The 90,650-nt window shown below is 59.9% G+C and carries 81 protein-coding genes and 3 pseudogenes; 35 read left to right on the plus strand and 49 right to left on the minus strand.

The window, feature by feature from the left end:
* Window positions 1–29: 29 nt before the first annotated feature.
* The 7 genes from AC13RM_RS28635 to AC13RM_RS28665 all read right to left on the minus strand — a co-directional run bounded on the left by AC13RM_RS28635 (window position 30) and on the right by AC13RM_RS28665 (window position 6,942).
* Complete coding sequence (locus AC13RM_RS28635) at window positions 30–1,133, minus strand: ABC transporter ATP-binding protein (protein WP_488555961.1); 1,104 nt, start codon at window positions 1,131–1,133, stop codon at window positions 30–32.
* Between the two features lie 78 nt (window positions 1,134–1,211).
* Window positions 1,212–2,444, minus strand: coding sequence for an ABC transporter substrate-binding protein (locus tag AC13RM_RS28640; RefSeq protein ID WP_440479171.1), 1,233 nt, complete (start codon window positions 2,442–2,444; stop codon window positions 1,212–1,214).
* Between the two features lie 95 nt (window positions 2,445–2,539).
* The gene (locus AC13RM_RS28645; protein ID WP_440479170.1) at window positions 2,540–3,307 is read right to left on the minus strand and encodes an SDR family NAD(P)-dependent oxidoreductase; all 768 of its coding nucleotides are present in this window, start codon (window positions 3,305–3,307) and stop codon (window positions 2,540–2,542) included.
* 13 nt (window positions 3,308–3,320) lie between these two features.
* Window positions 3,321–4,073 carry an SDR family NAD(P)-dependent oxidoreductase gene (locus AC13RM_RS28650; RefSeq protein ID WP_113228533.1) on the minus strand — a complete coding sequence of 251 codons (753 nt, stop codon included), beginning with the start codon at window positions 4,071–4,073 and terminating at the stop codon, window positions 3,321–3,323.
* Window positions 4,073–4,918, minus strand: a complete 846-nt coding sequence (locus AC13RM_RS28655; protein ID WP_440479169.1) for an ABC transporter permease — start codon at window positions 4,916–4,918, stop codon at window positions 4,073–4,075. The genes AC13RM_RS28650 and AC13RM_RS28655 overlap by 1 nt, the downstream gene beginning before the upstream one ends.
* A gap of 2 nt (window positions 4,919–4,920) precedes the next feature.
* Window positions 4,921–5,820 carry an ABC transporter permease gene (locus tag AC13RM_RS28660; RefSeq protein WP_440479168.1) on the minus strand — a complete coding sequence of 300 codons (900 nt, stop codon included), beginning with the start codon at window positions 5,818–5,820 and terminating at the stop codon, window positions 4,921–4,923.
* Window positions 5,821–5,868: 48 nt separating this feature from the next.
* A complete protein-coding gene (locus AC13RM_RS28665) occupies window positions 5,869–6,942 on the minus strand; it encodes an ABC transporter ATP-binding protein (protein ID WP_440479167.1) in 1,074 nt (357 codons plus the stop codon).
* 553 nt (window positions 6,943–7,495) lie between these two features.
* Here AC13RM_RS28665 and AC13RM_RS28670 point away from each other — a divergent pair.
* The gene (locus AC13RM_RS28670; RefSeq protein WP_440479199.1) at window positions 7,496–8,506 is read left to right on the plus strand and encodes a GntR family transcriptional regulator; all 1,011 of its coding nucleotides are present in this window, start codon (window positions 7,496–7,498) and stop codon (window positions 8,504–8,506) included.
* 75 nt (window positions 8,507–8,581) lie between these two features.
* Here the strand turns inward: AC13RM_RS28670 and AC13RM_RS28675 are convergent, their stop codons facing one another.
* From AC13RM_RS28675 to AC13RM_RS28695, 5 genes are read right to left on the minus strand one after another with little or no spacing between them, the layout of a single operon-like run.
* The gene (locus tag AC13RM_RS28675) at window positions 8,582–9,553 is read right to left on the minus strand and encodes a 5-oxoprolinase subunit C family protein (protein ID WP_488555962.1); all 972 of its coding nucleotides are present in this window, start codon (window positions 9,551–9,553) and stop codon (window positions 8,582–8,584) included.
* On the minus strand, window positions 9,543–10,418 hold the full coding sequence (locus AC13RM_RS28680; protein ID WP_440479165.1) for a 5-oxoprolinase subunit B family protein: 876 nt from the start codon (window positions 10,416–10,418) through the stop codon (window positions 9,543–9,545). Before AC13RM_RS28680 ends, AC13RM_RS28675 begins: the two co-directional genes overlap by 11 nt.
* The gene (locus AC13RM_RS28685; protein WP_488555963.1) at window positions 10,418–11,803 is read right to left on the minus strand and encodes an acetyl-CoA carboxylase biotin carboxylase subunit; all 1,386 of its coding nucleotides are present in this window, start codon (window positions 11,801–11,803) and stop codon (window positions 10,418–10,420) included. The genes AC13RM_RS28680 and AC13RM_RS28685 overlap by 1 nt, the downstream gene beginning before the upstream one ends.
* A complete protein-coding gene (locus tag AC13RM_RS28690) occupies window positions 11,800–12,042 on the minus strand; it encodes an acetyl-CoA carboxylase (RefSeq protein ID WP_285176534.1) in 243 nt (80 codons plus the stop codon). The genes AC13RM_RS28685 and AC13RM_RS28690 overlap by 4 nt, the downstream gene beginning before the upstream one ends.
* Window positions 12,029–12,835: a 5-oxoprolinase subunit PxpA gene (locus AC13RM_RS28695; RefSeq protein WP_488555964.1), complete on the minus strand. Its 807-nt coding sequence runs from the start codon at window positions 12,833–12,835 to the stop codon at window positions 12,029–12,031. Before AC13RM_RS28695 ends, AC13RM_RS28690 begins: the two co-directional genes overlap by 14 nt.
* Before the next feature lie 259 nt (window positions 12,836–13,094).
* On the opposite strand from AC13RM_RS28695, the gene AC13RM_RS28700 reads away from it, so the two are divergent.
* Window positions 13,095–14,003, plus strand: a complete 909-nt coding sequence (locus AC13RM_RS28700; protein WP_095437261.1) for a LysR family transcriptional regulator — start codon at window positions 13,095–13,097, stop codon at window positions 14,001–14,003.
* Window positions 14,004–14,061: 58 nt separating this feature from the next.
* On the opposite strand, the gene AC13RM_RS28705 is transcribed toward AC13RM_RS28700, so the two are convergent.
* The 10 genes from AC13RM_RS28705 to AC13RM_RS28750 all read right to left on the minus strand — a co-directional run bounded on the left by AC13RM_RS28705 (window position 14,062) and on the right by AC13RM_RS28750 (window position 27,319).
* Entirely contained in the window at window positions 14,062–15,798 is a 1,737-nt protein-coding gene (locus AC13RM_RS28705) for a pilus assembly protein TadG-related protein (protein WP_440479162.1), read from the minus strand.
* Window positions 15,798–16,220 (minus strand): TadE/TadG family type IV pilus assembly protein, encoded by a 423-nt coding sequence (locus AC13RM_RS28710; protein ID WP_113228523.1) that lies wholly within the window; start codon window positions 16,218–16,220, stop codon window positions 15,798–15,800. The genes AC13RM_RS28705 and AC13RM_RS28710 overlap by 1 nt, the downstream gene beginning before the upstream one ends.
* Window positions 16,221–16,549: 329 nt before the next feature.
* Window positions 16,550–16,738, minus strand: coding sequence for a hypothetical protein (locus AC13RM_RS28715; RefSeq protein WP_285176531.1), 189 nt, complete (start codon window positions 16,736–16,738; stop codon window positions 16,550–16,552).
* 94 nt (window positions 16,739–16,832) lie between these two features.
* Window positions 16,833–17,633 carry an ABC transporter permease gene (locus AC13RM_RS28720; protein ID WP_374818675.1) on the minus strand — a complete coding sequence of 267 codons (801 nt, stop codon included), beginning with the start codon at window positions 17,631–17,633 and terminating at the stop codon, window positions 16,833–16,835.
* A complete protein-coding gene (locus tag AC13RM_RS28725; protein WP_488555965.1) occupies window positions 17,630–18,484 on the minus strand; it encodes an ABC transporter permease in 855 nt (284 codons plus the stop codon). The genes AC13RM_RS28720 and AC13RM_RS28725 overlap by 4 nt, the downstream gene beginning before the upstream one ends.
* Before the next feature lie 94 nt (window positions 18,485–18,578).
* Window positions 18,579–19,751 carry an ABC transporter substrate-binding protein gene (locus AC13RM_RS28730; RefSeq protein ID WP_488555966.1) on the minus strand — a complete coding sequence of 391 codons (1,173 nt, stop codon included), beginning with the start codon at window positions 19,749–19,751 and terminating at the stop codon, window positions 18,579–18,581.
* A 48-nt stretch (window positions 19,752–19,799) separates the two neighbouring features.
* On the minus strand, window positions 19,800–20,897 hold the full coding sequence (locus AC13RM_RS28735) for an ABC transporter ATP-binding protein (RefSeq protein ID WP_285176527.1): 1,098 nt from the start codon (window positions 20,895–20,897) through the stop codon (window positions 19,800–19,802).
* A 1-nt stretch (window position 20,898) separates the two neighbouring features.
* Entirely contained in the window at window positions 20,899–22,962 is a 2,064-nt protein-coding gene (locus AC13RM_RS28740; RefSeq protein WP_488555967.1) for a hydantoinase/oxoprolinase family protein, read from the minus strand.
* The gene (locus AC13RM_RS28745) at window positions 22,959–24,653 is read right to left on the minus strand and encodes a hydantoinase B/oxoprolinase family protein (protein WP_374818688.1); all 1,695 of its coding nucleotides are present in this window, start codon (window positions 24,651–24,653) and stop codon (window positions 22,959–22,961) included. Before AC13RM_RS28745 ends, AC13RM_RS28740 begins: the two co-directional genes overlap by 4 nt.
* 98 nt (window positions 24,654–24,751) lie before the next feature.
* Window positions 24,752–27,319 carry a winged helix-turn-helix domain-containing protein gene (locus AC13RM_RS28750; protein ID WP_488555968.1) on the minus strand — a complete coding sequence of 856 codons (2,568 nt, stop codon included), beginning with the start codon at window positions 27,317–27,319 and terminating at the stop codon, window positions 24,752–24,754.
* Window positions 27,320–27,789: 470 nt separating this feature from the next.
* Between AC13RM_RS28750 and AC13RM_RS28755 the strand changes: the two genes are divergently transcribed.
* Window positions 27,790–29,088: a peptidoglycan L,D-endopeptidase MepK gene (locus AC13RM_RS28755; protein ID WP_488555987.1), complete on the plus strand. Its 1,299-nt coding sequence runs from the start codon at window positions 27,790–27,792 to the stop codon at window positions 29,086–29,088.
* A gap of 31 nt (window positions 29,089–29,119) precedes the next feature.
* Here the strand turns inward: AC13RM_RS28755 and AC13RM_RS28760 are convergent, their stop codons facing one another.
* Complete coding sequence (locus tag AC13RM_RS28760; protein ID WP_374818696.1) at window positions 29,120–29,818, minus strand: TetR/AcrR family transcriptional regulator; 699 nt, start codon at window positions 29,816–29,818, stop codon at window positions 29,120–29,122.
* 133 nt (window positions 29,819–29,951) lie between these two features.
* Here AC13RM_RS28760 and AC13RM_RS28765 point away from each other — a divergent pair, with 133 nt between their 5' ends.
* From AC13RM_RS28765 to AC13RM_RS28780, 4 genes are read left to right on the plus strand one after another with little or no spacing between them, the layout of a single operon-like run.
* Window positions 29,952–30,959 carry an HlyD family secretion protein gene (locus AC13RM_RS28765; protein ID WP_374818699.1) on the plus strand — a complete coding sequence of 336 codons (1,008 nt, stop codon included), beginning with the start codon at window positions 29,952–29,954 and terminating at the stop codon, window positions 30,957–30,959.
* 11 nt (window positions 30,960–30,970) lie between these two features.
* Window positions 30,971–32,728, plus strand: a complete 1,758-nt coding sequence (locus AC13RM_RS28770; RefSeq protein WP_374818702.1) for an ATP-binding cassette domain-containing protein — start codon at window positions 30,971–30,973, stop codon at window positions 32,726–32,728.
* Complete coding sequence (locus AC13RM_RS28775) at window positions 32,725–33,876, plus strand: ABC transporter permease (protein WP_374818705.1); 1,152 nt, start codon at window positions 32,725–32,727, stop codon at window positions 33,874–33,876. Before AC13RM_RS28770 ends, AC13RM_RS28775 begins: the two co-directional genes overlap by 4 nt.
* Window positions 33,877–33,878: 2 nt before the next feature.
* Window positions 33,879–35,000 carry an ABC transporter permease gene (locus AC13RM_RS28780; RefSeq protein WP_374818708.1) on the plus strand — a complete coding sequence of 374 codons (1,122 nt, stop codon included), beginning with the start codon at window positions 33,879–33,881 and terminating at the stop codon, window positions 34,998–35,000.
* A 162-nt stretch (window positions 35,001–35,162) separates the two neighbouring features.
* On the opposite strand, the gene AC13RM_RS28785 is transcribed toward AC13RM_RS28780, so the two are convergent.
* Window positions 35,163–36,257, minus strand: a complete 1,095-nt coding sequence (locus tag AC13RM_RS28785) for a GGDEF domain-containing protein (RefSeq protein ID WP_095437245.1) — start codon at window positions 36,255–36,257, stop codon at window positions 35,163–35,165.
* A 576-nt stretch (window positions 36,258–36,833) separates the two neighbouring features.
* On the opposite strand from AC13RM_RS28785, the gene AC13RM_RS28790 reads away from it, so the two are divergent.
* From AC13RM_RS28790 to copC, 5 genes are all read left to right on the plus strand, one after another.
* The gene (locus AC13RM_RS28790; RefSeq protein ID WP_374818711.1) at window positions 36,834–37,238 is read left to right on the plus strand and encodes a hypothetical protein; all 405 of its coding nucleotides are present in this window, start codon (window positions 36,834–36,836) and stop codon (window positions 37,236–37,238) included.
* Window positions 37,239–37,458: 220 nt separating this feature from the next.
* Window positions 37,459–38,832, plus strand: coding sequence for a PepSY-associated TM helix domain-containing protein (locus tag AC13RM_RS28795; protein ID WP_374818713.1), 1,374 nt, complete (start codon window positions 37,459–37,461; stop codon window positions 38,830–38,832).
* A gap of 64 nt (window positions 38,833–38,896) precedes the next feature.
* Complete coding sequence (locus AC13RM_RS28800) at window positions 38,897–39,376, plus strand: copper chaperone PCu(A)C (RefSeq protein ID WP_374818715.1); 480 nt, start codon at window positions 38,897–38,899, stop codon at window positions 39,374–39,376.
* The gene (locus AC13RM_RS28805; protein WP_374818717.1) at window positions 39,366–39,962 is read left to right on the plus strand and encodes an SCO family protein; all 597 of its coding nucleotides are present in this window, start codon (window positions 39,366–39,368) and stop codon (window positions 39,960–39,962) included. Before AC13RM_RS28800 ends, AC13RM_RS28805 begins: the two co-directional genes overlap by 11 nt.
* Before the next feature lie 135 nt (window positions 39,963–40,097).
* Window positions 40,098–40,466, plus strand: coding sequence for a copper homeostasis periplasmic binding protein CopC (gene copC / locus AC13RM_RS28810; RefSeq protein ID WP_374818719.1), 369 nt, complete (start codon window positions 40,098–40,100; stop codon window positions 40,464–40,466).
* Between the two features lie 55 nt (window positions 40,467–40,521).
* Here the strand turns inward: copC and AC13RM_RS28815 are convergent, their stop codons facing one another.
* Complete coding sequence (locus tag AC13RM_RS28815) at window positions 40,522–41,178, minus strand: TetR/AcrR family transcriptional regulator C-terminal domain-containing protein (protein ID WP_488555969.1); 657 nt, start codon at window positions 41,176–41,178, stop codon at window positions 40,522–40,524.
* A gap of 170 nt (window positions 41,179–41,348) precedes the next feature.
* Between AC13RM_RS28815 and AC13RM_RS28820 the strand changes: the two genes are divergently transcribed.
* Together AC13RM_RS28820 and AC13RM_RS28825 are read left to right on the plus strand one after the other, a co-directional pair.
* Window positions 41,349–42,500: an HlyD family secretion protein gene (locus tag AC13RM_RS28820; RefSeq protein ID WP_374818966.1), complete on the plus strand. Its 1,152-nt coding sequence runs from the start codon at window positions 41,349–41,351 to the stop codon at window positions 42,498–42,500.
* A gap of 17 nt (window positions 42,501–42,517) precedes the next feature.
* Window positions 42,518–44,113 carry a DHA2 family efflux MFS transporter permease subunit gene (locus AC13RM_RS28825; RefSeq protein ID WP_374818721.1) on the plus strand — a complete coding sequence of 532 codons (1,596 nt, stop codon included), beginning with the start codon at window positions 42,518–42,520 and terminating at the stop codon, window positions 44,111–44,113.
* A 613-nt stretch (window positions 44,114–44,726) separates the two neighbouring features.
* Here the strand turns inward: AC13RM_RS28825 and AC13RM_RS28830 are convergent.
* Window positions 44,727–46,031 carry a sigma-54-dependent transcriptional regulator gene (locus tag AC13RM_RS28830; protein WP_488555970.1) on the minus strand — a complete coding sequence of 435 codons (1,305 nt, stop codon included), beginning with the start codon at window positions 46,029–46,031 and terminating at the stop codon, window positions 44,727–44,729.
* Window positions 46,028–47,767: a sensor histidine kinase gene (locus AC13RM_RS28835; protein WP_374818725.1), complete on the minus strand. Its 1,740-nt coding sequence runs from the start codon at window positions 47,765–47,767 to the stop codon at window positions 46,028–46,030. Before AC13RM_RS28835 ends, AC13RM_RS28830 begins: the two co-directional genes overlap by 4 nt.
* A 364-nt stretch (window positions 47,768–48,131) precedes the next feature.
* Here AC13RM_RS28835 and AC13RM_RS28840 point away from each other — a divergent pair, with 364 nt between their 5' ends.
* The gene (locus AC13RM_RS28840; RefSeq protein WP_374818727.1) at window positions 48,132–49,454 is read left to right on the plus strand and encodes an MFS transporter; all 1,323 of its coding nucleotides are present in this window, start codon (window positions 48,132–48,134) and stop codon (window positions 49,452–49,454) included.
* Window positions 49,455–49,640: 186 nt separating this feature from the next.
* On the opposite strand, the gene AC13RM_RS28845 is transcribed toward AC13RM_RS28840, so the two are convergent.
* The 3 genes from AC13RM_RS28845 to AC13RM_RS28855 all read right to left on the minus strand — a co-directional run bounded on the left by AC13RM_RS28845 (window position 49,641) and on the right by AC13RM_RS28855 (window position 52,183).
* Window positions 49,641–49,922 carry a hypothetical protein gene (locus AC13RM_RS28845; RefSeq protein WP_374818729.1) on the minus strand — a complete coding sequence of 94 codons (282 nt, stop codon included), beginning with the start codon at window positions 49,920–49,922 and terminating at the stop codon, window positions 49,641–49,643.
* 359 nt (window positions 49,923–50,281) lie between these two features.
* Window positions 50,282–50,914, minus strand: coding sequence for a Vgb family protein (locus tag AC13RM_RS28850; RefSeq protein WP_374818731.1), 633 nt, complete (start codon window positions 50,912–50,914; stop codon window positions 50,282–50,284).
* Window positions 50,915–50,962: 48 nt separating this feature from the next.
* On the minus strand, window positions 50,963–52,183 hold the full coding sequence (locus tag AC13RM_RS28855) for a helix-turn-helix domain-containing protein (RefSeq protein WP_374818733.1): 1,221 nt from the start codon (window positions 52,181–52,183) through the stop codon (window positions 50,963–50,965).
* A gap of 120 nt (window positions 52,184–52,303) precedes the next feature.
* Here AC13RM_RS28855 and AC13RM_RS28860 point away from each other — a divergent pair, with 120 nt between their 5' ends.
* Window positions 52,304–53,101: a DUF899 domain-containing protein gene (locus tag AC13RM_RS28860; protein WP_488555971.1), complete on the plus strand. Its 798-nt coding sequence runs from the start codon at window positions 52,304–52,306 to the stop codon at window positions 53,099–53,101.
* A complete protein-coding gene (locus tag AC13RM_RS28865) occupies window positions 53,101–53,379 on the plus strand; it encodes a hypothetical protein (RefSeq protein WP_488555972.1) in 279 nt (92 codons plus the stop codon). The genes AC13RM_RS28860 and AC13RM_RS28865 overlap by 1 nt, the downstream gene beginning before the upstream one ends.
* Window positions 53,380–53,391: 12 nt before the next feature.
* On the opposite strand, the gene AC13RM_RS28870 is transcribed toward AC13RM_RS28865, so the two are convergent.
* Complete coding sequence (locus tag AC13RM_RS28870; protein WP_488555973.1) at window positions 53,392–54,204, minus strand: helix-turn-helix transcriptional regulator; 813 nt, start codon at window positions 54,202–54,204, stop codon at window positions 53,392–53,394.
* Window positions 54,205–54,388: 184 nt separating this feature from the next.
* Here AC13RM_RS28870 and AC13RM_RS28875 point away from each other — a divergent pair, with 184 nt between their 5' ends.
* The 5 genes from AC13RM_RS28875 (at window position 54,389) to AC13RM_RS28895 (ending at window position 59,205) form a co-directional block, all read left to right on the plus strand.
* Complete coding sequence (locus tag AC13RM_RS28875; protein ID WP_488555974.1) at window positions 54,389–55,480, plus strand: ABC transporter ATP-binding protein; 1,092 nt, start codon at window positions 54,389–54,391, stop codon at window positions 55,478–55,480.
* A gap of 22 nt (window positions 55,481–55,502) precedes the next feature.
* Entirely contained in the window at window positions 55,503–56,666 is a 1,164-nt protein-coding gene (locus tag AC13RM_RS28880) for a polyamine ABC transporter substrate-binding protein (RefSeq protein WP_488555975.1), read from the plus strand.
* A gap of 85 nt (window positions 56,667–56,751) precedes the next feature.
* On the plus strand, window positions 56,752–57,618 hold the full coding sequence (locus tag AC13RM_RS28885; protein WP_488555976.1) for an ABC transporter permease: 867 nt from the start codon (window positions 56,752–56,754) through the stop codon (window positions 57,616–57,618).
* The gene (locus tag AC13RM_RS28890; RefSeq protein WP_113228488.1) at window positions 57,618–58,430 is read left to right on the plus strand and encodes an ABC transporter permease; all 813 of its coding nucleotides are present in this window, start codon (window positions 57,618–57,620) and stop codon (window positions 58,428–58,430) included. Before AC13RM_RS28885 ends, AC13RM_RS28890 begins: the two co-directional genes overlap by 1 nt.
* Window positions 58,431–58,443: 13 nt before the next feature.
* Entirely contained in the window at window positions 58,444–59,205 is a 762-nt protein-coding gene (locus AC13RM_RS28895) for an SDR family NAD(P)-dependent oxidoreductase (protein WP_488555977.1), read from the plus strand.
* Window positions 59,206–59,325: 120 nt separating this feature from the next.
* Here AC13RM_RS28895 and lhpI read toward each other — a convergent pair.
* From lhpI to AC13RM_RS28910, 3 genes and pseudogenes are all read right to left on the minus strand, one after another.
* Window positions 59,326–60,997, minus strand: a pseudogene (gene lhpI / locus AC13RM_RS28900) (cis-3-hydroxy-L-proline dehydratase).
* Between the two features lie 72 nt (window positions 60,998–61,069).
* The gene (locus AC13RM_RS28905) at window positions 61,070–62,311 is read right to left on the minus strand and encodes an NAD(P)/FAD-dependent oxidoreductase (RefSeq protein ID WP_488555978.1); all 1,242 of its coding nucleotides are present in this window, start codon (window positions 62,309–62,311) and stop codon (window positions 61,070–61,072) included.
* Window positions 62,311–62,649: a hypothetical protein gene (locus tag AC13RM_RS28910; RefSeq protein ID WP_488555979.1), complete on the minus strand. Its 339-nt coding sequence runs from the start codon at window positions 62,647–62,649 to the stop codon at window positions 62,311–62,313. Before AC13RM_RS28910 ends, AC13RM_RS28905 begins: the two co-directional genes overlap by 1 nt.
* Before the next feature lie 106 nt (window positions 62,650–62,755).
* Here AC13RM_RS28910 and AC13RM_RS28915 point away from each other — a divergent pair, with 106 nt between their 5' ends.
* Window positions 62,756–63,808, plus strand: a complete 1,053-nt coding sequence (locus AC13RM_RS28915; protein WP_488555980.1) for an Ldh family oxidoreductase — start codon at window positions 62,756–62,758, stop codon at window positions 63,806–63,808.
* Between the two features lie 92 nt (window positions 63,809–63,900).
* Here the strand turns inward: AC13RM_RS28915 and AC13RM_RS28920 are convergent, their stop codons facing one another.
* From AC13RM_RS28920 to AC13RM_RS28930, 3 genes are all read right to left on the minus strand, one after another.
* Entirely contained in the window at window positions 63,901–64,863 is a 963-nt protein-coding gene (locus tag AC13RM_RS28920; protein WP_374818758.1) for a dihydrodipicolinate synthase family protein, read from the minus strand.
* Between the two features lie 133 nt (window positions 64,864–64,996).
* Window positions 64,997–65,698, minus strand: coding sequence for a GntR family transcriptional regulator (locus AC13RM_RS28925; RefSeq protein WP_374818760.1), 702 nt, complete (start codon window positions 65,696–65,698; stop codon window positions 64,997–64,999).
* A 99-nt stretch (window positions 65,699–65,797) separates the two neighbouring features.
* Window positions 65,798–66,964: a GGDEF domain-containing protein gene (locus AC13RM_RS28930; protein ID WP_374818762.1), complete on the minus strand. Its 1,167-nt coding sequence runs from the start codon at window positions 66,962–66,964 to the stop codon at window positions 65,798–65,800.
* 269 nt (window positions 66,965–67,233) lie between these two features.
* Here AC13RM_RS28930 and AC13RM_RS28935 point away from each other — a divergent pair, with 269 nt between their 5' ends.
* The 4 genes and pseudogenes from AC13RM_RS28935 (at window position 67,234) to AC13RM_RS28950 (ending at window position 69,970) form a co-directional block, all read left to right on the plus strand.
* Window positions 67,234–68,106 carry an ornithine carbamoyltransferase gene (locus AC13RM_RS28935; RefSeq protein ID WP_374818764.1) on the plus strand — a complete coding sequence of 291 codons (873 nt, stop codon included), beginning with the start codon at window positions 67,234–67,236 and terminating at the stop codon, window positions 68,104–68,106.
* Between the two features lie 141 nt (window positions 68,107–68,247).
* Window positions 68,248–68,688 carry a hypothetical protein gene (locus tag AC13RM_RS28940; RefSeq protein WP_374818766.1) on the plus strand — a complete coding sequence of 147 codons (441 nt, stop codon included), beginning with the start codon at window positions 68,248–68,250 and terminating at the stop codon, window positions 68,686–68,688.
* A 76-nt stretch (window positions 68,689–68,764) separates the two neighbouring features.
* A pseudogene (locus tag AC13RM_RS28945) lies at window positions 68,765–69,206 on the plus strand (DoxX family protein).
* A gap of 257 nt (window positions 69,207–69,463) precedes the next feature.
* The gene (locus AC13RM_RS28950; protein WP_374818768.1) at window positions 69,464–69,970 is read left to right on the plus strand and encodes an HIT family protein; all 507 of its coding nucleotides are present in this window, start codon (window positions 69,464–69,466) and stop codon (window positions 69,968–69,970) included.
* 428 nt (window positions 69,971–70,398) lie between these two features.
* Here AC13RM_RS28950 and AC13RM_RS28955 read toward each other — a convergent pair whose 3' ends face one another.
* Window positions 70,399–70,935 carry a hypothetical protein gene (locus tag AC13RM_RS28955; protein ID WP_374818770.1) on the minus strand — a complete coding sequence of 179 codons (537 nt, stop codon included), beginning with the start codon at window positions 70,933–70,935 and terminating at the stop codon, window positions 70,399–70,401.
* An 875-nt stretch (window positions 70,936–71,810) separates the two neighbouring features.
* Between AC13RM_RS28955 and AC13RM_RS28960 the strand changes: the two genes are divergently transcribed.
* The 4 genes from AC13RM_RS28960 (at window position 71,811) to repC (ending at window position 76,422) form a co-directional block, all read left to right on the plus strand.
* Window positions 71,811–72,287: a ProQ/FINO family protein gene (locus AC13RM_RS28960; protein ID WP_113228475.1), complete on the plus strand. Its 477-nt coding sequence runs from the start codon at window positions 71,811–71,813 to the stop codon at window positions 72,285–72,287.
* 472 nt (window positions 72,288–72,759) lie between these two features.
* A complete protein-coding gene (gene repA / locus AC13RM_RS28965) occupies window positions 72,760–73,953 on the plus strand; it encodes a plasmid partitioning protein RepA (protein WP_075852829.1) in 1,194 nt (397 codons plus the stop codon).
* Between the two features lie 4 nt (window positions 73,954–73,957).
* Entirely contained in the window at window positions 73,958–74,959 is a 1,002-nt protein-coding gene (gene repB, locus AC13RM_RS28970) for a plasmid partitioning protein RepB (RefSeq protein WP_113228473.1), read from the plus strand.
* Between the two features lie 155 nt (window positions 74,960–75,114).
* A complete protein-coding gene (gene repC / locus AC13RM_RS28975) occupies window positions 75,115–76,422 on the plus strand; it encodes a plasmid replication protein RepC (RefSeq protein WP_440479512.1) in 1,308 nt (435 codons plus the stop codon).
* A 488-nt stretch (window positions 76,423–76,910) separates the two neighbouring features.
* Here the strand turns inward: repC and AC13RM_RS28980 are convergent, their stop codons facing one another.
* The 7 genes from AC13RM_RS28980 to AC13RM_RS29010 all read right to left on the minus strand — a co-directional run bounded on the left by AC13RM_RS28980 (window position 76,911) and on the right by AC13RM_RS29010 (window position 82,723).
* Entirely contained in the window at window positions 76,911–77,918 is a 1,008-nt protein-coding gene (locus AC13RM_RS28980; RefSeq protein WP_374818777.1) for a hypothetical protein, read from the minus strand.
* A gap of 360 nt (window positions 77,919–78,278) precedes the next feature.
* The gene (locus AC13RM_RS28985) at window positions 78,279–78,995 is read right to left on the minus strand and encodes a hypothetical protein (RefSeq protein WP_440478153.1); all 717 of its coding nucleotides are present in this window, start codon (window positions 78,993–78,995) and stop codon (window positions 78,279–78,281) included.
* A 175-nt stretch (window positions 78,996–79,170) separates the two neighbouring features.
* Window positions 79,171–79,800, minus strand: coding sequence for an exopolysaccharide biosynthesis protein (locus AC13RM_RS28990; RefSeq protein ID WP_440478154.1), 630 nt, complete (start codon window positions 79,798–79,800; stop codon window positions 79,171–79,173).
* Window positions 79,801–79,848: 48 nt separating this feature from the next.
* The gene (locus tag AC13RM_RS28995) at window positions 79,849–80,160 is read right to left on the minus strand and encodes a hypothetical protein (protein WP_440478155.1); all 312 of its coding nucleotides are present in this window, start codon (window positions 80,158–80,160) and stop codon (window positions 79,849–79,851) included.
* 72 nt (window positions 80,161–80,232) lie between these two features.
* Window positions 80,233–81,216, minus strand: a complete 984-nt coding sequence (locus AC13RM_RS29000) for a TerC family protein (RefSeq protein ID WP_488555981.1) — start codon at window positions 81,214–81,216, stop codon at window positions 80,233–80,235.
* 172 nt (window positions 81,217–81,388) lie between these two features.
* Window positions 81,389–82,105 carry an SAM-dependent methyltransferase gene (locus AC13RM_RS29005; protein WP_488555982.1) on the minus strand — a complete coding sequence of 239 codons (717 nt, stop codon included), beginning with the start codon at window positions 82,103–82,105 and terminating at the stop codon, window positions 81,389–81,391.
* Between the two features lie 138 nt (window positions 82,106–82,243).
* Complete coding sequence (locus AC13RM_RS29010; RefSeq protein ID WP_440478158.1) at window positions 82,244–82,723, minus strand: Lrp/AsnC family transcriptional regulator; 480 nt, start codon at window positions 82,721–82,723, stop codon at window positions 82,244–82,246.
* A 324-nt stretch (window positions 82,724–83,047) separates the two neighbouring features.
* Between AC13RM_RS29010 and AC13RM_RS29015 the strand changes: the two genes are divergently transcribed.
* From AC13RM_RS29015 to AC13RM_RS29030, 4 genes are all read left to right on the plus strand, one after another.
* Window positions 83,048–84,802 carry an alkaline phosphatase gene (locus AC13RM_RS29015; protein ID WP_440478159.1) on the plus strand — a complete coding sequence of 585 codons (1,755 nt, stop codon included), beginning with the start codon at window positions 83,048–83,050 and terminating at the stop codon, window positions 84,800–84,802.
* A gap of 74 nt (window positions 84,803–84,876) precedes the next feature.
* Window positions 84,877–85,341, plus strand: coding sequence for a hypothetical protein (locus AC13RM_RS29020; protein WP_488555983.1), 465 nt, complete (start codon window positions 84,877–84,879; stop codon window positions 85,339–85,341).
* A 4-nt stretch (window positions 85,342–85,345) separates the two neighbouring features.
* Window positions 85,346–86,032 carry an ABC transporter ATP-binding protein gene (locus tag AC13RM_RS29025; RefSeq protein WP_488555984.1) on the plus strand — a complete coding sequence of 229 codons (687 nt, stop codon included), beginning with the start codon at window positions 85,346–85,348 and terminating at the stop codon, window positions 86,030–86,032.
* A complete protein-coding gene (locus AC13RM_RS29030) occupies window positions 86,029–87,321 on the plus strand; it encodes an ABC transporter permease (RefSeq protein ID WP_488555985.1) in 1,293 nt (430 codons plus the stop codon). Before AC13RM_RS29025 ends, AC13RM_RS29030 begins: the two co-directional genes overlap by 4 nt.
* A gap of 36 nt (window positions 87,322–87,357) precedes the next feature.
* Here the strand turns inward: AC13RM_RS29030 and AC13RM_RS29035 are convergent, their stop codons facing one another.
* The 4 genes and pseudogenes from AC13RM_RS29035 to AC13RM_RS29050 form a co-directional block, all read right to left on the minus strand.
* Window positions 87,358–88,425, minus strand: coding sequence for an ABC transporter ATP-binding protein (locus AC13RM_RS29035; RefSeq protein WP_440478163.1), 1,068 nt, complete (start codon window positions 88,423–88,425; stop codon window positions 87,358–87,360).
* Window positions 88,426–88,457: 32 nt separating this feature from the next.
* Window positions 88,458–89,312, minus strand: a complete 855-nt coding sequence (locus AC13RM_RS29040; RefSeq protein ID WP_488555986.1) for a carbohydrate ABC transporter permease — start codon at window positions 89,310–89,312, stop codon at window positions 88,458–88,460.
* On the minus strand, window positions 89,302–90,207 hold the full coding sequence (locus AC13RM_RS29045) for a carbohydrate ABC transporter permease (protein ID WP_371864856.1): 906 nt from the start codon (window positions 90,205–90,207) through the stop codon (window positions 89,302–89,304). Before AC13RM_RS29045 ends, AC13RM_RS29040 begins: the two co-directional genes overlap by 11 nt.
* A gap of 97 nt (window positions 90,208–90,304) precedes the next feature.
* Window positions 90,305–90,650: pseudogene (locus AC13RM_RS29050) on the minus strand (ABC transporter substrate-binding protein); the annotation flags it as partial.

The raw sequence follows: 90,650 nt of genomic DNA on the forward strand, positions 1-90,650 counted from the left end.
TGACCTCCTTCAATTTGAGTTTTCTGTAATCAATGAGCCGGGATGACGGTCGCGTCGGCCGGATCCCAGGTAAGCATGACCTCGGCGCCTGGGGGAAAGGCGCCGGGCCGGTATTTGTCGATATGCGCTTCCAGCGCCAGGCCTCGGCCATCGGGCAGGCTGATGCCGATTTGCGAGATATGGCCGACCACGTCGAAGCGCTCGACGCGTGCGCCAACCACATTGCCGCCGAAAGCCCGCGCGAGATTCTCGCGTGCAGAGCCGCCCGCCGCGTGAACCTCGATCGCCTCCGAAGGAATGACGATGTTGACCTTGCTGGAGAGGCCGCCATTGGCTAAGCCCGACAGCGTGCCAAACGCGGTGGAGACAAAAGTGTTGTCGGCGCCGGTGCCGGCGACCTCGCCTTCGAAGATGGTATTGCGGCCGATGAACTGCGCCACGAATGGCGTGTTTGGACGCGTGTAGAGCTGAGCGGGCGGACTGATCTGCTCCACCCTGCCCTGGTTCATGACGACAATGCGGTCGGACAGCGCCAGCGCCTCGGACTGGGCATGGGTAACGAAGACGAAAGTCACGCCAAGCTTCTTCTGCAGTAGCTTCAGCTCATTCTGGATCGCCTTGCGCAGATTGGCATCGAGCGCGCCCAGCGGCTCGTCGAGAAGCAGTACATCCGGCTCGACCACGAGGCCGCGGGCAAGCGCAATACGTTGACGCTGACCGCCCGAGAGCTTGTCCGGCTTCCGCTCGGCAATATCCTCCAGCCCAAGTGTCGCGAGGATACGATCGACCCGCGCCTCCCGCTCGGCCTTCGCCATGCCCTTGACCTCGAGACCATATCCGACATTCCGGCGGACGGTCATATGTGGGAACAAAGCATAGTTCTGGAAGATCATCGATGTCGGCCGCTGCTGCGGCCTGACATCGTTCATGCGCTCGCCCTTGATCATCATGTCGCCGGAGGAAATGCTTTCGAAGCCTGCGATCATGCGAAGCGTCGTCGTTTTACCGCAGCCCGACGGACCGAGGAAGGCTATGAATTCGCCCTTCCTGATCGACAGATTGAAGTCGATGACGGCGGGCGTGCCATTGTCATAGACCTTGCCGACATCGATGAGTTCCAAATCATATATCATGAGAGATCTCCGGGCGTGGACGAGGAGGCGGACATCGCCTCCCCGCTGAACCGAAAATGGGTGGCTGGCGCCGCCTCATTACGCATTGAGGAATTCATCCCACTTCTGGACAAGGTGGTCGTATTCATCCGGCCACTGATGCCAGTAGGCGACGTTCTTGGCGCGTTCCGCCAGCGAGCCGCCATCGCGCAGGTCGCCTTCCTTGATGCCGCGCTCGGCAGCGCCGACCCACGGCTTGCCCTCGTACCAGAAGGCATATTTGTCCGGAGCCATGACCTTCTGGATATTGGTCGACGGTGAGTAATAGCCCTGCTCGGAAACGGTGATGCCGGGTTCGCCCGAAAGCCAGTAATCGGCATAGGCGATCACGGCATCCTTGTTCGGCGTGCCCGCGATCATCGACGGGCCGATCGCCCAGCCGCGATAACCTTCCTTCGGCACGGCATATTTGCACGCCTTGCCCTGGGCCTTGACCGCCATGACGGCTGGCTGCCAGGCGTCGCAGACGACCATCTCGCCCGATGCCATCAGGTTGACCAGCTCGCCGAAATCGCCCCACAGCGCGCGGAACTGCCCGTCCTTCTTCTTCGAAACGAGGAACTTCGCCGCCTCGTCGATTTCGGCCGTGCTCGGGTTGCCGGGATTCTTCACGTTCAGGAGGCCAAGCGTATTCATCGCCATGATGGCCTGGCCGAAGGCGATCAGAGGATCGGTATTGAGACCGGACTTGCCCTTCCACTTCGGATCGAAGATCGCCGACCAGGTGTTGGCTTCCTCGGCGGAGAGAACGTCCGGATTGTAGCCGATGGAATCGTAATTGTAGACCGCAGGCACCATGTTCAGCGTGGTCTTGGCGTCATCGGCCCAGATCTGGCCGACGATCTGCTGCTTCGGCTCCCACTTGTCGGAGGGTGTGGTGAAAGTCTCGCGGATATTGGCCCAGTTCATCAGGGAGGCGGCCGGAACCGGCTCGACATTGTTGGTCATGACGATCGACGGCAGGCGCTCGCCGATGATTTCCCAGCAATCGTAATCCTTGGAACCGGACAGGATCTTGGTCTGCGCGTCAGGAAAGGTCGCTGCCGTGCCGGAAGTCTGCCCGACACCGCTCACCTTGCGGAATTCATCGAGGATACGCTCCTGGACCGTGACCGAAAGACCGATGGTGCGCAACTGCTCCTTGGCGAGATTGGCAGCCTGTGCGTAGGCCGCTCGCGATGACAGGAACGGCGTGCCGCCGCCGATCGCAAGCGCCATGACGCCGGCGGAATGCTTCAACAGAGAGCGTCTGTTCATTTCCATTTTGGACATTTTTGTTCTCCAGTGCTGATTGCTGTTCCCTGAGCCCTTGGTGGGCCTGCTTATTGCCGTATCGCCCTGCCCGGCCGTTGCCGGACCGGGGGCGATCAGTACCGCCCCACGAGGAGGCCACCATCCACGACCAAAACTTGGCCGGTCATGTATCTCGCGCCGTTTGACGCGAGAAATGCGATCACGTCGGCGATGTCTTCCGGCTCACCGAGCCGGCCCATCGGGATGAACTCAGCCGCCTTTTCCGCGCCCGCAGGGCCGAGCGAATTCTCTTCCGAAAGGAGCTGAGCCGTGCGGATATAGCCCGGGGCAATGCCGTTGACCCTGATGCCGTCCTTCGCCAGCTCGACGGCGAGCCCCCGCACCAGCCCGACGACCCCGGATTTTGCCGCCGAATAATGGACATGCTCGTCCCATCCATAGGCGACGCCCATGATCGAGGAGAGCGCGACAATGCTTCCGGATCTGCGGGTACGCATGCCGGGTATGGCGGCACGCACCAGCTTGAAGATGCCCTTCAGATCGATATCCATGGTCAGGTCCCATTTGTCGTCGGTGAGCTCGCCCAGCGGCGTGCGATGGGCGATGCCGGCATTGGCAACGATGATGTCGATCCTGCCGAAGCGTGCCTCTACATGCGCGACCAGCCGGTTTGCGGCTTCCGTCGAGCGCACGTCGTAAAGATGAAACTCTGCCGAGCCGCCGGCGGTGAGAATGTCATGAACCGTCTGCTCACCTTCCTTCTCGAGGATATCGGTGACGACGACATGGTCGCCGAGCGCCGCAAACGCCTTTGCTGTCGCCTGGCCGATACCGATGCCCGCACCCGTGACGATGACGACCCGCTTCTCTGCACAATCCATCTGCTTGTCTCCTTCAGAGCATCACATCGCCGGAATTCGGCCCGAGCGTCTGGCCGACGAAAAGGCTCGCGGCCGGCGAGGCCAGAAACGCCACGGTCGCGGCCACTTCTTCCGGCTCGCCGAAGCGGCCGAGCGGCAATTCGCGCTTCTTGCGTTCGCGCCATTCTTCGGAAAGACCGCGCACCAGCGGCGTGTTGATCGGTCCCGGCGCTACGGCATTGACCCGCACGCCCCGGCTCGAGACCTCGCGAGCGAGTGCCTTCGTCATGCCGATGATCGCGGCCTTGGCGCCAGAATAATGAACAAGCTCGATGCCGCCGATCTGTCCCAGCTGGGAAGCGACGTTGACGATGACACCCTCGCCGCGCGCCAGCATCGACGGCAAGACGGCCTTGGTCACCAGGAAGGTGCCGCGCACATGCACCGCAAACATCCGGTCGAAATCCTCCAGCTCGAGGTTCTCGAAGGCTGCCTGATGCGCGATACCGGCATTGTTGACAAGAAGGGCGACATCGCCATGCGAGGCCTTGGCAGCGGCATGGATCGCCGCCACATCCTCGGGACTAGCAACGTCGCCGGCGATCGCGGTCGCCGCACCGCCCGCCTTGTTGATCTCCGAGGCGACTGCCTCGGCTCGCTCAACTGAGAGGTCATTGACTAGCACAGCATAACCATCAGCACCGAGGCGCAGTGCAATGGCGCGGCCGATACCGGAGCCGGCGCCGGTGACAATGGCGGAGATCGGGGCGAAAGCCTTCTCAGCCATCATGCGTCCTCCTGAATGCGGACGCGCTTAGCCCGCCGCACCGAGAGGCCCATCAGGATCGCGTAGGTGCCGAGAAGTGCGAAGGAAAACAGCGTCGTCAGCACCCCGAAGGCAAAGACGTTCGGATGCACCTCGACGGAGAAGGTGCCGTAGATAGCAAGCGGCAAGGTCAGCTCGCGGCCGGAAGCAAACAGGGTGCGTGAGAACTCGTCATAGGAGAGCGTGAAGGCAAAGAGCATCGCCGAAAGCACGCCAGGGAAGATCAGCGGGAACGTGACCTTGCGGAAGGTGCGCGCGGGGGTAACGCCGAGCGACCAGGAGGCTTCCTCCATGCTCGGATCGAACCTGTTGAAGATCGCGAGCATGACCAGAAAGGCAAACGGGAAGGTGTAGACGACATGCAGAACGAAGGCCGTGCTCCACCAGTGACGGTCGATGCCGAAGGCATTGGCGACGAGCGCCATGCCGAGGCCGACGAGCACGCCCGGCACCATCATGCCGAGAACGATCAGATAGAAGGCGACGCCAGAGCCGCGGAACTTGCGGCGAAAGGCCTGCGCTGACATGACGCCGAGCACGGTCGAGACGATCATGGTCATCAGCGCCAGAAAAAGCGAGCGGATCAGCGCCTGGTCGATTGGCAGGGGCGCGATGCGCGACGGCGGCGTCAGGCCGAAGAGATGCCGATACCAATAGGTCGACCATTCGATGATCGGAAATTGCGGACCACCCTCCGGACCGGTCTGGAACGACAGGATCGCCAGGACGACGAGCGGTCCATAGAGGAAGATCAAGAAGAGGGCCGTGTAGACGCCCAGGCCGAGCTTGATGCCACCAGCATTCATGATCAGAGCTCCTTTCTGAGGTCGACGACCTTGAGCAGGGCTGCGACAACAGCGCCCATGATGATCGTCAGCACAACGCCGGCAACGGCGGCAAAAGCCCATTTCAACGAGCCGACCTGGGTTACGATGATATTGCCGAGGAGATTGACCTTGCGGCCGGAGAGGGCGGCGGACGTTGCGAATTCACCGAGAACCATGACGGAAACGAAGATCGCGCCGACGACCACGCCAGGCATGGACAGGGGCAGGATGATGGTGCGGAAGATGCGCCAGAAGCCCGCACCGAGATCCTGAGCAGCCTCGATGACCGAGGCGTCGATGCGACCCATCATGAAGGCGATCGGCCCGACCATGAAGACGCAGTAGATCTGGGTCATGCCGATGATGACGGACAGTTCTGAAAACAGCAGTACCTCGATTGGCTGCCGAATAACGCCCAGATTCATCAGGATCATGTTGATGGCACCTTCGGTGCCGAGCATCGGCCGCCAGGCGAGAACTCGGATCAGGAAGGACGTCCAAAACGGGATGACGCAGAGTACGAGCAACACGGTCTGCAGCGTCTTGTTTTTGATGAGAAGGCCGACGAAGAGCGCTGCCGGATAGCCGACGATAAGCGTCGACAGAAGCACAAGCAGCCAGATGCGGATCGTCGTCCAGAGCGCCCCGAGATAGGTAGAGCTTGTCAGAAAGGTGACCCAGCTCTGCAGGGTCAGTGTCGGTTCGATCTTGAAGGTCGTCTGCGTCCAAAAGGAAACATAGACCATCATCAGCATCGGCAGGACGAGGAAGGCGACCATCCAGATCATGCCCGGCGCCAGAAGCCAGAGCGTCTTGTTCGATTTCCGGCGCACGGTTGCGCTTTCCTGCACGGCTTCCTCTGATGTCGCGACCATGGTCATCTCTCGCTCTCCTTGGAGGGTCCGGTGGAAGGGTTCGAAGGGTTCACATCAGCCGAAAACAAGGGCATCCTCCTTCTTCCAGACGAGCGCATAGCGGTCCTTTTCGACAAAGGCCGGCGGACGGGCGTGGCTCAGATGGGATTCGACCTCGAAGACCTGGCCGCCATCGAGCGCAAAGAAGGAATTGACCGCTGCGCCGGAATATTCGCTGGCGATGAAATCCGCCTCGATGCGCACTTCGTCATCCGATAGCACCGCATCGCGGGAGCGGATCGAAACGCGGTCATAGCGGATCGCATAGGCTGGCTGCGGTGCCTTTCGGCGCGAACCATTCAGAGGGAAACGACCGGCCGGTCCGACGAAAGCATCCGCGACCACATCGCCGGCAAAGAGGTTATAGCAATTGAGAAAGCGGGCGACCGAGGCCGTTGCCGGGCTATTGTAGAGGACATCCGAAGCGGCGGCCTGCGCGATGCGGCCACGATCGAGAACAAGCACTAGGTCCCCCATCGCCAAGGCTTCGCTCTCGCTGCCAGTAACATGCAGGAAGGTTACGCCGCAGCGTTCGCGGATGATCTTGAGCTCGCTTCGCATGCGGCCCCGCAGATTGGCATCGAGCGCGCCGAGCGGCTCGTCCAGCAGCACCATCTTCGGCTCCGTCACCAGTGTGCGTGCCAAGGCGACGCGCTGGCGCTGGCCACCGGAAATCTGCGTCACCGCGCGATCGTCAAATCCCTTGAGACCGACCAGCGACAGTATATCTTGAACCCTCTTTGCCAGGACGCGCGCATCCGTCACCGGATCGACCTTCCGATTGCGCAGGCCGAAGGAGACGTTCTCGGCAACGGAAAGATGCGGAAACAGAGCGAAGTTCTGAAAAACGAAGCCGATGCCGCGGTCATGCGGCTCCACGCCATCGAGCCGTTTGCCATGGAAAAGGAGCGAACCGGCATCCGGCTCCTCGAAGCCGGCAATGACGCGCAGCAGCGTCGTCTTGCCGGAACCGCTGGGGCCAAGCAACGAAATATAGGCATTGTCGGGCAAAGAGAAATCTACCCTGTCCAATGCGGCTGACGCGCCGTAGGACTTGGTGACTTGGCTAAGCTGAAGAACGGTCGACACCGAATTCCCACCAGTTTCAAGGCAAGGACCATCCTTCGGGCAAAGCTCCGCTTTCGCCTGGATCACATTGATCCGAACGGTCAGACGTCAGCCTGCATTCGCGCATGATCACATGCGCGTCAAAGAGATGTTCCTTGGCGTTTCAAAGAGTTCCACCTGCGACGCTTCTGACGAGCGTCTTGATGTTCAGAGCATTACATAAATGATTTTTGTATTCAATAGACTTTTCTAGAAAATGTCGAACCGCGAAGTAACGATCGATTGAGGGACAACTGGCGAAAGGCGGCGATATCGACGGGCACCCCTGCCCTACCCATAGAATTGGTGGCAAAATGGTTGCTGCAGCCGCCACAACGTGGCGTGCCGCACCGGTATCATTCAGCAAATAGCGCCAATCGCTGCGCTACGCGTCAACAATCAGCGAAAAGAGATTCACTGCATCTGGGAGCAGAAAACATATTTTGTATTCAATAGTCATTTATTTTTGCGCTATGTTAGAATGACAAAACGCGTAAGAGTGAGGCATCAGAACGACATGAGTCCATTGCATCAGATGACCGAAAACCATGCGCGCCCGAATGCGCAAAAGCGTTACGAGATCGCCGAGGATGTTCTGCGTGGCAATATCGAGGACAACACGCTGCCGCGCGGCGTGGTCCTGCTCGAAGGGCCGATCGCCGATATCCTGCAGATTTCGCGTGCGCCCGTGCAGAGGGCGCTGCAGACGCTGGAGAGCGAAGGACTGGTGCATCGCTTCAACGGACGCGGCTATCTCGTCGGTCCCGCTGGTCAGGGCATCGAGCCGAAGCGCACCGATATCAAGACCCTCGGCCTGACCATTCCGCGCCACGCGGACGAAGCCCTGCAGAGCCGCGCCTCCTGGGAGCGCATCTACAATACTGTCGAGGCCGATGTCGCCGGCTGCGTCGTCTTCGGCCAGTATCGCATTATCGAGATCGAGCTCGCCGACCATTTCAACGTCAGCCGTACCGTCGTGCGCGATGTGCTGACGCGGCTGCGCGAGCGCGGTCTCGTGCGCAAGAACCAATCGTCCCACTGGATCGCCGGCCCGCTGACGGCGCAGATGATCAAGGATCATTACGGCCTGCGCGGCATACTGGAACCGCAGGCGCTGGTCGCGGGAGCCAGCCGGGTCGATCGGGAACGGTTGAACGATCTGTTCCAGCGCCTCTCCGATCTCGAGCAGCACGAACCGGCCGACCACCTTGCGGCGCTGGAAGCCATCCATGCCGACTTCATCGAGATTTGCATTCTCGCGACGCCGAACGAGCGGCTGAAGGAATCCATTCGCAACAATCTGCTGCCTGTCACTGCGACGGAAAGATTGCTGCGACGCCTCGGCCTGCCCGGCGATCCCGCCATCATCACGGAACTGCGCCTGATCGCAGAACTGCTGCTGCGAGGTGCCGTCAAAGCGGCGGCGGCGATGATGGAGAACCATCTCGAAGCCTCGGTCGACCGCACGATCGCGCAGATGAAAATCGTCGCGATCATCCCAGGCCCCGGCGTGACGGCCGCTTATCTCACCCGCGTTCTCGAATGAGACGCGGGCGATCCCTGACCAATTCCATCTGTGCCGGAAATGGGGGATCGAAGGGCCAGCCATCCACTTAATCCCTTACGCCAGAGCAGCGCGAAGGCGCGCAAGCAATGCCTGCCGGTCCGCCCGCGCCGCCAGCGCCTGATCCATGGTCACCTCCACGAATTGCGTCGGCATATGCGGCTGCAGTTGGGCGATCAGATCCATGTCGGCCGAGATCACCGTTCCCAGCATGAAATAGCCGCCGCCGGAGACGGCATCGCGATGCAGGATGATCGGCTCCGTTCCGCCCGGCACCTGGATGGAGCCATAGGGATAGCAGCTGTCGACTATATTCGACGGATCCGAGCCTGCGCCGAAGGGCTGCTTACGCTCAACGAATTCAAGCTTGCGGCCGCCGCGGAAGCGATACCCCATGCGATCGGCTTCCGGCGCCACTTTCCATTGGTCGGCAAAGAAGTTGCTCTTCGTCTGTTCGGTCAAACGATCCCAGTAGAGCCCCGGCAAAACCCGGAGCTCGGCCGGTGTACCCGGCTTGCGTCGTAGGTCCTCGGCAACGGATCTGCCCGCGCTATCCAGGGAGCCGGAGCCAACGGGGAGCTCATCTCCGGTAGCGATAGCCTTGCCGTCAAGGCCGCCGAGCGCGCCGATCACATAGGTCGATCGGCTACCCAGCGCTTCGGGTACGTCGATGCCGCCAGACACCGCAATGCAGATCCGCGCCCCGGATTTCAGAAAGTCAAAGCTTACGGTCTGCCCTGCCCTGACCTTGAGCGCCGTCCATCCCGGCTGCACCTCGCCGTCGATCCTGACGGGCATGTCCGCACCGGTAACGGCAATCAGGGCATCGGCGAGAAATTCGAGCTTAGGTCCCATGAAGACGGCTTCGAGCCCGGCCGCACCCTCATCATTGCCGACGAGGAGATTTGCCGCTCGCATCGCATAGCGATCCATGGCGCCGCCAACGGGAATGCCGAGATGGAAATAGCCGGGCCGTCCGAGATCCTGAATCGTAGTGGAAAGGCCGTGATGAAGAACCTTAATGGCCATGCAGCGCGCCCTCCAGCTTGGCGTTGTAGCCGTCGATATCGGCCTGGTATTGCCTAAGATCGAAGCTGACCTCGCGGATTGGCGGCGCGAAGCGGCCCTTGTCGACATCCTCGACCGCCTGGTCGTAACCGTCGCGATCGATAGGCCGGAATTTCACAATGTCGCCGGGGCGGAAGAACACCATGAAATCGCGCAGGTAGCTTGTCGATTGCGTGGGGTCGAAGATCGGCATCGGCGTGATGCCGAACATCTGATAGCCGCCTGCCCCGCGCACCGAATAGATGCAGCCGAAGCAGCCGCCATGTCCCACAGTCAGCCGCGGCGTGTCGGTGCGTGGGCGCAGATATTTCGGCACCTCGATCTGCCGCTGCCGCTCCACCATCTGATACATGAAGGGCAGGCCGGCGACGAAGCCGACCATGGAGACGAACCATGGCGACCCGGCATGGGCCGAGATGAAATCCTTCACCGCGTCATAGCCGTTGATCCTGGCGGCATAGTCGAGATCGGTGCCTGTTGGCTCCTGATGCCGCTCGCGGAAACGCATCAGCGTCTCATGCGTCCAGGGATCATTGTAGAAAACCGGGATTTCGACGATGCGGGTGGTAATGACCGGCTCCGCCTTTTCAGCCGCGCCCTCGATTGCCTTGACCTCGCGCAGGAGATCGTCCGGCTTGATTATGTCGGGATCGAACTTGATCTGGAAGGAGGCATTGGCGGGGCAGATTTCGGTGACGCCGTTGATGGCGCTCTCGCGGACACCCTTGGCCATCGACAGGCTTTTGAAGAAGGCTTCGAGAGACATCTCGTCGCTGCATTCGACGAAGAGATGCTCGTCACCTCCGAATGTAAAGCGAGTTGGCATCAGGCAACCTCCGCCGATACGCCGTCAACCGCGGCAAAATCGGTCTCCAGCCAGGATTCGAGAAAACGCGTATGGAATGCTCCCTTGCGCACCGATGGGTCGCGCGCGAGCGCCAGGTGCAGCGGGATCGTCGTCGGCAAGCCTTCGATCGTCAGATTGGAAAGAGCGCTGGCCAACCTATCCAGGCAGGTATCGCGATCCTCGGCCCAGACGATCAGCTTACCGAGCAGAGAGTCGTAGAAGGGTGGCACGGTATAGCCTGCATAAAGCATCGTATCGAAGCGGATGCCCTCGCCCTCCGGAACGGAAAGCCGCGTCACGGTGCCGGGCGCCGGCAGAAAGCCCTTGGCCGAGTCTTCGGCATTGATGCGGCACTCGATGGCATGGCCGCGCGTCCGAATATCGGATTGCGACAGCGACAGGGGAGCGCCGCCGGCCACCTTGAACATCTCCTGTACCAGATCGATGCCGGTAATCATTTCGGTCACCGGGTGTTCGACCTGGATGCGCGTGTTCACTTCGATGAAATAGAACTGCCTGCTATCCTCGTCGTAGAGATATTCGACGGTGCCTGCGCCGCGATAACCGACTTCCGCCGCAAGCGCGACGGCGCTGGCGCAGAGGCGCTGCCTGATCTCATCGGGAAGCAGAAAAGCCTGCGCTTCCTCCCACACCTTCTGGCGGCGGCGCTGCAGCGAGCATTCGCGTTCGAAACAATGCACGAAATTCCGCCCGTCGCCGAAAATCTGCACCTCGATATGCCGGGCGCGGGTGATGACCTTCTCCATGTAGAGGCCGCCATCGCCGAAAGCGGCGGACGCCTCCGCCGAGGCAAGTGGAAACTGCTCCCTGAGCTCGGCGAGCGACTGCACGATGCGGATGCCGCGCCCGCCGCCACCGGCTGCCGCCTTGATCATGATGGGAAAGCCGATGCGCTCGGCAATCACCTCGGCGGCAGCAATATCCGCCACACGGCCATCACTTCCGGGAACCGTCGGAACACCCGCCCGTTTCGCAATTTCGCGGGCCGCCACCTTGTCGCCAAGCAATCGGATGGCCTCGCCGCTCGGTCCGATGAAGATCATGCCCGCCGCCGCCACGGCATCGGCGAAATCTCCATTCTCCGACAGAAACCCGTATCCCGGATGGATGGCATCGACACCGGCCGCTCGCGCAGCCGCGATGATGGCTTCGATGTTCAGATAGGATTTTTTAGGAGCTGGCGAGCCGATATTGATTGCCTCATCCGCGAGCTTCACTGCAAGCATATCGGCATCCGCAGCGCTATGGACCTGCACGGTGCGAATGCCGAGCGCTTTGGCGGCCTTTATGATCCTGACGGCGATTTCGCCGCGATTGGCGATCAGAACCGAGCGGATCGTCATGGGTCCACCTCCGCGATGATTTGTCCGGCCATGACGGGCTCTTCATTGTCGACGAGGAAGGTTATGTTCTTGCCGTCGAGCCCGGCCGGGACCTGCTGGAAGGTTTTCATGACTTCGATAAGGCCGATCGTATCACCGGCGGCAACGGCATCACCATCGGCCTTGAAGGGAGGCGTGTCCGGAGAGGAAGCCCGGTAGAAGGTTCCCGGAAGGGGTGATCTGATCTCAAGCTTGCTCATGGGACCTCCGCGCTGCGTCGTTGTTCAAAATCTGTGAAACGGGTGCAATCCTGATACCCTCGGAAACGAGGGCTTCGCGCATGTGGCGCGCGATATCGAGCGCACCCAAAGTATCGGAATGAAAACAGATGGAATCGAAGGCGATCGGAATATCTGCGCCATTCACGGTACGCACGACGCCTTCGGTGCAGGCTCTCACGACCTTGCGGGCAATTGCCTTGGGATCGGGACGACCGGCATCTCGGGTAAAGACGATCCAGCCCGTATCGCCATAATCGCGATCGGCATAGAACTCGCGCACGACAGGCTGGCCCGCCTCCTCAGCAGCGAGGCAGGTCGCAGAGCCGTCCATGCAGAAGACGAGCATGTTCGGTGCGACGGTGCGCATATATTGGATGAAGATCTGCGAGAGATCTACATTCGCCGCCAATTCCATATAGAGAGCACCATGCGGCTTCACGTGCTGGACAGGCACGCCATGGCGTCTGGCAAATTCACGTAGCGCACCGACCTGATAGATCAGATCGTTGACGATCTCGCGGCTGGTGCCGTTGATCTTGCGTCGTCCGAAACCCTGGAGATCGTTATAGCCGGGATGAACTCCGACGCCGACCCCGTGCGCGGCTGCCATCCGCACGGTCTCATCCATCAGATTAGGATCGCCGGCGTGAAACCCGGTGGCAATATTGGCCGAACTGATGAGAGAGATAAGCTCCTCGTCATGCGTATCGCCGATCCGCCACCGGCCGAAGGCCTCCCCCATGTCGCAGTTGATATCGACAGCTTCCTTCAAATGCCTTCCCTCGCACCTGCGCCCCGATCGGGACCGACATGTGAACGCTAGAGGCAAAGGCTGCTTTTGAAAAATACAATTTTCAAAGCCATGATATCTGATAAACTGATATCTATGCTTAAAATAGCGTCAGAAAATATCCTGCAATATCAACTGCATATTAAATTTGCGTACGGTTTTATCGAAAATCAGCTCGTTTTAGATCCATGAAATCTGAATCGCAGCAGATGTTTTCAGATAAATAGATGGGAAAAACCTCATGAGTTTGAGCCTGCGCCAGCTTCGCTACTTCGTCGCAACGGCGGAATATGGACAGATCTCGCATGCGGCCGTCAGCCTGTCGATCTCACAATCGGCCGTGACTGCGGCAATCAAGGATCTCGAACTCACGGTCGGCGTCTCTCTGTTCAATCGTACGCCACAGGGCATGGACCTGACGACAGCGGGCCGGCAATTCCTGTCCCATGCCTATGAGATCCTGGCGAAGGTTGACGAGGCGACCCATCTCAACCTCGTCAGCAGCGACATCGAAGGCGAACTCGTCGTCGCAGCGACCTATACCGTCATCGGCTATTTCCTGCCGATGCATATCGAGCGTATCCGCCGCCTCTATCCGAAGCTGAAAATCCAGCTCTACGAAGTCAATCGCGAGTCGATCGAGGAAGGCTTGCTGAGCAATCGCTACGACATCTCGGTCTTGCTGACTTCCAACATCCTCAATCCGATGCTGATGACCGAAACGCTTCTAAGTTCGGTCAGGCGACTCTGGCTGCCAGCCGGCCACGACCTGCAACGGCGCGACGGCATCGGCCTGCGTGAAATCGCCGAAGAGCCCTACATCATGCTGACGGTCGATGAGGCGGCACATTCTTCGCTGCGCTACTGGAGCCGGAGCCCTTATCAACCAAAGGTGCTCCTGAGGACCAGTTCGATCGAAGCCGTCAGATCGATGGTGGCAAATGGCCTCGGCGTCGCCATTTTGTCGGACATGGTGCACCGCCCCTGGTCGCTGGAGGGAAGGCGCATCGAGACCGTCAACATTCAGGATCCGGTTCCGCCCATGGATGTGGGGCTGGCCTGGCGCGCCAATGTCGAATTCAGTCAGCCCATGCTCGCCTTCAGGCGTTATTTCCAGCAGGCCTACAGCCTGCCGGGTACGAACTCCTGATCCGATTGGTCGGCAACCCGGCTTTCTCGCTCGACTACATGGGATCTCAAGGAGGCCATTACTGTACCAGCACAGGCTGCGTGCATCTTGCGTCGGTAACACTCACGTCGGCTTGCCCGATACCAAGACCGAGGAGGCCAAGCAGGCCGTACAGAACCTGATCGAGCGGCGCGGTCATGACCGATAGCGTATCGGCAACGGCCGAAAGCACCCCCGACGGCGTACCAATGGTCAAGATGAGCAATTGAATGGTGATGGTCGCGTTTTTCAGAAGCGACGAGACCGTAGACGTCAGGACGGTACTGGTTGAGACCGTCTTGATCGTACCTGCCGAGATCTCCGAAGGCTGAAAATTCAATCGTGTCGGGCTCATATTGGCGATATCGACCTGCGCGCTCGCAATCACTTTGAGAAGGAGGGAATCGATGATCGCAGCCGGCGTCACCCGCGGCTCGGAGCCGAAGTTTACGAAGGCAGACGTGTTGACATCGCCCAGATCTACCTCGGCGACACCGGGCACGGCGTCTATCCCGACGACCGCGTTCGGCATGGAGCCGCCGACACAGGTGATAGAGGCAAGTTTGGCTTCCGCGGGAGCAAGCTCGATATAGAGCGGCACCCTGAGCTTTAGCCCGGCGATCAGGGACAGGCCGGTGACGGCGACTTCTAGCGCGGCACGAACCTGCGGCGTGCGAACAATCGTGCCCGGCGCGCCCACGGCAAGGGCCGGCGTCTGCTGAGACATTTCTCCGATCGCCAGCGTCAGCTTTGCTGTCGCAACGCCTGGCAAAGCGGCCCCGAGATCGAGCGCGATCTGCTTTTGCTGGTTGGCAGCCATTGCGGTTGCCGAGATCAGATCCAGCACATTCATAGTGGCCGTCAGATTGGGGGAGGTGCCGACGACATTGCTCCCCAATGGACCGAGATTCACGATATCCTGCAGCTTGACGGTCAGTTTCGTCGTGCCGAGCGTCTTGCCGAGATTATTGATGAGGGTGACGACTCCAGCCGAAAGATTGGTCGACTTGCCAAGAGCACCGAGAATCTTGTCGTAGGTGACGTCAGTTGCCAGAAGCTGGTTATAGCTCACGCCGGTAAGCTTGAGATCCGTCGCCAGGAGGTTGAGAAAGCTCAGAAGATTGACATTCGCGCTTATGAGCGACTGATAGTCCGCGACCTTTAGGGAGATCTGCGTTCCCAGCAACGTGCCAAGGAGCTGGTTCAGGATACCGCCGTTGAGGCTCGCAAGCCGCGATCCGACCGAGAAGGCGGCCAGACGCTCGCTGGATGCGGTGCCCGTCGCACTGAGCGTCGGCGGCGTGGCAAAGGCGGAAGCGAAAGGCATCACTGCCTTTTGGGTCAGTGTCACCTTGACGGAATCATATGGCGAGGTTCCCGTAGAGGAGAAGCGGTTTGCAAGCGGGATCGATGTGTCCGCCGTGTAGGTGCCGAGGACCAGATTGGCCACGGTCTCATATTGACCGGAATTGGCCGTAGCTGCGTTGACGAGCCCGTTGCTCGTCATATAGTTGCTGCCGGAGGCAACCGCTGCGGTCGTGCCATTGCTTCGGAGATTGTTCAAAAGCGCAGTCTGCGCATTTGCGATATCGGAAGCAGCCGATATCGCCCCAATGTCGCTCAACTGCTGCAGACGCCGTTGCTGCAGGGTCATCATGCCATAATCGATGCCGAGGCCAAGGCAATAGAGGATGAGGGGCGAGACCAGCGCAGTCGTGACGGCGACGTTTCCTCGCCTGTCCCGCAGAGAGGCGAGCCGACCGAGAAGCCGCTGCATCAGAGACCTCCGAGACGAATGGTCGAATAGCGGCGGATGGTTTGATCCGGCATCGCAAAGGTATAGAGGTTCCAGATCGGAAGATCCGACGCGTCATAGCTGGCGCTGACCGTGAATTGATTGACATTGGTCGGGTCGGTGGCGACGGTTATCGTCAGCTTGCTCTTGTCGATGAAAGCGTCATTGATCGTCGAATTGGAGACGAAGCTTCGAACCAGCTGGCTTCGCTCGTCCGCCGACAACCCGGCGATCGCCGTGCGGGCAGCATCGGCCGTCAATTGCTGCAGAGAATGAGCAGCGGTAAGATAGATAGCAAAGGCAACCAGCGTGAGAAGCAGAAGGAAAAAAAGCGGCGCGATGAGAGCGAATTCGACTGCTGCGGCGCCCTCTTTCTCCCTGTTGAAATGAGAAACACGATACATGGTCCTGTCTCCTTCAATCGACCTTCATCTGCGCGATGACAGTCGAGGAGACCTTAGGCTTCGGGCGTTAATTTTATATTTCTAAATAAGGTACTTTCTAATATTATTTATATCTTAAAAATATCGAATACTTGCTAAAACCACCATTCCACTGAGGAATAACTTTCTTGGCGAAATCCCGGGCATGAGAAGCTTGCCAAACCCAATATCGGCACCATCCCCTTCTATTTGCAGTCGATGGAAATCCTTCCTTTCCAACCGCTGCCTCTAGCCCGCGCCACGCATTCGAAAGCGCCGGCCTGATCGCTGCCCAGATCGGCAGCAGACATCTACTTTTTCTTCGGCACCAGATCCCAGCCGCCCTGGATGTTTCTCACGAAACGGCGGTTTCCTTTGTAATAGGTGACGGCACCTGTCCGATCCACCTTGATAGACGTCGGCGGTAATTGCGTCGCCGCTTTCAGCCGCTCGACCATGTCAAGCGCCTCTTGCCTCTTTCCAGCGCGGATCAGCGCCATCAGTTTCGACTCCTGTTTCATCCTCTATACTCCCGTTGATGGAGGTCTAAGGGCGGGCAGAACTTGCGACTCGTCAGTCCATTTTGCATATCGATCACCCCACACGGCGTTGCATGAGCAGCGAACGCAGGGCCACAGCCACCACGCAAACGCTGGAAACAAGGAAGATTGCGCCCGACATCGCATAGATCGTCGGCGACGCGCCGGCATTCATCTTGCCGAACAGCACGACCGGCAAGGTGTTCTGGCGGCCTGCCAGATAGAAGGCGCGCGTGAATTCGTTGAGGGATAGCAGGAACGAAAAGATGAAGGCGCTGACGAGGCCGGGCCGGATCAATGGCAGGGTAATATCCCAGAACTGCCGGAAGCGTCCGGCACCGAGATCGTCCGCCGCCATCAAATAGGTCCGCTTGACCGCGGCAAAACTCGTCAGGATGACGATGAAGGCGAAGGGCATCGCCCATAGAAGATGGCCGGCAATGACAGTCAAGGCCGATGCCTTCACGCCGGCACGGCTGATGACCGTCGATAGCGCCAGCCCCTGGATAACGCCCGGTACGAACATTGGCAGCAGCACAGTCAAAAACCACAGGCTGCGTCCACGATGAAGCTCGCGATGCGCCAGCGCCGCGCCGAGCGACAGCAGCGTTGCAATGACAGCCGTCGCAAGCGCGATGACGATCGACTGGCTGAGCGCGGCGACCAGTGCGCTTTCCGAGCCGAGTGCGAGGTACCATTTCAGGGTGATGTCGGAAAAGTGCGGCAGCCCCGGCTGCAGCGCCGGATTGAACGAGACACCAAGCAGATAAAGCGGCGGCGCATAGATCACCATGAGGCCGAAGATGGTCAGCGCCCAGATGACGATGCGCGGGGTTGCTCCTTCCCTGCCGATCATTGGTCTCGCTCCTCGAATAGCGAGGAGAGGCCGAATAGGGCGTCCCCGATCAGCACCAGCCCAAAGACGATGACGAGCATCAGCGTCGAAATCGCAAAGGCGAGCGGAAAATTGGCGACGCGCATGACGTCGTTGATCATCACCGAGACGATTGAAGCGCCGGCACCGCCGAGCATCTGCACCTCCGTCGAGGAGCCGGCAACCATGACGAAGACGAACAGGAAGCCGGCGAAGACGCCGGAATAGGTCAGCGGCAGCAGCACGGTGCGGACCATCGTCCAGAATCCGGCGCCGAGATCGCGCGATGCCGCCAGCGCGATCGGATCGACGCGGCGCATGGAGAGCAGGATGGGGAAGGTTGCGAACGGCAGGTAGGAGGCGACCAGTCCGACGATGACGGCGAAATCGCTGAACAGCAGCCAGTCGAGCGGCGTCTCCGTGATGCCGGCCTGCTGCAGAAGCGTGTTGATGACGCCTGTGCGGCCGAGAAGCAGCCGCCAAGAGAAGGAGCGAATGAGATAGGACGTGAAAAACGGAATCGTAAGCAGGGCCGCAAGCATGACAGACAAAGTGCGCCCAGCCAGGAAGTACATTGCATAGGCGGTGGGATAGGCAATGACGAGGCAGATAGCTGACGTCAGGAACGCCTTGCCAAGGGTGGACAGGAACACGCTCCAGCGCCCGGCCTCCAGAATCGCGCCGTAAGCGGCGAGGCTGAATTCCGGCTTGATCCAGTAGGTGGCGGAATCCCAGGCGCAGAAACTCCAGACCACGACAAGAACAAGTGGCGCAAGGCCAAGCACGATGATCGCCGCGAGCGGAGCGGTCAGCAACAGAACTGGTGTCTTCATGGTCTAATCCTCCTTCTCTCTCGGCGTTGATCCCATCGGCTCGGGGCCGGCCTGTCCCTCGACAGATGCGCCAGCCCCGGTCCATCACTTCAAATCAGGCGTTGCGCAGCTTCTGCCACCACTCCTCGTAGAGTTGGAAATTGTCCGGGCGGCAATTCTGCCAGTAGACCTTTCCGGAGAACTTGGCCTTCACATGGTCGGCAAGCTTGGCGACATCATCGGCCTTGTATTCATCCGGATGGGCCTTGGCGTAGGCGAGGTTGTTGTCGGTCGGCACGAGATAGCCGCGCGCCTTGCCCAGCTCGCAACCGTAGAGGCCAGCAAGCAGGCCATCGACGAACTTGTGGGCGACGTCGGCCTTGCCGCGCTCCGTGGCCCCCTTGAGCAGCACCGTATTGTTGCCCCAGCCTTCGTAGCCTTCGACGGGAGCTGCATACTCCACCTGAAGTCCGCGCTTGCGGCCTTCATAGACGATCGGCTCCCAGCCGGTCATGGCGTCGACTTCCTCGTTCGCCACCAGTTGCACGCCCTGTTCCCAGCCGTTCCAGAAGGTACGGAACTGACCATCCTTCTTGTGTTTGATCAGGAACTCCATGACGAGACCGAGCTCGGATTCCGTCAGATTGCCCGGCTCCTTGATCGGCTTGTTTTCCGCTTCCTTCAGATAGATGGCGGTGAAGATCGCGCTGTTGATCCACGCATCTTCCATCGCAACCCGACCCTTCAACTTGGGATCGAAGATGACGCCATAGCTGTCGACCTTGCCGAGCTTGTCGGGGCGGTAGATGATGGAGTCAGCGTTGACGACCGTGGGAATGCCGTACTGCTTGCCCTCATAGGTCAAGGTCGGGATATCCTTGGCCCATTGCCAGATGCCGGCGAAATTCGAGATCTTGGAGACGTCCCATGGGGCAATCAGGCCCTGCTTGGCGAGCTCGCGCTCGGCGCCGCCCTGAAAACCGCCGACATCGAAGAGATCGTTGGCATTGCCGGCGGCAAGGCGCGCGACCACCGGGCCGACATCATTGCCGTTATCGGTAAACTCTGGCGAAACGCCACTCTGGCGGGTAAATTCCTGCCATTTGTCGCCGATATCGAGCGTGGCGGTGCCCCAGAATGCAACCGTTGCATCATCAGCCATGGCACTCGTTGCAGAAAGCCCGCCGACGGTGAGTGCGGCCGCACCCGCACCCATCAGCTTGAGCATGTCACGGCGCTGCATGTTACTCCTCAAGGCGGAGGAGACGAGATTATTGCTCTTGGTCATCGTGTCATTCCCTTCCCTCATTTTTCGCTTGTGTCAGCTATTCGGGTTCTACTCATCGCCTCCAGCCAGAGCCGGTATTCCGGAACGATCGATCAGGAGCGCAGCGCCCGGCTTCAGACACACGCGCACGCTTTCGCCCGGCAAGGGCGGAGCTGCGTCCGCGCTAGTCGTTAACACCACGCGCTGGCTGTCGGCGAAAGCGAGCGTAACGTCATGGCTGAGTCCGCGATAGATGCTTTCGACAACCTTAAGTTCAATTATTTCGGCGGCCTCTCCCGCAGCCGGGAGCAGTTCAATTCGGTCTGGGCGGATTGCGACAAGCGCATCGGACGGCGCCGCCGCTCCAGACACGCTCGCACTGATGCGCTGTCCAGCAATCATGACGAGAGCCCTGCCGTCGGCAATCGAGATGCTTTCGGGCCTCAGAAGCGTATCGATGCCGACAAAACGGGCAACGAAGGCATTGGCCGGCGCCTCGAAGAAACGCGATGGCACGTCGGTCTGCTCGATCCGCCCCTTGTGCATGACAGCCATCCGGTCGGAAAGGCTGAGCGCCTCGTCCTGATTGTGGGTGACGAGAATGAAGGTCGCTCCGGTACGCTTGTGAAGGCGGCCGAATTCGTCGCGCATCTGCTGACGCAGACGTTCGTCAAGCCCGGTCAGGGGTTCGTCGAGCAGAAGAATGCCCGGTTCCATGACGAGCGCGCGAGCCAGCGCAACGCGCTGGCGCTGGCCGCCTGAGAGAAGATTGACGTCACGATCCGCAAAACCCGAAAGTTCGACGAGGTCCAATGCACCATCGACCTTGCTTTTCAAGGCGGCACCAGACAACCCGCGCAACTTCAGCCCATAGCCGACATTCTGGGCGACATTCATATGCGGAAAGAGCCCGAGCGACTGGAATACGGTATTCACCGGCCGGCGGTTGGCCGGAACATCGGCCATGTCCCTTCCATCGAAAAGCACACGACCCGAGGTGGGCTTGTCAAAGCCACCTATCAGCTTCAATAGAGAACTCTTACCACAACCGGACGAGCCGAGCAGCGTAAAGAACTCCCCTGCCCTGATGTCGAGCGTCACGTCGTCGACGGCGCGCGTCGGCCCGTAATTTCTGACGATATGGTCGAGACCGATCGCTATCGCCATACTAGACGCTTCCCCCATCGCGTTCGCGGATGAGCAGCAAACCCTCCTCGCTCACTTCCAGTTCCTGTCCGGCAACAACCAGCGATGTCGCGGTTGCCTCCTCGATGATGAGAGGGCCGGCAATTCTCTCGGAAGACGGCAGTCGCGTGCGCTCGTAGACGGGGCAGGACACCCAACCGGTCGTCCCGCCGAAATAGACCTCGCGACGACCCTTGAGGGCTGCATCCAGCGACCGCCCGCTGCGATCGAGTTTCGGAATGGCGATGACCGGGCCGTGGAGCACAGCCTCCAGATGGATCATGGTAATCTCCACCGGCGAAGCGGGCAGGCAGAAGGTATAGGCGCGCTCATGGGCGGCATGGAAGCGTTCAGCAAAGCTTTCGGCACCATCCTCCATGTCGAAAAGAGCGAAGACGCCGTGCTCCTGTCCGCGATAGCGGGCTTCGACGCGGCAGGCATAACGTATCTCCGCCGCATCGCCTTTGGAGAAATATTTGACCGCCTCACGCTTCAGCTCATCGAACCGGCGCTTGAGATTGCTGACGGCTTCCGGACCAAGGGGAGCGAACCACGTGCTGCGGAAATCGGCCCGCGGCTCGGCTGCCAGCATTCCCCAGGCCGAAAAGATGCCAGGATGCGGCGGCACGACCGTCATCTTCACGCCAAGATCGCGCCCGAGGCGCGCAGCAAGTGCAGGTCCCGCGCCCCCAGAGATGACGAAAGCGGCATCGCGCGGATCATGCCCGCGCTGGACTGTCACCAGCTTCAGCGCATTGATCATCGACGCATGCGCGATCTCGACGATTGCGAGCGCGGCATCCTCGACCGATAACCCCATCGGCGCGGCAACCGTCTCGATTGCCGCCGCCGCCTTGGACTTGTCGAGCTGCATCTGGCCGCCAGCAAAGCTTGCCGGATCGAAGATGCCGAGCGTCAGCAAAGCATCGGATAGCGTCGGCTTCTCACCGCCACGGCCATAGCAGGCCGGCCCCGGTGTCGATCCAGCACTTTCCGGGCCGACGCGGAGCGCGCCGCGCTCATCGATACGGGCAATCGAGCCGCCGCCGGCGCCGATTTCGACGATATCGACCACCGGCACCTGCACCGGATAGCCGGGCGCGATGCGGGTGTGCTCAAGCTTGTATTCGCTGTCGAGTGTCGGGCGGCTATCGTGGATCAGCGAGCATTTCGCCGTCGTGCCACCCACGTCGAGCGACAGGACTTCGGATTCGCCAAGCACGGTGCCGATCCGCGCGGCGCCCGCCACACCGCCGGCCGGGCCGGATTCCACCAGCGTCAGCGGGCTCATCTGCGCCTGATCGAAGGTGGAGATGCCACCGTTCGACTGCATGGCATAATAGGGGCAGGTGAGGTCGCGCTCAGTCAGCGCGCTTTCAAGCCGTGCAAAGTAGCGCTTGATGATCGGCTGGACATAGGCGTTGAGCACGGCCGTGTTGGAGCGCTCGTATTCGCGCCATTGACGGGAAACCTCATGGCTGGCGCAAACCGTGATATCCGGCAGCGCCTCGGCGATCGCCTTGGCGCAGGCGATCTCGTGCTCGGGATTGGCGTAGCTGTGAAGGAAGATGACAGCGACCGCCTCCACTTTGCGAGCGCGGCATTCATGGATGATCGGCTCGATATCGCCAAGCTCGATAGGCGTCAGCACCCGACCTTTGGCATCCAGGCGTTCGCGCACCTCGAAGCGCAGGCTGCGCGGAACGAAGGCTTCCGGGCTCTTGAACTGCAGATTGTAGAGATCGGGGCGATTGCCGCGGCCGATTTCCAGCACGTCACGAAATCCTGCAGTGGTGACCAGCGCCGTCTTGACGCCCTTGCGCTCTGTAATCGCATTGATGACGGTCGTTCCGCCATGGGCGAAAAAGATCACATCGCGCGCCGAAAGCCCATCCTTCTTCTCGGCGAGCTCGATTGCCGCAAGCACGCCTTCGGATTGGTCATGAACGGTCGTCAGGCTCTTGGCGGTGAAGATTTCGCCCGTGCGCTCATCATAACCGACGAGGTCGGTAAAGGTACCGCCCACATCCGTCGCCAGCCTGATCATGACGCCATACCTTCTTCATATCCATACAGGTTGCGTGCTACCTCCCGAGTGAGGTAGCCGTCTTCGACATCGCGGCGGACCTGTTCCCGTTCGCGAGCACGCGGGTTGCCCCAGCCGCCTCCGCCGCCAGTGATGATCCGCACGAGATCGCCGCGATTCAGTTCGATATGCGGCTCGCGGCCGAAATCACGGACGTTCCCGCCGTTCTCTTCCACCTGCAGAAGATTGATGCTGCCGGGCTTGCCGCCGTCTATGCCCCAAGGGGGCGTGTCCGTTCGCCCGAAGCTGCAATAGGCGGAAGCGCCTTCTCCGAGGATTTCATATTCGCGAATGACACCGAAACCGCCGCGACGGCGGCCCGCGCCCGATCCCCCTTCAACGTTCAGCTCATAGCGGCGCACGAGCAAGGGAAAACGGGCTTCGATGACCTCGACGGAGTAATTATAGGTATCGCCATCGGTGAGCGCGATCACTGCATTGGCGCCGTCGCCATCCCTGCTCGCCCCCCAGCCGCCATGCTGCGGCTCGATATGGATAAATGGCTGCCCCGTCTCGTCCTTGCCGGAAACATAGACGACGCAGAGGCTCGTATAGGAACCGGCGGAGAACCGCTCCGGCATCAGCTTGGCAACGGCCTTCCAGACGAGTTCTGAAGCATGCACCGAACCCTCGTAATACCAGCCTGTCGGTGACGGCTTCTTGGCGGTGAAAACCGAGCCTTTCGGCGCAATGACGGAGAGCGGCCGGAACCAGCCTTCATTGGACGGCGCCTGCGGCGCGACGAGTGCCTTGAAGATGGTACGCACCGCCGATTGCAGCGCACCGGCCGCGCAATTGATCGGGCCCGCGACCGCGGGCGGGCAACCGGTGAAATCCGCCGTCAGGCGATCGCCAGAAATGGTGACGGCAACCTTGACCGAAATGGGATCCGTGTTGACGCCATCCCCGTCGATAATATCTTCCGCCTCATAGGTGCCGTCGGGCAGCGCAGCGATGGCGGCGCGCGCCTGCTTCTCGCTCACCGACAGGAGGTGATCGAATGCGGCTTCCACAACATCGGTGCCATATTTGCGCGCAAGCTCGCCCATGCGACGAGCCGCAACACGGACGGTCGCCACCTGAGCCGTAAGATCGCCGATCGCGACTTCGGGCAGACGGACATTCTCGCGGATGATGCGCAGGATCTCCCCCGAGAAGCGATCGCTGCGCACGACTTTCACGCCCGGCAGCCTCAATCCCTCCTGAAAGACGGAGGTGGCGTTTGGCGCAAGCGAGCCCGGAACAGAGCCGCCGACATCGAGATAATGCGCAACATTGATGGCATAGGCCAATATCCGGCCATCGAAGAAAATCGGCTTGACGATGGCAAAATCGCAGGCATGTGTGCCCCCGGAATAGGGATCGTTGGTGAGCAGGATGTCACCATCTTCCAAATCATCGCCATAAAGTGCGATCAGCGACTTGACCTGGGTGCCGAAGGTACCGGTGAACAAGGTGATGCCGTTCATCTGCGCCACGAGCTCGCCGTCACGGGTGAGGAGACCGCAGGCGAAATCAAGCACCTCATAGATCACCGGGCTCATCGAGGTCCTTGCCATGACCACGCCCATCTCATCGACGGTGGCTGCCAGCTTGCCCTCGATAATCTCCTGCGTCACCGGATCGACGACGATCACGAATCTACCCCTCATTATTATATTCGCACGAGTGCAGATTAGGTGTTTTTTCGTCCGTCGATAGCCTTCCCGATGGGTGGGCGGGCGCCCCAAAACCCACCCGAACGGGTAGGTTAGCGATCGAGCATGCCCTTTTGGCGTGCTGCGGTCACGGCCGCAGTCCGCGTGGAGACGTTGAGCTTCGCAAAGATATTGCGTAGGTGAAACTTGATCGTATTGTCGGACAAGGCCAGATTCCGGCCGATTTCCTTGTTGGAAAGCCCCGAACTCAGCAGTTCAAGCACCATGCGCTCCCGGCCGGTAAAGGCATAGCCCCCATCATCGACGGCTGGCTCGTGCACCGTCTCCCCACTTGCGAGCAGAGACTGGAGACGCTTTCGAGGAACGTTTGCGACGGTTGGATGATTGGCGAGTGCGCGAAGCTCGCCGAGTCCCGCGGAGTGATCGAGATGAAGCAGCGCCCGGTAGTCGTCGAGGGGGGTCGTCAACACGAGATCGGAAAGGCTGGCGGCGGCGAGATCCGCGCGGCCTTCCGCCAGAAGGATCCCTATTTCGATGAGAGCAAGCTCGATCGCGCGCGGGACATGCGGACGCTGCGACTGACGCATCCTGAACTGATCAAAGACCTCGCGCGCCTTGGCCGTCTCGCCAAGAGCCAGATAGACGCGTGTCCAGAAGATCGCCGGCGTGGCTCCGCGCAGATGGATGGCCAGCGTATTGGCGCGATCTGAAACGATTGTCTGCATGCCGAAGCCATTGGCCTCCGCATGGCGGATTGCCTGATCGAGATCGCCCGATGCCATAAGCAACATGGCGCGCTCGCCGTCAATCAGTCGCGTGAGCCGATCGAAGCCGCGCCGCCGCGCCACGGCGCGGATGCGATCCATCGCTGCATGGGCTGCAAGCAAATCTTCGCGCATCCGCAGGACCCGTTGCTCGGCCATGAAGCCCGCAGCCAAAAGGTCAAACCAGGTATCGTGAAGCTCGAGGTGAGGCAGCGCCCATCCGAGCATCTCCGCCGCTGGCTCCGCCTCGCCGCGCATCGACAGAACCTCAGCCTTCAACACCTGGCCGACGGCATCGAGATCACTGCCCGGACCGATATTGGTCTGCGCTTCGCAGATCAGCTCTTCATAGGCCGACAGCGCGCTCACACAATCACCGGAGAGAAAGAAGGCCTGGCCGATATGGGTATAGAGGTGCATGGCACCGAAATCGGCGCCACCGTCGCGAAAGGCCCGAATGGCCAGATGCCCGTAGTGCAGTGCCCGGTCAAGCTCGCTGCGGATCAGGAAATTGTATGAAAGCATGTTGAGCGCCAGCGCCCGATGAATGAGCTCCATTCCATCCGGCTGCCGCAAATCATCTTCGAGCGCGGAAAGATCGGCCGCCGTCGCCCAGTGATCCGTATAAAGCGCCAGAAGGATGCGCACGACGCGCAGGTCCTTTGCCAAGCTCGGGTCTGCAGCAGCGGCCCGCTCGGCGATGACAAGATAGTGATTGGCGGCAGCAAGCTGCGCCGCCTTGGCGTTGAAGATCGAGAGTCCAAGCGTCGCAAGCGGAAAGCGGACGAGATCGATTTCCGAGGCGCGTCCGCTCAAGGCCTGAAAGAGCGTCGCGCCGCCGCGAGTGGTGGCATAGACGCGCCGCCAGCCGCCGGCGGTTTCGACGATGCGCGCGGCAAGATTGGCGTCGCCCGCCGAAAGTGCATGATGCACGGCCCGATCGATATCGCCTTGCGCTTCAAACCAGTGGGCGGCGCGATTGAGTGCAAGATTGGCATCGATCCCCCTGCGGCTGGCGGTCTTCTTCAGGAACTCGTTGAAGACCGGATGAAACCGCATCCAGTTGCCGGGGCCTGCCAGCAACGTAACCGGGAGCGCGTAGTCAGCCAGCCTCTCGCTGAGATCCGCCTGCTCCTTGCTTTTCAGCACGGCTTCGAGCAACGAATGATTGAAGGCCGGAAGCGCGGCCGTTCCGATGAGGAAATCGCGTATGTCTTCAGGCAGATGCTCGAACACCTGCTCCGACAGGTAGGAGCCCATGTCAGCACCGCCGCCGTCGAAAGAGGCCAGAATGCTGTCGCTCTCCTCCGATTCCGATACGAGCAGGCTCACCATCTGCAGCGCAACCGCCCAGCCTTCGGTCCGGCGATTGAAGGAACCGACCTGCTCCTCTGTCAGATGAGTGCCCTTACCGGCGAAAAGCTCTCCCGCTTCGGCATCGGTAAAGCCGAGCTCGGCAACACCGAACTGTTTGAACTCACCACGCAACCGCAATGCGGAGAGCGGAAACCTCGGCGGGCTGCGGCTGACCAGCACCAGCTTGACGTGTTCGAGCGAGAGGTCCGCGAGGATCTTCGCCATCAGCGCCTCGGTCGCATCCGTCTGGGCGAAATGATAGTCGTCGAGAAAGACGACGAGCGGCCCCTCGATCTTGCGCAGGCGCGTCGCCAGCACGGAAAGCAATGCCGCCGCAGGCAGGTTGCCGGCATCCGCGCCATCCTCATGAAGCAGCGTCTGCAAGGCATCGATCAACGCGAGCAGAAAGGCTTCCTGGTTGGTATGTTCGGCATCGAGCGACACCCAGCAGAGCTTGACACCATCCTCCTTCAACAGCTCGTACCATTGGACGGCAAGAGAGGTCTTGCCATACCCGGCAGGTGCGACAATGGTCGTCAAACGGCGCAGGCCGGCCCGCCGGAGCTGCCGCAACAGGTCGCTACGTCTGATTGTTTGCTGCCCGCTTGAGGGGGGAGCAAATCGATTCTGTCCACTCATGGGGCGGGATGATGCTGTCTTGGCCGGCAGTTTGCAACCCACGCGAAAACGTTTGCAAAGCCGGTTTTTCCCCATATTTCGGAAGATGGCGCCTCACAGGCCCTGGTTGACGCCCCGCAGAATTGCAACGGTGCAGTTGAAGCTTTCCAAAATAAGGCTCGCCGGGGCTTGGAGGAGACTCCACAGCCGCCCCATAAATGCGCTCGAACGGACAAAATTTTGCCGTTTCCGCCTATAAACGGTCCGTTAGGGATTTGTTGACCATAATTGGAGGGTATAGCGATGCCGCAGACGCGGCGCCTCTGATTTCTGTTTCTCTTAGCAAGGCGAAAGTCGTATCCGTGCATCACGTGATCTTTTCCATTCCGGCGATGGTTTTCGCCACGACTTTCTCATTCGTCGCTTGCCGGGTGGCGTTGATCGCAATGCTGGTGCTCGCTGCTTTTGCCGGCACCGCGGCGGCCGAGGATCGGGCGCTCAAGCTCTTCTTCACCCATACGGGAGAAAGGGCGACCATCGTCTTCAAACGCAGCGGTAAATACGACCCGCGAGGCCTTGCTCAAATCAATCGTTTCTTACGCGACTGGCGAAAGAACGAGCCGACCAGGATCGATCCGGAATTGCTCGATCTCGTTTGGGAGGTCTATCGCCGCAGCGGCGCCAACGAAGCCATTCACGTCGTCTCGGCCTACCGCTCTCCCTCGACCAACAGCATGCTGCGCAACCGCTCGCGCAGCTCCGGCGTTGCCAAACACAGCCAACATACGCTCGGCAAGGCGATGGATTTTTACATTCCCGGCGTGAAGCTTGCGAGCCTGCGGGCGATCGCCATGCAGATGCAGATCGGTGGCGTGGGCTTCTATCCCAATTCCGGCTCGCCGTTCGTGCATCTGGATGTCGGCAGGGTCAGGGCCTGGCCGAGAATGTCGCGCCAGGAGCTCGCGCGGCTTTTCCCGAATGGGCAGACGCTCCACGTGCCGGCTGACGGCAGACCGCTGCCGGGCTATGATGTGGCCGTCGCACAATCCAAAAAGCGGCCATCTCAAATGAGTAGCAGGATCGCAGCTGTCTCCGATGACGATGACGACGCCGGGTCATCGATAGCGTCACGCAATGACACGCCCGATCGCAGCCTTCTCACCAGCATGCTGCCGACGCCCAGGAGCCGAGCCCTGACCGGGCTGGAGCTTCAGCTCGGCAAGCGAGTGACCGAAGAAAGCAAGAGCCAGCCCTTTGCCGATCTTGCGGCCTATGCCGTTCCGCTGCCGGCTTGGCGGCCGACCAGCAGCATCGTTGTCGTCCCGACGGCCGCACCGGAAAGACCCGTCCCCCCTGCTGTGTTCGCCAGCCTGGTCGTGGGACGCAACGATGCCGGAAAGCTCGTAGTTTCGGACAATGCGAAAAATACGGCCGATAGCGCCATGGCAAAGATGCAGCCAATGGCGCAGCTCCCGAGTTCCGCCTCGCAGGACGTATCCGGCGGCGTCGGGGCGATGTCGACCGGCGCCATCGTCGCCTGGGCCCTGCAACCGCCGGGCATGGCAGTCGACATGACGCTCCCAAGCCTCGTCAGCGCGTCCATTCCGATGCACGACGACATGGCGGAGGCTCAAGCCGGAGCTTACGATGGCGACGACTTCGATGTCGAGCGGTTCGGTTTCGAAGGCTGAAGCAATCTCCCAAGGCATGGTTTGCCAGGGGTCAGCTCCGCTGTTCCGGTGATCCCGCCGCCTGTACCGGTGGGGAGAGTTGGGCAAGCCCGCCAAGCGTGAAGCGAACAAGCCGGTCTGCCAGCTCCTCGTCGGTGGTCGATTCCCTGGCAAGCGCCGGAATGATCTCGGACACGCGCTTTTCGGCCACCAGCAGCATGAAACAGGGCGCCATCGTAGAGAGCGCCGCCTGAGCAACGAGCGGATGGTCCGGCGCCACGCCGATGATCTGGGCAATGACGCCGAACAGCAACGCTTTCTTGGGCTCGATTTCCTCGCGTCGCAGTTTATCGATATGCGGAGTCGGCGCGATCAGTTCGCGGACGATCACCTTGGCCGGCCATGAGTGCTCATTGCCGGTACGCACGACTTTGACCAGCAACCCGATAAATCGGCGCAGCTTCTCCTTCGGCTCGATGTCCGCGCTAACAGTGCGGGCAAGCACATCGTAACTCATCAGGCGATGATGCGCCTCGGCAAGAACGTCTTCGTACAAGGCCTCGATGCCGCCGAAATGATAGTTGACCGCCGCTGCATTCGTCCCCGCACGCAAGGCAATTTCCTTCGCAGTCGCGCGGTCGAAGCCGAATTCGGCGAAAACGGCTCCGGCCGCTTCAAGCAGGCTTATCCGCGTGGCAGCCCCGTCCTGCCGATCTCGAGATCGCGCCGTTCGCCTTATGCCTCTGGCCATTGCTTCCGCCTTCCACTAATTCAAATATTAATTTGAAATTTGAATTTCACAAGTGCTATAATCACTCTACGGATCGATATGTGTCACCGTTCGTTTCATCAAAGCCGGCATCTCTTTGGAGTTCAAATACAGCATGCAGCGCGTCATCGTCATCTTGCTCCTGTTGATCGCCGTCGCGGGTGGAGCCTGGTGGTATTTCCATCGGGATAACGGCTCGAACGAGCTTGCTCTCTATGGAAATATAGACTTCCGGCAACTTACCCTCGCCTTCAACGGCAGCGAACGTGTCGCCGAAGTCCTTGTCGAAGAGGGCGCGCAAGTCAAGAAAGGCCAGGTCGTCGCCAGGCTGGATACGAGCCGTCTTCAGCCTCAGGTCGCCCAGGCCGAGGCGCAGGCAGCAAGCCAGCGCGCCAATCTCGAGCGTCTCGAGAACGGCAATCGTCCCGAGGAGATTGCGCAATCCCGCGCCAATCTCGAATCCGCCAAGGCGGAAGCGGTCAATGCCCGTGCCCAGTTCGAACGCCAGAACGCCCTTGCTCCCAAGGCTGCCGTCAGCCAACAGGCTTTGGACGAGGCGCGCTCTGCCGCCGCCGTTGCCGACGCCAAGGTCGTCGCCAATCAGAAGGCGCTCGATCTGCTTGTCGTCGGTTCCCGCGTCGAGGACATTCAAGAGGCAGAAGCGCAGCTGCATGCATCGGAAGCCAATGTCGCGCTTCTGCACCAGCAGCTTGCTGATGCCGAGCTGAAAGCGCCGGTCGATGCGATTGTGCAGTCCAGACTGATCGAGCCCGGCGAGATGGCGTCACCCACGCGAGCGGCCTTCTCGCTTGCGACGATCAGCCCGAAATGGGTGCGCGCCTATGTCTCGGAAACCCAGCTTGGAATGCTTCGTCCCGGTATGAAGGCTAACGTCAGCGTGGATTCGCTACCTGGACGGACGATCCCCGGATGGATCGGCTTTATCTCCTCGGTTGCCGAGTTCACGCCGAAATCGGTGCAGACGGAAGAATTGCGCACAAGCCTCGTCTATGAAGTGAGGGTCTTCGTGGACGATCCCGATAACACGCTGCGGCTGGGCATGCCGGCAACCGTCAAGCCACTTTCGGGCGAGCAGGCGAATGTCGCAACCGCGCAGCAATAGAGCGAGGATATATGAGCGGCGATTTCTCTGTGGTGGCGAGCAACATCCGCAAGACGTTTCGCCGGGATACGGGCGAGATGGTGGAGGCGCTTGCCAATGTCTCGCTCGACGTCCGCAAGGGAGCATTGACGGCCCTCGTCGGCCCGGACGGTGCCGGCAAGACGACACTCCTGCGTCTGGCATGCGGCCTCATCGCGCCGGATGGCGGCAGTCTGCAGGTGATCGGCGTCGATATCGCTAGGGAACCGCAGCATGTTCAGGACCGGATCGGCTACATGCCGCAGAAGTTCGGCCTTTACGAGGATCTGAGTGTTCAGGAGAACCTCGATCTCTACGCCGACCTGCATGGCGTGACGCAGTCGCAGCGCGACGAAACCTATCCGCGACTTTTCGAGATGACGCAGCTCGGCCGCTTCAAGGAGCGGCCGGCGGGCAAATTGTCGGGGGGCATGAAGCAGAAGCTCGGCCTCGCCTGCACGCTGGTGCGGGCACCGGAACTCTTGCTGCTCGACGAGCCCACGGTCGGCGTCGATCCGCTGTCGCGGCGCGAGCTCTGGGAAATCGTCTTCAAGCTCGTCAAGGAGGATGGGCTTTCGGTGATCGTGGCGACCTCCTATCTCGATGAGGCGGAACGCTGCGAACATGCTGTGCTCATGCACGCGGGCAAGATCCTCGATCAGGGGCCGCCGGCCGAGATCACGGCAAAGGCCGATGGTTGCTGCTTCATGGCCCAGGGTATGAACGATATGCCGGCAAGATCCCTGCAGGCGCGTCTCTTTGCCCTGCCCGGCATTGTCGATGCCGTACCGGAGGCCGGCCGTGTCCGGATCGTGCGCAAGCCGGACCAGAAGAACGAGCCGCTGGAGCTGGACGGCAAGAAGCTTGAGATGGAAAGCGTGGCGCCGCGCTTCGAAGATGCCTTCATGATGCTGTTCGATGCCGTTGCCGGAGATACCGAGCGCAAAGGCCACGAGGGCGCTTCATCGAGCAATCGCAACGGCGATGAAACGGTGGTCGAGGTCCGCGACCTCCTCCGCAAGTTCGGGGATTTCACCGCCGTCGATCATGTCAGCTTCAGTGTCCGCAAGGGCGAGGTCTATGGCCTGCTCGGTCCGAATGGCGCGGGAAAGAGCACGACCTTCCGGATGCTTTGCGGCCTGCTTCCCGCAAGCGGCGGCACATTGATGGTCGCCGGCTCCGACCTGCTGAAGGCAGGCGCGAAGGCGCGGGAACGGCTGGGCTATGTCGCGCAGAAATTTTCACTCTATGGCCAGCTCAGCGTCGACGAGAATCTGGAGTTCTTCGCAAGCGCTTACGGATTGCGCGGCAGGCGCAGGAAGGACAGGATAGCCGCCCTGAAGGACCAATTCGAACTGGATCAGTTTTCAAAGCTGCCCAGCGGCCAGCTCCCCGGCGGTTTCAAGCAGCGGCTGGCGCTGGCCGCCGCTCTCCTGCACGAGCCGGACATTCTCTTTCTCGATGAAGCCACAAGCGGCGCCGATCCCCTGGCAAGACGGCAGTTCTGGGGCCGCATCACCGCTCTATCAGAACAGGGCGTGACCATCATCGTAACGACGCATTTCATGGAAGAAGCCGAATATTGCGACCGGATCATCATCCTCGACGCCGGCAAGAACCTGGCCGAGGGCACGCCGGTCGAGATCCGTGCCCATGCCGGAGCTGATGGAGAGGCCGCGGCAACGATGGAGGAAGCCTTCATCGCCATCGTCGAGAAGGAGCGGCACAGACAAATGGAGAAGGCGGCATGACCCAGTCCGTCGACAGGCCAGGTCACGGATTTCGCGCAGCCCTGCGCCGCATCCGCGCGCTCATCCGCAAGGAAACCTGGCAGCTCCTGCGCGACCCGAGCAGCATCGCCATCGGCATCGTCATGCCGGTGGCGCTGCTGATCCTGTTCGGATACGGCATCAATCTCGACGTCAAGAACGTTCCCGTTGCGATCGTCATGGAAGAGAATTCGGCCGAGGCGCGTGGGCTTGCCTCGGCCTTCGAGCTCTCCAGCTATTTTTCGCCGAAGCCCGTCAAGACCATGGCCGAGGCCGAACGGATGCTCCTGTCATCCGAGGCGCGGGCGATTCTGCGCATACCCTCCGATTTCGCGCGCAAGTTCGCCCAGGGAAACGGTGAGGTTCAGGTGGTCGTCAACGGCAGCGATGCCAACACGGCGCGCATTTCGCTGAGCTATGCCGAGGCGGCGGTCAGGGTCTGGGCCGCCAAGGAGGCGGCGCGCAAAGGCGCGATCATCGGCGGCAGCGTCTCGATCCAATCCCGGCTCTGGTTCAACGAGGCCAATGACAGCAGCTATTTCCTTGTCCCCGGTCTCGTCGTCCTTGTCATGACGCTGATCGGCGCGCTTCTGACCGCCCTTGTCATGGCGCGAGAATGGGAGCGGGGCACTTTCGAGGCGCTGTTCGTGACGCCGGTGCGCTCCACTGAAATCCTGCTTGGCAAGACCGTCCCCTATTTTCTTCTCGGGCTCGCCGGGCTTGCGCTCTGCGTTGTCGGCAGTCGGCTGCTCTTCGGCGTGCCGCTACGCGGATCGCTGCTGATCCTCACCGTCGTCTCCATGCTCTATCTTCTGGTGGCGCTGGGGCTTGGCCTTGCCATATCCTCGATCACGAAGAGCCAGTTCATCGCAAGCCAGGTGACCGTTCTCGTGACCTTCCTGCCGGCCATGATGCTCTCGGGCTTCATGTTCGATCCCAGGAGCATGCCTTTGGCCGTGCAGATCATCACCTATATCTTCCCTGGCCGGTATTTCGTCACGCTGCTGCAGACCCTGTTTCTCGCCGGCAATATCTGGAGCGTCATCCTGCCGAATGCGGCGGTGCTTGCCGGCATGGCCGCGGCTCTCATGGCGCTTGCCGTGCGAATGACCAGAAAGAGGATCGCATAGCCATGTTGATCGCCTCACTTCTGCGCATCGTAACGCTGATCCGCAAGGAACTGCTCGTCATCCTGAAGGACCCGAGAAGCCGGGCAAGTCTCGTCGTCCCTCCCATCCTTCAATGCCTGATCTTCGGCTACGCCGCCACTTATGACCTCAACACGGTTCCCTACGCGCTCGTCGACCAGGACCGGACGGCGACCTCGAGAAACCTTGTCGCCAAGCTCGAGGGATCGGGCATATTCGAGAGGGTGGCGACGCTGACGCAAACGGGCCAGGCGGTAAGGCTCCTCGACACCAAGCAGGCTGTCCTGATCATCGTCATCGAGCACGATTTCGAAAGGCAGCTGGAATCCGGGACCTCCGGCACAGTGCAGGTCATCGCCGATGGCAGAAACTCCAACACGAGTGGTATCGCGCAAGGCTATGCCAACACGATCGTCGGCGATTTCACCGCCGACTGGCTTGCGCAGAAGGGCGGCGCCGACAACGCCGTGCAGGTCACGACCCGTGCCTGGTACAATCCGCAGCTGGAAACGCGCTGGAGCATGGTCCCCTCGCTCATCGGCACGATCACCATGCTGATGACGATGATGCTGACGGCCATGTCCGTCGCCCGCGAACGCGAGGAAGGAACCTTCGACCAGCTGCTCGTGGCGCCATTCACGCCGACCGAGATCATGATCGGCAAGGCGGTGCCCTCGATGATCGTCGGCATCACCCAGGCATCGACAATCCTGCTGGTGGCCCTGTTCTGGTTCCGCATCCCGTTTGCCGGCTCATTCCTGACGCTCTATCTCGGGCTGAGCCTCTTCCTTGCCGCGGCCATCGGCTTCGGGCTTTTCCTGTCGTCTATCGCCGCCAACATGCAGCAGGCGATGATCCTCTGCTTCGTCTCCCTGATGCCGTTCATGCTGTTGTCGGGGCTGATGTCGCCGACCGACAACATGCCGGAAGTCCTGCAATATGCGACGATGATCAATCCGCTGAAATACGCGATCAGCATCACGCGCGGCGTCTATCTCGAAGGTGCGGGCCTCGATACGCTGTTTCCGGATATGCTCGCACTCGTCGCCATCGCCGCCGCGACGATGCCGGTTGCCGCCTGGATGTTCCGCCACCGCTTGAACTGAACCACACCGCGCTTTACCCGCAATTGCTCCGAGGGGATCGGGGCCGGCGAACTCATGCATTGTCTGCCGGGTGCTTCCTGCCGTAGATCCTCGCGCATGCGAGTTGTCGGGAAATGCGAGAAAGCACGTCGTGCTCTCATCGCCGAAGAAATGACGGCCGGCCTATGCGGCCTCCGCCAGTTCCACGCGATTTCTTCCGCTCGCCTTCGCCCGATAGAGCGCCTTATCGGCAGCCTCGAGCACATGCTTGAAATCCGTCGTCGGCTCAAGGGAGCAGGCAATACCGATACTGACGGTGACGTGGACGGCTTCCTGCTCGAACATCAGGGTTGTGCCCTCGATATCCTTGCGAATTTTCTCCGCGACGGCGGCCGCGGCCCGCGTATCGGTATTGGGCAACAGCACGACGATCTCCTCGCCGCCATAACGGGCGGCAATGTCGGTCTTGCGCACGGTTTGCCTGATGACATCGGCCAACCGCGCCAGAACGGTGTCGCCGAACGAATGGCCCCAGCTGTCGTTGATCTTCTTGAAGTGATCGATATCGAGCATGATGATCGAGAAAGGGATACGCCGCATGCCCGCTTCCTTGCTGCATCGATCGCCTTCGCGCTGCAGCACGCGGCGGTTGGGCAACCTTGTGAGGGGATCGAGGCTCGCTTCATTCTCCAGCGCGCGCTGTATGCCGATGCGATATTGCTCCCGCTGCAAGAGGTCCGACAGGAGCATGACGCCGAGGATATTGACGATCGTCACCGGAAGTGTCGCCGAGATCAGAAGGGCGCGCGCAACCGCCCACGGCAAAAGGAAGACAACCACAATGGATGAGCAGGTCGCCAGACCGAACAGGGCCGATCGCCTCCATCCCGTGCCGGTCCATTGCCGCGGCAGCAGACTGAGTACATAGCCCACGACGGCAACGATTACGATGCCGGCAACGCCAATCACGGCGCCCATGCCGCCCACCATGTACCGAAACAGGGCCATCATCGCCGCAGCGACAATGGTTCCCAGAAGCCCCCCATAGATCGGCGTAAGGACAAGGAGGATAGAACGGCCATCCTGAATGACGCCCGGCATCCATTGGATGGGATCACCCATGGACAGGATACCGACCAGCCCGAACAACAGCCCGACAGCCACGGATTTCAAAGCACCGCGTTCGACGATCCGAATGACCCAGGAATAGGCATAGACGATGATCGCAACCTGGCCGAGGACACGTATCAGCGAAACCAGATGTGTTTCAATTTCCATTGCTATTCCCAGTCCTCGCAACGACCCGCGACGATTGACCTTGCCTCGGCATAATCAAAGTCTGTTTGGGATACCATGCGAACTCTGCAAAATGGTTTACCAAGCCTCTCATTGACCGGCGGCGTGGCAAAATGTTCGAGCGGGAACCGGGAGTGAAGGTCATCGTCGCAATCAAACTTCTGAAGCAATGCATCTCAATATCGCTACGTCCGGAATCTGTCATCCAGGCCGGATGTAGTCATGCGTCCCTCGGAGATCATGGACCACGAGGAAAGCGAATCGTGAAAGCCGATGGATCGAGATGTCGAAGGCACCGGGCAGACGGTGAGTCATCAAAGCTGCTCATGACCACCCTTCCCAAAGCTCCACTTACGGATCCGAATGATCAGCCCTATCTGGCGCCCCGGACGGAACGATCAAGGGCTCTCCGCCAATTTGGCGCTCCCCGAGACGCGTCGCCTGACCGATACCGACGTCCGCAAACTTCGGCGCTGCACCAATTGACGCATTGCGCTTGCAATAGGCCTGTCCTATGACTGCAGCCTTATCCGCGAATTCGGGTGGGTGGGGACAAGAATGCGGAAGACGATTTCGCGAACATTTCAGTGGAGCGCGCGCATTCTTTGCGCCGTTGCATTGTTGTTTGTCGGCTTCGCCCATCAGCCTGTTGTCGCGACCGCGGACGAGATATCCCCGATCGAGCTTGCCCAGTACAGGCTCCCGGACGGTTCCCTGCCTATCCTCTGCATCACCTACAAGGATGCCGACGGCAAGGTGCATGGGAAAGCCTATGCACCCGGATGCGAGGCATGCCGGATCGCGTCCGCCGCGATGCTGCCCACGCCTCCGACCGAGATTTGCGAACGTCTTGTCTCCCTGCACCGGGAGATCGTCGTTGCAAGATCGGAAGCTTTCCACCGCCAGCTTTATCCGCCGAACACGGGCCCGAGAGCGCCTCCCCTCCTCGACATCGTTGGCTGAACCGGCGTTGCGGCTTCGCCGTGACGCCCGCCGTCAACGCTGCCGCATCGCGACCCTTAGGTCGTAAAATCTGAGGATTGGTGTTCCTGACTGTACTTTGCCGAACTAGGCGGGGCCGATTGACCCGGCTGCCCATGTGAAGCAAGTTCACCGCGAATGGCGAACCATCGCCGCCCTCCCCAGATCGATCGTGGCAGCCTGCCGATCTTCGGAGGATTTCATGTCTGCCTTTACCGCTGCAGAGCCTGCAGCCGCAGTAACCCATAATGTCTCGCTCTATCGCGCAATCTGGCGCTGGCATTTCTTCGCCGGTCTGCTCGTCATTCCCTTCATGCTCAATCTGGCGATCACCGGTTCGCTCTATCTGTTCAAGGATCAGATTGCCGATACTTTCTATTCGCATCGTTACCTCGTCGCCGAGACCGGCACGATGTTGCAGCCGCAGCAGATCGCCGATGCGGCGCTCGCAGCTTTCCCCGGCACCCGTGCGACCTCCTATCACGAAGCGTCGGCGCCGAACCGCTCGGCCTGGATAACCATATCCAAGGGCGGTCAATCGACCATCGTCTACGTCAATCCCTATGACGGCAGCATCCTGGGATCGGTGGGGTCGAAACAGGAGTTCGGCTGGGTGGTCAAGCGCATCCACAGCCTCGAATATTTCGGAAAATGGACCAATCGCCTGATCGAGATCGTCGCGGGCTTTGCCCTCGTCCTCGTGGTGACCGGCATCTATCTCTGGTGGCCGCGACAGCAGAGCGGCGGCGTGCTCACGGTTCGCGGCAACCCGTCCCGGCGCGTCTTCTGGCGCGACCTGCATGCCGTGACGGGCGCGCTTGCCGGCATCCTTATCTTCTTCCTGGCCTTCAGCGGCATGCCATGGTCCGGTTACTGGGGCGCCAACGTCAATGCCTGGCTGACGGCAAATAATCTCGGAACACCGGCAGCGGTCTGGGATGAGGTGCCGAAATCGGCGAAGGTCACACAGGATATCGTCAGCCGCGCCGGCTGGGTGGTCGAGAACGCACCCGTTCCGCTTTCCGATATCGCGGCGGCGCAATCGGCCAAGCCGATCGGTCTTGATAAGGCCGTCGACATCATGCACGGGCTGGGCATAGTCGCCGGTTCCGATCTCGCGATCCCTTCGGATGAGACCGGCGTTTATACGGCAAGCCACTATTTCGGCGATCTCGGCAAGGAACGCACTGTCCACATCGACCAATATTCCGGCAAGCCGCTCATCGACATTTCCTTTGACCAGTATCCGGCGCTCGGCAAAGCGATCGAATGGGGCATCAATGTCCATCAGGGACAGGAATGGGGCCTTTTCAACCAGCTTCTGATGCTGGCCGCTTGTCTCGCCATCGTTCTTTGCTGCGTGACGGCTGCGACCATGTGGTGGAAGCGAAGGCCATCGGGCCGTCTCGGCGTACCGCCGATGCCGCCGCAAAAATCGGTCTATATCGGCCTGTGGCTCATCGCCATCATCTTCGGGGTGACCTTCCCGCTGACGGGAGCTGCCATCGTCGCAATGCTGCTCCTCGACCAGTTCGTGGTTCGTTTCGTGCCGCCGCTCCGGCGTTTCTTTTCCTGACGAGATCGGGCGGAGCCCAAAGGCTTCGCCTGCCCGCTCCTTTTCCGGATCAAGGATATCGATCATGCTGAAACAGATTTCTGCCCTTGCCGCCTTCGGGCTGGCATTCCTGTCCTCCTCCCTCGCGTCCGCCGACGATGTCAAAATCGGCAACCTCATCATTTCCGCACCCTATGTTCGCGCCATGGTGCCGGGAGCTCCCGTCGGGGGCGGTTATATGACCATCACGAATACGGGCGACACCGACGACCGGCTGGTGGCTGCGAGCTCACCGCGCGCTGCAACGGTCCAGATTCACGAGATGAAAATGGACAAGGAGGTCATGATCATGCGCGAGCTTGCCGGCGGCCTGCCGATACCGGCGGGCCAGACTGTCGAACTCAAACCCGGCGGCTATCACGTCATGTTCATGAAGGTTGCCGAGCCCTTCCTTCAGGGCCAGACGGTGAGGGCAACGCTCGAATTCGAAAAGGCCGGCTCTATCGACGTCGATTTCCCTGTGGGATCGATAGCGGCGAACAAGGAGACGTCCCATGTCAAATAGACGACGTTTCGTTGCAACCGCCGTCGCCCTTACGCTTGTCGCCGGTGCGGGCGCGATCGGCTACGCGACGTTCCTCATGGTTCCTGAGGTGCAGGCCACGGGCGGCCTCGGCACAGCCTTCACGCTCACGGACGATCGCGGCGAGCCCATCACCGAAAAGGCCCTGTCGGGCCATCCCTCACTCGTCTATTTCGGCTACACGCATTGCCCCGACGTTTGCCCGACAACGCTTTACGATATGGCGGGCTGGTTCAAGACGCTCGGACCGCAGGCCGATGGGCTGAAAGCCTATTTCTTCACCGTCGACCCGGAGCGCGACACGCCGGAGATCATGCACAGCTACACCGGCAATTTCACCGACCGCATCACCGGGATTACGGGTGATCCCACCGAAATGCAGAAGGCCATCAAGGGCTGGCGCATCTATGCCAAGAAGGTGCCAAGCCCGGACGGTGGATACACCATGGATCATACCGCTTCCGTGCTGCTCGTCGATGCCGGCGGCAATCTCAGAGGCACCATCGCCTATCAGGAAAACAACGATGTCGCGCTGCAGAAGATCCGAAATCTGCTGCGGCAGGATTAATTCCGTGGCGCGTAAGCGCCACTGGGACACGGGAATTCCGTCCGGCTTCGCCGGCAACGGATATCGGCGATCGACCGATCGCCATCACACGATCCGCAGACTTTCCGCGGGTCGCCAACAGGATGAGGAAATCAAATGCCCCCGATCAAGAAACTGCTCCCCGTTGCCATCGCAATCAGCGTCGCTTTTGCCGGCCAGGCCATGGCGCATGCCCATCTGAAGTCGGCCGTTCCGGCAGCCGACGGCACAGTCAAGGCCGCACCATCCGAACTCGACCTAACCTTCTCGGAGGGCCTCAATTTGAAATTCAGCGGCGTCAAGGTCACCGGCCCCAACAAGGCGAGCGTCAAGACCGGAGAAGGCATGCTGATGAACAGCGGCACCACGCTGATGGTGCCGGTGACCGACAAATTGCCAGCCGGCAAGTACATGGTGGAATGGCATGCGCTCTCCACGGACGGCCACAAGACCAACGGGAGCTACAGTTTCACCATCGCGCCTTGACCGGTCCGGAAGCTGCCCACGATTGCGCGGGCAGCTTCGCCTTCCTGTTTCCGGCTCAGGCACTGCTGGTAACGCAGCCCTGCAGAAAGATCGCCGCGCATTCCGTTGCGCGAGCCTGGATCTCTTCATCATCCGGCGCCAATCGCTGGCCCAGCATGACGGCTCGTTGCGGCTCCATCGCCATCATTCCCCGCAGGAAGCCGGCGGCACGCGAAATATCCGCGATCCTGATTGCCTCCTTGTCGCGCTGGCTCCGCAGCCAGACCTCGAAGACCACGGTCGAGGCCGTGATCGCCCGCTCGTAGAAGGACGCCGCGATTTCGGGAAAGCGATCAGCCTCGGCCACCGCAAGACGATTGATCGCGATCGTTTCCGGATCCAGCACCAGACGGCCATAGGCGATCAGGATTTGCTCAAGTTGATGATGCAGGTCCGGATGCCTGAGAAGCCCCTGGTCCACTTCGACGTTGAAACGGGCGATGCGATCGGTAATCACGGCGTTGAAGATCTCGCCCTTGCTCTCGAACAGCCGATAGACGGTCTTGGTCGAGACACCCGCGTCCTGCGCAATGTCGTTGATGCATGCCGAGGCATAGCCCGCTTCCATGAAGCGCTTTCTGGCCGACGACAGAACGATTGCCCGGGTATCGTCGTCACAGCGAACCTGCGGTCGTCCTCGCGGTCGTTTCGTGGCTTTTGGATTTAGGACCATAGATATTTTCCAAAATACTGTTGACTTCGATTTTATAGCGCTTATTTTGGAAAGTATCAAGTTTCCAAATTGAACTTGGCCGCTACCCCTGCCCGGCAGCGACCCCTGTCAGGAGCAAGTAAATGGCTAATAATCTGCATATCGTCACGTCCGAGGGTGCTTCCAGCGAAATGCAGGGAACCGTCGAGGCGAAAGCCAAGGAAGTGGTGACGACCGAACCCCGTCCGGAGGCGCCGCAGGCACCGGCCGGCGGCAACGCCGCTCCAACGCGCAGCAAGACGCCGCGCCGCTTGATGTATGGCGCGGGTCTGATCGCCATCATCGCCGCGGCGGGCTACTATGGGCACGACTACTGGCAAAACGGCCGTTTCGAGGTGTCGACCGACGACGCCTACGTCCAGGCCGACAACAGCTCGATCGCCCCGAAGATCTCGGGCTATCTGGCGGAAGTCCTGGTCAAAGACAACGAGACGGTAAAGGCCGGCCAACCGCTCGCCCGCATCGACGACCGTGATTTCCGCGCAGCCCTCGACCAGGCCAAGGCCGATGTCGCTGCCGCACAGGCAACCATACAGGCCGAGCAGGCCTCGCTCGATATCCAGCAATCGACCATTGCCGCTGCGCGGGCGACGCTGGATGTGGACAAGGCGAACGAAACTTTCGCCGAACAGAACAACAAGCGCTACGCCAGCCTCGCCTCCAACGGCTATGCCGCCGTGCAGACGGCACAGCAGGCCGCATCGCAGATCGCCGCGGCCCAGGCTGCCATCGTGAGAGACACCGCGACCTTGGAAGGCGCGATCAAGCAGGTCGAGCTTCTGAAGGCCCAGATCGCCCAGGCGACGGCTGCCCTGCAGAAAAGCGAGGCGGTCCAGCATCAGGCCGAGCTGAACCTCTCCTATACGACCATCATGGCCCCCGTCGACGGCACGATCGGCAACCGGACGCTGCGCATCGGCCAATATGTCCAGGCCGGCACGCAGCTGATGTCGCTGGTGCCGACCGACCAAGCCTATGTCGTCGCCAACTACAAGGAAACGCAGCTGACGAATGTCCATGCCGGCCAGCCTGTCGATATCGAAGTCGACATGTTCCCCGGCAAGGTTTTCCACGGCCATGTAGACAGCCTTGCGCCGGCGAGCGGACAGGAATTCGCGCTGCTGCCGCCGGACAATGCGACCGGCAACTTTACCAAGGTCGTCCAACGCATTCCGGTGAGGATTGCGCTTGAGCCGCAGACCATGAACAGCGGTGAACTACGCCCGGGAATGTCCGTCGAGCCGAGCATCGACACCAAAGCAGACGCCGCACAGCGGAACTGACGGCGGGAGCCACGACAATGTCTACAAGTACAATAGATGGCCGTGCGATGCCGGCCGCAGCGGCAGAGCCGCGTGCATCGACAAGAGAGTGGATCGCAGTTCTGGCCGGCATGATCGGCGCGTTCATGGCGATCCTGAACATCCAGATCACCAATGCCTCCCTCCTCGATATCGAGGGGGGCATCGGCACCGGGGTGGACAATGGCGCCTGGATCTCGACCTCCTATCTGATCGGCGAGATCGTCGTCATTCCGCTCACTGCCTATCTCAGCAGCGTCTTCTCGTTTCGCCGCTACATTCTGGTGAATTCGGTGCTGTTTCCGCTGCTATCCCTGTCCTGCGCCTTCGCCCACGATCTCGGAACAATGATCGTGCTGCGCGGGCTGCAGGGATTTGCCGGCGGTGTGCTGATCCCGATGGCCTTCACCATGGTGCTGACGAAGCTTCCGAAGCCGCAGCAGCCCTTGGGGCTGGCGATCTTCGCACTGTCCGTCACCTTCGCTCCGGCCATCGGCCCGACCATCGGCGGCTACCTGACCGAGAATTATGGCTGGCAGACCATCTTCTTCATCAACGCCGTCCCGAGCGCCATTATGGTCGTGGCGCTTGCGCTGACGCTGGACAAGCAGCCGATGCAGTTGAAACTGCTGCGCGAAGGCGACTGGGCCGGTATCGTCACGATGGCGATCGGCCTCTCCGCCCTGCAAACCGTACTTGAAGAGGGCAACAAGGACGACTGGTTCTCCTCGCCCTTCATCGTCCGCCTGAGCCTCGTCGCGGCCGTGTTCCTGACACTCTTCATCATCATCGAGCTGAAGGTTTCGAAGCCGCTGGTGAAGCTGCGGCTGCTGAAGCAAAGGAATTTCGGGCTTGGCGTGCTCGCCAATATTCTCGTCGGCGTCGCGCTGTTCGGGACGGTCTATATCCTGCCGCAATATCTGGGCCAGGTGCAGAAATACAATGCCGAGCAGATCGGCAACGTCCTTGCCTGGACGGGATTGCCGCAGCTGCTGCTGATCCCGCTGGCTCCACTGATGATGAAGCGGGTGGATGTGCGCTGGCTTGCCTTCTTCGGCATCGCGGTCTTTGCACTCAGCTGCTTCATGAACGTCACGCTTTCGGCCGACAATGCTGGAGACCAGTTCTTCATTCCGAACATCGTTCGCGCCATCGGCCAAGCCTTCGTCATCACGCCCGTCACCGCAATCACGACAGCAGGAATTGCTCCGGCGGACGCTGCCGCGGCCTCCGGACTGACGAACATGCTGCGCAACCTCGGCGGCGCCGTGGGTACTGCCTCGCTTGGGACCATCCTGACCAAACGCGAGCAGTTCCACTCCAACATCATCGGTCAATCCGTAACTCTTGCCCGTGAGGAAGTTCGCGAGCGGATCGACCAGATGACCGGCTACTTCCTATCGCACGGAGTTTCGGACCATCAGGCAGCCCAGCAGAAGGCGATCATTGCCCTCGGCCAGATCATCAAGAGACAAGCACTGATCATGGGCTTCAGCGACACCTTCGCCGTCATCGGTGTGGTGCTTGCCATCGCAGCGATCACCATGCTGTTCACCAAGCGCCCGCAGGCCGGCGGCGGCGCAGGTGCCCACTGAACCATGCGGATGCATGCACCGATGTCATATGGCTCGAGCTGCGAGAGCGGTCGCCTGGATCAGGACAATCATACGATACGCCAATGGTGTCCGGAAACTCCCGGGCGCCATTGTTCAATTCCCGTCGGCCTGCCGAACGGAGACGCAAGGGCAACAGCCCGTCTTTACGATCAGCTTGCCGCGTGCGCGAGTCGAAGCGATGCGCGGTCTTGGCGAAACGATGGGGAAACGGTGAACTGAAGAAGCAAGTCGTGCGGTGCTGGATCTTCAGGCGCCCAAGTCGGCTACCTGTTCATGTCCTCGACGACCCAGCGGAAAAATAACAATATAACGGCTGCAAATAGTAATAGCTGAACCAATTTAGGCAAATCAAGCATATCATAGCTCTCTAATTTAACTGCTGCATCATGCAGACAAGCCAAGATAGCCATGTACGTATTAATTATTCGCCATTATTGCTCAGCATAATTTATGATTACTAGTAAAACTAATTTATACACCGCATAACTGTAAAGTTATAATGAAAATTACACTCAATACGCATCACGCCGCCAAGTTGGGCACGCAAAACTATACTTGTTCGATCCCTTTCACTCTCGACTCGCGGCCCATCTCACTTACGGTAGGTCGACGGATTGATGCCGTGACGCTGCAGACGGGCATAGAGACTTCTGCGCGGCAGTTTGAGCGCCTGCGCGACCTCGGAAATATCCCCCTCATATCGCTCCAGCGCGGCCCGCAGAATGTTCGCCTCGAAGTGATCCATCTGATCGGAGAGGCCGAACTCCATGGAAGGCTGGCTGCGAGCGGAGGCGAGGCCGAGCGCCGCTTGGGTCGCATAGTTGCGCAGCTCCCGGACATTGCCCAGCCAATCGTCGGTTAGAAATCGGGCCTCCATCGCGGCATCGATAGGCGGGCGCGGCACGCCGTGCAGGCGGGCAGCCTCGTCGAGGAAGGCGCTGAACAACAGGCCGATATCGGGGCGGCGCTCCCGCAGCGGCGGAATGCGGATTCGCACGGTTTCCAGCCGATAGAGCAGATCGGCGCGAACGCGGTTATCGGCGACCGAGCCGTGCGGATCGTTTTTCGTCGCGGCGACGATGCGGAGATCGACAGGGGCCGGCTCGCCGCTCGCCGAGGGCAGCTCGCGCTCCTCGACGACCCGCAAAAGCCGGCCCTGCAGCAGAGGTGACATGCTGTCGATTTCGTCGAGAAAAAGCGTGCCGCGATCGGCCTCGGCAATGCGCCCGCGCCGGACGCGGTTCCCGAACAGGGTCTCGTCGGCGATCGCGTCCGGCAAGGCGGCACAATCGACCGCGACGAAACTGCGGGCACGCCGCCTGCTCCAGCGGTGGATGAGCCGGGCCACGAGTTCCTTGCCGGTGCCCGTTTCGCCTTCGACCAGAACATCCACGTCGGCATTTGCGACCTGGCGGATCGTTTCGCGCAATCGTGCCATGACCGTCGTCTGGCCGAGAAGCGGCGATGCATCCTCCGCCTCGGCAGCCGCCTGCCGCAAACGCCGGTTTTCCAGCACCAGGCGGCGCGTTTCCAGCGCCCGGCGCACCGATGCGATCAGATGATCGGTGGCAAAGGGCTTGGCGATGAAATCATAAGCGCCCTGTTTCAGCGCCCCGACAGCCATGGCGATATCACCGTGGCCGGTCATCAGGATTACGGGCAAGTCCGGATCGCGGGCCAGCACGGCTTCCAGCAGATCGTGCCCATCGATGCGCGGCAGGCGGATATCGCTGACGATCACACCGGGCAATGCGGTTGCGAGGCTTGCCAGCGCCGACTGCCCATCACCATGCGTCTCCACCTCGAAGCCCGCTATGGCGAAGGAATCCGTAAGTGCGGCATTGAAGGGGCCATCATCCTCGACCAAAAGAACTTTCTGCGACGCTTCCAGGGTCATGCTCGCCTCACCGTCATTACGAAAGCCGCGCCACCGAGCGGCGAAGGGCCTATGGTCAATGATCCGCCGAGATCGTCCATGATGTCCTGGGCAATCCCGAGCCCGAGACCAAGTCCATCGGGCTTGCCGGTAACGAACGGGCGGAATATCTCCTTGGCCAGTGCCGGATCGATGCCGGGACCATTATCGGCGACAGTCAGTTTCACCATATCCTTTCCGGCAGCGTCCACGAGCAGAGCAACATGCGGATCCTCGATACCGGCAACGGCATCGATAGCGTTCTGCAGCAGATTGACGATGACCTGCTCCAGCCGCACCCGTTCGGCAAGCACATGCGGCTGCCCCTGCGCCGGCAGATCCAGCCGCACGCCGGCTTTGCGAAACCGGTTTCCGACCAGCAGCAAGGCGCCCCCGATGATGGCATCGAGCGGCTCCGCTCCGGCTGCGCGCCGCCCCCGGCGTGAAAAACGCCGCATCTCCTGCGTGATCGTGCCGATGCGCGCCGTCACTTCGACCGCGGCATCCAGATTGGCGCCGACACGATCGAGGCGGTTGGCCGCGAGATGATGGCGAGCATTCTCGGCGAGAGTGCGGATGGTCGCGACAGGCTGGTTGATTTCATGCATCAACCCCGCGGTGATCGAACCGACGGAAGCAAGGCGGTTCGCCTGGGCAAGTTCCTCACGCGCATCGCGATATCGATCCTCAGCGCGCGCACGTTCAGCCATCTCATCGTGCAGCTCGGCCGTGCGTGCGGCGACGGCCTCCTCAAGCGCACGCCGATCGTCCGCTGCCCTGGCTGCGCGGGTCATCCGCCACCAGATCGCAGCAACGATGGCGGCCAAACCCACAATGACGGGCAAAGCCAGCAGCCAGGCCCGCGCCTGCGCTTCCTGCAGCGCCGCGCGGGTGTCGAGAAGGTGCAGCAGACGCAAATGGGTTCCAGCTACCGGCTGCTCCGCAGCGATCATGATGCGACCGCGCGGATCGCGTATGCGACCGGCATCCTCGGCGTGATAATTGCCCTGCCCGAGGGCGGCGTCGCGATATTGGCCGCTTGCGGCAATGCCGGCCCGGACTTCGGGCGACAGAGGTGCAAGCGTCGTCAGCACCTGTGACGGGTCGGACGCGGCAAGGATGATCTGATGCTCGTCGACCACAAACGTTTTTCCGCGGTCGTTCGCCCAGATCCGCGATACCGCATCGAACTCGAATTTGACCACGACGACTCCCACTGGAGCGGCGGCATCGCCGACCCTGCGGGCCAGAAACAGACCTGGCCGGCCACTGATCGCTCCGGCGCCGTAATATTCCGCAGTGCCGTCTTTCAGCGCCTCGGAAAAATACGGACGAAAGCTGAAATTCTTGCCGACGAAACTGTCTTCAGTTCCCGCGTTCGACGCAGAAATAACAAGTCCCTTTTGATCGACGAGGTAGATAATATAGGCGCCGGTTTCCCGCGCCAGGAAACCAAGTTTTTCGTCAAGCCGACGGGCGGCATCCGTTGTGGGGCTCGCGAGCGCCTCACCAAGATCGCGATATTCGCCAAGCACGATTGGAAGAAGCCGGAACCGCGCCAGCTCACTGTCGAGCAGGCGGATATGCTGGACCGCAAGACCGCTCGCCTCCGCATCGAGCCGCCTGAGTGCGTCCTGACGCGAAAGCGAAAGCGCCGCATACCAAATGCCCGCGGCAGCGGCCAAACCGGCCACCACCAGCAGGACAGTTCGCTTCAAACCTGTTCCGTTCATTTGTGCAGAATATTGCACAAACCCCGAGATAGCCATGCAGAATCTTGCGCGAAGTTTTCCAAGAGCGACGATCTCGTCCTGAGAAAAATGAAATATATCAATGGAATACCCTGAGCGACCCTTAAATCTCGCGCGCCGCGCTTTCCCCACGTATCAATAGCGCCACTGGGAGAGTGGACCTTCAATACGCAGAACCGTCGGATGTCGGCCGGGCAATGGCATTGCGGATATCGCCTTGATAGCGGCCGCCAGCCACCCGAATGCGCAAGGCCTTCCCTGGCGACCCCGTCGTGTGCAGCGCCATCGCTGTGTAACGACGATCCGAAGCAAGAACGGGAGGAGAGGAACAATGCTGAATACACTGGATCCCATCACGACGACGGCGGCGGCGGAAGCAGCTGCGCGGCGTCAACGTCTGAAATCAATCATCGGTGGCTCCACCGGCAATCTCGTCGAATGGTTCGACTGGTATGTCTATGCGGCCTTCGCGCTTTATTTCGCACCACATTTCTTCCCGACCGGCGACCAGACCGCGCAGCTGTTGAATTCGGCAGCGGTCTTTGCCGTCGGTTTCGTCATGCGGCCGATCGGCGCCTGGATCATGGGGCTCTACGCCGACCGCAAGGGCCGCAAAGCCGGCCTCGCCCTTTCGGTGACGCTGATGTGCGCGGGGTCGCTGATCATTGCGCTCACACCGGGATATGAAACCATCGGCGTGGTGGCACCGGCACTTCTGGTCCTCGCCCGCCTGATGCAGGGTCTGTCAGTCGGTGGCGAGTACGGCGCCTCGGCGACCTACCTTTCCGAAATGGCCGGCCGCCAGCGTCGCGGTTTCTTCTCGTCCTTTCAGTATGTCACGCTGATCTCAGGCCAGCTTCTTGCCATTGCGCTCCTGATCCTATTGCAGGCTGTGATGACGACGGAAGCGCTGAATGCCTGGGGATGGCGCATTCCCTTCTTCATGGGAGCAGCACTTGCAGTCGTGGTCTTCTGGCTGCGGCGTGGCCTTGCCGAAACCGAGAGCTTCAAGAATGTGCGCGCAAGCGATACGCAGAAATCCGGCTTCTGGATGCTGATCACCCGGCATCCCAAGGAAACCGCGCTGGTCATGCTGCTGACGGCCGGCGGCACGCTCGCCTTCTACGCCTATTCGATCTACATGCAGAAATTCCTGGTCAACACCTCCGGGTTCAGCCGGGAAACGTCGAGCGAGATCAACGCAATCACGCTGTTCATCTTCATGCTGCTGCAGCCGATTGCGGGCGGGCTCTCCGACAAGATCGGCCGCAAGCCGCTGATGATCGGCTTCGGCCTTTGTGGCGTCCTGTTTACCTACCCGATCTTCTCGGCGCTCGAAACCACGAGGGATCCATTCATCGCTGGCCTGCTCGTCATGGGCGCATTGGTCATTGTCACCGGCTACACATCGATCAATGCGGTCGTGAAGGCGGAGCTGTTTCCTGCCCATATCCGTGCTCTCGGTGTCGCATTGCCTTATGCCCTCGCCAATACGCTCTTCGGCGGCACAGCCGAATTCGTGGCGCTGAAATTCAAGAGTAGCGGCTGGGAACAGGGTTTCTATTGGTATGTGACGGCGATGATCGGCATTTCGCTGATCGTCTATCTCTTCATGCGGGATACGGCCCGAGACAGCGCCATCCAGGAAGATTGAGATAGCAGGCGCGACGAAAAGGTTTCTGCCGACATAAGCTCAACCAAACAGCAAGGGCGGGACATCCATGATGTTCCGTCTAAGGCTTTTAGCAGTCCACGGTATTTTACGCGGAAATGCTTCACTACCTGGGCCGTTTTCGACCTGACAAGCAATCAAGGGCCTGACCTTCGCCGGTCGCAACCGTCAATGCACCAGCGTACGACTTTTCTTGCGTCCATTCAGCAGGTGAATGAAAGTGATCCCCTGCTCTAGTAGCAGTTCGGCCGCTTTCAGATCGTTCGGGCCAAGATCGGACGAACAGCCGCGCAGATTGCATGCCAGGAACAGCGAGTTGGTGACGGCGAGCGTATCGCCATCCTCCTCGGCCTCTTCGGCGGTGGCTTGCAGTACATCCGCGACGGCCGCCATAAGATCGGCGCGCTCCTGCAAGTTCATTTCGCCAAGACTTTTCGTAATCTCACTCATGACGTCTCCTTGGCGCGCCCGACCATTCACGACATCCGTCGGGATCGGCGCGGCTCGCAACTTGGAAATGATTGAAATGCGGTTGGTAAGTGAAATATGGCAATGAAAACCGAGACCGGCAAGGCATGGCTTCCATGTTGGAAACGCATGGCATTGCGGTTGGTTCAAAATGCGCGGAATGGCGATTGCAGGACCTAGCCCGAAGTCCCGTCTATGGCTCGTCAAGTTTCAAAGTCGCGCTATCCAGCCGAGATCCGGATGCGGTTTTTCCTGGCGAAGACGTAAGTCAGCTCTTTCCGAAACCGAGCGCCTGGGATCGATCGACGATTCCAGGCGCAGGACGTCTGCTTTGCCGCCATTCAGCGCGGACGGCGAATGGCCCGCAGCTTGCCGCTGCCGCCACCACCGGCATAGAAGCGGTCCTTGCCATCAGATTCCAGGCCCGAAACGCCGGTACCCTCCGGCATTTCGAGCCGCTCCAAAACCTCGCCGGTCACCGGATCGACTCGGCGGACATCGCTTTCGTCGCCTTCCCAGGTGCCGTGCCATAACTCGCCATCGACCCATGTCACGCCGGTGACGATACGGTTGGATTCGATGGTGCGGCGGATGGCACCGGTCTCCGGGTCTATCTCGTAGATCTTGCGGCCGCGATGCTGCCCCACCCATAGGCTGCCGTCACTCCAGGCAAGACCTGAATCACCGCCGTTGCCCGGTGCGGGAATGGTGGAGAGAATCTTGCCCGTTCCAGGGTCGACCTTGTGAATCTTGTCCTCGGCAATCTGATAGAGATGGCGGCCATCGAAAGCAGTGCCAGCATGCGAGGCGACGTCGATCGTGCGCACCTGCTCGCCGCTCTCCGGGTTCAGGGCATGCAGCTTTTCGCCGGAAGCGAACCAGACGTGCTGTCCGTCGAAGGTGACGCCGTTGACGCGCGGCGCATTGTCGAAAGGGCCATATTCGCGAATGATTTCCGCTTGGGACTTTTTCATGGATGCATCCTCCAGTCGGGATTGGTTGAGTTTCGATGATGAAAAAGCTTAATCGCTTGGCAGTGGTCCCGGGAGTAACAATGTTGACGGGAAGTCAATAACCGGCGGCATCATCCAGCGGCGAGCCCGGCCATTGCCGACGCCCTGTACCATCCCGTCCGCGGCAAGTGCATCGAGCGCGCGCTGCACCGTGCGCGGGCTTATCGCGAGCGCGATCGATAGCGCCGAACTCGACCAGGATTCTCCATCGGACAACAGGGCAAGCAGCGAGGCATTCTCGACTTCGACCGGCGGCGCCAGCACCACGACATCTCGCTTTCCTCGCGGTATTAGCGCGAAGCCGTTCTGTGTCGCGTTGATATCGGCAAGGCGCTCCAGGGCGGCGCGAAGCCTGCCAATCTCAACCCTCAGTCTTGCCCTATGGGATTCGTCGGTGTGACGGGCGCGGAACGCGCGGGAAAGCAGCAGCGCCCGCGGCGCATCGTCGGGTGCCGCCTCGGCCAGCGTGCGTGCCAGCGCAAAGAGCACCGGCCGGCCCGCAAGCGAAATGATGTCTCCGCCGCTGCGCACGACATTGCGGCAGGCATCGACAACCAAGGTATCGGACGTCAGAAGCGTTTCGACATCGTCGAGCGACAACAGCTTTTCCCTCCCCTGCGCAAGCAATCGCGCCGCCGGTTCATCGAGCGCGCGCGCCGCATCGCGGACTTCGACCATAAGCGCGGGGATCCCCGCTTTGCCGGCCGCTTCCGCGGCGCGCGCCAGAGCGGCGCGTGCCGGCTGAATGCGCAGGCGGCGGATGGCGATGCCGGCAACGGCCAGTTCATGACTTGCTCTCGCAGCGGGCGGCAGGGGCGACGGATCGAGTTTTGCGAGCAGCCGTTCCGCCTCGTCCAAGTGACCGACCAGCAGCAGACGCCGTAGCTGCAGATTGCGCGCATGGGCAGCATTGATTTGATCGCCATGTTTTTCGAGAGCGGCCCGTGCCGTCTCCAGCGCTTTCTCGGGCCAGCCGAGGTCGCGCGAGACAAGGGCGATCTCGGCTTCGGCCACAATGCAGCGGGCGCGCGCAACCGTCTCGCGCGGGCCGAAGGCGCGCGCGGCACTCTTCAGCAACATCTTCGCACGCGCAAGGTCGCCCAGCTGCGCCATCGCAATCCCACGCAGTGCCAGCGCCGGGGCATCATCGCGCAGCGCGACGCGCTTCAGCGCACCCAGCACGTCGCCAGCGGCAAGTGCCTGGGCAGCAGCGACGATCAGCGAGTCCATCCAAATCCCGTCACACTTGTAACTCCCACCCCTTACGCCTCAAGCGGTAAGTTATCGCATATCGGCTGGCAAGATGCAGCGCCGACAAGGACAGACCTGACAGACAAGAGGAGATGAACCATGACGACGCATAAGACAGGAACACGCAAGGAGTGGCTTTCGGCACGGCTTTCCCTGCTGGAGCAGGAAAAGGAGCTGACGCGGCGCAGCGACGAGATCGCCGCCCGCCGCCAGGAGTTACCCTGGGTGAAGGTGGAAAAGGACTATCGTCTCGAGACCGACCAGGGTGTCGTTCCGCTCTCGGGCCTCTTCAAGGGGCACTCGCAGCTTCTCGTCTATCATTTCATGTTCGGACCGGATTACACCGCCGGTTGCCCGTCCTGCTCGTCGATTGCGGATGGTTTCAACGGCATCGCCGTGCATCTTGAAAATCACGATGTCGCCTTCTCGGCCATTTCCCGCGCACCGCTCGCGAAGCTGCAGGAGTTCAAGCAACGCATGGGCTGGACCTTCGACTGGGCCTCTTCTGCCAACAGCGATTTCAACCATGATTTCAATGTCTGGTTCACGCCGGAGGAACAGAGCGGGGGCAAAATTGAATATAATTATCGCCGCGAGCCGCCAATGCTCGATGCTCAGGCGGGCAAGACGATACAGCAATGGGAGCTGCGCGGCAGCGAAGGCCCGGTGGAACTGATGGCGTCAATGACGGGGACGGATATCGCGACCTACACGCGCGACCGGCCTGGCGTCAGCGCCTTCGCCATGCAGGATGGCGAGATCTATCACACCTATTCTTCCTATGCTCGCGGCCTTGATGGTCTCTGGGGTATGTATCAGTGGCTCGATCACGCGCCGCTCGGGCGCAACGAGACCGGCGTGTGGTGGCGGCACCATGACCGCTATGGAGTAAACTGATGTCCGTCTCGTCCGAAATCGGTGAGAGGGGCGGCCGCACCGCCCCTACCCTGCCCGTCATCGCCGGCCGGCTGCTGGCTTTGGCCGCCGCGCCGAGCTTCGCCCTGATGACCGTGCTATCCGCTTATGGTTCAGCCGGTGACATGATCTGTTCCACACAGGGCAGCTCGATGCTCGGCGGGATGGTGCCGATGTATCTGCTCATGAGCCTCTTCCATTGCGGTCCCTGGCTGAAGCTGCTTGCGAGAGAAGAAACTGGCGCCTGCATGTCGAGCTAGATGCCGACAGCGTTAGGCGAGATTCTTCAGGTAGAGGGAAAGCAGCTGGGTCTGGGATGAAATGCCGAGCTTGCGATAGACGTTGCGGCGGTGAACCTTCACCGTCCCCGTCGAGATATTGAGCTTCAAACCGATCGATTCCGACGAATGCCCCTGTAAAACGAGCTCGACGATGGCTGTCTCCCGGCTCGTCAGATTGAGATCCCGCCAAACTGTTTCCGCTGGCGGGATAGTCTCGTTCTCACCCTTCCTGCGCCGGCTTCTGCTGCCGGCGGCCAATTGCGCATCGAAGCGCGAGGCGAGGCCGGACCAATAGTATCTCACCATGCTTGCGACGAGCGGCTCGACCTTCTTCAGCGTCGCAAATTCCGCAGGCGGAAAAACCCCGGTCTTCTCGCGCCGCATCAATGACAGAACGATGGTGACATCCTCGTCGGCATTGACGAAGAAACCAATCTCCTCGGCCAGTCCGGTCTGCACATAATAGGTGCGGTAATATTCGCTGGAAAAGAAGCGATCCGGCGCCAGCTCCCGCATCCTGAGCACGCCTTGGCGGCGCTCGCGCGCCGTGTGATAGAAGGGATCCAGCAGATAGGGACCGGCCTGATAAAGCGTGACGAAAACGACATGTTCCTCGCGATCGAAGGTACTGTAGAGATCGATCGGCCGCTCCTTACCACGATAGGCGAAGACGACCACATAGTCGAAACGCACCAGCGCCGCCATCATCTGACGGAACGTCTCTCCGAATTCAGAATCTGTCATCGTCGATCGGCCGATCGTGCCGTTGAAGGCGGCAAACAGCCCTTCAAGGTCGGTGCTCATGTGACGGATCCCCTCTGCCGCCCTGCGCATCAGCGCAGCCCCTATATACACCTTCCATGAAGCGTTTTGCACGAAAATACCTCTTTCGGGGTATATACCTCGCGGGAAGCCCAGGCTTACTCTTTGCTTAACGACGGTGGCAATAAGGCAGATCAAGACTGCCGACCAACCGCAGGGAACAGACGTGGCATCCGCTTCAACGAACGATATCGAATTCCGTTCGGTCACGAAGAACTATGGCGCCGTGACCGCCGTAACGGACATCAACCTCAATGTGCCCAAGGGCGCATTTCTGGCGCTTCTCGGCCCTTCCGGCTGCGGCAAGACAACCTGCCTGCGCATGATCGGCGGCTTCGAGCAGCCGAGCGAAGGCACGGTGCTGATCAACGGGCGCGAGATGAACGGCGTGCCCGCCTACCGGCGCCCGGTCAACATGGTGTTCCAGCACTATGCGCTGTTTCCGCATTTCAACGTCGCACAGAATGTCGCCTACGGGCTGAAGCAGATGCGTCCGAAGATCAAGTCGGCCGAGATCGACCGGCGCGTTGCCGAAGCGCTCGAGATGGTTCGCCTCGGTGGATTCGCGAAGCGCCGCATCCATGAAATGTCGGGCGGGCAGCAGCAGCGCGTGGCACTTGCGCGCGCCATCGTCAACCGTCCTTCCGTGCTGCTGCTCGACGAGCCGCTGGCGGCCCTTGACAAGAAACTGCGCTCGGCCATGCAGATCGAGCTTCAGACGCTGCAGCGCGAGCTCGGCATCACCTTCGTTCTCGTCACCCACGACCAGGAAGAGGCGCTGTCGATGGCCGACATCGTCTGCGTCATGAGCGCAGGCCGCATTCGCCAGCTCGGCACGCCTCAGGAAGTCTACGACCGCCCGGCCGATCTCTTCGTCGCCGATTTCGTCGGCAAGACCAACCGCATCGAGGCGACGATGGAAGCCGATGGCGAAACGCTTCGCCTCGCGGATGGCTCGGCGCTTTCGACCGGCAAGCGGCTCGCACCAGGAGCGGCGATTGCGGCGCTGCGCCCGGAGGCGATCCATCTCAGCCGCGACATGACTGTTTCAGGCGTGTCCTTCAAGGGCACGGTGACGCATCGCATCTTCCTGGGCTCGTCAGCCGAATATGCAGTCACCGTCCCCGGCCTCGGCGATTTCTTGATCACCTCGGATCGCCGCAGCATGAACGAAAGTGATCTCGTGGGTCCGGGCGAAGAGGTCTTCCTCGGCTTCGACCCCACCGCCTTACATGTCTTTCCAGCATCGAATGCATAAGCCAAAACAAGGGAACAGCATCATGAGCAAGGATTATAAGGACAATCTCCCCATCTCAGCCGAAGGCTTCATGGAAGAATTCATGCGCCTGAAGCGCGGCTCGATCAGCCGTCGTCACTTTCTGAATATCACCGGCCTCGGCCTTGCGACGGCAGTCCTTTCGCGCGTCCCGGGCGCGCTATCGACGCCCGCCTATGCCGCCGGCGAACTCGGCACGCAGATGTCGATCGCGACCTGGCCGAACTATCACGATCCGGCAACCTTCGAGAACTTCAAGGCGGCCACCGGCGTTGCCGTCGAGGTCAACGTATTCGGATCGAATGAGGAAATGCTCGCAAAGCTGCAGGCCGGCGCCTCCGGCTGGTCGCTCTTCGTGCCGACCAACTACACGATCTCGACCCATCACAAGCTCGGCCTCATCGAGGAGCTCGACCTTACCAAGATCCCGAACTTCAGCCAGGCGAGCGAGAGCCCACGCTTCACCAAGGAAGGGCAGATTGACGGCAAAACCTACGCCGTACCGAAAAATTGGGGCACTACTGGCTTTTCCGTCAACACGAAGAAGATCAAGACCAAGCTTTCAAGCTGGAAGGATTTCTTCGAGATCGCCCAGACCGAAGCCGACGGCCGCGCCATGGTCCACGACTATCAGCTGACGACCATCGGCAGCGCACTGGTTTCCCTCGGCTACGACTTCAATTCGATCAAGCCGGAAGAGCTCGCCAAGGCTGAGGAACTGCTGATTAAGGTCAAGCCGCATCTCTTCGCCATCAATTCCGACTATCAGCCATCGATGCGTTCGACCGATGCCTGGCTGACCATGTGCTGGACCAATGACGGTGCGCAGCTCAATCGCGACATGCCCGAGCTTGACTATGTGCTTGGCAAGGACGGCGGCGAGATCTGGACCGATTATTACGCGATCCCGAAGGATGCGCCAAACAAGGCGGCCGGTTACGCTCTGCTCAACTATCTGATGGATCCGAAGAACGCGGTGAAGGAGCACATCGCCAACGGCGCGCCGACCACCGACAGCCGTGTGATCGAGCTCCTCCCGAAGGAGATCACCTCGAACAAGATCGTTTATCCGGATGAAGCCTCGCTGACGCCGCTCGAATTCGGTGCCGCCGTCACGCTTACCGATCCGAGCCGCGCCGAACTGATGGCACGCTTCAAATCGGCCTGATCGTTTCTTCGACCCGATCCCTTCCGCCGTGACGGTGGCGAGGGGTCGGCTTCCTTCCCAGCACCGGCGGACAAAGAACCTCTCGATGCCCCTTACCCCTGCCACCAAACGGCGCCTCCTCACTGCTGGCCTTGTCGGGCCGGCAAGCATCTGGCTGTTCGTTTTCCTGGTGCTGCCCTTCATCGCCATTATCGTCTTTGCCTTTGGCAAGCGCGCGCCGGAAGGCGGTTATCAGGCAGCTTTCACCTTCGCGCAATTCGCCAATCTCGGCTCGCGGTCGGCCGCCTTCGTCAACACGCTGATCCTCGCGCCGATCGGTGCGGTGGCCTGTCTGCTCGTTGCCTATCCGGTCGCCTATTATCTGGCCGTCAAGGCCAGCCCGCAGCGCCGCCTGCTGCTCGTCTCCCTCGTCGTCGTGCCCTTCTGGACGAGCCTGCTCGTGCGCACATACGCCTGGATGTACCTGCTCGGCGCACGCGGTATTCCGCATCTTCTGGAATTCTTCGGCATAGAGAACATCAGGCTCATCAACACGCCCGGTGCCGTGCTGCTCGGCATCGTCTACGGCTATCTGCCACTGATGATCATGCCGATCTATGTCAGCCTGGAAAAACTCGACCGCCGCCTCCTTGAGGCTTCTGCCGATCTCGGCGCCAGGCCCATCTCGACCTTCTTCGGCATCACGCTGCCGCTATCCCTGCCCGGCGTCATGACCGGCGTTGCCTTGGTGACGATCCTGTTGCTTGGCGAATATCTGATCCCGCAGCTGCTTGGCGGCGGCAAGGTGTTCTTTATCGGCAATGCACTCGTCGACCTCTTCCTGCAATCGCGCAACTGGCCGTTCGGATCGGCGATCGCCGTGACGCTGGTTGCCGTCGTCGTCATCGTGCTCTTGGTCGCGATGCGCATTGCCTGGCGCGTTGCCGGCACCCGCCAGGTGGATCTCGTCTGATGCGCGCGCTTGTTACTTTCGTCTATCTATTTCTCTACACGCCGATCGCGCTTGTCGTTCTGTTCTCTTTCAATGCCGGCCGCAATGCCAGCGAGTTCACCGGCTTTTCGACGCAATGGTACGGACGGGCGCTATCCAACACTTTTCTGATGGAAGCGCTGCGCAATAGCCTCATCATCGCCTTTACCAGTGCCGCGCTCGCCGCAATCTTCGGCACCATGGCGGCAATCGGCCTGGAACGGCTCGGTCCTCGCGCCCGCGCCGTCTTCGACGGGCTCTTTGCCGCCGCGATCGTCGTGCCTGGTGTCGTCATCGGCATTGCGACGCTGGTGGCGCTCGTCGAGGTCTTCGGCATCATCAACCCGTTGATCGCAGCCGTCTGGCCTGGCGATCAACCACCGAAATTCGCACTCGGCTATGGCTCGATCATCGCCGCGCACGGCCTCTTCACCATGGCGCTGGTGACGATGATCGTGAAGGCGCGCATTGCAAGCCTCGGCCGTGATATCGTCGAAGCTTCCAGCGATCTTTATGCCACGCCGCTGACCACGTTCCGGCAGATCGTGTTGCCGCAGATCATGCCATCGATCCTCGCCGGCTTCCTGCTCGCCTTCACTTTCTCCTTCGACGATTTCATCATCGCCTTCTTCGTCGCGGGATCGAACACGACGCTGCCGATCTATGTCTTCGCCTCGATCCGCCGCGGCGTCACGCCGGAGATCAACGCGATCGCGACCATGGTGCTGATCGCGTCACTCTGCCTCATTCTCATCGCGCGTTTTCTGATGCGCGAAAAGACAACGACAAACTGACCAGGAAAAACACATGATACTCAAGGATCGGGTCGCAATCGTCACCGGAGCCGGCTCTGGCATCGGCCGTGCCGGAGCGCTGATCATGGCGCGCGAAGGCGCGCATGTGATCGTCGCCGATATCGACTTGGCAAATGCCGAGGAGACCGTGCGCCAGCTTGCCGAAGCGGGTGGAAGCGCCGAAAGCCTTGTCGTCGACGTCATGGACGACCAGGCGCTTGAGGCCGGTGTCGCAACGATCGCCGCGCGGCACGGACGCATCGATATTCTGCACAATCACGCCGGCGCTCAGGTCGCAGGCAATCTGGAAGAGGTCGCGGTTTCCGGTTTCGATAGATCCTGGAACCTGAATGTGCGGGCGCATTTCATGGCTTCGCGCTTCGTCATGCCGATCATGAAGAAAGCGGGCAAGGGTGTCATTCTCAACACCTCGTCATCATCCGGTGTGCTCTACGACCGCGAAATGATAGCCTACACCACATCCAAGCATGCCGTCATCGCCATGACCCGCCAGATGGCCGGCGACTATGCCCGCTTCGGTATCCGCGTCAACGCGCTCTGCCCCGGCTGGGTCGACACGCCGTTCAACGCGCCGTTCATCATGCAGATGGGTGGGCGCAGCGCCATTGAAGATTACATTGCCGAAAAAGTGCCGCTCGGACGCTGGGCCGATGTTTCGGAAATCGCCGAACCGATCCTCTTCCTTGTTTCCGATCGATCCTCCTACATGACGGGACAGATCCTCGTTGTCGACGGCGGCGAAACGGTCGTCTAGAGCCTTTTGTATTGACGCAATTCCGGACGGAAAACCGCTTCGCACTTTTCCTGGAATTGCTCTAATCTTACGGACGTAGACGGTGCACCGATGCGTGAAATCAGTGCATCGCCGACACTCTCAAAGCCAGCTCGGCAGCCCCGCCGTAATGCGCCCAGCGACAGCCGCCTCGACACAATCGGCAAAGCTGCCAAAGCGAATGGCGCATCCGCTGAGGCCCGGACCATAATGCGCATACTTGCCCGAGTTGGTCATGACCGCACGCGTGCCGGGCGGGAAGACCGGCTCCGAGATCGAGCACCAGCAAAGATCGGATAGAACCTGCACACCGCTGTCGCGCAACCGCGCCAGCGTGCCGTCCGCCTCGGCAGCCGCGATGACATCGCGTCCCGCCGTAACAATGACCATCACCCCGGGCAGGCGGCGACGGCCGGCAAAAGCGTGGGCGAGCGTATGACATTCGGCAAGAGAGGCATGCGGGCTGCCGATAGCGACAAGCTCGACGGCTTCCGGTCCCTCGTTTAACATCTTCCAGGCGGCAGCCATGTCGGCGCGTGTGATGGCGAGGCGATCGGCATTCGGATCGAGAGCATCGGCAGCCTCCGGCGTCACGCCATCGACATGCAGCATGGGTGCCGCCGAAGTCGTGCCGAAGGCGGCGCAAAGCGCCTTCAAGTCGTCGCGCGATGGCTGTCCGACGGCGAGACCGCGCAGCAACGGAATGCGATCGGGAGACGCCTTTCCGGCGAGATAACCGATGAGCGGCCAGAAAGCATCGTCGCGACCTTCGCGAAGTTCAACGTCGAGGATACGCGTCGCCTTGCGATTTTCATCCAGATATACGCCCGAAAGCGGCGCACGGCCTGTCAAGGCGATGCAGAGATCGAGGAAATCGGGATGCTTGGCCGTGCGCGCACCAAGCACGCTATTGGCGAAGATGACGGCGTTGGATTCCGCCCAGCCGACGGCCTCGCCGGCGCCCGGTGCGCTATCGAGCAGATAGGGAGAGCAGGTGAACGTCGGGCGGCAGCCCATGCGCACATAGGCATCCGCCAGGCGTGCCGCCGGGTTGCCAAAGTCCTCCGGCACGCCCTGCGACCGCCAATTGGCGCGATCGACGGAAATGGCGTTCATGGTGGTCGGCACGCGCACGCGTCCGCCAAGCTCCGCCATTTTTTCGGCAAAGGTCAGGTTGGCCGGGCTTGCATAGATACATCCATCGATGTGCGCTTGCGTCACGTCGATAAGGGAAGTGGCACCCTGCTGAGCCGCCATCCCGGCAAGGATGCGCAACGCCTTCGCCGCCCTCCAGCATGGACCTGTCGGCTTCCGTCAAGGAAAGCCCGGAGGTGGCAGGTGGCAAAAGGGGAATGGTCTCGCCATCCGCGACGACGGCAGCGGTTTCGATCCTGACCGTCTTTGCCTGCGCCAGACGGGCAAAGATATCCGGCGGAAGGCGCACGACAGGCAGCTGCCGGCCGAACATCTCGGCGGCGACAAGCGCGCCGAGCGTCAACACATCCTCGGTCTCGCAAAAGATCAAGGCAGCGGGCGCGCGGCCTGTCAGCGCGAGATCGAGCAGCACGCCGGAGCCGCTGCAGGAGCCACGGCTCGAAGGCATCATCAGGATTGCGCCGGTGAGACATTCGCCATGTAGAGGATGATGGATATCAATGACCTTGCCGGTGGCGGGATCGACTCCGCCCCAGAAGCTGAGGGCCTCCTGCGTGGCGACGACGCGACCCACTGCGGTGCCACCCATGATACTGCGAGCCGATGCCGTGTCGTTCATATCACCGTAGATCCATATGCGAGAGGATCGTAAGCACCGATGTGGAAATCCACATCGGCATGCTTGTTTGCATTAGAAGCGTTGCGGCGAGAATGGCGTCAGATCGATCGCCGGCGCATGCCGTGTCAAAAGGTCGGCGACAATACGCGCCGTGCCGGCCGATTGGGTCAAACCGAGATGACCATGGCCGAAGGCATAGATCACGTCCGGCGTCACCTTGGCGCTGCCGATCGCAGGCAGGCTGTCGGGCAGCGATGGCCGGAAGCCCATCCACTGCACGCCACCTTCCGGCTTGAGACCGCTCAGGAAAGTGCGGGCCTTCTGCAGCATGGCTTCGGAGCGGCGAAAATTCGGCGGCAAGGTCAATCCACCCAGCTCCACCGCACCGCCGACACGAATGCCGGTCGAAAGCTTGCTGACGACGAAGCCATGACCGCCGAAGGTGATCTGCGTGCGCAGGTCGAAGGCATCGGCCGGGAGCGTCGTGTTGTAGCCGCGTTCGGTTTCGAGCGGTATGTGCTCGCCGAGCGTTTTAGCAATCCGATGCGAGAAAGCGCCGGCGGCCAGGACGACCTTGCCGGTCTGGCGCAGCTTTCCATCCGCAGCCACCACCTCGACTCCAACCGGAAGCGCTCGAAGCGACGAGATCTCCGATGTCTCGATGACACCGCCGCGGCTGCGAAAATGCGCGGCCAGCGCCAGCGTGTAGAGCTTGGGATCGGCGATGGAATACCAGCCGGGCGTGAAGGTACCGAGGATGAAATGCGACGCCAGGCCGGGCTGGATCGCTGCCATCTCGTCGGCTTTCAGATGCTGGAATTCGATGCCGTGATTGCTGCGAGCCTCCCAACCGGGCAGAGAGGCTTGGAATTCCGCCTCGCTCTCATAGACCTGGAGATTGCCCTCCTTGCGCAGCATCGAGAGCGTGTCCGTCGCGGCAAGGAAGGGTTCCAGTTCTGCCTTGGAAAGATCCATCAGGCTTGTCTGTGCCGCCGTGGAGTGGGCAACGCGCGAGGGCTGGCAGGCACGCCAGAACCGAACCATCCAGGGCGCGATCTTAAGCGCATAGGCGGGCGGCACCGAGAGCGGCCCGAGCGGATCGAGGAGCCATTTCGGAGCCTTCTTCAAAATGCCCGGGGACGCGAGCGGTAGGATATCCGTGAAGGCAAAGGCACCGGCGTTACCCGCCGAAGCGCCAGCGGCCGGTCCCTCGCGGTCGACGACGATGACGCTCAAGCCGCGCGCCTGCGCCGCGATCGCGGTGGAAAGGCCAACGACACCGGCCCCAATGACGATAACGTCTGGTCTTGCCATCAACATACACTCGAGAGAGATTTCGGCTGATACCGCGCTGCGCCGAAAATCTTTTCGGACTTGCCGATCTCAGTCATGACGTTCTGATGGAAATAGGCAATGCGATCGGAGACATCGCGAGCAAGCGCTGGTCCAAGCGTTAGGCAGATCATGGCCACCCCTACTCCCGGTGCGGGATCAAGTGCAGATATTACATCATCAAACAGCATATGTTCCGGCGACATGGCAAGCGTTCTTGTCGGAGGGATCGGGAACGTCTGGGCAACGCCGGCGTGGGGCTGTGTTACCGTCATTTCTTTAGCTGCAGCGACCTGATATTGCGGGTGGCGGTAATTCACTGGCCTTCCTCAGCTGAAGTCGAAATACGCGACAGCATAGCATGTCGATTTTTTGTATTCTTTTTGTATTTATAACTTTCAAGTCTATGATGCAAGCGAGCATAATATGGGAGAACCGAAATTGACTGACGTGATCACCCTGACGCCTGATGCGCTGCGAGACCGTGTCGAAGCGATCCTTTCAAAAGCCGGCGTCAATGCGCAGCAGGCCGGTGCAATCGCACGGGTGATCGTCGCCGGCGAACGTGACGCCTGCAAGTCGCACGGCATCTACCGCATCGAAGGCGTGTTGCGTGCGGTCAAGGCCGGCAAGGCACGGCCGGATGCGGTGCCGGTGTTGGAACAGCGTGAGGATTCCGCCATCGTACGAGTAGACGCCAAGAGCGGCTTTTCCAATGCAGCCTTCGAGCTCGGCATGCCTGTGCTTGCCGAACGGGCTCGCCGCTTCGGCATTGCCGCACTCGCTATCAACGACTGCACGCATTTCGCAGCGCTCTGGCCGGAGATAGAAGCCCTGACGGATCGAGGCCTTGCCGCCTTCGCCATGTGCCCGAGCTATTCCACCGTCGCGCCCGCCGGAGGTACAGCGCCGCTCCTCGGAACCAACCCTTTCGCCTTCGGCTGGCCGCGCATCAACAATCCGCCTTACGTCTTCGACTTCGCGACCTCGGTTGCCGCCCGCGGCGAGATCGAGCTGCACCGGCGCGCCGGCAAGCCCCTCCCCGAGGGCTGGGCGATCGATTCCGACGGTCAACCGACCACGGATCCGGAAGCTGCTCTGGCAGGCGCAATGCTGCCGTTCGGAGGTCACAAGGGGTCGGCCATCGGCACGATGATCGAGCTTCTGGCCGGCATCATGATCGGCGACTTCACCAGCCGCGAGGCGCTCGATTATCTCGGTTCGACGGCCTTCGCACCGCGGCACGGCGAACTCGTCGTCGCCTTCTCGCCGGAGGCTTTCGCGGCCGGTCGACCTGGAAATCCGCTCGCTCGTGCCGAAGTGCTGTTCGAAGCGATTGTCGGCCAAGGCGCGCGCCTGCCCTCCCAACGTCGCTTCGCTGCCCGGGCTCGTGCAGAAAAGGACGGTATCCCGCTGGCCGCAGAGGAAATCCGCCAACTCGATCGCCTAGAGGAACTCGGCCTCGACGCCGTGGCCTGAACAACGTTGAAATGCAAGTGAAGGCCAGAACAAGATAAAAGGAGGCCCCGCGGGGGCCTGTCGCATATCGAGACTAAGCTGACCGTAGCAGCTTACGCCTTATACTTTTCCACCGCGCCGGGAAGCCTGCTCCACTCGGCATACCAGCTATTGAACAGCTTGAATTGCGTCTCGACATAGCCGCGCTGGCTCTCGTTCAGGACGTCGCTTTCATTGAAATGAAGCTCGTATTCCTTGTCGCCCTTCAGCACCATCATGTACTTGAAAAAGAGAACCAGATCCGGTCCTTCGTCGAAAGAAGACAGGACAGCAAGCGCCTGCTCCAGCTCGAGCGCGCGCTGACGCGCGTCGACATCGCCCTTGGCGGCGGCCTGGGCAAGGTTGCAGAGATGGATGACTTCCTTCGGCAGCACGTTGCCGATGCCGGTGATTGCGCCGGTTGCGCCGCAATTGACGAAACCGTGGAAAACCGCCGTATCGACGCCGATCATCAGCGATACCTCATCGTCGCGGCTGGTGATGTTCTCGGCGGCATAGCGCATATCGGCCGGGCCGCCGAATTCCTTGAAGCCGACGAGGTTCGGATGCTCGGCACGCAGCGCAAAGAACAGATCGGCACGCGTGGCAAAGCCATAATAAGGGCTGTTATAAATCACGGCGGGAAGATCGGGTGCAGCCGACAGGATCGCCTTGAAATGCGCCTTCTGCGCTGAAATCACCGAGCCACGCGACAGCACGCGGGGGATCACCATCAGGCCCTTGGCGCCCACTCTCTGGGCATGCGCAGCATGGGCAACGGCTGAAGCGGTATTGACGGCGCCGGTGCCGACGACGACAGGCACGCCTGCCTTGGCCAGCCGCTCCACCCCTTCCATGCGCTGCGCATCGGTCAGCAGCGGCCAATCGCCCATGGAGCCGCAATAGACGACAGCCGACATGCCCTCGGCAATGAGCTGCTTGCCCTTGTGCACCAGCGCATCGAAATCGGGGGTGCGATCGGCCTTGCACGGGGTCATCAAGGCAGGAATTACACCGGAGAAAATGCTTGCAGTCATCTGTCTATCCTCTTGGGGCCTGACCTCTTGGGCTCGGGTGGATCGGCAGCAAGCCGCATCCGCCGCCACGCCTCACCGTCCATGCAGCATTCATATATCTTTGTATTTAATTTGTCGACAAGAAATATGCAGCTTAAAGACTGACGTCCAGACGCTCTTCGCGCATTAGCAGTTTCTGGATCTGGCTGACGATCTGTTCGGCATGTTCCCGCGCCAGACGCTCGGCAAGCTCCGTATTCCGCGCCTCGATCGCGGCAATGATTTCATCGTGCTCCTCGACGAAGCGACGCGGCAGACGATCGTTGTAGGATTGGTAATAGAGACGCAGGAGGCGCCGGCCCTCATTCAGCAATCGCGAGAAGAGGCTGGTGAAATAGGGGTTGCGGCCGGCCTCGGCGATCGCAAGATGCAGCGCGGCGTTGGTGGAGATCATGGCGAGCGCATCCTGCGCTTCGACGGCATCGGCGAATTCAGCCTGAAGCGCGCGCACACCTTCGAGATCTTCCGGACGGTGATATTTGGCGGCAAGCTGCGTTGTCACCCGATACATCAGCACCAGCGCATCGAAATAGCTGTGCATGTTGAGAAAGTCGATCTGCGAGACCATGGTCGAGCGGTTCGGCAGCGTATCGATCAGCCCCTCGCCTGCCAACCGCACGAGCGCTTCGCGGATCGGCGTGCGCGACATGCCGAAGCGTTCGGAAAGCTGCACCTCATCGATGGGACTGCCCGGCGGCAGCTCCAGATCCAGAATCTCGTCCCGCAAGATATCATAGACCACTTTCACGCCGGAGCCGCGCTTGCGCTCGTTTCGGAGGCTTGCTTCACTATCCATGGCTGACTGACCTCTTCTTTCAACGTGAGAAATAAAGGGGCATGCCAGCTAAATCAACGCCGCTTCCCAGCATTCCGGGCCTTTGTCAAAAATCGAGGATTACGCCGAGCGAGCGTAAACTTCAGCGATAAAGTCGCTGCTCGCATCACAGACCCGGTTTCGCCCGCCTGCCTTCGCCAGATAGAGGGCGCGATCCGCTTCGCGACAAAGCTCGGAAAGCGACTTGCATTCCCGGCTCACCTTCGAAACGCCAATGCTTGTCGTCACCACCACGTCGGCACCGAGATCCGGAAATCGGGTCTGCTGAACGGCGTCCCGAATGCGCTCGGCCTGAACAAGCGGGCCTCCTGCTTTCAAGGGAAGAAAGATTATGAACTCCTCTCCTCCCTGCCGCGCGAAAATGGCGGACGCCGGCAAGATCGCCTCTATCGTTCGCGATATGGCGACGAGAACTTCGTCTCCCGCCGCATGGCCCCAACGGTCATTGAGATGCTTGAAGTGATCGATATCGAGATAAAGAATGGCATCTCCATCCCGAAGCCGTCCGGAAGCGTTCTCGTTGAAGAAGCGGCGATTATAAAGACCGGTCAGGCCATCTCGCTCTGCCGTTTGCCTGAGTTTTACCTGTTGGCGCTCGCTTATGAAGATGACGATCGACAGCGCCAGCACGAACTTGGACAGGATCATCAGCAGGAAGCCGCTCGCCACATCGAGAAGGATGAAAGAGTGGAACGAAAACTCGAGGGCCATTATCAGCGATAGCAGACTGCAGGCCGATAATATTGCGGCAACGAATTTTCTGATCGGCAGCGGTTCGCGAAAGGAGTCCCTGAATATGACGATCGCCGCGCCGGCAAGCATCACGCAGCCGAGGAAATTGAAGGTCACCGCCCTATATGTATTGTTCAAATGAAATGCCGTGAAAGCTCCGACGAGCAAAGTCAGCAGCGCAGGCAGCAATGCAAGAGCCGGTATCACTTTTCTGTCGGGATCGCTGATCACCACGAAAGATGAGCCGAGCAGCGAATATCCAAGCACGGCGCAAACGAGATTGATAAGGCTGAGAGGCGCATAGAATGCCGGATAGGTTTCAGCATATCCGGCCAATGTTGATGCAGCAGCGAGAATTACGAAACTTGAGGCAAGCAGCCCAACGCCGCGGCTTTCATTCGAGCTGTATTTCAAATAACCCAAAGTCACCGCACCAGCGATATAGGAGGTCTTTTGGAGAAAGAGCACAGTCGGCATATCTAATTCATCAATCATCTAAAACTACCAAAGCAGCCGGAAAGCATCGCGGCCTCGATACTCCGAACGATCTAAAGATTTTGCCAATGGGGCCGCTAAAGATCTTGCCAATGCAGCATCTGCGATAAGTCTTCGCCGAAAGCAGATCACCATCAGGGGCGGGACTGACATCAGGGCCGCACCGGCCGGCTGACGCTTCTCTACCATTGCGCCGGATCGAAAACTGCCTAGGGTGAACGCCTCGCCTCCGTTGCAAAGGGCTTGCTGAATTCAATTTTGGAAACGCTATGAATTTTACGTCGAACAGAGATTTTCTCGAGTTTCACTCGTTGCCCCTGAGCGTTACCCTTGCGATTATCGACCGGGCGGCCCAACTTGCAAAACATTGGCATGAGCGCACCATGCCGCAAACCCTGTTCGGCAAGCGCGTCGGCATCATTGTCGATGACACCGGATGGAGAAACACGACCGCTTTCGATCTCGGCGTGAAGGCAATGGGCGGCATATCTGCTCAACCTCCCATCAGCTTCAGTACCCGCGAACCTACAGCCGACCTAGCGGGCTACCTAGATAATTGGTTTGATCTTCTTGTCGTCAGGACAAAAGAGCTTGCTACCCTGCAGGAACTTGCTGCCGCCGCCGAAGCACCCGTCATCAATGCCCGAACAAGAACCAATCACCCCTGCGAAACGCTTGGCGATCTTGCCTATATCAAGAGCGCAAGAGGAACGCTTGATGGCCTCAAGGTTGTCGGAATTGCGCCAGACGCCAATATACTGAGATCATGGGTCGAGGCATCGCGAGCGATGCCGATGCACGTCGTTCAGGTCTATCCGGAGCGCTGGCACCTTATCGACCCGGACCTTCTGAACCCAAATTTTGAAAGCAGCACAGACATTCGCCATCTGCTCGATGCGGATGTCATCATTACCGATTCATGGCCAACAGACGCAGAGGAAGATGCGTTGGCCGAGTATCGGGTGTCGGCTTCGCTTCTCAACGACGGAAAGCAAGGCACGATCTTTTTGCCGTGCCCGCCAGTCATCAGAGGTCAGGAGCTGACGGTGGATGCAATGCTGCATCCAGTCTGCCAAAGCCGGGCGGCCAAGGCATTTTTGCTTCACACCCAGAATGCCTTGATGGAGTGGATGACTTCGTAATCGTCGATGGCAGCATGTCTTGCGATGCGATGCGGATGGCTACCACGACTCTGATTGGTTTTCGAACTTTGAAGCGACGGAAGAGCTTTGGCTATTAAGGCTGCTGCGTGACACAAATCCCGAAAACCGGAACTGCGGACAATGATCTGGTTTGATGCCTCTCTTGAAAAGCATGCTGACAATGATCTTCTGCGGCGTTCACTTGCGGCCCTACTCAGTGTCGATACTGACAGCGTTGACGTAATCCACGACATAGCCCAAATCACGGATATGCCGGCAACATGTCTCGTGACGTCGAAATCTTTCGATGACTATTCGCAGATCATCAGCATCTATCACTCGAGTGACCTGCACCCACCACCCATTCTTGAAGCTGCCAGCCAACTAGCACGGCTACTCCAGAGATCGCTCCTAGTGGCCAGCGACGAGACAGCGAACCCCTATTCTTTCATTCTGATATCCCGCACCGGTGAGCCTTCCGTCGTCCTGGTGGATTCTGACGAACTGGATGAGAACGATCGCTATGTCATCACGAGCCATACTTCTGGCGCGAGCGGACAATCGCGAGAGTCCGACAAATAATTTCCATCCTCCTTGTCGGAATCACCTTCGGTTGGCCGTCCTTGGACTATCAACCGCGCCAACCTGGAGGGATATCGTGGAAAACGCTCAATCAATTTGGCAGACAATCGCCGTTCTCGTCGCACGCCTCATCTTTGCCGCCGTCTTCGTTATGGCGGTCTCGTTCAAGTTTATGGATATGGGCGCGACCGCGAGCTATATCGCCGCTGCCGGCTTCCCGTTTCCATTATTCCTGGCTTGGTGTGCCGCGATCGTTGAAGTGCTGCTTGCCGTTGCTTTCTTGACCGGTGCTTTGTTTGTCCCGGCGATGCTTATTGCAGCCGTTTATGTCATCTTCCTTGGCTTCTCATTCCATGGTCCGGCCCGCTGGGCCGGCAACCAAGCTGAATTCGGCTTCTTCGTGGATCACTTTGTTTTTGTAGCCGGACTGCTCTTCGCCGCCGTACATGGGCCGGGCAGCGTGCTTGCCGCCAGGTGGACGCCCTGGTCGGACAGAATATGACGCAGCTTCATCATGATCTGAAGCTTGCCGCGCATTGCCAGCAGCTTGAAATTCTGCTCCCTGCCGCATTGCAGAGTTATTTATGGCTCGATTGACGGGCGGCGCTTGCCGTTCGCTCCAGCAAGTTTGAACACGCCATCCAATCTGTTCCACCTACCAATGCTACGGTACATGGAACGGAATGGGTGGCATTGCTGAACCAACTTCCCAATCTGAACTGATGCGCTAAATTGAAAGCCGATACGGCGTCGAGCAGCAAGGTAGAAGTCCAGAATGAACGACCGGCAACCGTTTGATCTCAAGGCCTATGTGCACGACAGCGAAACAAAACCATGCTTCATCTGCGGCTTAGTCAGGAATGATCCCTCTTGCTTTCATCATCGCATTTTTGAGGACGTCGAGACGATTATTTTTCTGAGCAAGTACCCAACATTGCCTGGTTATTGCCTTGTCTGCCCGAAAGAGCACCGAGAGGATTTGGCTCAAGATCTGTCGACGGAAGAATATCTCCGATTACAGGAAAAGGTGCATCTGTTGTCTCGCGCCCTCAAAAAGGTGTTTCACGCCGAGCGAATGTATGTGCTTTCACTCGGTAGCCAACAAGCCAACAGCCACTTGCATTTTCATGTCGTCCCCTTGCCTGCAGGTGTGCCGCTCGAGGAGCAGCAATACCATGCTTTGATGGCTGAGCACGGGGTTCTGCATATAGCTGATGACCAAATGGCGCAAATGGCGTGGCGGATCGCTGCAGCCTATCATCGTGAGCTGACCGCATCATAGTTCGGCTTTAGGCCTCTCATGGAACTTGCGGTTCAAAGAGATGATGCGGGTATCACGTGACACGGGCGATGCCACCAATTCGGCCGACGGTGGTTTTTTGCGTCCGTCGGTTTCCAAGCCGAAACGATCACCCCTTCTGCTCCACGTATCGATACCGCGGTCCGGAAAAGTCAAATGAGGGATTTCACAATAGCTTGAGATTATAGTTAATACTTCGCTTAGCCGAAGCTATTTAAGAGTTCATTTCCGCCACCCGCGACCATCCCTGCAATCGGGTTCGGGCGATGCCGAGAGAGCGGATACGAAGATATCGAACCGAGGGCCACTTCGGAGCGACAGATTGCCGCTCCAGGACTCTTCTTCCGCACGAGACCATATGCCGTTGCCTTCCAACAGCAGCAAAAAGCAGCGGCGCTATACCCCGCGCACTACTTCGGCTGTGATTGCATGCTCTTCATCGCTTCGAGGTCTTCATGCGAGACGAACTCGCAAGCCAGCAGGGTCTTACCTGGGAAGGCCGCGGATTCGCGGGCGACCACGGACACCACTCCCATCTCGGCCGCGGGCTGCTCAGCCTTGCGCAAAGCGCGCCCATATGACTTCGTTGCGGTGCCGAGGAGATTGCCAAGCCCATCCGATGTCAGGTGATAGACCTTGGCCAGATCGTCCGCCCGCAAGCCGTCGACCAGGATGCCGAAGCTTGTTCCGGCGAAGACGATTTCATTCGTCTTGAAGCCTTGGCGACCGAAGTCCGCGGACATTTTGTAGACGGCAGCCGTCATGAGCGACGTATCCGCCTTCGCAAGCTTTTCAGCCTCATCATACATCTTTGTCGCGCTGACAGTCGAATAAGGCGGCTTGCAAAGGGCAGCATCGAAGAAGGAAGATTTGTCGAAGGCAAACGCACTCGAACCGAGCGTGAGCGAAACAACGGCGCTCAGTAAAAGGGATGCTGCTATGTTCAAGAATATTTCCCCCAATGACTGATGAGCCATTCGAACTTCGATCGTGCCGACCGTGCTGCTGTATCTACCGCTACGATCGCCTTGCGCCAAGCCGCCCATAACGATTATCTCCAGATTTCTCATCGAGTTCACAGATTACATAGCGGCGGCCGGCGAATGTGTCTCAATCTATGAAGCCGCACCCCGATGTAAAGCAGCCTCTTCCATGCACTGAAGGACGTCGTTTGGCTTTAACGACGCAAAACGAGATTCGTGCGTTCCCGCTCGATAGCCAACCCCTGCCCTTCGCGGCTTCATTCTCGCAAATCCCTTCTCGTCTGCAGCACCGCTCAAATGCGAATGCTCGTTCCCTGCCTTGCCGATGAGAGATGCTACAGGGCGCCAGACAATAGCAACGGAAACACATAATCGAAGCCAGCAGCTTGTGTGGGAATCGAAGGCGAAATCCGTGCAACACTCTCTTGCACCATCAGGCGCGCGGAACATTCGAAGGCTGTGGCTTCACCAGACAGTCTGAACAACCGCAAACATAGGGAGCACCATCGACCCGCCCCCGATTGGCCGCGACGCCCTCCCCTTTGAGATACGGCAACCCACACAAACGTGAGCCCTGCGACATTTTCGCAGGCTGCTTGTTCCAAATTCGGGATTGAGGGAAGATGCGCCGCGTACGCGCTACCTATCGCGGCTTTGCGAAAACTAGCCGTCCAACTATAAAAATCTCGTTAACCAAAAACTTGCTGCAGACTGCACCACCTCATATATGAACGTCGGCTTGGCGTGAGGGCGAACAAACGGGACAGATTTCTTTGCCATCCCGTCAAAATCACTTCACAATCAATCCGTAATGGAATTGCACGCAGAGGAATGATTTGATGGAAGAACCTTGGACAACCAATCGCGAGCCGATCGTGGCGACCGAACTCGATGTCAAGAAGGCAGCCGCGATCAACACGCTCTTGCTTCGCCCCATCGGTATCCTGCCCGTCAACGCCGGCGATCCCATCCGTCCTTTTGCGCTCGGCCTCTGGAATGAAATCCGTCCGCTTTTGAAACCTGACGTGCCGGTCATGTCTCTGCGTCGCTCCACCAGCGCGTTTCTGCATTCCAAGCGATATTATCATGCCTGCGCCCAGCCGGATTCCATGCGGCACGATCTCGCCGGCAATCCCGTCGAGCCGCTTTCGGCCGAAGACAGGCTTGCCGCACAGCAGCGCCTGATGACCCTGCGCCAAACGCAGGTCAAGGCTGCGGTCCAACGCGAAGAACCGCCGCCACCGCCAGCCTTGAGCAAAGCAGAACTCATTCGAGCTTCCCTCCTCGGCCGACGCTCCGATCGTGCTGCTCGCTGATGCGCCTGGACGCATTACCTCATAGCCTCCTCGCCTTCATTATAACGACCGCAATGGAAACGCTGCACCTTTGGCGTGGTAGTGCGACGACGCGGTTGACGGCAATTCCGGCTGCGTTCCGGTAGTCCGCGGACTACGGGTCAATTAAGCTCCGCCACGAAATGGAAGCCTTGGGACGCATTTCATCCCAAAATCTCGCCCGACCTTCTGCGCGAGTGGTCCGCGGACTACTCCCCACTCATCCAGAAACATCCGGCAAAGCGAATCACTTTCCAGATCGGCACGGACCAAATCGACGGGATAGTAAAGCGGCAGCAGATCGAATGTCGCAACACGCTGTTGATGCGCAAAAATGCATCAAAAACTGCCTTTTATCTAAGCATTTGTAAAACGGACACGAATCGGAGCATATTGTAACTGCGTAGTTCAGTAGCATTCTGTCACAATTGCGCAGTTAATTGGGAAAACAACGATGCAGCCGAGTCTCGCGCTCCAAGAAGATCAAGAGCACCTTCCAACGCTTCTGGCGACAGATGCGCAGGAATTGTCTTATCAGCTCCAGCAACATCAGGCAAAGATCTTCCCGCCTCAGTCACAGAAAACTATGCGGATGTTTTCGCCGGCCGAAGCTGCAGCCTTCATCGGCATCGGTGAAGGTTATCTTCGCCAGATCGCAGCCGAAGGCCATGGACCAGACCCGCTTTCCAATGGGCGCCGGCTTTATGCCGCCGAAGATATGGACCGCATCCGCAAGGTACTGGACGAGCGCAACGGGACACCCAAATATGTTCCCTGGCGCCGCGGATCGGAAAAGCTCCAGATCATCTCGGTCATGAATTTCAAAGGCGGTTCCGGCAAAACCACCACGGCAGCCCACCTCGCCCAATATCTGGCGCTAAGGGGCTATCGCGTACTGGCTATCGATCTCGATCCGCAGGCCTCCTTGTCCGCCCTCTTCGGTCATCAACCGGAACTCGATGTCGGCGAAAATGAAACGCTCTACGGCGCCATCCGCTATGAAGAGCCGCGTCCGATCGCCGATATCGTCCGATCGACCTATACGCCGAACCTGCATCTGATCCCCGGCAATCTCGAGCTCATGGAGTTTGAGCATGAAACGCCGCGCGCGATGGCGGCAGGTCGCGCGGAGACCATGTTCTTTGCTCGCATCGGTGAGGTTCTGACCGAGATCGAGAGTTTCTATGATGTCGTTGTCATCGATTGCCCGCCGCAACTGGGCTTTCTGACGATGTCTGCGCTCTGCGCCGCGACGTCGATCCTCATCACCGTTCATCCGCAGATGCTCGACGTCATGTCAATGTCGCAGTTTCTGACCATGACGAGCGAGCTCATGTCCGTGGTCGAGAATGCGGGCGGGCGCACCAGCTACGACTGGATGCGCTATCTCGTGACCCGTTTCGAGCCGAACGACGGACCGCAAAGCCAGATGACCGGCTTCATGCGCGCCATCTTCGGCAATCGCATGCTACAGAATGCCATGGTCAAGTCGACGGCCGTTGCTGATGCCGGCGTCACCAAACAAACGCTTTACGAGGTCGATCGTGCCCAATTTACCAGGGGCACCTACGACCGGGCTCTGGATTCGCTCAATCTCGTCAACAGCGAGATCGAAACGCATCTCCGCCTGACCTGGGGAAGGAAATAAGTAGATGGCGCGCAAAAACCTCCTTGAAATCTCGGCGCCGAACACGGCGCGCACGGATGCGCCAGCGGCAAAGGACAATCGTCCGATTGCGGGCTTCCTGCCGCAGGCGAGGGGTAGCGGTCCGGTGGGCGGCATTACAAGGACGCTTGGAAACATCACAGAGAAAATGGAGCGCGCCAGCGACCTTGAACGGCAGCTGGCGGAAGGACAGACGGTCGTCGATATCGATACCGATGTTATCGACGGATCCTTCGTTACCGATCGCCTCGAAATAGACCCGATTGAGCTCGGCCAATTGGTTGAGCAGATACGCGAGCACGGCCAGCAGGTTCCGATCCTCGTGCGGCCTCATCCGGAGTCCAAGGGGCGCTTCCAGGTCGCCTATGGCCATCGCCGTCTGGCAGCCGCAAAGGAACTCGGCATCAAAGTGCGCGCGGTCGTGCGTCAACTCACGGATGACCAGCTGGTAGTCAGCCAGGGTCAGGAAAACAGCGCGCGCACCAATCTCTCCTATGTCGAGCGAGCATTGTTTGCATTGCGCCTTGAGCAACGTGGTTTCGGCCGCGATATCATCATGGCGGCGCTCGGCGTGGACAAGGCAGCGCTTTCCAAGATGCTGATCGTCACGAGACAGGTGCCTCTGCCGCTTATCAGCGCGATCGGGCCCGCCCCGGAAATCGGCCGCAGACGATGGCTGGAGCTGGGAGAACGTCTTGAGAGCATTGCTTCCGAGCCGATCATTGCCGAGTTGTCCGCGGACAACTATCGGAAGATGTCTAGCGATGAGCGCTTCCAGCACGCCCTCGCTTTGGCGACAGGAAAGCCCGCTTCTGCCAAGAGCACCGCAGCTCCCTCATCCATAACCGGAGTTCCGGTAACCTTTAAGCGAACGCCGGCGCGCGCCACTTTTGTTTTCGACAGCAAGGCTGCGCCTGGTTTCGACGAGTTCGTGCAGGAGAGACTGCAATCTCTCTTCAACGAGTTTCAGCAAGGAAAGGAAACGTAACCCGCAAAAGAAAAAGGCCCCCAAACGACGTCGTCGTGGAAGCCCTTCTCTGATCTTAAGCAAATCGAGAATCGCATTTCCCCGAATCACAGTCAAGAGTCTTTGACGCCGTTTTGGTGAGCTGTCTTCTTTTGCCACAACGTAGGTGAAAGAAAATGGAAGCCGAATATGTGACGACGCCTTTTGGGCGGCGGCCGATGACGCTTGCCATGTTGATGGCTCAAAGACGAGCTGAGCATGGGAAGCACATCAGGTCCGTCGACAAATGGAAGATTTATCGCGCGCTCTGTGAAGCCAAGCCTCTTCTCGGGGTGACGGATCGTGCGCTTGCAGTTCTCAATGCGCTCTTGAGCTTCTATCCGAAGAACGAACTATCGGATGACGCCAACCTGATCGTGTTCCCCTCGAACGCGCAGCTGTCCTTGCGCGCCCATGGGATGGCCGAACAGACCATTCGCCGCCACTTGGCTGCGTTGATCGCTGCCGGGCTTCTCGTACGCAGGGATAGCCCCAACGGCAAGCGTTATGTTCGCCGGAACAGGGCAGGGGACCTCAATGAGGCCTATGGCTTCTCATTGGCGCCTCTTCTCGCACGCGCCGAAGAGATCGAACATCTCGCCGCCCAGGTCGCAGCTGAACGGCTCCATATCCAGAGCCTGCGCGAGCGTATCAGCCTCCACAGACGCGATATCGCCAAACTGATCGAAACCGCCATTGCCGAGGCCGTGGAAGGCTCCTGGGAATCCGTCTACGTGGCTTTCCGTGCGTTGATCGACGGTGTTTCACGATCTCCTACCGCAATAGAGCTGGACACTCTCCTGGATAAGCTCAGCCGCCTGCATGATCAAATCATCAACCAGTTGGAAACACACGTAAAAGCCGCGAAATTAAGCGGCAATCCCTATCAAAATGAGCGCCACATACAGAATTCAGATTCCGAATCCCTAATTGAATCTGAAACCGAGGCCAGGCGGCAAAAACTGCCGCTGGATGAGACTGCAATTCCAGGAACAACTCCAACGACGCCGGAAGCCGCAGCATCTCCGGGCACAACCGAACCAACATCGTCAACAACACGCAGCTTTCGCACTGAAGCTCGCAATGAGCCTCCGGCGGAACTGAAGTCTTTCCCACTGGATCTCATTCTCCGTGCTTGCCCGGACATCATGGCTTATGGACCAGCAGGGACCATCAACAACTGGCGTGACCTGCTTGCAGCCTCAATCATCGTCAAATCAACACTCGATATCAGCCCTAGAGCCTATCAGGAGGCCTGCAGGATCATGGGGACGGAAAATGCTGCCACCGTCATCGCCTGCATCCTCCAACGCGCCCCATACATCAATTCTGCCGGTGGTTACCTTCGAGATCTGACCCGGCGAACGGAGAAAGGAGAGTTTGCGATCGGTCCCATGCTTATGAGCCTTCTGCGGGCAAATACGATCACGCCAAAGGTGGCCTAGCCGGCTCCAATTTCAATGTCGAAAGATTGATATCCGGTCCCGCCAAGGCTTCGAATACGGAGCGCTGGTTTACACAGAGCTGATCAAGTCTGCTAACACGCATCGACGACGGTTTTCGTTGCTGCGAAAGATGGCGCATGGCCCTCGTATAGCTAACGGCAGGAAAGAGAAAGATAGCTTCTAATTGAGCTTTTATTTCAGTGAAATCAATCGGCTAGAGACTGTGTAAAATTCAGCCAAATTGGCCGAATAAGTCATGGGAGACGTTCTTATCGTCTGCCGATCCCCAGTTTTTATGCCGTTTTTGCTGGCAAATGTCTATATATTTTCGCATCTGGGTTCTCGATCCGATGCTGCGATATCCACAGGTGGAGATACTGGACGGCATGACGACGGTGACAAGAGTTCTATCCCGGCTCGCTTAAACAGGCACGAGAATGATCCCGGCCGTTGCCTGTCGAATGTCCTGACTTAACCGTTGGCCACTGTCATTGCTGGTCGCAGATCGGGATCGGCTTGGCAGGCGGTGCCGGATGGTCCTTCTTGTACTGGACGATGATCGGTTCGAGAGTTTCCTTGGGCCAGAACTTCGGGGTTCCGATCTCCTTCAGGCAGGAGTCATTCCAATACAACCCCGATTGGGCCGGGGAGCGCCCCGCCGCAACGGCCTTGGCGATCGCCTTGATGTCCGAGGACTCCGGGTAGATGTAAAGCGTCGTCGGATTGTCCTTCACCATGGAGATGATCTGATTGGCATCCGATGCCGCCCAGCTTGTGCAGCCGTCGCTACGGCCGCCGGCATATTCCACCAGCTTTCCAAGCGGAACATATCCGTCCCGGTTAGCATAGGGGCTCTGCGGATCCTTCTTCATGCAGATGCCGGCAACCTTGGCGGCCGCATGTCCGCCGATCGCCCTTTCGCGAGCATTTGCAGTCTCGCCTTCGCCATCGAACTGGAGGAACGTGCGAAGATAGGCAGCTTCCTTGGTTTGTGAGAGTTTGTAGTAGCCCTTGAAGGTCGTCTTCGTCTCCTCCGTCACATAGGAACCGCCCGTCGTCAGGTTCGAGTCCATCGCATTGCCGAAGTTCTTGGCGCACATGCGGCCGTTGCCGAAATCGACGACGCCCTTGAGATCGCGACCGCTGCCGTGGCCGGATGAAACGACACGGAACGTCTGTGTCGCCTCGCAAACGATGTAGAAGCGGCCTGCGGACTTGCCATCATTTGGAGTGTTTGGACGGGTTGCATCCATGGCGAAATAGCAGGGATTTTTGACCGTGCCTTCGCTCACTTTTCGCATGTAGAGCGCGCGGGCTCTTTGCAGGACCGGTTGGGCAATCTGCCCTTCACCGGTACCGACATAGGCTCCGAGCCAGGCCGGAATGTCCGGCTGCCGGGCCGCGGCCAGCGATTGCGATGTTACGGGAATGACGAGGGCGAGGGAGCAAAGGCTGAGCATCTGGGGGACGCTTCGAAGGGCATATCTCAACCGCACGGAATTAGTTCTCCTATCAAATATTCTGGGTCCGCATGAGCGGTTGCCGTCAAAGGCAATGTTGACAGCCTGCCTGCCCCACAAGCTCGCCTGCCACACGCTTTGATTCAGAACTCATACTTGTGCGCTGCTTTGCTGAACGAGACCCTAACGGATGCGGGAAATCCTGGCTGACAAGGAAAATTGCTCGCCTGTCATTGATCGACTCCATCCGTTTTGCGCCAGCATTCTTCAGTGATCGGGGCGCAAATATGGCGGAGTTCGGGCGAGCACGGCGCCAAGAAAGTCCTGTGCGCTTACGTTGCGTCATCAAGTCGAGATGCGGCCTGCTTCCGCAAGCGCGACAAGGTGGTCGACCACTTACTGTGACGACAGATGCGGGGCCGGAAAATCCAGCACGCGGCTGGTATAGCTTTCGATCAGCGCGCTGAACGGTGTTCCATCTGGCAGCTTCAGCACGGCATGGTGTTCGAGAAGAAAAGGCGGCAGGGCAAGGGACCCGGCACCCGATGGCGGCAGATCGGCGCCCGCGTCCCATCCTTGCGGGAGAGGCGACCATAGCAGCTTTGCCGATAGGTTCGTGCGGGTGAAATTGAGGGCCTGAACGGCACGGCCGAATGCGATGTCGCTCGTATCGAGTGACTTGTTCATCTCGGCTGTGAGCTTTGCCGGCACATACCAATTATCCGCCTCGGACAGAATACGATCCCCGCAAGCCAGGCGAACGCGACGATAGGCGACAGGCTCGTCAGGTCCGACCGCCAGCAGCTTCCGGATTGAATCATCGGCTGGCTTGTCCTGACCGCGCACGCGCTGCGCAACGATTTTAGAGCCTTCCGGCGCAAGCTTATGCTCAGCACACCAGCGGTCCAGCGTCAGCGTGGCGCTGGCATTGCTGAGGAGATCGGCATTCAGAGTCTGCAGGATTGCCAGTGCTTCCAGACGCGAGGTCGGCGTGTCGGGCCACCGAGAGGCAGCCGACATTTCCTGCGCCGTCGCCGTCTGCGCGCCAAGCGCGATGGCGACGGAGCTGCCGAGGGCAATCATGCGGACGAATGACGGGGGCTTTGATGGCATGCGATGAAATCCTCTGCACTGATGATTTTACAGGCCGGAACCTAATGGCTGGGAAATGTGCCGCTGGCATAGATGGCAGGCTTGCCGCTATTGGCAAGACCTGAAAAGGCTGTTGCGGACAAGCGCGGCAACTGGCCGCAAAATCATCCGCTGTCTTCCTCACCGGATAAGGTGCTTACGATCCGATTACATTCAGGCCGGTGAAAGCCAACTGGATGAGACCAGCCGTGGCGACGAAGGCCAGTGCTGAGACGAACAGCGCCGCCAGGATCAGCAATCCGTCCCGTGCCATCAGGGCGACCGAGATCGCCACGAGGGCAATGACCGGCATATAGTTGCCGAGCGGGATCGGAAGGACAATGGCGACGGCCAGCAGGAAGGTCGGGAAGGACAGCAGCCATTGCATGGTGCCGCCCGTGAAAGCGGCTAGACGGCCCGGACGGACGACGGCTTCGACCCTGGTGAGGATCGGCGCGCTGTAGCGTACGATGAGATCAATGACCGCCGGTGAAAGCCGACGCCGGCTGAGGAAGGCCGGTAGCCATATGGTCCGGCGGCCCAGTGCGATCTGCACCGCCACCAGCGCGAGAGCGCTTCCGAAAACGACGCCGAACGGTCCTGGGATCGGAATCAGCGCCGGCAGCGAGAGAAAGAGGATGGTAAAAGCCATGCTCGTGTGCCCGAGGCCGCAGAGTACCCCGCCAATGGAGATGCCGCCCTGCTCATGGGCGAGCTTGGCGAGATGGTGCAGGCGAGTGGATGCCCTGTCGTCGTGCTCAGTTGTGCCGGCAGTCTGTTCTGTCATCGGTCATCACCAGATGAGGTCACCGGAATTTCTTGCTTGCAGAAAGCGTCAGGCTTCATCGGCACCTTCGCCCTTTCCCTGGATAAGCCTGATGACGGGCGCGCAGTCCGGATTGCTTTTGTCGAGCAGATCGGCAGGGCTGCTCCAGCCGGTCGACAGGCCGATGACCGTGGAAATCGTCCAGAAAGTGTCTTCGGAGGCGCGTTGCGTCAGTGCCGGGACCTCGGACGAGAGACATGCCTGCGATTGCCTGATGATCTCGCCGGGCTGGCCGGCGGCAGCCGCGTGCCTCTCAATTTCGGCTTGAAGCGGACCAAGGGCGAAAGTTGCAAAAAGGGCTGCGAGGAGATTGGAGATCATGTCTGTACCTTGTCGGAGATCTGTTTGAAGCGGGGAGGAGGGAAGTGCCCCGGAGTGGGGCACCTCAGGGCATCATGCGCTTTCGGTCTTGTTGCGTGTCTTCAGCAGGCTCCAGCCGACGCCGCTTGCTATGATGGCGAAGGTGATCCCGAGCGAGAGGGCGGCCGGGAATTTTTCCAGACCCAGCATATCGGCGACAAAGATCTTCGAACCAATGAAGACGAGCACGATGGCAAGTGCGGGCTTCAGATACTGGAAGCGGTGGATCATGGCGGCGAGTGCGAAGTAAAGGGCGCGCAGGCCGAGGATCGCGAAGATATTCGACGTGTAGACGATGAAGGGGTCGGTCGTGATGGCGAAGATCGCGGGAACCGAATCCACGGCAAAGATCACGTCAGCGACCTCGATCAGCACGAGTGCCATGAAAAGCGGCGTGATGAACCAGACCATCTTCCCGGTCTGCGGATGCGGCTGCTTGACGAAGAAGCGCTCGCCATGATGATGGTCGGTGACGTTGAAGCGGCTGCGCATGAAGCGCACCAGCGGGTTCTTCGACACATCCGGCTCGGCATCCTTCACGACCAGCATCTTGATGCCGGTGATGATGAGGAAGGCGGCGAAGACGTAGAGAAGCCACGAGAATTCGGCCACGAGCGTCGCGCCGACGCCGATCATGATCGCGCGCAGCACGATGACGCCGAGAATACCCCAGAAGAGCACGCGGTGCTGATAGAGACGCGGGACGGCAAAGAAGGCGAAGATGAGGGCGATGACGAAGACGTTGTCGAGAGCCAGCGTCTTTTCGACGACGAAACCCGTCATGTAGGCAAGGCCGGAATCGGCACCGAGATACCACCATACCCAGCCGCCGAAGGCGAGGCCAAGGGTGATATAGAGCACGGAGAGCTTGATGCTCTCGCCGACGCCGATCTCCTTGTTGTCCTTATGCAGGACACCGAGATCGAAAGAGAGAATGGCGATGACGAGCGCAAGGAAGCTCGCCCACATCCAGAGCGGCTTTCCCAACCACTCCACGAAGAGCAAAGACGTTTCCATGACGGAGAACCTCTGTCGGCGCGATGTCGGAAGAGGTCCGACATCATGAGAGCGCCGACGGCTCTCACCAGAGGGGCCCGGACCAGCGGGTTGACCAATAGCTGGGAAGCGGACGTTTGCGTTTCAAGAGCTGCACGCACTTTTCAAAGGAGCAGAGGTTTAGCTTGCTCCTTTAAGCTGCGGTCCGGCCAATGTGGATGCTGTGAACACTTGCTCTCTTCTGCGCGACGAAATCCGTCAGCGCGGATGGAATGTCAACATGGGCGCTGCGCCGCGCAAGAATACGGAACCCTTTGGGAAGACAGGCGGCGATGCGGTCGATAATCGTCTCATAATCGACAATGAGCATCTCCCGACCGGCCATGAGATCGAAGAGAAGGGGATCGGCGAGCACGCGCTCATTTTCGCAGAACCAGTACGAGGAAATTGTCAGATCGGGGAGGTAACCGATCTGCGCCGGCAGATTTCTTTGCTCGAACTGGAAATCGCCGGGCAACCCCGCGGCAGCCATCAATTCTCTGGCGAGGGACAGCTGGTGTTCGGATAAATCCAGCCCCCGAAGCTCCAGCTCGGGATTGTGGGCTAGATAGGCAAAGGCAAGGCTGAAGGCGCCGGAGCCGCAGCCGAGATCGCATACCCTTCTATATCTGTGGACGGCGTCTTCGAGGCTGGTAAGCGCCTGCAGGCATTTCAGAGAGTTTCGCATGCCGAATGCACGGGTGAAGGCATCGGCGGAAAGGTTATAGTCGAATATCTCGATCTGGCGCCGGCTTTCGACAACATTGCGCAAAGCAATACTGTCGTTGCTTGGATGGTACAGGTGGTTACACCTTAGCAGGACCTCGGAAAATTCTTCGAGATTTCGTGTCTGTACGGCCGCGTATGTCATGAAGCCTGTCCTCGCCAAGGGTGTAGTCTTTGGCGTGATTGGAAAGGCTGCATGCGCCGAAAGCAAGCCCTCAAAAATTGCCCTGACGCTCGATAGGAAAGGGCAGCGCAACGACGACCATCGAACGCCGAAGCCATGTCAGCCTTGTGGTAGCGCGATTGGAAATCCTTCGAAGGTCTTGAGGGTATCGAGGACGATCGCCGTCTTCACGTGCTGAACGGATTCATGCGGCAGCAGCACGTCGTTGACGAAGCGGGAGAGATCGGTAAGCCCGCGGGTGGCGACCTTAAGGTGATAGTCCATTTCACCTGTCAGCGCATAGGCTTCCAGCACCTCCGGCAGTCCGTTGATGAGCTGCGAAAAACGGCGGGCATTGTCTCTGTTATGGGTGGCAAGCGTCACCGAAATGACAACGAGCATATCCAGCCCCAGTCGCTGCCGGTCGAGATTGGCCTGGTAGCTGCGAATATAGCCTTCCGCCTCCAGTCTGGTGCGGCGGCGCGAGCATTGCGAGGGCGAAAGGGCAATGCGCTCGCCGAGTTCGTTGTTCGTCAATCTGCCGTCTTTCTGAAGTTCCTCCAGCAGGCGCAGATCCAATTTGCCGAGCTGTTCATCCATTGCGCAAAACTCTCAAAATCCTCACGAAGCCTGTATGAGTTTTGCCTTTTCCTCAGAAAGTTACAAGCTTTCGGGGTTAATCCCACGCCAAGTCTTGCGTAGTTGAACGCGATGGTTTTCGAGGCTTTTGGACCAAGTGAAACGGAAAGGGACTGCGCAGCCACCCCGTTCGCGCCATCTCTTTAGATGCCGCGCATACAATCAGCCTTCCTAGCGTTTGTCCCTTTAGAATTTCCGGTTGCAGAAAGTCGACTCCTTTTTACATAATTGTCATCTGGCTTTTATAAGTGGGAGGCGGGAAGCAACCAAACGCAGGGGGTATAAATGCGTAAACTTCTTCTCGCCATGATGTCTGCGACCGTAATGTCCGGCGCAGCCCATGCAGCGACAGTCTATCCGTTGGACCGGGCAACGGTACTCGCCGGCTCTCCGTTCGATTTCAAGGTGGAATTCAGCAAGGTTGTGAAGCCGGAAGACGTGAAGGTCACGGTCAACGGCGAAAGCTACGATGCGGTTTTCGGCAAGGCGGCTGATTTCGTCGCAGAAGAAAAGGGCACTGAAGACAAGGTTCTTGGGTCCGCCCTGATCCTGCGTGGCGTCAAGCTCGCAAAGCCCGGCCAGTACAAGGTCGAGGTTTTGGCCGGCGACGAGAAGAAGTCCGTCAACTGGGATGTCTATGGCACATCGGCCATGCCGAAGGCCAAGAACATCATCTTCCTGCTCGGCGACGGTCTCTCGGTTGCGCATCGCACCGGCGCCCGCCTCATGTCTAAGGGCATGACCGAAGGCAAGGCCAATGGCCGCCTCGCCATGGACGACATCCCGCCGGTTGCCTTCATCGGCACGTCCTCGACCTCGGCGATTGCCACCGACAGTGCCAACACCATGTCGGCCTACATGACCGGCCACAAGTCGGCGGTAAACGCACTCGGCGTCTATGCCGACCGCACGCCGGCAAGCCTAGACGACCCGAAGGTCGAAACGATCGGCGAGGCCCTGCGCCGCACGGGCAAGAAGTCGCTCGGGATCGTCACCACGGCCGAAGTCGAAGATGCGACGCCGGCAGCGCTCGTTTCCCATACGCGCAAGCGTGGCGACAAGGCTGAGATCGTCGGCATGATGTACGACGTCAAGCCGGATGTCCTGCTCGGCGGCGGCTCGGCCTATTTCCTGGCGAAGAGCGTTCCGGGCTCCAAGCGCAAGGACGACAAGGACTATATCGCGCTCTTCAAGGATGCCGGCTATGCCGTTGCCACCGACAAGAGCGAACTGGCCGCAGCTGCCGGCTCCAACCAGGGCAAGCTGCTCGGTCTCTTCCACACCGGCAACCTCGATGTCGCGCTCGATCGCGAATTCCTCAAGAAGGGCACCGTCGACAAGTTCCCGAACCAGCCCGGTCTGGTCGACATGACCAAGGTCGCGCTCGACAAGCTCGCCAAGAACCCGGACGGTTTCTTCCTCGTGGTTGAAGGTGCCTCCATCGATAAGATGAGCCATCCGCTCGACTGGGATCGTGCACTGGTCGACACGATCGAGTTCGACAAGGCCGTGGCCGTTGCCCACGCATTCCAGGAAAAGAACCCGGATACGCTTATTGTCGTCACCGGCGACCACACGCATGGCGTCTCGATCATCGGCACCGTCGACGATAACAAGCCGGGTACCGAAATGCGCGAAAAGGTCGGCACCTATGCCGCTGCCGGCTTCCCGAACTACGAAGACAAGGATGGCGACGGCTATCCGGATCGCGTCGACGTTTCGCGTCGCCTGTTCATGGCCGCCAATAACGGCCCTGATCACTACGAGACCTTCCGTCCAAAGCTCGATGGTCCTTTTGTTCCGGCTGTTCAAAACGAAAAGAAGGAATATGTCGCCAACGAAGCCTATAAGGACGTGCCCGGTGCCGTCTTCGTCCAGGGCAATATTCCGCGGGACGAGGACAGCGGTGTCCACGCCGTCGACGATGTCGTGCTGCAGGCAGCGGGCCCGGGCGCCGAAGGCTTCCGTGGCTACTTGGAACAGAGCGACGTCTATCGCGTGCTGGCCGATACCTTCGCGCTCGGCACCGAAAAGATGTAAGTTGTTACAGATCGTATACCATGGACAGGCGGCTTCGAGGCCGCCTGTCTCTTCATCTTTCATGGGGGTACGCGATGTCCGGGGACAGGATCGCCACCATCGATCGTCGAGGCTTTTTGGCGGCTGCCGCGGCTTTGCCTGTCATGGGCATTGTGACACGCGCGAATGCCTCAGATACACTGGGTTTTGGCGAGCTCTATAAGAGCTTCGGCCCACTCGGGCTCGAATTTTCCGACAAGGTGAAGCAGCTGAGCGGCAAGGAAGTTGCCATCAATGGCTTCATGGCGCCGCCATTGAAGGCGGAGGCCGCTTTCTTCGTGCTCACGGAAATCCCGATGTCGCTTTGCCCCTTCTGCTCTTCCGATGCCGATTGGCCCGACAATATCATGGTCGTCTATCTCTCTTCCAAGCAGACATTCGTTCAGTATAACGCGCCGATCGCGGCGCGGGGTGTGCTGGAATTCGGCTCCTGGACCGATCCGGAAACCGGCTTCATCAGCCAGCTGCGTCTCCGCAACGCATCGTTCAGGACTGTTTGAGCACATGCTTGCGCTCGATATCTCCGGTCTTGAAATGCAGTTCCCCGGCCTGGCCGCGCCGGTTCTCACCATCGACCGCTTCCATCTGCAGGCGGGCGGCAGGCTTGCGATCACCGGGGCCTCGGGTTCCGGCAAAAGCACATTCGTCAATGCCATTACCGGCTTGGAAGATGTCGGAAATGGCAGCGTATCCTGGAGCGGTACGGAGATCACGCGCCTGTCGTCCGGCCGGCGCGATGCGTTCCGCGCCCGCAATATCGGCCTCGTCATGCAGGACTTTCATCTGTTTCCCGGCTTGTCCGCCTTCGAGAATGTCGTGTTGCCGATCAAGCTGACACGGCGTCTTGCCTCCAACGAACGGGAACGTGCGCTTTATCTGCTGTCTGTCACCGGTATCGCCCGACCGCAACAGAAGGTCGAAACCTTGTCGCGCGGCGAGATGCAGCGCGTTGCCGTTGCCCGCGCATTGCTGTCGCGCCCCGGCGTCATCGTCGCTGACGAGCCGACCGCCAGCCTCGATCGTCAGGCGGGCCATGAGGTTGCGGAACTTCTGCTGCAGCTTTCGGCCGAGGAGGGGACGACGCTTGTCGTCGTCACGCATGACGCCACACTCGCCGAGCGCCTCGGCCGCCGCATCAATCTGGTAAACGGGCGGATCGAGGAAGACAGCCAAGAGGTTGCCGCGCAATGATCACCTTCATCCTTGCCGACCTCAGACGCTTCTGGAGCGGTGCGCTGGCCGTCGTGGTGCTGATTGCCTTGTCGGTCGCGCTGAGCGTGACGGTGACGCTGCAGGAACGAGCTGTCCGGCTCGGCAGCGCGCGCGCTGCGGAAAAATTCGATCTGCTCGTGGGTGCCGCCGGCAGCGAGACGCAGCTGGCGCTTTCCGCCGTCTTCCTGCAGCCGGCGTCGTTGCCGCTGATGGAGGGTACCGTTCTGTCCCGCCTTGCCAGTGATCCGCGTGTCGAACTGGCGGCACCGGTCGGCTTCGGCGATTCCGCATATGGGCATCCGATCGTCGGCACGACCACGGGCCTCATTTCGTCCCTCTCGCCCTCGCTCTCGCAGGGCGCGATGTTCGCGCGCCTCGGCGAAGCGGTGGTCGGCTCCGATGTCGCCTTGTCGACCGGCGCGGAAGTCAAGCCGATGCATGGTACGGCCGAGACCGGTGGCGAAACTCATACGGCGATTGCCTACAAGGTCACCGGCCGCATGGCGCCGACGGGAACAGCCTGGGATCGCGCCATCCTGGTGCCGATCCGTGCCATCTGGCAGTTGCACGGCATGCATGGCGCGGACCATCACGACGATGATGGCGACGAAGCCAGTGTGCATGACGCAGCCGAACCGCATCAGCATTCCGACGGCCGCGAAGAAGGCCATGAGCATGAGCATGGTCATGTCGATGCCGATGCACCGCTCGACGAGCAATTCGACGCGCAGACGCCTGGCATTCCGGCCGTTCTCGTCAAGCCGAAGACGATTGCCGATGCCTATCGCTTGCGGCAGGAATACCGCACGGGCACGACGCTCGGCATTTTCCCGGCCGAGGTGCTGACTAGGCTCTATGCGACACTCGGCGATGCCCGCAGCCTGCTTCTGGCGATCGCGCTCGGCACGCAGGCGATCGTGATTGCCGCGATCGTGCTCGTCACGATCATGCATGTCGGCTCACGACGCCGGCAGATCGGCGCCCTGCGGGCGCTTGGAACACCGGTCCGCTCGATCGTCGCGCTCGTCTGGGGCGAGCTCTTCATCCTGTTCGCGGCCGGCATCCTGCTCGGCATCGTCCTCGGTTATCTCGCAGCATTGACGATTTCGGCGCGGCTTGCCGCTTCCACCGCCGTCCGCCTGCCTGTCGGCTTCATCTTCGATGACCTCTGGCTTGTCGGCGGCTTCGCCGCCGTTGCGTCCGTCATCTCCATCGTTCCCGCTCTCAGCGCTCTGCGCTCCAGCCCCGCAGCGGCGCTGCGGGCGTGATGAACCGGTCTTGCGGCCCTCGGCGGCAAGATGGGGTCAATGCAGGCGCAGGCCGTTCGTTGGATCGAACAGATGCGCTTTTGCCGGATCGATCCTGAGCTGGATCGGCTGACCGGGGGAGACGGAGGGGCGGTCCCTGACGGCTGCGACGATGGATTGAGCGCCAGCCTGCAATTGCAGATGCGTGTCCGAGCCCGTCGGCTCGATGATGATGACCTTGGCCTGCACTCCGTCCGTATCGACTGCAATATGTTCCGGGCGGACGCCGAGCTGGACGGAGCGGCCGAGGTGGCGGCGGGCACTTTCCGGCAGCGGCCAATGCAGATCTTCCGCGTCCTGCAGCCCCAAGGTCCCGTTTCGGTCGATGACAAGGCCATCGATAAAATTCATCGACGGCGATCCGATAAAGCCGGCGACGAAGCTGTTGGCCGGTGCATCGTAGATGTCAAGCGGCGAGCCGACCTGTTCGATGTGGCCGCCGCGCATGACGACGATGCGGTCGGCCATGGTCATGGCCTCCATCTGGTCGTGCGTCACATAGACCATGGTGGTGCCGAGCCGCTGGTGCAGCGTCTTGATCTCGGTGCGCATCTGCACGCGCAGCTTGGCGTCGAGATTGGATAGCGGCTCATCGAAAAGAAAGATCGCTGGATTGCGGACGATGGCGCGCCCCATTGCCACGCGCTGTCGCTGCCCACCGGACAATTGTCGGGGATAGCGATCGAGGAGCGCGGCAAGGTCGAGGATCGCTGCGGCATCGTTCACCTTTTGCTCGATTTCCTGGCGGCTGCGGCGCGCAAGCTTCAGCGAAAAGGCCATGTTGTCGCGCACGGTCATGTGCGGATAGAGCGCATAGGACTGGAACACCATGGCGATATCCCGCTCATTGGGTTCGAGATCGTTGACGATGCGGTCACCGATTTCGATCTCGCCGTCGCTGATGCCTTCCAGCCCGGCGATCATCCGCAGCAGGGTGGATTTGCCGCAGCCCGAGGGTCCGACAAGCACCACGAATTCTCCATCCTGTGCGGCGACGGAGACGCCGTGCAGCACTTCAAGCGCGCCGTAGCGTTTGATGGCGTTGCGAATGGTCAGTTTCGCCATGGATTTCTCTCCCGAAAATCTAGGCCGGCGCTTCAGCGCCCGCCCATGCCCGCATTGAGGGCGATGCTACTGTAGATGAGCTTCTGCAGGATGATCGCGAGGAAGACTCCTGGAAGCATGGAAAGCGTGGCACCCGCCATCAGATAGTTCCACTGCGTACCTTGCTGCGTCTGGAACAGGGTGAGGCCGACCGGCAGGGTAGCATTGTCGGCACCGGTCATGACGATCAGCGGCCAGAGGAAGTTGTTCCATTGCCCGATGAAGGTGAAGAGCGACAGAAGCCCGATGGCCGGCATCGACAGCGGCACGATGATGCTGACGAGGATGCGCAGGCGGGAAGCGCCGTCGATCCTGGCGGCTTCCTCGAGTTCCATGGGAATGGAGAGGAAGAACTGCCGCATCAGGAATGCGCCGAAGGTGCCGAAGGAGATCGGCAGGATCACGCCGGGGAAGGTGTTGACCAGACCGAGCTTGTTGACGATCAGAAACAGCGGAATGATGAGCATCAGCGGTGGCACCATCAGCGTGCCGATATAACCGAGCAGCAGCGTTTCGCGCGCCCTGAATTTCAGCCGCGCGAAGGCATAGCCGGAAAGGCACGAGACGACGACAGTAATCGCTGTCACGCAGATCGCGATGATGGCGCTGTTGAGGAAGAAACGGCCAAAAGGCAGGCGGGTCCAGGCGGCGGCAAAGTTACCCCATTCGAAGACTTCGGGCAGGATGCGCGGAGGTATCGCCGTCACCTCGGCATTTGAGCGCACTGCATTCGAGACCATCCAGAAGAAGGGAAAGAGAAAGGCGATGGCGACGAGCGTGATTGCCAGGTGATTGACGACATCGAGCACCAGCTTCCGGCGCTCTTTAGCTTCGGATTTAAGCGTCATAATGCACCCATTTGCGCTGGAACCAGAATTGCAGGGCCGTCAGCGCCATGATCAGCGCGAACATCACCCAGGCGATGGCCGAGGCGTAGCCCATCTGGAAGTTCTGAAAACCCCGTTGGTAGATGGCATAGCCGAGCGTCGCGGTCGATGATCCCGGCCCGCCCTTGGTCATGACGAAAATCTGGTCGAAGACCTGCAGCGAGGTGATCGCCGTCATGACGGTGCCGAAGAACAGCGTCGGCGAAATCAGCGGCAGCCGGATTTTCCAGAAGCGGTCCCAGGCCGTTGCGCCATCGATGCGGGCTGCTTCGAGGTAGCTTGCCGGCACCATGTCGAGCGCGGCGTTGAAGAGAACGGTATTGTAGCCGACGCCGGCCCAGATCGAGGTGAGGACGACCGCCTGCATGGCAAGCGTGCGATCGTTCAGCACGCCCGACAATGGCAGCGACAACGAGGCCATCAGGCTGTCGAAAAGCCCGCCGCTCGTAAAGATCAGCATCCAGACCATGGCGACCGCAATCAGCGGGGTGAAGGTCGGGAGAAAGAAGATCACGCGGAACCAGCGTTGCCCGATCTTCAGGCTCGAAATCCAAGTTGCCAACCCCAACGAGATGATGATGTTCAGTACAAGATATTCGACGGTGAAGAAGAGGGTGTTGCGCAAGACCGTCCAGAATTGCGGGTCGGTCGTAAACAGGCGCACATAGTTGGAAATGCCGACGAAACGCGGCGTACCGAGCAGCTGCCAATTGGTGAAGCTGAGCGCGATCGACGCCAGGATCGGCAAGACGAGAAACAGGACGATGCCAATCAGGCCCGGCAGCAGGAAGAACAGGGCCGTCCATCCCTCGCCTCTGAACCATTTGCGCGAGCGTGGCCTTGGTCTTGCGATCATGTCGGTGTGCTTGCCCAGCATCATGGGCCTCTCCTTTCCGGCGATGGCGCTGCGGTCGAGCCGATGAGCCCGGCCGCAGGCCGACGAGACGCCCGGTCTATGGTAGCTGGCTTTGAATGTCGCTTAATACGCCGTCGGGTTTCGAGTCTCCCGTCAGTGCAAGCGGCACGTACTGCATCACCAGATTCTCGAACTGGTTCCATTTCTCGTTGATGCGGAATGGTGTGGTGTGGGCAAATATATATTGCAGCGTATCGCGGGTACCGCTGACATTCTTGGCCGCGCCGTCATACCAGGCGGTTTGTTGTGCAAGCCGGGCGGGCAATGCGCGTCCGGCCGCGCCGAGGATTTCCGCGGCCTTGGGGCCTGTCAGCACCTGCAGCGCCTTGAAGGCGGCATCCTTATGCTGGCTGGTGGCGGAGATACCCCAGCCCGAGCCGGCC

It is taken from the genome of Martinezella sp. CNPSo 3732, from assembly GCF_057784515.1.

Excerpts from the sequence above, each read along its gene's own strand:
- AC13RM_RS28650 (WP_113228533.1), bottom strand. The coding sequence starts at position 4,073 with ATGGCTGAGAAGGCTTTCGCCCCGATCTCCGCCATTGTCACCGGCGCC.
- AC13RM_RS28710 (WP_113228523.1), bottom strand. The coding sequence starts at position 16,220 with ATGTATCGTGTTTCTCATTTCAACAGGGAGAAAGAGGGCGCCGCAGCA.
- AC13RM_RS28680 (WP_440479165.1), bottom strand. The coding sequence starts at position 10,418 with ATGCCAACTCGCTTTACATTCGGAGGTGACGAGCATCTCTTCGTCGAA.
- AC13RM_RS28850 (WP_374818731.1), bottom strand. The coding sequence starts at position 50,914 with ATGAAAAAGTCCCAAGCGGAAATCATTCGCGAATATGGCCCTTTCGAC.
- AC13RM_RS28675 (WP_488555962.1), bottom strand. The coding sequence starts at position 9,553 with ATGGCCATTAAGGTTCTTCATCACGGCCTTTCCACTACGATTCAGGAT.
- AC13RM_RS28985 (WP_440478153.1), bottom strand. The coding sequence starts at position 78,995 with ATGCCATCAAAGCCCCCGTCATTCGTCCGCATGATTGCCCTCGGCAGC.
- AC13RM_RS28700 (WP_095437261.1), top strand. The coding sequence starts at position 13,095 with ATGAGTTTGAGCCTGCGCCAGCTTCGCTACTTCGTCGCAACGGCGGAA.
- AC13RM_RS29030 (WP_488555985.1), top strand. The coding sequence starts at position 86,029 with ATGATCACCTTCATCCTTGCCGACCTCAGACGCTTCTGGAGCGGTGCG.
- AC13RM_RS28760 (WP_374818696.1), bottom strand. The coding sequence starts at position 29,818 with ATGGCCAGAGGCATAAGGCGAACGGCGCGATCTCGAGATCGGCAGGAC.
- AC13RM_RS28745 (WP_374818688.1), bottom strand. The coding sequence starts at position 24,653 with ATGAGGGGTAGATTCGTGATCGTCGTCGATCCGGTGACGCAGGAGATT.
- AC13RM_RS28890 (WP_113228488.1), top strand. The coding sequence starts at position 57,618 with ATGCGCGCGCTTGTTACTTTCGTCTATCTATTTCTCTACACGCCGATC.
- AC13RM_RS28635 (WP_488555961.1), bottom strand. The coding sequence starts at position 1,133 with ATGATATATGATTTGGAACTCATCGATGTCGGCAAGGTCTATGACAAT.
- AC13RM_RS28895 (WP_488555977.1), top strand. The coding sequence starts at position 58,444 with ATGATACTCAAGGATCGGGTCGCAATCGTCACCGGAGCCGGCTCTGGC.
- AC13RM_RS28935 (WP_374818764.1), top strand. The coding sequence starts at position 67,234 with ATGAATTTTACGTCGAACAGAGATTTTCTCGAGTTTCACTCGTTGCCC.
- AC13RM_RS28950 (WP_374818768.1), top strand. The coding sequence starts at position 69,464 with ATGAACGACCGGCAACCGTTTGATCTCAAGGCCTATGTGCACGACAGC.
- AC13RM_RS28660 (WP_440479168.1), bottom strand. The coding sequence starts at position 5,820 with ATGACCATGGTCGCGACATCAGAGGAAGCCGTGCAGGAAAGCGCAACC.
- AC13RM_RS28805 (WP_374818717.1), top strand. The coding sequence starts at position 39,366 with ATGTCAAATAGACGACGTTTCGTTGCAACCGCCGTCGCCCTTACGCTT.
- AC13RM_RS28775 (WP_374818705.1), top strand. The coding sequence starts at position 32,725 with ATGACCCAGTCCGTCGACAGGCCAGGTCACGGATTTCGCGCAGCCCTG.
- AC13RM_RS28865 (WP_488555972.1), top strand. The coding sequence starts at position 53,101 with ATGTCCGTCTCGTCCGAAATCGGTGAGAGGGGCGGCCGCACCGCCCCT.
- AC13RM_RS28870 (WP_488555973.1), bottom strand. The coding sequence starts at position 54,204 with ATGAGCACCGACCTTGAAGGGCTGTTTGCCGCCTTCAACGGCACGATC.
- AC13RM_RS28860 (WP_488555971.1), top strand. The coding sequence starts at position 52,304 with ATGACGACGCATAAGACAGGAACACGCAAGGAGTGGCTTTCGGCACGG.
- AC13RM_RS28845 (WP_374818729.1), bottom strand. The coding sequence starts at position 49,922 with ATGAGTGAGATTACGAAAAGTCTTGGCGAAATGAACTTGCAGGAGCGC.
- AC13RM_RS28715 (WP_285176531.1), bottom strand. The coding sequence starts at position 16,738 with ATGGCGCTGATCCGCGCTGGAAAGAGGCAAGAGGCGCTTGACATGGTC.
- AC13RM_RS28825 (WP_374818721.1), top strand. The coding sequence starts at position 42,518 with ATGTCTACAAGTACAATAGATGGCCGTGCGATGCCGGCCGCAGCGGCA.
- AC13RM_RS29035 (WP_440478163.1), bottom strand. The coding sequence starts at position 88,425 with ATGGCGAAACTGACCATTCGCAACGCCATCAAACGCTACGGCGCGCTT.
- AC13RM_RS28770 (WP_374818702.1), top strand. The coding sequence starts at position 30,971 with ATGAGCGGCGATTTCTCTGTGGTGGCGAGCAACATCCGCAAGACGTTT.
- AC13RM_RS28940 (WP_374818766.1), top strand. The coding sequence starts at position 68,248 with ATGATCTGGTTTGATGCCTCTCTTGAAAAGCATGCTGACAATGATCTT.
- AC13RM_RS29020 (WP_488555983.1), top strand. The coding sequence starts at position 84,877 with ATGTCCGGGGACAGGATCGCCACCATCGATCGTCGAGGCTTTTTGGCG.
- AC13RM_RS29005 (WP_488555982.1), bottom strand. The coding sequence starts at position 82,105 with ATGACATACGCGGCCGTACAGACACGAAATCTCGAAGAATTTTCCGAG.
- AC13RM_RS28670 (WP_440479199.1), top strand. The coding sequence starts at position 7,496 with ATGACCGAAAACCATGCGCGCCCGAATGCGCAAAAGCGTTACGAGATC.
- AC13RM_RS28915 (WP_488555980.1), top strand. The coding sequence starts at position 62,756 with ATGGGAGAACCGAAATTGACTGACGTGATCACCCTGACGCCTGATGCG.
- AC13RM_RS28830 (WP_488555970.1), bottom strand. The coding sequence starts at position 46,031 with ATGACCCTGGAAGCGTCGCAGAAAGTTCTTTTGGTCGAGGATGATGGC.
- AC13RM_RS28795 (WP_374818713.1), top strand. The coding sequence starts at position 37,459 with ATGTCTGCCTTTACCGCTGCAGAGCCTGCAGCCGCAGTAACCCATAAT.
- AC13RM_RS28720 (WP_374818675.1), bottom strand. The coding sequence starts at position 17,633 with ATGATCGGCAGGGAAGGAGCAACCCCGCGCATCGTCATCTGGGCGCTG.
- AC13RM_RS28990 (WP_440478154.1), bottom strand. The coding sequence starts at position 79,800 with ATGACAGAACAGACTGCCGGCACAACTGAGCACGACGACAGGGCATCC.
- AC13RM_RS28820 (WP_374818966.1), top strand. The coding sequence starts at position 41,349 with ATGCAGGGAACCGTCGAGGCGAAAGCCAAGGAAGTGGTGACGACCGAA.
- AC13RM_RS28780 (WP_374818708.1), top strand. The coding sequence starts at position 33,879 with ATGTTGATCGCCTCACTTCTGCGCATCGTAACGCTGATCCGCAAGGAA.
- repB (WP_113228473.1), top strand. The coding sequence starts at position 73,958 with ATGGCGCGCAAAAACCTCCTTGAAATCTCGGCGCCGAACACGGCGCGC.
- copC (WP_374818719.1), top strand. The coding sequence starts at position 40,098 with ATGCCCCCGATCAAGAAACTGCTCCCCGTTGCCATCGCAATCAGCGTC.
- repA (WP_075852829.1), top strand. The coding sequence starts at position 72,760 with ATGCAGCCGAGTCTCGCGCTCCAAGAAGATCAAGAGCACCTTCCAACG.
- AC13RM_RS28735 (WP_285176527.1), bottom strand. The coding sequence starts at position 20,897 with ATGGCGATAGCGATCGGTCTCGACCATATCGTCAGAAATTACGGGCCG.
- repC (WP_440479512.1), top strand. The coding sequence starts at position 75,115 with ATGGAAGCCGAATATGTGACGACGCCTTTTGGGCGGCGGCCGATGACG.
- AC13RM_RS28790 (WP_374818711.1), top strand. The coding sequence starts at position 36,834 with ATGCGGAAGACGATTTCGCGAACATTTCAGTGGAGCGCGCGCATTCTT.
- AC13RM_RS28800 (WP_374818715.1), top strand. The coding sequence starts at position 38,897 with ATGCTGAAACAGATTTCTGCCCTTGCCGCCTTCGGGCTGGCATTCCTG.
- AC13RM_RS28960 (WP_113228475.1), top strand. The coding sequence starts at position 71,811 with ATGGAAGAACCTTGGACAACCAATCGCGAGCCGATCGTGGCGACCGAA.
- AC13RM_RS28685 (WP_488555963.1), bottom strand. The coding sequence starts at position 11,803 with ATGACGATCCGCTCGGTTCTGATCGCCAATCGCGGCGAAATCGCCGTC.
- AC13RM_RS28840 (WP_374818727.1), top strand. The coding sequence starts at position 48,132 with ATGCTGAATACACTGGATCCCATCACGACGACGGCGGCGGCGGAAGCA.
- AC13RM_RS28755 (WP_488555987.1), top strand. The coding sequence starts at position 27,790 with ATGGTTTTCGCCACGACTTTCTCATTCGTCGCTTGCCGGGTGGCGTTG.
- AC13RM_RS28925 (WP_374818760.1), bottom strand. The coding sequence starts at position 65,698 with ATGGATAGTGAAGCAAGCCTCCGAAACGAGCGCAAGCGCGGCTCCGGC.
- AC13RM_RS28730 (WP_488555966.1), bottom strand. The coding sequence starts at position 19,751 with ATGACCAAGAGCAATAATCTCGTCTCCTCCGCCTTGAGGAGTAACATG.
- AC13RM_RS28995 (WP_440478155.1), bottom strand. The coding sequence starts at position 80,160 with ATGATCTCCAATCTCCTCGCAGCCCTTTTTGCAACTTTCGCCCTTGGT.
- AC13RM_RS29010 (WP_440478158.1), bottom strand. The coding sequence starts at position 82,723 with ATGGATGAACAGCTCGGCAAATTGGATCTGCGCCTGCTGGAGGAACTT.
- AC13RM_RS28815 (WP_488555969.1), bottom strand. The coding sequence starts at position 41,178 with ATGGTCCTAAATCCAAAAGCCACGAAACGACCGCGAGGACGACCGCAG.
- AC13RM_RS28785 (WP_095437245.1), bottom strand. The coding sequence starts at position 36,257 with ATGGAAATTGAAACACATCTGGTTTCGCTGATACGTGTCCTCGGCCAG.
- AC13RM_RS28690 (WP_285176534.1), bottom strand. The coding sequence starts at position 12,042 with ATGAGCAAGCTTGAGATCAGATCACCCCTTCCGGGAACCTTCTACCGG.
- AC13RM_RS29040 (WP_488555986.1), bottom strand. The coding sequence starts at position 89,312 with ATGACGCTTAAATCCGAAGCTAAAGAGCGCCGGAAGCTGGTGCTCGAT.
- AC13RM_RS28880 (WP_488555975.1), top strand. The coding sequence starts at position 55,503 with ATGAGCAAGGATTATAAGGACAATCTCCCCATCTCAGCCGAAGGCTTC.
- AC13RM_RS29025 (WP_488555984.1), top strand. The coding sequence starts at position 85,346 with ATGCTTGCGCTCGATATCTCCGGTCTTGAAATGCAGTTCCCCGGCCTG.
- AC13RM_RS28765 (WP_374818699.1), top strand. The coding sequence starts at position 29,952 with ATGCAGCGCGTCATCGTCATCTTGCTCCTGTTGATCGCCGTCGCGGGT.
- AC13RM_RS29000 (WP_488555981.1), bottom strand. The coding sequence starts at position 81,216 with ATGGAAACGTCTTTGCTCTTCGTGGAGTGGTTGGGAAAGCCGCTCTGG.
- AC13RM_RS29015 (WP_440478159.1), top strand. The coding sequence starts at position 83,048 with ATGCGTAAACTTCTTCTCGCCATGATGTCTGCGACCGTAATGTCCGGC.
- AC13RM_RS28645 (WP_440479170.1), bottom strand. The coding sequence starts at position 3,307 with ATGGATTGTGCAGAGAAGCGGGTCGTCATCGTCACGGGTGCGGGCATC.
- AC13RM_RS28855 (WP_374818733.1), bottom strand. The coding sequence starts at position 52,183 with ATGGACTCGCTGATCGTCGCTGCTGCCCAGGCACTTGCCGCTGGCGAC.
- AC13RM_RS29045 (WP_371864856.1), bottom strand. The coding sequence starts at position 90,207 with ATGATCGCAAGACCAAGGCCACGCTCGCGCAAATGGTTCAGAGGCGAG.
- AC13RM_RS28740 (WP_488555967.1), bottom strand. The coding sequence starts at position 22,962 with ATGATCAGGCTGGCGACGGATGTGGGCGGTACCTTTACCGACCTCGTC.
- AC13RM_RS28920 (WP_374818758.1), bottom strand. The coding sequence starts at position 64,863 with ATGACTGCAAGCATTTTCTCCGGTGTAATTCCTGCCTTGATGACCCCG.
- AC13RM_RS28705 (WP_440479162.1), bottom strand. The coding sequence starts at position 15,798 with ATGCAGCGGCTTCTCGGTCGGCTCGCCTCTCTGCGGGACAGGCGAGGA.
- AC13RM_RS28655 (WP_440479169.1), bottom strand. The coding sequence starts at position 4,918 with ATGAATGCTGGTGGCATCAAGCTCGGCCTGGGCGTCTACACGGCCCTC.
- AC13RM_RS28930 (WP_374818762.1), bottom strand. The coding sequence starts at position 66,964 with ATGATTGATGAATTAGATATGCCGACTGTGCTCTTTCTCCAAAAGACC.
- AC13RM_RS28885 (WP_488555976.1), top strand. The coding sequence starts at position 56,752 with ATGCCCCTTACCCCTGCCACCAAACGGCGCCTCCTCACTGCTGGCCTT.
- AC13RM_RS28725 (WP_488555965.1), bottom strand. The coding sequence starts at position 18,484 with ATGAAGACACCAGTTCTGTTGCTGACCGCTCCGCTCGCGGCGATCATC.
- AC13RM_RS28640 (WP_440479171.1), bottom strand. The coding sequence starts at position 2,444 with ATGTCCAAAATGGAAATGAACAGACGCTCTCTGTTGAAGCATTCCGCC.
- AC13RM_RS28905 (WP_488555978.1), bottom strand. The coding sequence starts at position 62,311 with ATGGCAAGACCAGACGTTATCGTCATTGGGGCCGGTGTCGTTGGCCTT.